At 70.8% G+C, this 113,973-nt stretch carries 99 protein-coding genes, 4 pseudogenes and 1 riboswitch (1 of these 104 only partly in view); of the genes and pseudogenes, 41 read left to right on the top strand and 62 right to left on the bottom strand.

Annotated features, from left to right (window positions below):
• A protein-coding gene (locus ADL29_RS11610) for a lysophospholipid acyltransferase family protein (RefSeq protein ID WP_046929144.1) crosses the window boundary here: on the top strand, nt 1-82 show its final stretch. Its footprint begins 629 nt before the window's first position; 82 of the gene's 711 nt are visible here — the last part of the coding sequence; its start codon lies off the left edge, out of view; it ends in the stop codon at nt 80-82.
• Between the two features lie 37 nt (nt 83-119).
• On the opposite strand, the gene ADL29_RS11605 is transcribed toward ADL29_RS11610, so the two are convergent.
• The 5 genes from ADL29_RS11605 to ADL29_RS11585 form a co-directional block, all read right to left on the bottom strand.
• Complete coding sequence (locus tag ADL29_RS11605) at nt 120-818, bottom strand: B3/B4 domain-containing protein (protein WP_053923581.1); 699 nt, start codon at nt 816-818, stop codon at nt 120-122.
• A 236-nt stretch (nt 819-1,054) separates the two neighbouring features.
• Complete coding sequence (locus tag ADL29_RS11600) at nt 1,055-2,161, bottom strand: threonine aldolase family protein (RefSeq protein WP_046931468.1); 1,107 nt, start codon at nt 2,159-2,161, stop codon at nt 1,055-1,057.
• 92 nt (nt 2,162-2,253) lie between these two features.
• Nucleotides 2,254-3,015, bottom strand: coding sequence for an SDR family NAD(P)-dependent oxidoreductase (locus tag ADL29_RS11595; RefSeq protein ID WP_211274296.1), 762 nt, complete (start codon nt 3,013-3,015; stop codon nt 2,254-2,256).
• A gap of 59 nt (nt 3,016-3,074) precedes the next feature.
• Nucleotides 3,075-4,472, bottom strand: coding sequence for a DUF6421 family protein (locus ADL29_RS11590; RefSeq protein ID WP_046929142.1), 1,398 nt, complete (start codon nt 4,470-4,472; stop codon nt 3,075-3,077).
• 268 nt (nt 4,473-4,740) lie between these two features.
• Nucleotides 4,741-5,871: an LLM class flavin-dependent oxidoreductase gene (locus ADL29_RS11585; protein WP_053923579.1), complete on the bottom strand. Its 1,131-nt coding sequence runs from the start codon at nt 5,869-5,871 to the stop codon at nt 4,741-4,743.
• A gap of 136 nt (nt 5,872-6,007) precedes the next feature.
• On the opposite strand from ADL29_RS11585, the gene ADL29_RS11580 reads away from it, so the two are divergent.
• Nucleotides 6,008-6,622, top strand: a complete 615-nt coding sequence (locus ADL29_RS11580) for a PadR family transcriptional regulator (protein WP_053923578.1) — start codon at nt 6,008-6,010, stop codon at nt 6,620-6,622.
• 31 nt (nt 6,623-6,653) lie between these two features.
• Here ADL29_RS11580 and ADL29_RS11575 read toward each other — a convergent pair whose 3' ends face one another.
• Both ADL29_RS11575 and ADL29_RS11570 read right to left on the bottom strand, forming a co-directional pair.
• Nucleotides 6,654-7,319 carry a hypothetical protein gene (locus ADL29_RS11575; RefSeq protein ID WP_157878459.1) on the bottom strand — a complete coding sequence of 222 codons (666 nt, stop codon included), beginning with the start codon at nt 7,317-7,319 and terminating at the stop codon, nt 6,654-6,656.
• Nucleotides 7,312-7,866: a SigE family RNA polymerase sigma factor gene (locus ADL29_RS11570; protein WP_063788446.1), complete on the bottom strand. Its 555-nt coding sequence runs from the start codon at nt 7,864-7,866 to the stop codon at nt 7,312-7,314. The genes ADL29_RS11575 and ADL29_RS11570 overlap by 8 nt, the downstream gene beginning before the upstream one ends.
• A gap of 368 nt (nt 7,867-8,234) precedes the next feature.
• Between ADL29_RS11570 and ADL29_RS11565 the strand changes: the two genes are divergently transcribed.
• The 4 genes from ADL29_RS11565 to ADL29_RS11550 all read left to right on the top strand — a co-directional run bounded on the left by ADL29_RS11565 (nt 8,235) and on the right by ADL29_RS11550 (nt 11,640).
• Nucleotides 8,235-8,918: a glycerophosphodiester phosphodiesterase gene (locus ADL29_RS11565; RefSeq protein WP_053923576.1), complete on the top strand. Its 684-nt coding sequence runs from the start codon at nt 8,235-8,237 to the stop codon at nt 8,916-8,918.
• A gap of 162 nt (nt 8,919-9,080) precedes the next feature.
• Entirely contained in the window at nt 9,081-9,959 is an 879-nt protein-coding gene (locus ADL29_RS11560) for an ABC transporter substrate-binding protein (protein WP_053923575.1), read from the top strand.
• Nucleotides 9,956-10,861 (top strand): amino acid ABC transporter permease, encoded by a 906-nt coding sequence (locus ADL29_RS11555; RefSeq protein ID WP_053923574.1) that lies wholly within the window; start codon nt 9,956-9,958, stop codon nt 10,859-10,861. Before ADL29_RS11560 ends, ADL29_RS11555 begins: the two co-directional genes overlap by 4 nt.
• Complete coding sequence (locus ADL29_RS11550; RefSeq protein WP_053923573.1) at nt 10,858-11,640, top strand: amino acid ABC transporter ATP-binding protein; 783 nt, start codon at nt 10,858-10,860, stop codon at nt 11,638-11,640. The genes ADL29_RS11555 and ADL29_RS11550 overlap by 4 nt, the downstream gene beginning before the upstream one ends.
• A gap of 23 nt (nt 11,641-11,663) precedes the next feature.
• Here the strand turns inward: ADL29_RS11550 and ADL29_RS11545 are convergent, their stop codons facing one another.
• Nucleotides 11,664-12,278, bottom strand: a complete 615-nt coding sequence (locus ADL29_RS11545; protein WP_245689335.1) for a GNAT family N-acetyltransferase — start codon at nt 12,276-12,278, stop codon at nt 11,664-11,666.
• A 76-nt stretch (nt 12,279-12,354) separates the two neighbouring features.
• On the opposite strand from ADL29_RS11545, the gene ADL29_RS11540 reads away from it, so the two are divergent.
• Nucleotides 12,355-12,741: a VOC family protein gene (locus tag ADL29_RS11540; RefSeq protein ID WP_053923572.1), complete on the top strand. Its 387-nt coding sequence runs from the start codon at nt 12,355-12,357 to the stop codon at nt 12,739-12,741.
• A gap of 140 nt (nt 12,742-12,881) precedes the next feature.
• Here the strand turns inward: ADL29_RS11540 and ADL29_RS11535 are convergent, their stop codons facing one another.
• Nucleotides 12,882-14,336: a serine hydrolase domain-containing protein gene (locus ADL29_RS11535; protein ID WP_053923571.1), complete on the bottom strand. Its 1,455-nt coding sequence runs from the start codon at nt 14,334-14,336 to the stop codon at nt 12,882-12,884.
• Between the two features lie 151 nt (nt 14,337-14,487).
• Here ADL29_RS11535 and ADL29_RS11530 point away from each other — a divergent pair, with 151 nt between their 5' ends.
• The 6 genes and pseudogenes from ADL29_RS11530 (at nt 14,488) to ADL29_RS11510 (ending at nt 18,969) form a co-directional block, all read left to right on the top strand.
• Nucleotides 14,488-15,213, top strand: a complete 726-nt coding sequence (locus ADL29_RS11530) for a TetR/AcrR family transcriptional regulator (protein ID WP_053923570.1) — start codon at nt 14,488-14,490, stop codon at nt 15,211-15,213.
• A gap of 268 nt (nt 15,214-15,481) precedes the next feature.
• Nucleotides 15,482-15,880 (top strand): DUF6234 family protein, encoded by a 399-nt coding sequence (locus tag ADL29_RS11525; RefSeq protein ID WP_245689334.1) that lies wholly within the window; start codon nt 15,482-15,484, stop codon nt 15,878-15,880.
• A gap of 91 nt (nt 15,881-15,971) precedes the next feature.
• A pseudogene (locus ADL29_RS45100) lies at nt 15,972-16,049 on the top strand (VOC family protein); the annotation flags it as partial.
• Nucleotides 16,050-16,174: 125 nt separating this feature from the next.
• The gene (locus tag ADL29_RS11520) at nt 16,175-16,768 is read left to right on the top strand and encodes a DUF5134 domain-containing protein (protein WP_053923568.1); all 594 of its coding nucleotides are present in this window, start codon (nt 16,175-16,177) and stop codon (nt 16,766-16,768) included.
• 187 nt (nt 16,769-16,955) lie between these two features.
• Nucleotides 16,956-17,891: a M56 family metallopeptidase gene (locus tag ADL29_RS11515; protein ID WP_053923567.1), complete on the top strand. Its 936-nt coding sequence runs from the start codon at nt 16,956-16,958 to the stop codon at nt 17,889-17,891.
• Between the two features lie 334 nt (nt 17,892-18,225).
• Nucleotides 18,226-18,969, top strand: coding sequence for an HAD family hydrolase (locus tag ADL29_RS11510; protein WP_053923566.1), 744 nt, complete (start codon nt 18,226-18,228; stop codon nt 18,967-18,969).
• On the opposite strand, the gene ADL29_RS11505 is transcribed toward ADL29_RS11510, so the two are convergent.
• A complete protein-coding gene (locus ADL29_RS11505) occupies nt 18,930-19,334 on the bottom strand; it encodes a VOC family protein (protein WP_053923565.1) in 405 nt (134 codons plus the stop codon). The genes ADL29_RS11510 and ADL29_RS11505 overlap by 40 nt on opposite strands.
• 323 nt (nt 19,335-19,657) lie before the next feature.
• Between ADL29_RS11505 and ADL29_RS11500 the strand changes: the two genes are divergently transcribed.
• Entirely contained in the window at nt 19,658-20,431 is a 774-nt protein-coding gene (locus tag ADL29_RS11500) for an SDR family NAD(P)-dependent oxidoreductase (protein WP_053923564.1), read from the top strand.
• Nucleotides 20,432-20,711: 280 nt separating this feature from the next.
• Nucleotides 20,712-21,098 carry a DUF7144 family membrane protein gene (locus ADL29_RS11495; protein WP_211274292.1) on the top strand — a complete coding sequence of 129 codons (387 nt, stop codon included), beginning with the start codon at nt 20,712-20,714 and terminating at the stop codon, nt 21,096-21,098.
• A gap of 188 nt (nt 21,099-21,286) precedes the next feature.
• Here the strand turns inward: ADL29_RS11495 and ADL29_RS11490 are convergent, their stop codons facing one another.
• The 6 genes and pseudogenes from ADL29_RS11490 to ADL29_RS45095 all read right to left on the bottom strand — a co-directional run bounded on the left by ADL29_RS11490 (nt 21,287) and on the right by ADL29_RS45095 (nt 27,830).
• Nucleotides 21,287-23,875 carry an MFS transporter gene (locus ADL29_RS11490; protein WP_053923562.1) on the bottom strand — a complete coding sequence of 863 codons (2,589 nt, stop codon included), beginning with the start codon at nt 23,873-23,875 and terminating at the stop codon, nt 21,287-21,289.
• Nucleotides 23,872-24,420, bottom strand: a complete 549-nt coding sequence (locus ADL29_RS11485) for a MarR family winged helix-turn-helix transcriptional regulator (RefSeq protein ID WP_053923561.1) — start codon at nt 24,418-24,420, stop codon at nt 23,872-23,874. The genes ADL29_RS11490 and ADL29_RS11485 overlap by 4 nt, the downstream gene beginning before the upstream one ends.
• A gap of 245 nt (nt 24,421-24,665) precedes the next feature.
• Nucleotides 24,666-26,162 carry an MFS transporter gene (locus tag ADL29_RS11480; RefSeq protein WP_211274291.1) on the bottom strand — a complete coding sequence of 499 codons (1,497 nt, stop codon included), beginning with the start codon at nt 26,160-26,162 and terminating at the stop codon, nt 24,666-24,668.
• 27 nt (nt 26,163-26,189) lie between these two features.
• Nucleotides 26,190-26,888, bottom strand: coding sequence for an HAD family hydrolase (locus ADL29_RS11475; RefSeq protein ID WP_063788445.1), 699 nt, complete (start codon nt 26,886-26,888; stop codon nt 26,190-26,192).
• 236 nt (nt 26,889-27,124) lie between these two features.
• Nucleotides 27,125-27,319: a hypothetical protein gene (locus ADL29_RS42505; RefSeq protein ID WP_211274290.1), complete on the bottom strand. Its 195-nt coding sequence runs from the start codon at nt 27,317-27,319 to the stop codon at nt 27,125-27,127.
• 116 nt (nt 27,320-27,435) lie between these two features.
• Nucleotides 27,436-27,830 (bottom strand): annotated as a pseudogene (locus ADL29_RS45095) (alpha/beta hydrolase fold domain-containing protein).
• Between ADL29_RS45095 and ADL29_RS45090 the strand changes: the two are divergent.
• The gene (locus ADL29_RS45090; RefSeq protein WP_245689332.1) at nt 27,765-27,956 is read left to right on the top strand and encodes a hypothetical protein; all 192 of its coding nucleotides are present in this window, start codon (nt 27,765-27,767) and stop codon (nt 27,954-27,956) included. The pseudogene ADL29_RS45095 and the gene ADL29_RS45090 overlap by 66 nt on opposite strands.
• A 72-nt stretch (nt 27,957-28,028) precedes the next feature.
• Here the strand turns inward: ADL29_RS45090 and ADL29_RS11460 are convergent, their stop codons facing one another.
• The 3 genes from ADL29_RS11460 to ADL29_RS11450 form a co-directional block, all read right to left on the bottom strand.
• Entirely contained in the window at nt 28,029-28,646 is a 618-nt protein-coding gene (locus tag ADL29_RS11460; protein WP_053923610.1) for a GPP34 family phosphoprotein, read from the bottom strand.
• Nucleotides 28,647-28,954: 308 nt separating this feature from the next.
• Nucleotides 28,955-29,590: a CAP domain-containing protein gene (locus ADL29_RS11455; protein WP_053923559.1), complete on the bottom strand. Its 636-nt coding sequence runs from the start codon at nt 29,588-29,590 to the stop codon at nt 28,955-28,957.
• 453 nt (nt 29,591-30,043) lie between these two features.
• A complete protein-coding gene (locus ADL29_RS11450; RefSeq protein WP_078970905.1) occupies nt 30,044-31,441 on the bottom strand; it encodes an MFS transporter in 1,398 nt (465 codons plus the stop codon).
• A gap of 241 nt (nt 31,442-31,682) precedes the next feature.
• Between ADL29_RS11450 and ADL29_RS11445 the strand changes: the two genes are divergently transcribed.
• The gene (locus ADL29_RS11445) at nt 31,683-32,555 is read left to right on the top strand and encodes a helix-turn-helix transcriptional regulator (protein WP_053923558.1); all 873 of its coding nucleotides are present in this window, start codon (nt 31,683-31,685) and stop codon (nt 32,553-32,555) included.
• A 639-nt stretch (nt 32,556-33,194) separates the two neighbouring features.
• Here ADL29_RS11445 and ADL29_RS11440 read toward each other — a convergent pair.
• A complete protein-coding gene (locus ADL29_RS11440) occupies nt 33,195-36,722 on the bottom strand; it encodes a hypothetical protein (protein ID WP_245689331.1) in 3,528 nt (1,175 codons plus the stop codon).
• Nucleotides 36,723-37,227: 505 nt separating this feature from the next.
• Between ADL29_RS11440 and ADL29_RS11435 the strand changes: the two genes are divergently transcribed.
• The 8 genes and pseudogenes from ADL29_RS11435 to ADL29_RS46815 form a co-directional block, all read left to right on the top strand.
• Nucleotides 37,228-37,740 (top strand): hypothetical protein, encoded by a 513-nt coding sequence (locus ADL29_RS11435; RefSeq protein ID WP_053923557.1) that lies wholly within the window; start codon nt 37,228-37,230, stop codon nt 37,738-37,740.
• Nucleotides 37,741-37,988: 248 nt separating this feature from the next.
• Nucleotides 37,989-39,578, top strand: coding sequence for a S1 family peptidase (locus ADL29_RS11430; protein WP_053923607.1), 1,590 nt, complete (start codon nt 37,989-37,991; stop codon nt 39,576-39,578).
• 170 nt (nt 39,579-39,748) lie between these two features.
• A complete protein-coding gene (locus tag ADL29_RS11425; protein WP_245689336.1) occupies nt 39,749-41,563 on the top strand; it encodes a lytic murein transglycosylase in 1,815 nt (604 codons plus the stop codon).
• Nucleotides 41,564-41,604: 41 nt separating this feature from the next.
• Nucleotides 41,605-43,452: a trypsin-like serine peptidase gene (locus ADL29_RS11420; protein WP_053923555.1), complete on the top strand. Its 1,848-nt coding sequence runs from the start codon at nt 41,605-41,607 to the stop codon at nt 43,450-43,452.
• A gap of 333 nt (nt 43,453-43,785) precedes the next feature.
• The gene (locus ADL29_RS11415) at nt 43,786-44,217 is read left to right on the top strand and encodes a hypothetical protein (protein ID WP_053923554.1); all 432 of its coding nucleotides are present in this window, start codon (nt 43,786-43,788) and stop codon (nt 44,215-44,217) included.
• Nucleotides 44,218-44,462: 245 nt separating this feature from the next.
• A complete protein-coding gene (locus ADL29_RS44495; RefSeq protein ID WP_053923553.1) occupies nt 44,463-44,933 on the top strand; it encodes a hypothetical protein in 471 nt (156 codons plus the stop codon).
• A gap of 99 nt (nt 44,934-45,032) precedes the next feature.
• Entirely contained in the window at nt 45,033-45,344 is a 312-nt protein-coding gene (locus ADL29_RS11405) for a hypothetical protein (RefSeq protein WP_245689329.1), read from the top strand.
• 284 nt (nt 45,345-45,628) lie between these two features.
• Nucleotides 45,629-46,012, top strand: a pseudogene (locus ADL29_RS46815) (WXG100-like domain-containing protein); the annotation flags it as partial.
• A 239-nt stretch (nt 46,013-46,251) separates the two neighbouring features.
• Here ADL29_RS46815 and ADL29_RS44045 read toward each other — a convergent pair.
• Both ADL29_RS44045 and ADL29_RS44040 read right to left on the bottom strand, forming a co-directional pair.
• The gene (locus tag ADL29_RS44045; RefSeq protein ID WP_053923551.1) at nt 46,252-46,968 is read right to left on the bottom strand and encodes a hypothetical protein; all 717 of its coding nucleotides are present in this window, start codon (nt 46,966-46,968) and stop codon (nt 46,252-46,254) included.
• Nucleotides 46,969-46,974: 6 nt separating this feature from the next.
• Nucleotides 46,975-47,181, bottom strand: coding sequence for a hypothetical protein (locus ADL29_RS44040; RefSeq protein WP_169795215.1), 207 nt, complete (start codon nt 47,179-47,181; stop codon nt 46,975-46,977).
• On the opposite strand from ADL29_RS44040, the gene ADL29_RS11385 reads away from it, so the two are divergent.
• The 3 genes from ADL29_RS11385 to ADL29_RS11375 are packed head-to-tail and all read left to right on the top strand — an operon-like array spanning nt 47,180 to nt 55,678.
• Nucleotides 47,180-53,158 (top strand): toxin glutamine deamidase domain-containing protein, encoded by a 5,979-nt coding sequence (locus ADL29_RS11385; protein ID WP_169795214.1) that lies wholly within the window; start codon nt 47,180-47,182, stop codon nt 53,156-53,158. The two genes, ADL29_RS44040 and ADL29_RS11385, sit on opposite strands and share 2 nt — an antisense overlap.
• Nucleotides 53,155-53,424, top strand: a complete 270-nt coding sequence (locus tag ADL29_RS11380; RefSeq protein WP_053923548.1) for a DUF6406 domain-containing protein — start codon at nt 53,155-53,157, stop codon at nt 53,422-53,424. Before ADL29_RS11385 ends, ADL29_RS11380 begins: the two co-directional genes overlap by 4 nt.
• A gap of 58 nt (nt 53,425-53,482) precedes the next feature.
• Nucleotides 53,483-55,678 carry an SUKH-4 family immunity protein gene (locus ADL29_RS11375; protein ID WP_053923547.1) on the top strand — a complete coding sequence of 732 codons (2,196 nt, stop codon included), beginning with the start codon at nt 53,483-53,485 and terminating at the stop codon, nt 55,676-55,678.
• A gap of 77 nt (nt 55,679-55,755) precedes the next feature.
• Here the strand turns inward: ADL29_RS11375 and ADL29_RS11370 are convergent, their stop codons facing one another.
• The 3 genes from ADL29_RS11370 to ADL29_RS11360 all read right to left on the bottom strand — a co-directional run bounded on the left by ADL29_RS11370 (nt 55,756) and on the right by ADL29_RS11360 (nt 59,630).
• Nucleotides 55,756-56,007, bottom strand: coding sequence for a hypothetical protein (locus tag ADL29_RS11370; protein WP_053923546.1), 252 nt, complete (start codon nt 56,005-56,007; stop codon nt 55,756-55,758).
• Between the two features lie 15 nt (nt 56,008-56,022).
• The gene (locus ADL29_RS11365) at nt 56,023-57,339 is read right to left on the bottom strand and encodes an SUKH-4 family immunity protein (protein WP_053923545.1); all 1,317 of its coding nucleotides are present in this window, start codon (nt 57,337-57,339) and stop codon (nt 56,023-56,025) included.
• A 173-nt stretch (nt 57,340-57,512) separates the two neighbouring features.
• Nucleotides 57,513-59,630 (bottom strand): ATP-binding protein, encoded by a 2,118-nt coding sequence (locus ADL29_RS11360; RefSeq protein ID WP_211274289.1) that lies wholly within the window; start codon nt 59,628-59,630, stop codon nt 57,513-57,515.
• Between the two features lie 1,244 nt (nt 59,631-60,874).
• Between ADL29_RS11360 and ADL29_RS11355 the strand changes: the two genes are divergently transcribed.
• The 3 genes from ADL29_RS11355 to ADL29_RS40765 all read left to right on the top strand — a co-directional run bounded on the left by ADL29_RS11355 (nt 60,875) and on the right by ADL29_RS40765 (nt 62,853).
• Nucleotides 60,875-61,567, top strand: coding sequence for a site-specific integrase (locus ADL29_RS11355; RefSeq protein WP_157878457.1), 693 nt, complete (start codon nt 60,875-60,877; stop codon nt 61,565-61,567).
• 185 nt (nt 61,568-61,752) lie between these two features.
• On the top strand, nt 61,753-62,337 hold the full coding sequence (locus ADL29_RS11350) for a DinB family protein (RefSeq protein ID WP_053923543.1): 585 nt from the start codon (nt 61,753-61,755) through the stop codon (nt 62,335-62,337).
• Nucleotides 62,338-62,373: 36 nt separating this feature from the next.
• Nucleotides 62,374-62,853, top strand: a complete 480-nt coding sequence (locus ADL29_RS40765; RefSeq protein ID WP_425424226.1) for a transposase — start codon at nt 62,374-62,376, stop codon at nt 62,851-62,853.
• Between the two features lie 255 nt (nt 62,854-63,108).
• On the opposite strand, the gene ADL29_RS11340 is transcribed toward ADL29_RS40765, so the two are convergent.
• Complete coding sequence (locus tag ADL29_RS11340) at nt 63,109-64,497, bottom strand: C39 family peptidase (RefSeq protein ID WP_053923541.1); 1,389 nt, start codon at nt 64,495-64,497, stop codon at nt 63,109-63,111.
• Nucleotides 64,498-64,683: 186 nt separating this feature from the next.
• Here ADL29_RS11340 and ADL29_RS11335 point away from each other — a divergent pair, with 186 nt between their 5' ends.
• Nucleotides 64,684-65,274: a uridine kinase family protein gene (locus tag ADL29_RS11335; protein ID WP_053923540.1), complete on the top strand. Its 591-nt coding sequence runs from the start codon at nt 64,684-64,686 to the stop codon at nt 65,272-65,274.
• 483 nt (nt 65,275-65,757) lie between these two features.
• Complete coding sequence (locus ADL29_RS11330) at nt 65,758-67,665, top strand: AAA family ATPase (protein WP_053923539.1); 1,908 nt, start codon at nt 65,758-65,760, stop codon at nt 67,663-67,665.
• A 158-nt stretch (nt 67,666-67,823) separates the two neighbouring features.
• On the opposite strand, the gene ADL29_RS11325 is transcribed toward ADL29_RS11330, so the two are convergent.
• The 10 genes from ADL29_RS11325 to ribD form a co-directional block, all read right to left on the bottom strand.
• Nucleotides 67,824-68,948, bottom strand: coding sequence for a hemolysin family protein (locus tag ADL29_RS11325; RefSeq protein WP_046929071.1), 1,125 nt, complete (start codon nt 68,946-68,948; stop codon nt 67,824-67,826).
• Nucleotides 68,945-70,309: a hemolysin family protein gene (locus ADL29_RS11320; RefSeq protein WP_053923538.1), complete on the bottom strand. Its 1,365-nt coding sequence runs from the start codon at nt 70,307-70,309 to the stop codon at nt 68,945-68,947. Before ADL29_RS11320 ends, ADL29_RS11325 begins: the two co-directional genes overlap by 4 nt.
• A 204-nt stretch (nt 70,310-70,513) precedes the next feature.
• Entirely contained in the window at nt 70,514-70,966 is a 453-nt protein-coding gene (locus ADL29_RS11315) for a PH domain-containing protein (RefSeq protein ID WP_053923537.1), read from the bottom strand.
• A gap of 42 nt (nt 70,967-71,008) precedes the next feature.
• Nucleotides 71,009-71,857, bottom strand: a complete 849-nt coding sequence (gene hisG, locus ADL29_RS11310) for an ATP phosphoribosyltransferase (RefSeq protein ID WP_046929068.1) — start codon at nt 71,855-71,857, stop codon at nt 71,009-71,011.
• 61 nt (nt 71,858-71,918) lie between these two features.
• The gene (locus ADL29_RS11305) at nt 71,919-72,191 is read right to left on the bottom strand and encodes a phosphoribosyl-ATP diphosphatase (RefSeq protein WP_046929067.1); all 273 of its coding nucleotides are present in this window, start codon (nt 72,189-72,191) and stop codon (nt 71,919-71,921) included.
• Nucleotides 72,192-72,226: 35 nt separating this feature from the next.
• Nucleotides 72,227-72,712, bottom strand: a complete 486-nt coding sequence (ribH, locus tag ADL29_RS11300; RefSeq protein ID WP_053923536.1) for a 6,7-dimethyl-8-ribityllumazine synthase — start codon at nt 72,710-72,712, stop codon at nt 72,227-72,229.
• Between the two features lie 65 nt (nt 72,713-72,777).
• Nucleotides 72,778-74,076 carry a bifunctional 3,4-dihydroxy-2-butanone-4-phosphate synthase/GTP cyclohydrolase II gene (locus tag ADL29_RS11295; protein ID WP_046929065.1) on the bottom strand — a complete coding sequence of 433 codons (1,299 nt, stop codon included), beginning with the start codon at nt 74,074-74,076 and terminating at the stop codon, nt 72,778-72,780.
• A complete protein-coding gene (locus ADL29_RS11290) occupies nt 74,073-74,726 on the bottom strand; it encodes a nicotinamide mononucleotide transporter family protein (RefSeq protein ID WP_046929064.1) in 654 nt (217 codons plus the stop codon). Before ADL29_RS11290 ends, ADL29_RS11295 begins: the two co-directional genes overlap by 4 nt.
• Nucleotides 74,723-75,367 carry a riboflavin synthase gene (locus ADL29_RS11285; RefSeq protein WP_053923535.1) on the bottom strand — a complete coding sequence of 215 codons (645 nt, stop codon included), beginning with the start codon at nt 75,365-75,367 and terminating at the stop codon, nt 74,723-74,725. Before ADL29_RS11285 ends, ADL29_RS11290 begins: the two co-directional genes overlap by 4 nt.
• 1 nt (nt 75,368) lies before the next feature.
• Complete coding sequence (ribD, locus tag ADL29_RS11280) at nt 75,369-76,544, bottom strand: bifunctional diaminohydroxyphosphoribosylaminopyrimidine deaminase/5-amino-6-(5-phosphoribosylamino)uracil reductase RibD (RefSeq protein WP_078970902.1); 1,176 nt, start codon at nt 76,542-76,544, stop codon at nt 75,369-75,371.
• Nucleotides 76,545-76,705: 161 nt separating this feature from the next.
• Nucleotides 76,706-76,836, bottom strand: a riboswitch (FMN riboswitch).
• A 184-nt stretch (nt 76,837-77,020) separates the two neighbouring features.
• Between ribD and ADL29_RS11275 the strand changes: the two genes are divergently transcribed.
• The 3 genes from ADL29_RS11275 (at nt 77,021) to ADL29_RS11265 (ending at nt 79,523) form a co-directional block, all read left to right on the top strand.
• Nucleotides 77,021-77,800 carry an SDR family oxidoreductase gene (locus tag ADL29_RS11275; RefSeq protein ID WP_053923534.1) on the top strand — a complete coding sequence of 260 codons (780 nt, stop codon included), beginning with the start codon at nt 77,021-77,023 and terminating at the stop codon, nt 77,798-77,800.
• A gap of 80 nt (nt 77,801-77,880) precedes the next feature.
• Nucleotides 77,881-79,110 carry an MFS transporter gene (locus ADL29_RS11270; RefSeq protein ID WP_053923533.1) on the top strand — a complete coding sequence of 410 codons (1,230 nt, stop codon included), beginning with the start codon at nt 77,881-77,883 and terminating at the stop codon, nt 79,108-79,110.
• 2 nt (nt 79,111-79,112) lie between these two features.
• On the top strand, nt 79,113-79,523 hold the full coding sequence (locus ADL29_RS11265) for a hypothetical protein (RefSeq protein WP_053923532.1): 411 nt from the start codon (nt 79,113-79,115) through the stop codon (nt 79,521-79,523).
• Between the two features lie 10 nt (nt 79,524-79,533).
• Here ADL29_RS11265 and ADL29_RS11260 read toward each other — a convergent pair whose 3' ends face one another.
• On the bottom strand, nt 79,534-80,016 hold the full coding sequence (locus ADL29_RS11260; protein ID WP_053923531.1) for an acyl-CoA thioesterase: 483 nt from the start codon (nt 80,014-80,016) through the stop codon (nt 79,534-79,536).
• 156 nt (nt 80,017-80,172) lie between these two features.
• Here ADL29_RS11260 and ADL29_RS11255 point away from each other — a divergent pair, with 156 nt between their 5' ends.
• Both ADL29_RS11255 and ADL29_RS11250 read left to right on the top strand, forming a co-directional pair.
• A complete protein-coding gene (locus ADL29_RS11255) occupies nt 80,173-81,576 on the top strand; it encodes a uracil-xanthine permease family protein (RefSeq protein ID WP_053923530.1) in 1,404 nt (467 codons plus the stop codon).
• 140 nt (nt 81,577-81,716) lie between these two features.
• A complete protein-coding gene (locus tag ADL29_RS11250) occupies nt 81,717-82,487 on the top strand; it encodes a DUF5995 family protein (protein WP_425424224.1) in 771 nt (256 codons plus the stop codon).
• 61 nt (nt 82,488-82,548) lie between these two features.
• On the opposite strand, the gene ADL29_RS11245 is transcribed toward ADL29_RS11250, so the two are convergent.
• The 3 genes from ADL29_RS11245 to ADL29_RS11235 form a co-directional block, all read right to left on the bottom strand.
• The gene (locus ADL29_RS11245; RefSeq protein WP_053923529.1) at nt 82,549-84,240 is read right to left on the bottom strand and encodes a flavin monoamine oxidase family protein; all 1,692 of its coding nucleotides are present in this window, start codon (nt 84,238-84,240) and stop codon (nt 82,549-82,551) included.
• Nucleotides 84,241-84,346: 106 nt separating this feature from the next.
• On the bottom strand, nt 84,347-85,147 hold the full coding sequence (locus ADL29_RS11240; RefSeq protein WP_053923528.1) for a carbon-nitrogen hydrolase family protein: 801 nt from the start codon (nt 85,145-85,147) through the stop codon (nt 84,347-84,349).
• Between the two features lie 190 nt (nt 85,148-85,337).
• Nucleotides 85,338-86,276: a LysR family transcriptional regulator gene (locus ADL29_RS11235; RefSeq protein ID WP_053923603.1), complete on the bottom strand. Its 939-nt coding sequence runs from the start codon at nt 86,274-86,276 to the stop codon at nt 85,338-85,340.
• Between the two features lie 54 nt (nt 86,277-86,330).
• Between ADL29_RS11235 and ADL29_RS11230 the strand changes: the two genes are divergently transcribed.
• Together ADL29_RS11230 and ADL29_RS11225 are read left to right on the top strand one after the other, a co-directional pair.
• Nucleotides 86,331-87,794, top strand: a complete 1,464-nt coding sequence (locus tag ADL29_RS11230) for an MFS transporter (protein WP_053923527.1) — start codon at nt 86,331-86,333, stop codon at nt 87,792-87,794.
• A 5-nt stretch (nt 87,795-87,799) separates the two neighbouring features.
• Nucleotides 87,800-88,813 (top strand): hypothetical protein, encoded by a 1,014-nt coding sequence (locus tag ADL29_RS11225; RefSeq protein ID WP_157878456.1) that lies wholly within the window; start codon nt 87,800-87,802, stop codon nt 88,811-88,813.
• 10 nt (nt 88,814-88,823) lie between these two features.
• Here ADL29_RS11225 and ADL29_RS11220 read toward each other — a convergent pair whose 3' ends face one another.
• The 13 genes from ADL29_RS11220 to fmt all read right to left on the bottom strand — a co-directional run bounded on the left by ADL29_RS11220 (nt 88,824) and on the right by fmt (nt 103,446).
• A complete protein-coding gene (locus tag ADL29_RS11220; protein WP_053923525.1) occupies nt 88,824-90,110 on the bottom strand; it encodes a sensor histidine kinase in 1,287 nt (428 codons plus the stop codon).
• Entirely contained in the window at nt 90,107-90,835 is a 729-nt protein-coding gene (locus ADL29_RS11215; protein ID WP_245689327.1) for a hypothetical protein, read from the bottom strand. Before ADL29_RS11215 ends, ADL29_RS11220 begins: the two co-directional genes overlap by 4 nt.
• A gap of 179 nt (nt 90,836-91,014) precedes the next feature.
• A complete protein-coding gene (locus tag ADL29_RS11210; protein WP_046929053.1) occupies nt 91,015-91,410 on the bottom strand; it encodes a hypothetical protein in 396 nt (131 codons plus the stop codon).
• 377 nt (nt 91,411-91,787) lie between these two features.
• Nucleotides 91,788-92,243: an Lrp/AsnC family transcriptional regulator gene (locus ADL29_RS11205; RefSeq protein WP_053923524.1), complete on the bottom strand. Its 456-nt coding sequence runs from the start codon at nt 92,241-92,243 to the stop codon at nt 91,788-91,790.
• A gap of 10 nt (nt 92,244-92,253) precedes the next feature.
• Complete coding sequence (locus ADL29_RS11200; RefSeq protein ID WP_053923523.1) at nt 92,254-93,726, bottom strand: amino acid permease; 1,473 nt, start codon at nt 93,724-93,726, stop codon at nt 92,254-92,256.
• A 480-nt stretch (nt 93,727-94,206) separates the two neighbouring features.
• Complete coding sequence (locus ADL29_RS11195; protein WP_053923522.1) at nt 94,207-95,646, bottom strand: GuaB1 family IMP dehydrogenase-related protein; 1,440 nt, start codon at nt 95,644-95,646, stop codon at nt 94,207-94,209.
• A 163-nt stretch (nt 95,647-95,809) separates the two neighbouring features.
• Entirely contained in the window at nt 95,810-96,280 is a 471-nt protein-coding gene (locus tag ADL29_RS11190) for a barstar family protein (protein ID WP_052687501.1), read from the bottom strand.
• 154 nt (nt 96,281-96,434) lie between these two features.
• On the bottom strand, nt 96,435-97,424 hold the full coding sequence (locus tag ADL29_RS11185; protein ID WP_053923521.1) for a sugar-binding transcriptional regulator: 990 nt from the start codon (nt 97,422-97,424) through the stop codon (nt 96,435-96,437).
• A 199-nt stretch (nt 97,425-97,623) separates the two neighbouring features.
• Nucleotides 97,624-98,304 carry a ribulose-phosphate 3-epimerase gene (gene rpe / locus ADL29_RS11180; protein WP_053923520.1) on the bottom strand — a complete coding sequence of 227 codons (681 nt, stop codon included), beginning with the start codon at nt 98,302-98,304 and terminating at the stop codon, nt 97,624-97,626.
• A gap of 77 nt (nt 98,305-98,381) precedes the next feature.
• On the bottom strand, nt 98,382-100,601 hold the full coding sequence (locus ADL29_RS11175; RefSeq protein ID WP_053923519.1) for an NADP-dependent isocitrate dehydrogenase: 2,220 nt from the start codon (nt 100,599-100,601) through the stop codon (nt 98,382-98,384).
• Between the two features lie 47 nt (nt 100,602-100,648).
• Nucleotides 100,649-100,951, bottom strand: a complete 303-nt coding sequence (locus tag ADL29_RS11170) for a hypothetical protein (protein ID WP_053923518.1) — start codon at nt 100,949-100,951, stop codon at nt 100,649-100,651.
• Between the two features lie 39 nt (nt 100,952-100,990).
• Nucleotides 100,991-102,430, bottom strand: a complete 1,440-nt coding sequence (locus ADL29_RS11165; RefSeq protein ID WP_053923517.1) for an RsmB/NOP family class I SAM-dependent RNA methyltransferase — start codon at nt 102,428-102,430, stop codon at nt 100,991-100,993.
• A 77-nt stretch (nt 102,431-102,507) separates the two neighbouring features.
• Nucleotides 102,508-103,446 carry a methionyl-tRNA formyltransferase gene (gene fmt / locus ADL29_RS11160; protein ID WP_053923516.1) on the bottom strand — a complete coding sequence of 313 codons (939 nt, stop codon included), beginning with the start codon at nt 103,444-103,446 and terminating at the stop codon, nt 102,508-102,510.
• 294 nt (nt 103,447-103,740) lie between these two features.
• Between fmt and ADL29_RS11155 the strand changes: the two genes are divergently transcribed.
• Nucleotides 103,741-104,274, top strand: coding sequence for a hypothetical protein (locus tag ADL29_RS11155; protein WP_053923515.1), 534 nt, complete (start codon nt 103,741-103,743; stop codon nt 104,272-104,274).
• A gap of 114 nt (nt 104,275-104,388) precedes the next feature.
• On the opposite strand, the gene ADL29_RS11150 is transcribed toward ADL29_RS11155, so the two are convergent.
• The 9 genes and pseudogenes from ADL29_RS11150 to carB form a co-directional block, all read right to left on the bottom strand.
• A complete protein-coding gene (locus ADL29_RS11150; RefSeq protein WP_053923514.1) occupies nt 104,389-106,527 on the bottom strand; it encodes a primosomal protein N' in 2,139 nt (712 codons plus the stop codon).
• A gap of 347 nt (nt 106,528-106,874) precedes the next feature.
• Nucleotides 106,875-108,083: a methionine adenosyltransferase gene (gene metK / locus ADL29_RS11145; protein ID WP_046929041.1), complete on the bottom strand. Its 1,209-nt coding sequence runs from the start codon at nt 108,081-108,083 to the stop codon at nt 106,875-106,877.
• A gap of 261 nt (nt 108,084-108,344) precedes the next feature.
• A complete protein-coding gene (gene coaBC / locus ADL29_RS11140) occupies nt 108,345-109,586 on the bottom strand; it encodes a bifunctional phosphopantothenoylcysteine decarboxylase/phosphopantothenate--cysteine ligase CoaBC (protein ID WP_053923513.1) in 1,242 nt (413 codons plus the stop codon).
• A 66-nt stretch (nt 109,587-109,652) separates the two neighbouring features.
• A complete protein-coding gene (gene rpoZ / locus ADL29_RS11135; protein ID WP_046929039.1) occupies nt 109,653-109,925 on the bottom strand; it encodes a DNA-directed RNA polymerase subunit omega in 273 nt (90 codons plus the stop codon).
• A 109-nt stretch (nt 109,926-110,034) separates the two neighbouring features.
• Nucleotides 110,035-110,640: a guanylate kinase gene (gene gmk / locus ADL29_RS11130; protein ID WP_046929038.1), complete on the bottom strand. Its 606-nt coding sequence runs from the start codon at nt 110,638-110,640 to the stop codon at nt 110,035-110,037.
• Nucleotides 110,641-110,687: 47 nt separating this feature from the next.
• Nucleotides 110,688-111,014, bottom strand: a complete 327-nt coding sequence (locus ADL29_RS11125; protein ID WP_046929037.1) for an integration host factor — start codon at nt 111,012-111,014, stop codon at nt 110,688-110,690.
• 226 nt (nt 111,015-111,240) lie between these two features.
• Complete coding sequence (gene pyrF / locus ADL29_RS11120) at nt 111,241-112,080, bottom strand: orotidine-5'-phosphate decarboxylase (protein ID WP_046929036.1); 840 nt, start codon at nt 112,078-112,080, stop codon at nt 111,241-111,243.
• Entirely contained in the window at nt 112,077-113,198 is a 1,122-nt protein-coding gene (locus tag ADL29_RS11115) for a quinone-dependent dihydroorotate dehydrogenase (RefSeq protein ID WP_053923512.1), read from the bottom strand. The genes pyrF and ADL29_RS11115 overlap by 4 nt, the downstream gene beginning before the upstream one ends.
• Before the next feature lie 57 nt (nt 113,199-113,255).
• Nucleotides 113,256-113,973 (bottom strand): annotated as a pseudogene (gene carB / locus ADL29_RS11110) (carbamoyl-phosphate synthase large subunit); the annotation flags it as partial.

Here is a 113,973-nt window from a genome sequence, read left to right as displayed (position 1 = left end):
CGTACGCCCCAAGGGCCCCGAGGACACCTGGTGGATCCCGGCCCACCTCGGCGGCACCGCTCCGGCGGCGCCCGGCGCATAGTGCCGGGCGGGGGCGGCTCCCCGCCCCCGCCGCCGCTTCACTGCGCCCAGACCTCACCGATCTCGATACGGGCGTCCGGGCAGGCCTTCTGCAGTCGCTCCGCCAGCTCGACGCCCGCCGCCCGCAGGTCGTCGAGCGTCATCGGGGCCATCCGCTCCAGCAGGAACAGCGCGCTGACCGAGTCCTCGGTGAGGCGGGTGCGGACACCCTGGCGCCAGTTCCAGCGGCGGCAGGTGACACCCTCGTCGTCGCACCAGACGACCTCGCCGGGCTCGGGGTGCTCGATGACCTCCGCGCCGCCCGCCGCCGTCACGAACGGCTCGTCGCCGGTGGCCCGTACGAGCCGCATGTCCCCCTGGATACGGTCCAGGTCCTCGCCGCCGACGGGGATGAGGTGGGCGACGCTGATGGCGTTGTAGAGGTCGACGAGGCGGTTGATGCGCGGCAGGCCGCCGTCGGCCAGGGCACGCTTGGCGAGCGCCTCGGCGGAGTTGCGGGTCCGCGAGGGCTTGCAGCCGAAGGCGGTGTACGCGGCGCGCCAGGCGGCGATATGCGGGTCGTCCTGCGGGGCGCTCCCGTCGAGGCGTTCGGCCAGGCGCCGGGCGGCCTCGTCCAGCAGCGCCGAACTCGTCTCGTCGCTGGGCCCGTTGGTCAGACCGTGCGCCTCGACGGCCAGGTGGCCGAAGCCGGGGGCGAGGGCTTGTACCTCGCCGGAAATGTGCAGGGGACGGGTCATGGGAGTGCCGCCTCAGAGTTCGGTGGGGACCGGCCGGTGGAGGCCGCCGGGAGGTCATTTGAGCACGGCCGACCATGGTTCAGCAAACGACACTGATCAGTCCACTTCATTGAACTCTCTGGCTGTCCGACGGGCCCGGCGCCTCCCCGTTGAGGGGGGAAGAGACCGGTGGGGGCGTACGCAAGGCATCACGCGCGCGCAGTGGACGGACCGCGCTCACCCCCACCGACCTCGGCTCAGCGGGCGATTTCCTCCCTGATCGCCTCAAGGAACCCGTCCACGTCCTCCTCCACCGTGTCGAACGCGCACATCCACCGCACGACACCGGCCGCCTCGTCCCAGAAGTAGAACCGGTACCGCTTCTGCAGCCGCTCGCTGACGTCGTGCGGCAGGCGGGCGAAGACCGCGTTGGACTGCACGGGGTAGAGGATCTCGACGCCGTCGATCTCCCGCACCCCGGCCGCCAGCCGCTGCGCCATGGTGTTGGCGTGCCGGGCGTTGCGCAGCCACAGGTCCTTGGCCAGCAGGGCCTCCAGCTGGACGGAGACGAAGCGCATCTTCGAGGCCAGCTGCATGGACATCTTGCGCAGATGCTTCATGTGCCGTACGGCGTCGGGGTTGAGGACGACCACGGCCTCACCGAAGACGGCACCGTTCTTGGTGCCGCCGTAGGAGAGGAGGTCGACACCCGCGGCGTTGGTGAACGCCCGCATCGGAACGTCCAGCGTCGCCGCGGCGTTGGCTATCCGGGAGCCGTCGAGGTGCACCAGCATGCCGCGCTCATGGGCGTGTTCGCAGATCGCCCGGACCTCGTCGGGGGTGTAGACCGTGCCGAGCTCGGTGCTCTGGGTGATCGAGACGACCTGCGGCATGGCGCGGTGCTCGTCGTCCCAGCCCCATGCCTGCCGGTCGATCAGCTCGGGCGTGAGCTTGCCGTCCTCGGTCGGTACGGTCAGCAGCTTGAGCCCGCCGACCCGCTCGGGCGCACCGCACTCGTCGACGTGGATGTGTGCGCTCTCGGCGCAGATCACGGCGCCCCAGCGGTCGGTGACCGCCTGGAGGGCGACGACATTGGCGCCCGTGCCGTTGAACACCGGGAACGCCTCGGCGCGCTGCCCGAAGTGGCTGCGGATGACGCGCTGGAGGTGTGCGGTGTAGTCGTCCTCGCCGTAGGCGACCTGGTGGCCGCCGTTGGCGAGGGCGATCGCGGCGAGGACCTCCGGGTGGGCGCCGGCGTAGTTGTCGCTGGCGAAACCGCGCAGCCCGCGGTCGTGGTGCTGCCGGGCATCGGTCGTGCCCGCGCCGGCGGCCGGGCCGGCCGCCCGGCCCTCCGTCGCGCTCACCGCTTCGCTCACGGCCCGCTGCACAGCCGACGGCACGGCCCGGCCCACCGCCTCGCTGACGGCTTCGGTCACGGCTCGGCTCACGGCCTGGGTCACGGCTTGGGGGTCAGCCACAGACGCTGTCCATTCACTTCCTGGGCGGGCCGGCTCCAGATCCCGGCGATGGCCTCGGCCAGCTCCGTGACGTCCGTGAAGCCCGCGAACTTGGCATTCGGTCGCTCGGCGCGCATCTGCTCGTTGACGAGCGCCTTGACGATCAGGATGGCAGCCGCGGCGCGCGGTCCCTGCTCACCCCCCGACTTGCGGAAGCCGTCGGCCATGGCGAGCGTCCAGGCCTCCGCGGCGGCCTTGGAGGCGGCGTAGGCGGCATTGCCCGCGGTGGGCTTGGAGGCGCCGGCCGCGCTGATGAGCACGAAACGGCCGTTGCCGCTGCGCTCGAGGGCGTCGTGGAAGGCGAGGGAGGTGTGCTGGACGGTGCGGATCAGCAGCTTGTGCAGCACATCCCAGTCCGTGAGGCTGGTCTCCGGGAAGGTCGACGAGCCGCGCCAGCCGCCCACGAGGTGGACCAGGCCGTCGATCCGGCCGAATTCCTTCTCCGTACGGTCCGCCCATTCGCGGGTCTGCTCCGGGTCGAGGAGATCGACGGTGTCCCCTATCACCGTGGCGCCGCCGTGTGCGTAGCGGGCCGCGTCGACGGCCTGCGCCAAGCGCTCGGGGTCCGCGTCGGAGCCGACCACCACCGCGCCCGCCTCGGCCAGCCGCAGCAGCGTGGCCCGGCCGGCCGGTCCGGCCGCTCCCGCCACCGCGATGACCGCGCCCTCCAGCGGCCCCTGGCCACCCGTCGAAGTACCCATCTTCGTCGCCTCCTCGTCCTGCCCCTGGACGGCCGTCTGCCGGTTGTCGCGGTCGGTCTTCACGCCGCCGCCAGTGCGTCGCTGTCGGCCGTGATGCCCTTGGTGGAGGCGATCACCGTACGCAGCTTCTTGCGGAGCGCCTCGTAGAACATGCTCAGGGGGAACTCGTCCGCCAGCACGTCGTCCACGAGTTTGCGCGGCGGCTGGTCGAGGTCGAGGGCGTCGGGTCCCTTGGCCCAGACCGAACCGGGGTGCGGTGCGAGGTAGGTCGAGACGAGGTCGTACGCGGCGAACCAGTGGACCAGCTTGGGCCGGTCGATGCCGTCGCGGTAGAGCTTTTCGATCTCGCCGCACAGCTCGTTGGTGACCTTGGGCGCCCGCTCCCAGTCGATGTGGAGTGTGTTGTCCGTCCAGCGTACGACGTCGTGCTGGTGCAGGTAGGCGAAGAGCAGCTGGCCGCCGAGGCCGTCATAATTGCGCACCCGGTCGCCGGTGACGGGGAACCGGAACATCCGGTCGAAGATCACCGCGAACTGCACATCACGCGCCTGGCGGTAGCCCTCGGACTCCAGCTTCACGGCCTCCTTGAAGGCGGTGAGGTCGCAGCGCAGCTCCTCGAGGCCGTACATCCAGAACGGCTGCCGCTGCTTGATCATGAAGGGGTCGAACGGCAGGTCACCGTGGCTGTGGGTGCGGTCGTGCACCATGTCCCACAGGACGAACGCCTCCTGGCAGCGCTGCTGGTCGGCGAGCATCTCGCGGATGTCCTCGGGCACTTCGAGGCCGAGGGTCTCGACGGCGGCGGCGGTGACCCGGCGGAAGCGGGCGGCCTCGCGGTCGCAGAAGATGCCGCCCCAGGTGAAGCGCTCGGGGGCCTCGCGGACCGCGATGGTCTCGGGGAAGAGGACGGCGGAGTTGGTGTCGTAACCGGCGGTGAAGTCCTCGAAGGTGATACCGCAGAAGAGGGCGTTGTCGTAACGGGTGCGCTCCAGCTCGGCGAGCCAGTCGGGCCAGACCATGCGCAGCACGACGGCCTCGAAGTTACGGTCCGGGTTGCCGTTCTGGGTGTACATCGGGAACAGGACGAGGTGCTGGAGGCCGTCGGCGCGCTGCCGGGCGGGCTGGAAGGCGAGCAGCGAGTCGAGGAAGTCGGGCACACCGAAGCCGTCGTCGGCCCAGCGGCGCAGATCGGCGGTGACCGCCTGGTGGTAGGCGGCGTCGTGCGGGAGCAGCGGGGCGAGCTCCGCGACGGCCGCTATCACGCGCTCGACCTCGGCGCGGACGGTGCCGGCGGACGGTGCGCCCTCGGCCTCCAGGTCGATCGAGCCGTCCTTGGACTGCCATGGACGGATGGTCTCGACGGCGTCCTTGAGGACGGGCCACGCCGGGTGCTCGACCACACGCTCTGCGGTCGCGGTGCCCTCCGGGACACCCACAGGCGAAAGAATTTCCGTCATGACTGCCCTCCGGCGGTAGATCGTCTTGTCAGCACACGGTAACCAGCGAAGGATCGTCGACTCAAGGGGAGGCGGTGAAAATTTTTCTGCGAAAACCCGCCCTGGACGCTCATTTTTCCTGTGAAGGGCGGGAGGAGTGAGACGTTCCGCCCGTCCTGGCAAGGGAATCCGCCATTCCTCCGGTGACGGAATCGGGTTCGGGCCGCGAAACATCGAGGGCGGCATGGCATATGCCACACCACCCTCCCAGGCCACCCGTTCCCTTCCCCTATACGCCAATAAAGCATGGAATAACCTTTTCACCCCACTGGCGGATGGTTTCCATGCAGACCTCCTGCGGCACGGTGCCCATCTGGATCAGACACATGACCTCGTCGGCGCCGGCCGCCCGCAGCCGCTCCACATAGGCGATCGCGTCCCCGGCGGTGCCGTAGGCGTGGTCGGCGTGGAAAGTGGCGGTGGAGGTGGGGCGGACGGGGATGCGCTGCTCGTCGAGGCGGGCGGCGACCTGCTCGCCGGCCCGCCGCAGCTCGGCCTCGGCCTCCGCGGCCGACACGCCCGCCACGACGGCCTCGTCCGGCAGTCCGGCGCCGCCGTACCAGTAGCCGATCGACTGGGCGAAGAACCGCTGGCCGCGCAGTCCCACGGCACGGGCGCGGTCACGGTCGTCGAGCACGATCGTCGGGCACAGCACGGCGAAGTGATCGTTGACCACCGTGGAGACCAGCCGGTCGCCGGTGCGGGCCGCGCGGGCCGTGTCGTACGCGCCGCGCATCGCGGCGATCGCGTCGGGCCCCGCGAAGCCCATCACCAGGGCGCCGAGGCCCATCTCGGCGGCCTGCCGCAGCGTGTCCGTACGGCTGCACGCGAGGAAGAGCGGCGGGTGCGGCCGCTGGTGCGGGCGGGGCAGGATCGGGTGCGGCGGGATGTCGATCAACTCGCCGTGGTACTCGAGCTCCTCGTCCTGCCAGGCCCTGCCGATGATGCGCAGCGCCTCCTGCACCTCCCGGGCCGTACGGTCCCGGTCGACGCCGCACAGCGAGGTCTCCTGCTCGGTGCCGCCGCGCCCGGCGCCGAGGTCGAGCCGGCCGCCGGAGAGCAGATCGAGGGTGGCGGCGCGCTCGGCGACCCGCGCGGGGTGATTGAAGGCGAACGGCATGCAGACGACGCCGTGGCCGATGCGGAGGGTGCTGGTCCGTGCCGCGACCCAGGTCAGGAAGATTTCGGGGGCGCTCATATGCGCGTACCACTTCAGGGAGTGGTGTTCGACGGCCCAGATCCGGTCGAATCCCATCCGCTCGGCCAGCACGGCCTGTTCCACGCTGTCGCGGAAGAGCTGGTGCTCGCGCTCGACGGTCGGATCGGCGAGCTGGGCCTCGAAGATGACCGAGAACTTCATGACGCCTCCCGGGTTGCGTTCCAGCGAACTCCTTATTTTAATCAGTCATATGACTAGCCGTCAGATTCACAACAAGCAAGAGGCAGGGCAGGGGCAAGAGATACGGCAGGGGCGAGAGACAGGGCAGGGGCGGGAGATGCCGCGGGGCGACGCCGCCGGGCTTCCGCCCACCGGGTGGGCGGTGCTCGGGCTGCTCTCCTTCCGCGGCGGGCGCACCGGCTACGAGCTGAAGAAGTGGGCGGACTCCTCGCTGCGGTTCTTCTACTGGTCGCCGGCCATCAGCCAGATCTACGCGGAGCTGCGGCGGCTGGAGTCGCTGGGGTTCGCCACCTCGCGGCGTTCGGGCCCGGAGGAGCCGCGGGCCACCCGCCGCTACACGATCACCGAGGCCGGGCGGGACGCGCTCGCCGCATGGGCCGACGGCGCCGGCGACCCCGGCACCCCTGTCCTCAAGCACCCCCTGGTGCTGCGGGTCTGGCTGGGCCATCTCGCCGCCCCCGGCACCCTGCGCACCCTGGTGGAGCAGCACATCGAGCGGACCCGCGGCGAACTCGAGGAGATCCGGGACGCCCGGCTGCGCGCCGAGCAGGCCGAGCGGGCCGAGGAGTGGGCGTTCCCGCGGGTCGCACTGAGCTGGAGCGAGCGCCGGCAGCTGGCCGAGCTGGAGCTGGCCGAGGCGATGCTGGAGGACCTGGACGGGCTCGGGGAGGCCGGACGTGGGACGTGTGACGTCCCGCCCCCGCAGGAGTGAGCAGGCTCCGGCGCGTCACGGCGCCGCACCGCTACGGGGTGGCGACGTCCGACCTCAACTGCCTTACCTCCACGGCTCGTTGGCCGTCCCGCCCGCAGTCCAGCCGCACCTTCCCGTCGCCGCCGATCGGGAGGACCTGGTCCGGTGTGAAGTCGTACAGCCGCTCGCCGGTCGTGCTGGGGCGGTCTCCCGGATTCAGCAGCAGGACGTATCTGCCGGGCGGGGGAAGCTGTGCCTCGGCCACCGGATACCAGACCGTGACCGGCCTCCGGGAGGAGACCGGCCCGCGCGCCAGCGTCCCGTCGACCTCGAAGCGGAAGCCGGAACCTTCCGTCATCCCGTCGCTCAGGTCGATCGCTCCGGGCCGCAGCGTCCCGCTCACCGGCTGGAACCCGCGCGCCCGCCATGCCGCGATCTCCCGCGCGGCGGACCGTACGCACTGTGCGGGGGCGGCCGCCACCACCCGGTCGCTGTGCTGTTCCTTACGGCCGACGGCGAACGGCACCGCGACCGCTCCCGCGGCGACGGCCGCCGCCACCCCCGCGGCCAGCGCCGCCCGCCGCCGTACCAGCCCCCGGCGGGCCTGCTCGGTGAACTCCGGCCCGGGACACCGGACCCGGACGTCCGGCTCGGCCGCCTCCGCGAGCAGCTGCCGCACCCGCTCGGCCACGAGCACGCGCTCTCCGTCGTCACTCATCGCCCGCGCCTTTCTCCCGATCCGTTACCGCTGTGAGGAAACCCGCGTCACGTAACGCGGACAGCGCACGGGCCGCCCGGCTCTTGACCGTGCCGACCGAGCAGCCCAGCGCCTCGGCGATCCCCCGTTCGGTCAGCTGGTGGTAGTAGCGCAGCACCAGTACGGCCCGCTGGGCGGGCGGGAGTTGGCGCAGCACGGCCCGTACGGACACGGCGGTCGCCACCCACTCGTCATGGCCGGGGCCCGGCACCTCCGGCAGCTGCTCCGCCGGGAGCTCCTGGCTCCAGCGCCGCCGCCGGTCCTTGGCCAGCAGCCGCGCCATCGTCGTCCGCGTATAGGCCTCGGCCGCCTCGATCCGGCCGATCCGCCGCCACGCCCGGTAGGTGCGCAGCAGCGCCTCCTGCGCCAGGTCCTCGGCCCCGGTGGCGGTGCCCGTCAGCAGCGTGGCCGTGCGCAGCAGGGAAGGGTAGCGAGACGCCATGAAGGCGCTGAACGCCTCGTCCCGGCCGGGGCCGTGGCCTTGGCCGTGGCTGTGGCCGTGGTGCATCGTGTGCCCTTCTGCTCATCGTGGTCTCCACGCCCGACGCGGTACGCCGCACGCCGTCCTGCGCCGTACTCCTTCAGAGGCCCTGGCCGGGCGGAAAGGTTCCCCGCGGTGCGTGGCGGCCGAGGGGGCGGGGCACTCGTACGGCCTAGGGAGCAGTTGTCCCTGCAGCGGTATGGGGCAGAACGGATTAGGCTGTGGGCCATTTCGGGCAGCAGTTTGTCGATGGTCGACACATTTCGGCCGATACCTTCAAACGGCACTTTCCAGCCAACACCTCAAAAGCCGCCAGATTCACGAGCCTAAAGATTCACGAGCCGACAGAGTCACGAGCCGACAGAAGCGAACAAGCCGACAGAAGCGAGGCAGCCTTGTCCTTTCTCACCATCGGACACCGCGGGGTCATGGGCGTGGAGCCGGAGAACACCCTGCGCTCCTTCGTGCGCGCCGAGCGCGAGGGCCTCGATGTGATCGAACTCGATCTGCATCTGAGCAAGGACGGCGCGCTCGTGGTGATGCACGACGCGGACGTGGACCGGACGACCGACGGCACCGGCCCGATCGCCGAGCGCACGCTGGCCGAACTGCGGGAGCTGGATGCCGGGCGGGGCGAGCGGATCCCGGTGTTCGAGGAGGTCGTGGAGGCGGTCAAGGCACCGCTGCAGGCCGAGATCAAGGATGTGGCGGCCGCGCAGGCGCTGGCGGAGGTGATGCGTGCGCGCGATCTGACCGGCCGGATCGATGTGATCTCCTTCCACGACGAGGCGCTGGCCGCGATCCGCACACTGCTGCCGGGCGTCCGGACCGCCCTGGTGGGCAGCCGCTACGGCACCGATGTCGTCGACCGCGCCCAGGTCGTCGGCGCGAGCATGCTCTCGCTGAACATCCGCCGGCTCACCCTAGAGCTGGTCGAGCGCGCGCACGCCGCGCATCTGAAGGTCCTGGGCTGGACGGTCAACACCCACGATCAGCTCCGGCTCGCACGCGGACTGGGTCTGGACGGGGTGGTGACCGACCGGCCCGAGATCCGGCGGGCGGTGCGCTTCACGGCGTGAGAGGCGGAGCGGAGGGCGGCCCGCCCGGCATCGGGACGTAGGGACGCAAGGGGGCGCGCCTGGAGAAATCCGCAGTTCACAGGCGCGCAACGTCCTTCCAGCATGCGGACTTTTCGCCGGGTGATCTCGACAGACGGCCCTGCGCACTGCCAGTCTCCCGCCATGCGCCTCGTCAACCGCCCTTTCCGCCGTACCGCGTGGGCCACCGTCGTACTGCTCGCCGCGGCCGTCGGCTGTGCCCCGCAGGATGCGTCCCCCGGTGGCTCCGCCTCCGGGCAGGGCAAGCAGAGCTGTGACCGCGGAAAGCTGGCCACGGTGGCCGCCGGCACGCTCACGGTGGGCACCGACAAGCCCGCGTACGCACCCTGGTTCGCCGACGACGACCCGGCCAACGGCAAGGGCTTCGAGTCGGCCGTCGCCTATGCCGTCGCCAAGCAGCTGGGCTACGGCAAGGACAAGGTGCGGTGGCAGACGGTGCCCTTCAACAACGCCTTCGCGCCTGGTGAGAAGAAGTTCGACTTCGACATCAACCAGATCTCCATCAGCGCCTCGCGCAAGCAGGCGGTGGCCTTCTCCTCCGGTTACTACGACGTGCGGCAGGCGGTCGTCGCGCTCAAGGGCTCCAAGGCGGCGAAGGCGAAGAGTGTCGCCGACCTCAAGGACGCCAAGCTCGGCGCGCAGGTCGGTACCACCAGCCTCGACGTCATCAACGACACCATCCATCCCAGCCAGTCCCCCGCCGTCTTCCAGAAGAACGACCTGGCCAAGTCCGCGCTGAAGAACGGGCAGGTCGACGCGGTCGTGGTGGATCTGCCGACCGCGTTCTACATCACCTCGGCCGAGGTCAAGGACGCCACGGTCGTCGGGCAGTTCCGGACCGGCGGCAGCGCGAAGGAGCAGTTCGGGCTGGTCCTGGACAAGGAGAGCCGGCTCACCGGATGTGTGACGGCCGCGGTGGACGCGCTGCGCAAGGACGGCACCCTGGCCGCGCTGGAGAAGAAGTGGCTGACCGATGCCGTCTCCGCGCCGGTGCTCAAGTGACGTACACCGACACCGCTGACACTGACGCCGCGGACACTGACCCCGCCGGCACCGACGCCTATGTGCCGTCGCAGCGGCGGATCGACCGGGAGCGGTTCAAGCGGACGCGGGCCCGGCGGGCGGCCTCCGTTGCCGCGCTGAGCACCCTCGTCACCGGCGTGGTCCTCTTCCTCGTCATCACCAACTCCCCCGGCTGGCCGCGCACCCGGGAGACCTTCTTCAGCGCCGAGTACGCACGCAAGGCGCTGCCGAAGGTGCTGGAGGGGCTGCTGCTGAATCTGCGGCTGCTGGTGGTGTGCGGGGCGGCGGTGCTGGTGATCGGGCTGTTGCTGGCGATCGCCCGGACACTGCGCGGTCCCGTGTTCTTCCCCTTGCGCGCCCTGGCCACGGCCTACACCGACTTCTTCCGCGGACTGCCGCTGATCATCTGCCTGCTGATGGTGGTCTTCGGGGTCCCGGCGCTGCGGCTCCAGGGCGTGACCACCGATCCGGTGGTCCTCGGCGGATCGGCGCTGGTGCTGACGTATTCGGCGTATGTGGCCGAGGTCTTCCGGGCCGGGATCGAGTCCGTCCACCCCTCGCAGCGGGCCGCGGCCCGGTCCCTGGGCCTCTCCAGCGGCCAGGCACTGCGCTACGTCGTGCTGCCGCAGGCCATCCGCCGCGTGGTGCCGCCGCTGCTCAACGACCTCGTATCGCTGCAGAAGGACACCGGTCTGGTCTCCATCGCGGGCGCGGTGGACGCGGTCTACGCGGCACAGATCATCGCGGGCAAGGACTTCAACTACACGCCGTATGTCGTCGCCGGGCTGGTGTTCGTCGCGCTGACCATCCCGATGACGCGCTTCACGGACTGGGTCACGGCCCGGATGGACCGCCGGCGCGCCCAGGGAGGAACGGTATGAGCACCACCGAGGAAGCGCAGCCGGGCAGCGAGGGGCCGGTGCTGCGGCTGGAGTCCGTACGCAAGACGTACGGCCGCGGCACGGTCGTCCTGCGGGACGTGGATCTCGAGGTCGCCCCGCACACCGTGACCGCGCTGATCGGCGCCTCGGGATCCGGTAAGTCCACCCTTCTGCGCTGTGCGAATCTGCTGGAGGAGATCGACGACGGCGCGATCTTCCTGGACGGCGAGGAGATCACCGATCCCCGGGTGGACGAGGATGCCGTACGCCGCCGGATCGGCGTGGTCTTCCAGGCGTACAACCTCTTCCCGCACATGACCGTGCTGGACAACATCACGCTGGCGCCGCGCCGGGTGCACGGCGTACCCCGCGCGGAAGCCGAGGCGCGCGCCCATGAGCTGCTGGAGCGCCTGGGGCTCGGCGGGCGGGCCGGAGAGTACCCGGACCGGCTCAGCGGCGGGCAGCAGCAGCGGGTGGCGATCGTCCGCGCGCTGGCGAGCCGGCCCCGGCTGCTCCTGCTGGACGAGATCACGGCGGCGCTCGACCCGGAGCTGGTCGGCGAGGTGCTCGGCGTCGTCCGCGATCTCAAGGAGGACGGGATGACGATGGTCATCGCCACCCACGAGATGGGCTTCGCCCGCGAGGTGGCCGACCAGGTGTGCTTCCTGGACGGCGGGGTGGTACTGGAGCGCGGCACCTCCGACCAGATCTTCGGCAGCCCTCAGCGGGAACGCACCCGCCGCTTCCTGGACCGGATCGTCGAGGCGGGGCGGCTGTAGTCCGTGCTGCCGCCCGGCCCGGCTCAGCCGAGCGCCTTGACCAGCAGCTCGAATTCCAGGTCGTCGCGCTGCGGGATGCCGAACCGCTCGTCGCCGTACGGGAACGGGGTCATCTCGCCGGTGCGCCGGTAGCCGCGGCGCTCGTACCAGGCGATCAGCTCCTCGCGCTGGCGGATCACCGTCATCCGCATCTCGCGGGCGCCCCAGGTGGCCTGGGCGGTGCGCTCCGCCTCGCTGATGATCACCTTGCCGAGACCGGCGCCCTGCAGTGCCGGGCGGACCGCGAACATACCGAAGTAGGCGTGGTCACCGCGGTGTTCGAGCTGGCAGCAGGCGACCAGCTCGCCGTCCTGCTCGGCTATCAGCAGCCGGCCGTCCTCATTGCGCACCACGGCCGCGACACCGTCGGGATCGGTGCGCTGGCCCTCCAGCAGATCCGCCTCGGTCGTCCAGCCGGCCCGGCTCGCGTCCCCGCGGTAGGCCGATTCGATCAGCCCGACGAGGCCGGGGATGTCGGCGTCGACGGCGGTACGGAAGAGGAGCCGGCCGCCTGGCGACTGCCCGGCGGACGGGTGACTGGCGGACGACTGGCCGGCGGACGACTGGCCCGTGGAGGGCATCTGGCTGGTGGACGGCATGGTGCGAGGCTAACAAGAGGCGCGGCCGCCGTGTCAGGGCCGTTCGTCCTTCGTCCTTCCCCTTAAGGTCCGTCCCATGGTGCAGGTACTGAGCAGCAGGGTGCTGGTGCGGCCGTCCGATCCCGCGCGGTCCAGGGCGTTCTACGGCGAGGCGCTGGGGCTGGAGATCTACCGGGAGTTCGGTACGGGGCCCGACCGCGGCACCGTGTACTTCCTCGGCGGCGGCTTCCTGGAGGTCTCCGGCCGCTCGGCGGAGCCGGCCACGGGCACGCTCCAGCTGTGGCTCCAGGTGGCGGACGCGGCGGCGGCGCACGAGGAGCTGGTGGCGCGCGGCGTGGAGGTGCTGCGGCCGCCGGTGCGGGAGCCGTGGGGCCTGATCGAGATGTGGCTGGCGGATCCGGACGGGCACAAGGTTGTCATCGTGGAAATCCCCGCGGACCATCCACTCCGATACCGGCCCTGACACCTAACGCAGCCCCACGGGGCCTCGGGGCCCAGGCCACTTGGGCATCTCTGACAAGCCCGCACCCGTGAAGGACGCATCGGATGCCGGTGGACCGGAGCCGAGGAGGCCACCCCCGCTCCGGCCGGCGCAGCCGGGCTCTACGCGGTCTTGGGGCCGCAGCGCATGCCGATGTAGACGCAGCCCGTGCCGTCGGGCAGCGTGGAGAAGACCACGGGCGTGTAGTCCTCGCTGAACGCCGCGCCCACTCCCGTACCGGCGAAGACCGTCTCCGTCACCGGCAGCAGATCGATCTGGAGGGGTTCGGAGAAGTCCTTCATACCGTCGACGAATTCGTACCGCGCGTGGCCCGCGCCGTCCCGCTCGGTCACGGTGATGACCACGCCCTCGCGCCGGTAGGTGCCGACCAGCGGTGCGAAGTCGACCGCGGGCGGCTGGGCGGGCGGGGCGAAGGGCTCCGGCATGGTCACCCCGGCGAGTTCGGCGAGGAGTTCGCGGTAGAGCGCCGCGTACACCTCCCGTGCGCCACCGCCGTTGGTGAGCAGCGCGACCGCGACGCCCGCCGACGGCACCACGCGCAGGTAGCCGTACTGCCCGATGGAGGCGCCGTCGTGGCCGTAGCCCGGGACGCCGTTCCAGTCGTAGAGGGTCCAGCCCAGGCCCCAGCCGTCCGAGCTGACCGTCCACTTGTCGGGACAGTCCACCACCCGGCGCTGCATCAGCGCGACCGTCTCCTTCGAGAGCACACGCGTGCCGTCCTCGGCCACGCCGCCGGCCAGGTGCATCCGTGCGAGCCGGGCGAGGTCTCCGGCGGTGGCGATGACCCTGCCGTAGGGGCCCGCCGAGCGCGGCATCATGTCCCATTGCGGTGCCGGGTCCGGCATCTGGCCCGGCTCGCCCAGGTGCCCCATCGCCGTGCGGAACCGCAGCGCCTCCTCGGGCAGCGTCATGGTGTGCGTAAGGCCGAGCGGGGTCAGGAGCAGGTCCTTCAGTGCCTGGTCCCAGACCTTGCCGGTCACCACCTCGATGATCCGGCCGAGCACGTTGTAGCCGACGCTGCTGTAGGAGATCACGGTGCCGGGCGGGCAGTCGAGCGCCACTCCCTTCGCGGCCTCGACGTACTTGGCGAGGCAGTCGTCGCCGCGTCCGCTGTCGTGGGTGAAGTCGCAGGTGAGACCGCCGGTGTGGCTGAGCAACCGGCGTGTGGTGATCGCCCTGGTCGCCTCGGGGTCGGCGACCGAGAACTCCGGCAGTACGTCCACGACCGGTGCGTCCAGGTCCAGTTCACCTGATTCGGCGAGCTGCATGATCAGGGTGGCGGTGTAGACCTTGGCTATCGAGCCCATCTGAAAGACCGAGTCGGTCGTCACCTCCACACCCGTTCCCCGGTGCAGCACGCCGCTGGCCAGTTCGTGGACGGTCCCGTCGACGAGGAGCGCGAGAGAGGCGCCCGGGACGTGGTGCTTGGCGCGCAGTGCGTCGAGGCGGGCCTGCCAGTAGGCCAGGTCCAGCTTCCGGCCCGCAGAATCCCGGGATCCCCACGCGCCCGTGGCATCCCAGTTGCCTCGCTCATCCCAGCTCACGTTCTTCGACATGCCTGCCCCCTCCGATGCGTACAGCGTTCTCTCGATGCGCACACTGTACGCAGAGAAGAACGCTGTACGCAAGATGCGTACAGCGTGCGCTACGATGGGGAAGCCCTGGGACGCACAGGGATGACGCACAGGGATGGGGATGAGGGCCCGTATGCCAGCCGACGAGAAGCCGACCGCATCGGTGTGGACCCGGCCGCGCCGCCCGCAGCGGGAGCAGCTGACCCGCGAGCAGATCGTGGCCGCGGCGATCGAACTGCTGGATCTGGAGGGCATCGAGGCGCTCAGCATGCGCAAGCTCGGCAGTCACCTGAACGCCGCGGCCACATCCCTCTACCGGCATGTGGCCAACAGGGATGAGCTGATCCAGCTGGTCGTGGACGACGTCTACGGCGAGCTCGAGCTGCCGGCCACCGCCGACCGGACCCAGTGGCGCGCGGCCGTCACCCGCATCGCCGCCGATCTGCGGGCGATGACCCTGCGCCACCCCTGGATCGCCCCCGAGCTCGGCCAGGTCGGCCTCGTCCACATCGGTCCGAACGCCCTGCGGATGTCATCGGGGATGCTCGCCCAGTTCGAGGCGGCCGGCTTCCCCGCGAACGAGAAGGACCAGGCCGTGGGGACGCTCACGGCATACGTCATCGGGATCGCGACCTCCGAGGCCGCGTACCTCTCGTTGATCGCCCGCAGCGGCAAGACCGAGCAGGAGTGGGTGGCGGGGCTGCGGCCGACCTTCGACGAGGCCTCGCAGCAACACCCGCGGCTGCGGGAGGGAGACTCCGCCCAGCGGGAAGTGCACCCGCAGCAGATCCGCGACGACCACTTCTCGTACGGGCTCGACCGGGTCCTCGACGGCCTGACGGCCCGGCTCGACGGCTGAACCGACGCGCCGGCGTGCGCGTTCGTTCACCACACCCGGGCGACGGGGGTCCGGACGACCCCTCACGGGACGGCTCGGCGATGACGCCGCCGAACTCACTGCGCTCGCCGGCCACCCCACTGCCCGCCTGATCATCCCCACCGGGGCCGTCACCCTGTGCCCGCGAGTGCCGGTTTCGCCTGATTTATTACTTCGTTTCGGCCGAAATGACCTCGCACTGAGTACGCGTACTCATGCGCACCGCTGCCAGGCTCGGCACTCTGCGGCCATGACGAACACCCCTCCGGCGCCGGATCGCTGGCGCCCCTGGTCGCACCGAACACGCTGGGGCGTGGACCTCGCCTTTGCGATCCCGCTGTTCCTGCTGGAGACCGCGTGGCTTGTGCTGGACTGGATGCTGGGTTTCGGCCTCGAGGTATGGGCAGCGCAGGGCGACCAAGACCAGATCGACGCGGCCGGTGTTGCCCACATCGGGCGGGTGTGGGTGGTGCTGATTGCCGTACTCATCATGGCGGTTCTCGCGGGAGTCTTCCGTGCCCGCTGGACGGTGATCACACATCTGCTGGTGGCCCTCCTGGCCGGCGGGGTGTTGGTGCTCGCGCAGCACCAGCAGGACAGCAGCCATGCTCCGCCGCCCGGGTGCATCCGCTACAGCGCGAACTGCTGAGGGAGCCGGGCGCGGCTGATGCGGAACTCCGCCGCGCAGTACGCCTCCCACGAGGTGACGCCCAAGGGGTGCCAGATGCGTCGCCGCGAGGTGGCTCCAGGATCCGGACGGCCATCGGATCGTGGTGACCGAGGTGCCCGCGGACCATCCGCTGCGCTATCGCCCCTGACCGCTCCCGTCGGCGGCGCACTGCGCCGCCGTTACCGCCGTCCGTGCTCCCCCGTTGCGCCGGTGCGCTCCCATGCGCCCTGCCGGATCTGGGCAGCCTGGCGTCGAGCGTGTGGGGGAGGTGCCGTGCACGGATCGCCGTTGGTCGGCTGGCTGCTGGTGCTGCTGTGCGGTGCGGCGGGTGTGTACTGCCTGTCGAGGGCGCGTACGGGCCCGGTCGCGCAGCGGGTGGAGGTGCGCGGCGAGGGGATGATGGCGTCGGGGATGGCGGTGATGGCGCTGCCCGCGTCGGCCGTGGCGCCGCCGTCGTGGTCGCCCTGGCTGTTCGTCGCCGCCTTCGGGGCGATGGGGCTGTGGGCGCTGGTGTGCCGTCATATCCATCATGCCGTCGGCGCGCTGGCCATGGTGTATATGGCGCTGGCGATGGTGCTGCCCCCGGTGGGCGGTGAACGGGCCGGCGGCGTGGTGCAGCCGCACCACCTGGGTCACACCGGTCCGATGAGCCATACGACGCCGGGCGGGGTGCCGTTGCTGACCGGCCTGTTGCTCGCGTATTACACCGTTTTCGTCCTCGCCGCCGGAGTACGTCTGGCGCCCCCGGCCGTGGTGGCCGACGGCTCGGCGGTCGATCGCCCGCGGGCCGATGGGCGGCCGGCGGTGGTGGCGGCCTGCCGGGTGGCGATGGGTATCGCCATGCTCGCCATGCTGCTGACCGTCTGACCGGCCGACCGCCTGACGCCGACGTGCCGTCCTGCCGACGTCCCGTCCTGCCGACCGTCTGACCTGCGAAGGACGTTCCGCGGCGGGTTTGCGGACGTACGCGTCCCACACCTCTCCCAGGGGTGTCGTACCTCACATACACCGCGCGACCGTACCCACTGGTAGCCGCCACTCATAGGCTGGCGCCATGATGGTCCCCCTCGCGCTGATGGTTCTCGGCGCGCTGGCCGCGGCGATGGCGCCGCGCCTGATGGCCCGTTCCGACTGGCCCGACCGCGAGCCGGTGCTCGCCCTGTGGGTGTGGCAGTGCGTGGTGGCCGGGGTACTGCTGTGCTGCGGGCTCGCGATGTCGCTGAGTGCGGCCGCCGCCTGGGAGAGCGTCCGCAGCCCGGTCTTCGGGCTCGCACCGCGGGTGGTCGTCGAGGCGTATGCCCTCAATGCGTACGGGCCGTGGGCCGGGGCACTGGCCGTCTCCCTGGCGGGCGGTGGCGCCTGGACGGCCGTGGCCCTGACCCGCGAGGTACGAGCCGCCCGCGCCCGCCGTCGGCGGCGCCGCGCCGATCTGCTGCGCCGCGCACCGCTGTTGCCCGGGGAAGAGCCGTCCGGACAGCGACTGGTGGTCCTGGAGGGCGACCGCCCGCAGGCCTGGCGGTTGCAGCAGTCCTCGCCCCAACTGGTCATCACCACCTCGGCGTTGCGCAGGCTGAAGGGCCGTCAGCTGGACGCGCTGATCGCCCATGAGCAGGGACACGCACGCGCCCGGCACGACCTCCTCCTGTACTGCGCGAGCGCACTGGCCGCCGGCTTCCCGCAGGTCCCGGTCTTCGCCGCCTTCCGCGACCAGGTGCACCGGCTGGTCGAGCTGGCCGCCGACGACTCGGCCTCGCGCCGTTTCGGCCGGCTGACGATCGCCCTCGCGCTGGTCGAACTCAACGAGGACCGCGGGGTGTTCGGCCCCTGCCCGCCGCAGCTCGCACAGGTCCCGCAGCGGGTGGACCGGCTGCTGACGCCCGCCCCCCGCTTCACCCCCGGACGCCGGCTGCGGATGACGGCGTTCGCCGCCCTGGTCCCCGCCGTACCGCTGCTGGTGACCTTCATTCCCGGACTGAGCGCGCTGACCTAGCGCCGTCACTCGGCACGTTGGGCGATTGGTGCATCAGGTGCATCGGCCGCCTCGCCCTCACTCCGCGCGTCGGCGAGGATCACCCCATGGCCCCCATCAACCGACTGCATCCGGGTGGCGGCCACCGCGCTCGCCGGTACGGCGCTGCAGCATGCGCTGACGGCGCTGATCGGCCGGGCGTGCACTGGCCGTCGGATGTCGTCGCGGGCCGGCTGCTGGGCGGGGCGCTGGTGGCCGGTGGGGCCGCGGTGTATCCGGGGCACGGGCACGGAGCGGGTACGCCGCCCGGCTCGCGGTGTTGGCCCGGTGCCGTACACCGGTCAGGATGGCAGTCATGACGACGATCAAGGGTGTGCTCTTCGACTTCTCCGGAACGCTGATGCGGATCGAGTCCGCCGAGTCCTGGCTGCGCGCCGCCCTGGACGCATCCGGCACCGACCTGGACGACGCCGAGATCCGCCGTCTCGCGGCCGCACTGGAGCGGGCGGGCGCGCTGCCCGGCGGCTCCTCCCCCGCCGAGCTCCCCGGCGAGCTGGCGGACATGTGGGAGATCCGCGACCGCGACGCCGCCCACCACCGCGCTCTCTACACCGGCCTGGCCCGCCAAGTACCGCTCCCCATCCCCGAGTTGTACGACGCGCTCTACGAACGCTCCATGGCGGCGGACGCCTGGACCCCCTACCCCGACGCCGCCGAGGTGCTGGCGCAGCTGCACGGGCGCGGGATCCGTATCGGTGTCCTGAGCAACATCGGCTGGGACCTGCGGCCGGTGCTGCGGGCCCACGGCCTCGACCGCCACATCGACCGCTTCGTCCTGTCCTACGAGCACGGCGTCCAGAAGCCGGACCCGAAGATCTTCGCGCTCGCCTGCGATGCACTGGGGCTGGCGCCGTCCGACGTCCTGATGGTGGGCGACGACCGCACCGCCGACGGTGCCGCAACGGCGCTGGGCTGCGCATATCTGCCGGTGGACCATCTGCCGGCCGAGCGGCGGCCGGACGGGTTGCGGCCGGTGCTGGGGCTGGTGGGGACGGCGGGTCAGTCCGCGGACGAGGAACGCAGGACCAGCCACTCCTGAAGCTCGAGGAGGTTGCCCTCGGGGTCCTTCAGGTGCGCGACCCTCATCCGGTCCGTCATCGGGCCCGGTCCGTGGACCAGGACGGCGCCGCGCCCGGTGATCTCGGCGCAGTACGCGTCGACGTCCTCGACCCGCAACACGACCAGCGACCGGTACCCGCCCGGCTCCGCCCCCAGCTCGCCGATCACCTCGGCCATATCGGCCCGCTCCTGCAGGGCGATGCCCGCCGATCCGCTGTCGCAGAGGAACTTGGCATACGGGCCGTCCTCGGCCTCGAACTGCGGCTTCAGGCCCAGGACATCGCGGTAGAAGCGGTACGAGGTGCGGAAGTCGGCTACGAGCAGGCGGACTTGGGCCAGTTCCATGGGTGTTTCCCGTTCCCTCTAGGTCTTGCGTGCGTTGCGTCTCGCATTCTTTGTCTCTCGCGTTCGTTGTCACACTAGCCCCGGGGGCGGGGGCGCCCGCGGCCGGTGGCACGCGAGGAGCTGGGAGCGTGCTCGGATTACCGTGGTGGACACCGCAGTTCGGGCATGCCCCAGGACCCACGTCCCATGTGGCCAACGTCCCATGTGGCCCACGCCCCACGCGCCGACGCGGAGACGCCCCGTACACCGGACGCGCGCCCTGCACCGGACCGCACCGTACACCGCCCGCGCCATACACCGCCCGCCAGGAGGACTCGCACACCATGACCGACTACCTCGACGCGCTCTTCTCTCTTTCCGGCCGCCGGGCCCTCGTCACCGGAGGCAGTTCCGGTATCGGCCGGGCCGTCGCCGAGGCGCTGGGGCGGGCCGGGGCCGACGTGATGCTGCTGGCCAGGCGGGCGGATGCGCTGCGCGTGGCGGCCGGGGAGTTGCGGGCGGCGGGGTGTTCGGCGGAGTGGGTGAGCGTCGACCTGGGGGATCGGGATGCGCTGCGCCGTGGGGCGGAGGAGGTGGTGCGGCGGCACGGGGAGCCGGACATTCTCGTCAACGCTGCGGGGGTCAATCCCCGTCCGCCGATGAATGAGCTGACGGTCCCCGACTGGGACCGCACCATGGCCGTCAATCTGGACGCACCGTTTCTGCTGGGGCAGCGGTTCGGGCCCGGGATGGCGGAGCGCGGATGGGGCCGGATCATCCATATCGCGTCGCAGCAGGCGATCCGGGCGTTCGGCAACAGCGGTGCGTACGGGGTGTCCAAGGCCGGGCTCGCCGCGCTGACCCGGTCACAGGCCGAGGCCTGGTCGCGGCACGGGGTGAGCGTGAACGCCATCGCCCCCGGGTTCGTCCGCACCCCGCTCAACGAAGCCGTGTTCGCCGACCCCGAGCGCACCGAGGCAATGGCCCGCCGGACGATGGCGGGGCGCAACGGCGAGCTGGACGACTTCGCAGGTGCGGCGGTTTTTCTGGCCGGGCCGGGGGCGGCGTATGTGACAGGGCAGACGGTGTTTGTGGACGGCGGATTCTCGGTGATGTGAAGGGCCGGTGGCCGGGCCGGGAGGCTGCTGCTCTCGTTGCGGGGTGCGCCGCTGCTGACCGGGGCGGGGCGCACCTCCGTGCTCCCGCATGAGATCGCCCCGCAGTCGGCGGAGATGCGGGCGCCCGGCCCCTGTGAAACCGTGGAAGAGCAGCGTGTCCGCCGACGGGCTCGGGTGTCGACGGCCGGGGTGTCCCTGTCAGGTGTCGGGCCTCCCCTGTCTGCGTCCCTACTTCCCTGCAGTTATGCCAGGCCCCAGTTTCTCCTGTGAGGAGCGCGCGATGGCCTCTCGGACACGCATCAGCGGTTGGACGGTACTGGCCGCGGTCCTGATGATCTTCGGCGGCATCATGACCATCCTCCAGGGCATTGCCGCCATCGCCCACAACCACGTCTTCGTCGCGACACGGGACTACTTCTTCGCGTTCAGTCTCACCGGCTGGGGATGGATCCATCTCATTCTGGGCATCGTCATCCTCCTCGCGGGCTGTGCGCTGTTCGGCGGTGCGACATGGGCGCGGGTGGTCGGCGTCATCCTGGCGGCCCTCGCCGCGCTCTCGAACTTCCTGTGGATCCCGCACGCGCCGTTCTGGGCCATCGTGTTGCTGGCCATCAACATCACCATCATCTGGGCGCTGTGCACGGGTGACCGGCGGCGGGTCAGGTAACGAGGGGCGGGTAGACCGCCGCTGACGAAGCGGCCGTACGCGCCGGACGGGGCCTGGCCGTCCACACAAGCGCCCGGTCGGGGAAGCCCCGACCGGGCGCTCGCACAACCCGCTCCCGTCCGCCGTCCGCCATCTGCCATCTGCCGTCAGCCATCAGCAGTCAGCAGTCAGCAGTCAGCAGTCAGCAGTCAGACCACCGGATCGTGGCCCAGCTCGATATCGAACTCGCTGCGTCCGGTGCCCTCCAGACGCAGCGGGCGGGCGGCCGGCGGGTAGCCGCTGGCGATGACGGTGAACTCGCCGCCGTCGAGGTCGGTGAAGACGTACGCGCCGTCGCTGCCGGTGGTGGCGGTGCCCACGACATTGCCGGCCGGGTCGAGCAGCGTCACCCGGGCGTCGTTCGCCGGGCTGCCGTCCGCCGTACGGATCACCCCGCGTACGCGCGCGCCGTGCGCCAGCCGGACCTCGTACCAGTTGCGGGTGCCGGAGACAACCTCGGCCTGGAGCGCGGACGGGCGGTGGCCGTCGGCGCTGACGGCCAGCGTGTAGCTGCCGGGGACCAGTTCGCCGAAGGCGAAGCCGCCGTCCTGGCCGGCCAGGCCCGAGGCCACGACCTCGCCCCGTACGTCGGTGGCCACGACCAGCGCACCGGGCACCGGCTCGTCGCCCTTTTCCGCACGGACCTCGCCGGACAGCCCGGCCGAACCGCTGAGCGTCAGATCGAACCGCACCGGCTCGCCCGCCACGACAACGGTCGCGGCCTGCGGCTGCCGGGATCCCGCGGCACCGATCAGCACATAGGTGCCGGGGCCGGGGACGGGCAGCTCGTAGCCGCCGTCCGCGGTGGTCGAGGCGCGGCCGAGCTGCTGCCCGCCGACGTCGATGAGGGTGATCACCGCCTGCGCCACCGGGCTGCCGTTGGCGTCCCGTACGGAACCCACGATGACGGGGCCGGCGGGCGTGCTTGCCGCAGGGACCGCGTCGGCGGGAGCTGCCCCGGCGGTGTCGGCACCCTGTGCAGCCGGTGCCTCCGCACCGCCGGCACCCGCCGCCCCGCGCACCTCACCGCTCGCCGCCGCATCCGCCTCCGCCTCCGCATCCGCCTGCGCTCGCGCCTGCAGTCCGGAGATCTGCCGCAGCGGCACCTCCTTGACGAACAGCACCAGCAGGAAGGCCAGCGCGACGACGATCGCGCCCATCAGGAAGACGGTGTGCATCGAGTCGGCGAAGCCGCGCTTGAACGGCTCGGCCAGCCGCGGGTCGAGGTGCTGGATGAACGACGAGTCGCTGAGCACCCCCGAGGAATCCCCGCCGCCGGAACCGCCCTTGACGATGTCCACGACCGGCTTGTTGGCCGGGTCGTGCAGCACCGACGGGTCGTGCAGGGCCGCCTGGAAGCGCTCGGACCTCATCGCGTCCCGGAACGCCGAGGAGATCTTGTCGCCGACCGTGCTGAACAGCACCGACAGGAAGATCGCGGTACCGGCGGTGGCGCCCATCTGCCGGAAGAAGGTGGAGGAGGCGGTCGCCACACCCATGTCCTTCGGCGGCACCGCGTTCTGCACCGCCAGCACCAGGGTCTGCATACAGCCGCCCAGGCCGAGCCCGAAGACGAGCATGTAGACCATGGTTTCCCACAGCGGCGTGTCCCACTGCACACGGAAGTGGAACAGCAGCATCGCCGCGATCATCAGCGCCGTACCGAGGATCGGGAAGATCTTGTAGCGGCCGGTCTTGGCGGTGATCTGGCCGGAGGCGATGGACGCGATCAGCATGCCCGCCATCAACGGCAGCATTTCCAGGCCCGACTTGGTGGGGCTGGCGCCCTTCACGATCTGGAGGTACTGCGGGATCATCAGCATCCCGCCGAACATGCCCATGCCGATCAGCACGGACAGCAGGCTGGTCATGCTGAAGGTGCCATTACGGAACAGCCGCATCGGGATCAGCGCGTCATCGCCGATCCGCCGCTCGGCGAAGATCCAGGCGATGATGCCGACGACGCCGACGGCGTAGCAGACGAGGGACTTGGTCGAGTCCCAGCCCCACTCGCGCCCCTGCTCCGCGACGAGCAGCAGCGGTACGACGCCGACGGCGATGGTGAGCGCACCCCACCAGTCGATGCGGTGGTCGCGCCGGGTGTGCGGGATGTTGAGGACCTTGGCGACGACGAACAGCGCGATGATGCCGACCGGTACGTTGACCAGGAAGACCCAGCGCCAGCCGGTGATGCCCAGCAGCTGGTCCTGTCCGGCCAGGGCGCCGCCGATCAGCGGCCCGGCCACGCTGGAGACGGCGAACGTACCGAGCATGTAGCCCTGGTAGCGGGCGCGTTCGCGCGGCGGGACGATGTCACCGATGATCGCCAGCGCCAGCGACATCAGACCGCCTGCGCCCAGGCCCTGCACCGCCCGGAACGCGGCCAGTCCGGACATCGAGGTGGAGAACGTGCACAGCACCGAGCCCACGACGAAGATGCTGATCGCGGCCAGGTAGTACGGCTTGCGGCCGTGCAGGTCGGACAGCTTGCCGTACAGCGGTGTGGCGATCGTCGAGGTGATCAGATAGGCCGTGGTGGCCCACGCCTGCTGGCTGAGGCCGTGCAGATCGTCGGCGATGGTACGGATCGACGTGCTGACGATGGTCTGGTCGAGCGCGGCGAGGAACATACCCAGCATCAGGCCGCTGAGGATGGTGAGGATCTGCCGGTGGCTCAGTCCCCCCGGGTCGGATATCGACGCGGGTTCCGCCACGGGTGGCGAAGTGGAGGTGCTCATACGTCTGTGACTCCTTGCTTCACGGCGGCGCCCTGGTCTCCGCCCGGGACCTGCCGTGCGTGTTGTTCTGCCAAGTCCTCGTTGAGCCGGCCCAGCAGCCGGATCAGATCGGCCCGGTCCTGCGGCGGCCACGGCTCGAGAAGCGCGGCCAGTTCGGCGTCGCGCTGCCGCCGGTACTGCTCGAAGGCGGCCCGCCCCGCGTCGGTGGCGGTCAGCAGCGTCCCGCGGCGGTCCTCCGGATCCGGGCGCCGGGCCACCAGGCCCCGTTCCACCAGCGAGCGCACCTGCCGGCTGACCGTCGAAAGGTCCAAGAAGGCATCCGCGGCCAGATCGGTCGCCCTGCGGTCCCCGCCGACCACCAGCCGGGCCAGCAGCACCCGGTCGGCCGCGCCGGTGTCGTGCTTGGCCCGCTGCTTCCACGCCGCGATCAGCCGCGAGAAGCGAACGATCTCCGTGCCCAGCCCGGCGGCCGCTTCGGTCAGCCCCGAAGCGGCCGTGACCTGCGACCCCGTCCGGTTGCTCGGGCAGTCCGTGCCCTTATCCATCGTTGTGATCCATCGCCGTGATCCCCCCGACAACTGCCGTAGCCCTGTCGGTCCGATAAACATATTGCTTGTACCTAGCAAGTCTAGCCTCGCGTTCGGGCCGGGGCGAGAACACCCCCTCCCAACACGGAGGCGGGGGTCGGGACTTGATCCGGGCCTCACGGACCGCTGAACCGCTGAACCGCTGAACCACCCGAACCGCTGGCCAGCCGAATGGATGGATGGCTCGCTGGTGGCCGGACGCTTCAGGGCGCCCCGGATGCGGCATCGGCTGCCCGGCGGCGGTTGGCCAGCTGGGCTGCCGCCGCGCTGAGCAGTGACAGCACGGCCGAGATGCCGAGCACGACCTCCAGGGCGTGGACCGAGAGAGACGCCGAACCACTCGCCGCCAGTGAGAGATAGATGCCGCCCAAGGTGGCGACCCCCAGCGCTGCGGCGAGCTGCCCATTGGTGCTGATCACGCCGGAGAGGTCGGCGGCATAGCGCTCCGGCAGGGCGAACGTCATCGCGCCGATGAGGGAGTTGGAGCTGATCCCCAGCCCCAGACCGCCCAGGCCCAGCAACCCGAACATCACCGGTCCGGAACGCTGCCCGGCCACCAGACAGGCGCATATGGCGACATACCCCGCGGCCAGGACCAGACAGCCCAGCGCCGGCATGACCGCCCTGCTGCGTTCCGGGGTCCGGGCCAGCAGCGGGCCGCCGAGCCCAAAGGCGGCCACCCAGGAGACCATGGCCAGGCCTGCGTAGGCCGGGCCCCGGCCCAGGCCGTCCTGGAGGTAGACCGCCAGGACGAACAGCAGGGCGAAGTACGTCATGGTGGTCATGGCGTGAGCACACAGCCACCAGCGGACGGCCGGCTGGCGGATCACCTCCTCGGCTATCAGTGGTCGCCCTCCTCGTGCGGACAGTGCCCGCTGGCTCAGCCGGAAGCCCACCAGCACCGGAAGGCTCAGCCCCAGGCACACCCATGTCCAGGCCGGCCACCCCTGATCCGTGCCGAGCAGTAACGGCACGATGAGCAGCAGGACCGCCGCCGACAGGAGCGCCATCCCCCGCAGGTCCAGTTCCTGTGTCTCACGGGCCTCTTCGTCCCTGGGCATCACGCGCAGCGCCGCCGCTATGAGCAGCAGCCCGACCGGGACATTGATCAGGAAGATCGGGCGCCAGCCGGTGCCGAAGAGGTCCGCGGCTATGAGCACTCCGCCCAGCGCCTGCCCTGCCACGGCGCCCCCGGACAGGGCGATGGCGTAGTAGCCCAGGGCCTTGATCCGCTGCTGACCGGTGAAGTGCAGCTGGATGCCGCTCAGCACTTGGGGCACCATCAGGGCCGCGCCGGCGCCCTGGACGACCCTGGCGACGATCAGCACCACGGAGCCCGGCGCCAGGGCGCAGGCGAGTGAGGCCGCCGTGAAGACGGTCATCCCGATGGTGAAGACCCGGCGGTGGCCGTGCAGGGAGCCCAGCCGGGCTCCGGTCACCAGGAGGACGGCGTACGCCATCACATAGCCGGAAATCACCAGGCCCGCCTCGCCGCCGGAGGCGCCGAGATCACTCTGGATCGACGGCGCGGCGATATTGACGATTGCGGTGTCCACATTGGCCATGAACTGCGCTGCCAGCAGCACCACGAGCAGCCGCCACCGCCGCCCCGGGACCCCACCCTGCCGGGCGCCGGGCCGCGGGGCGAGGGCATGCCGGGGCGCTTCCCTGCTTTTCGTACCAGGCTGCTGGTGCTGCATGGTGAGGCCAGTCCTTGTGAGAGTGCGTCAGGCGATGGCGTTGAGCGGAACCGGTGGCCAGCCGACCGTGGTGAGGTCGGGCACCACGAGATCCGCGGCCCGCAGGTCGGAGCGGGTGTGCGTCGTCGTCAGGCCCACACAGGCCATCCCGGCTGCCTGTGCGGCCGCCACGCCGGCGGGTGCGTCCTCGAACGCCACCGCACGTCCGGGCTCGACCCCCAGCGCCGCACACCCCGCCAGATAGCCTTCCGGGTCCGGCTTGCCCCGGCTCACGTCCTCGGCGGTGATCATCGCGGCGAAGAGCTGCGGGCCGCCCACCAGCTCGAGCAGTGCTTGCGCGTGCTCCCGCAGCCCTGAAGTGACCACCGCCATCGGTATCCCCTCGGTGTGCAGCCTCTTCAGCAGTGCCTCGGCTCCCTGCACGGCGTAAGGGGGTGGTATGCCAGGGCCGTTGAGATATCCGACGGCCTCGGCGAAGAGCTCCTCGACCGTGCTTCCGGGGAAGCGGTGGACATGATCGGCCAGGGCCTCCTGACCGCGCCGCCCGACGAAGGTGGCGAGCAGCGCATCGTCGACGACCAGGCCATGGGCCTCGAAGAGCCGGGTCCAGGCGGCACGGCTGCGGTGTTCGGTGGCGATGAGCGTCCCGTCGAGGTCGAAGAGTGCCGCTTGCAGCACCGCGGGCGAGGGCTGCGGCTGTGGTCCTTCGGGAGAGCCGTTGATCATGAGAGAACGTTCCTTACCCTTCCGTCGGCGAGACCTGCCTTTCGGCCCCGGAAGCCGCCCAGCTCTGCGGGCCCTCCGGGCTCTCCCGGCTCCTCTCGCACTCATCTCAAAGAACACCGGGCATCGATCACGGGTTGCATCAGACCGCCGCCAAGGCCGGAAACACGCCAGGCGGTCGGCCCCGACCTGGGCTTCGGTCCGCTTCTCCAGGCGGCTGCCACGCGGCAGGGTGACGTTCATCCCGGCCGCTCCGGGCGGAGGTAGAGGCGTATCCCGCCGGTGAGGCAGGAGACGAATTCGTCCGCGTCGGGGTGCACTTCCCCATGGTCGGCGTGGAGGTCGGCGTGGAGGACGGCGTCGGTCTCCACATGGAAAGCCATCAACTGCCAGCCGTCCCGCCCGGGGTCGAACACCGGCTGCTCAGCGCGCACCTGGCCATCTTGACGCAGGTGGACAAAGGACCCGAAGAGGAGCAGGAGCAGGAGCAGGAGGAATGGTCTTTCATCAGGGGGGCGTGGCAAGGAGGTGGTCGGCCTGGCCGACCACCTCACTCGGCCAGGGCGCGACGCAGGGCCGCGGCGAGTTCAGTGATCTGTCGCTGGGAGACGTCGGCGGACAGAATGGCGTGTGAGCCGTGGAAGGTGCCGGGCCATTGGTGCAGTTCGACGGAGACGCCGGCCCCGAGCAGGCGCTGTGCGTAGGTGAGGTCTTCGTCGCGATTGGGGCAGAGTTCTGCGGTGGCGATATAGGCGGGTGGCAGGCCGGTCAGGTCGGTGGCCCGTGCGGGGGCGGCGTATGGGGTGGCGGCTGGGAGCCGAGGTAGTGCCGCCACGACGCGGTGACCTTGTCGCGGTTGAACCAGGGGGTGTCGGTGAAGTGGCGTGCCGACCAGGTCTGTTGCCGGTCGTCGAGTTCGGGCTGGTGGAGGAGTTGGCAGCGGATCGCGGGTCCGTGCTGGTCGCGTGCCCGCAGGGCCGCTGCGACTGCGAGCCCGCCGAACTCACCCCACCCACCGGCCTGCTACGCGCCAGGCTCGCCCTCACCGCATGGCGGCTGCTCGACGGCTGAGGAGGACTCGCCTCGCCACCCCAGGCACCCGCACAGGCACCCGCACAGGCACCCGCACACGATGTGCGGCCGTCAATCGCTGTTGCCCCGCCAGATGTTGCTGAAGGCCTCCTCGTCGATGGCTCGCCGTTGCCGTTCGAACTCCAGGCGGCTCAACGCGTCATTGAGGGCGGCGAGCACGGTGACCACCGCATCGTCGGCCACGTCCGCCCCGTCCTCTCCGGTCTGCTCGTCGCGGATCCCGACGGCCACCGCAAGCGCGGCAAGGACGGGCTCATCCGACATCCAGCGGTTCGCCGCCTCGCGGCGGGCGGGAGTTTCGGCCAGCACCAGGTCACCGGCCCGGAAAGGCATCCAGCCGCGGCGGCTCTGCCGAGTGAGCTGTCCTTCCGCCTCGAGGGCGGCCACATAGGCCGTGGACAGGCCGCGGCCTCTGCGCCACAGCCAGTCGTCGACCGACTCGTACGGCACCTGGCGGACGAGCGACGACGCGGCCTCGTCCAAGAGGTGATCGGCTATTGCGGGCCGATAGCCCGGCACGATGCGGTCGCCGTCCAGACCGACGGCCTGCGCGTTCAGGAGATCGATCAGCTCGGCTCCGGCGAGCGCAAGCGCGAGGTCGCCCTGCCCAAGAGGGCGACTGGGTGCCATGTCCATGGCGGCGATCAGCAGGTCCCGCGGTGTGGTCATGAAGGACTCCACGTCAGGGGCATCAGGGACGATGCATCACTGAGCAGCTGGTGGGGACGTCACACATCGGCGCCTCAGGCTGCCCGTCGAGCGGGCACTCCCGTATACGAGCTTACGGAGTGACGCCGACCGCTGCATCCGGCAGAAGGCCCCACCATGCGGCGGTGGGGCCTTCCGTGATCTTGAGGTCACCGGTGCGCTCACCGGCGGCCGGCATCAGAACCGAAGCATCACAACCGAAGCGTCACAACCGAAGCATCGGAACCGGGACCGTGGCGAGGGACGCGGTGGCCGACGCCTCGTGCCCGCTATCGGGCTGCGCCGAAGTCCTGGGTCCAGTAATTGCCGGGCTGCGCCAGGCCGACGCCGATCTCCTTGAAGGAGCAGTCGAGGATGTTGCGCTTGTGCCCCGGGCTGGACATCCAGCCCTTCATCACGCTTTCGGGAGTGGCATAACCGTAGGCGACATTTTCGCCGTAGGAGCTCCAGTCATAGCCGGCGCGTGTGATCCGGTCGCCCGGCGACGACCCGTCGGAGCCCGTGTGGGACATGTTCCGGTGATCCGCCATGTCCTTGCTGTGGGCCTGAGCGGCCTTTGTCAGCTTCGCATTCACGACCAGCGGTGCGCATCCGGCCTTGCTGCGCTCGTTGTTGACGAGTTCCACCACGCGGGCCGAAGCGCCGGACGCCGGGGCGGCCGATTTCGAAGCGCTCGGGGATGCGGTGGGTGTCTGCGGCGCGTGGGTGGTCGACGCCGGGCCCCGGTGGTGGGCCCCCGTCCGCCAGTGATCGTAGGACGCACCCCCATGGCGGTGATGCCGGCCCCAGTACTCCTGCGAGCCGTCCATGCAGGCCATGGCGACGGAAGGCACACCCACGGCGCCGACGGCGACGGCAGCGATGATTATCTTCCGGTGGTGCGTCTTCCTGCGGTGCTTCGTCATTCGTGACCTCGCTCGGGTGGGCGCGGAGCGCCCCCGGTGCGGCAGGCTCTGCACAGACCCTGCGCCTGAGCTGCGAAGACGCCTTTCGGGCCGCCATTCTTAGGACCTCTGCGCATGCGGGGCAATGAGGTCACTCACTACCCCACTTAGTAGTTTCCGAGGCTCTTGAAATGGGCGTGCAGGCGTGCTGCGGCGACTCCGAAGATCCCGGGAATTCTGTTTTCCCGTCAGAAGTCCCTCTTCGCTTAAGAGGTGGGTGGGAGGACCGGACGGCCCGGGCATCCGCATTCCGGTGCGGGGTATATCCGTGTCAGTACGGACAAATCTCATATGCCGATGGCGCGCAATCTACTATGCGGCACCATTAATACCGGAGGCCGGGGTGACGGTTGTCACAGCCCCACCGGGTTTTGGCGTCCCGCCGGGCTCCTGCTGCGACCACCGCCGCGCCCCTCACCGCCGTGGCAGCAGTGCCGCCGCGCCCAGCGCCGTGGCCGCCAGCAGGCAGGCGGCGAGCAGCAGGCTCTCCTGCATCCCCGGTGCGAAGCCCCCCGCGAGGAGCGCACCGAAGACGGCGATGCTGAGCGCTCCGCCCGTCTGACGGCTGGTGTTGAGCAGCGCCGCTGCCGTGCCGGCGCGCTCGGCGGCGACGCTGTCGAGCATCAGGGAGGTCAGTGCCGGCATGGCCAGGGAGCCGCCGACGCCCAGCGGGATCATCAGCAGGGCGGTCGGCCACGCGGGCGTGCCCGTGTCGACGGTGAGCAGCCCGCCGCAGCCCAGCGCACCGGTCAGCAGTCCTACGACGACCACCGTCCGCGAGCCGTAGCGGGCGACCGCCCGGGGCGAGAGGTAATTGAAGACGGCGGTGATCGCCGCCATCGGCACGAACATCAGCCCTGCCGAGAGCGCCGACTGCCCCCGCTGCTCCTGGAAGAAGAGGCTCAGGACGAACACCCCGCCGTAGAAAGCAGCGTTGAGGGCGAAGCCCGCGATGACCGGCACGCTGACGCCACGCCTCCGGAACAGCTCCAGCGGCAGCATCGGCGTGCGCCGCCGTGCCTCGACGGCCACGAAACCGGCCCCGGAGAACACCGCGACCCCGGCCGCGGCCAGCACGGTGCCGGTGAGTCCGTCGTGCCCGCCCTCGATCACGGCGAAGGTCAGTGCGGCCAGCGCGAACACCGCCGTCAGCTGTCCCGGCAGATCGAACGCGGCAGGGTGGCGCGGGGAGCGCGCCGCCCGCAGCAGGGCCAGGAAACCGGCAAGCCCGGCAGGCGCGTTGAGGCAGAACACGGCGCGCCAGCTCCACTGCGTGGTGAGCAGCCCGCCCAGGACGGGCCCCGCGGCGATGGCCACCGCCCCGCCGACCGTCCACAGGGCGATGCCGCGCGCCCGCGCGGCCGGATCGGGAAACGCCTGGCGGATCAGCGCCAGCGAGGCGGGCACCATCGCTGCCGCCGCGCTCCCCTGCACCACGCGCGCCGCCATCAGCGTCCCGAGCGTCGGCGCCGCCCCGCAGGCCAGCGAGGCGAGGGTGAAGACGCCGAGCCCCCAGCCGTACGCGCGCCGCGCACCCACCGCGTCCGAGAGTGCACCGGCGGAGAGCATCAGCGCCGCGAACATCAGCGTGTAGCCGTCAGCGACCCACTGGATCCCGGACATTGAGCCGCCGAGTTCGTCCCGCACGGCAGGCAGCGCGATGTTGACGCCGGAGACGTCGAGTGTGATCACGAAGAAGCCGAGAACGGCGGCGGCCAGAGCCGCGGCGGCGGAGCCCGGCCGCCCCGGCTCACCCCGGGTACCTGACCTCGCCTCAACTCCCGCGCCTGCCGCGGATTGCGTCGCGCTCATGGTGCGCTGCTCCTCACTGTTCGCAACTGTTCGCACTGTGCCGTCCCTGCCGGATACGGGTCGGCCAGGGAAACGGAACCGGCGTCGGATCATCGGATGTGGCATGTCGAATTCGGCGTCGGATACGAAAACAGCGTGGTCGGCGCGGGCGGCTCCCGCCAGACCGAGCCGTACGGGGGAGCACGGTGCCTGGCCCTGTTACGGCCCCCCTGCGCGCATATCCCTTTGCGACAATGGCCGGATGAGCGAAGGTACGGAACTGGGCCGCTTCCTCCGCGCGCGCCGCGGCCGGATCCGCCCGCAGGACGTGGGTCTGCCCGCCGGCACAGGCATCCGCCGCACTCCGGGGCTGCGCCGCGAGGAGCTGGCGACGCTGGCCGGGGTCAGCGTCGACTACTACACACGGCTGGAGCGCGGCCGCGAGACCCGGCCCTCACCCGCCGTCGTCGCCGCGCTCGGCGAGGTGCTCCGGCTCTCCGCCGATGCGCTGCAACGGCTGCACGATCTGGTGGCGCTCGCCGCTGGCCAGGCGCCGGCGCCGTGCCCGGGCCCGGCGCGCGCGGTGCGGGAGTCGGTCCGCAGCCTGCTGGAGACGCTGCGCCCCGCACCGGCGTACATCGTCAGCCGCACCAACGACCTGCTGGCCGCCAACCGGCCCGGCCTGCGCCTCTTCCCCGGCATCACGGACTGGCCGCCGGAGCGCCGCAACGTCACCCGCTATATGTTCCTGCACCCCATGGGCCGCAGGCTGTTCCGCGACTGGGAGGAGATGGCGGCGCACAGCGCGGCCCATCTGCGGGCGATGGCGGGCGCCGACCCGGACATGCCGGAGCTGGCCCAGCTCGTCGGTGAACTCGTGGTGAAGAGCCCGGAGTTCGCCCGGCTGTGGGAGCGGTACGACGTACGGGCGCGCGGCGGCGGCCAGAAGCACTTCCAGCACCCGGAGGTCGGCTCGATGTGCCTCACCTACGAGGTGATGGCGATCTTCCGCACGGACGGCCAGCGCCTCGTCACGTACCAGGCGCCACCAGGCACCCCGGACCACGACGCGATGCTGCTGCTGGACATGGCCAGCCCCGAGGAGGCAACGCTGCCCGAGGGGGCCGAGCGGTAGCGGGCGGGCGCGCAGAAATCGGATGCGGCCCCTTGTTGTTCCGTTACGCGCCCGTGCAGGACCCCCGAACCCGCTTCTGCGCGACTTCGATCACCGAGGCTCCGATGGGGACGCATGGCCGACCGCCGGTAGTAGCCAAAGCGGCGCCGCACTGCCCGTTGGCGCGCTGCACCGCGACTCCTCTCTTCACTCTTGTTCGCCCATGCCGGAGATTCCTTCCAACCGATGGACAGAATGAAAAGTCCGTAATTGACGGCCCACCGGGCCCGTCGAGCCGTTCACCCAAGGATGCACAGCTCGGCGGGAGTCTCCGCGGTGTTACTCAACGCCATTCGGGTGGGATTTTAGCAACCTGTTCCAGCAGGTCCCAGTCCACCGGACGCTTACTGGGATAGGTCCACCCCGCTCCGCACCCAACCCAGTATCCTCGATATTCTCGGATCCCTCGCACGCTGTCATCCGAGACATCCGATTCGTTGCCGCAGCACGGACAGATAATCGCGGTAGGCCATCCACCTTCCCAAAAGAGATCTCCGTCGTCATATCCGCAAACGCGACATACGGATTCCTCCTCTGGCCCTGGTGGAGCTTCGGCGTGACCCAGTTCCATCCCACTTCTCCCGTCCGACTCCATATCTTCTAACGCTCCCGCTGCCCCTGTGCCTTGAGGTAATCCTCAAGGGTCGGAAATCTATGAGAGTCATATCCTCGCGGATTGCTATCACTCTTCGGTGCGGGCTTATTCATGGTCTTGGGTAGTCCATTCCCATCGTACGAAGCAAGCGTATTGGATTTCGTGTCGTACACGACATGCCCGTTCACGTTCCCGCTCTTGTCCAGCCGCTCCCATACCCGATAGCCCTTCGGTGGCTTTGGAGCATCAACGACCGAGCGAAGTTTATGTGCGCGTTCGACATATTCCCTTGCCGACTTGAGTTCCGGGAACTCTGACTTATGTCGACTCCAGTGCTGCGCTGCATTCCGAGCATGCCCGGCCCTCCTGCTGCTGGCCCAGATGTGCGGCGTCTTGCCGGCAGCCCTCTCTGCCTTGATGAACGCTTCCAGCGCGCTGCCTGCCTTGACACCCCATTTGGATCCGGTAGCTCCCCAGCCGAGGCCCGGAACGGCGGCGGCCAGGGAGAGAGAGGAGTTCAGGGTGTCGCCTTCAAGGCCGTACCAGCCTGCATTGGCCAGATCCGCGATCTCACCGGCTCCCGGTATCAGGCCGACGCCGTCGAGGACCAAGTGGCCGGCACCGGAGAGCATGTCCAGGAAACTGGTGTCATCATCGGCCGCAGCATCGGCCATGGCCTCTTCGAACTTCTGAAGTTCGGCCAGGTCCTTGCGCTCCTGCTCCTGCCGTGATGCCTCCTCTTCCTTGCGGACCTGGTCCACCCAGGCGGCGAATGCCCCCTTGGCTGCCTTGTCCGCCGCCTCGGCGTCCTTGCCTGCAGCGGTCGCGGATACGCGGGCCTCGTTCGCAGAGGCCCATGCCTGGTCGGCGGAGCCGCGTGCTGCCTTGGCGGAAGCGGCGGCGCGCGCGGCGGAGTGCTCGGCAGCGCGTGCGGCCCGCTTGGCGTCCGCTTCAGCGGCGCGGGCGGTCTTGGCTGATTCGGCGGCCTTGGCCGCGGAAGCCTCCGCCTCCTTGGCCGACTTGTCGGCGTCGGCGGCGTACTTCTGCGCCCGGTCGGCCTCTTCCTTCGCCTGCCGCGCGGCCTCCTGGGCCTCCTTGGATACCTTCTTGGCCTCCAAGGAGGCCTTCTTGGCCAGCTTGGCGTTCTTCTGGGCCGTGGCCGCGGCACTTTCCGCGCTGGAGATCAGCTGATTGATCTGCAGCTGATGGGACGTGTCGAGCAAGTCCTTGCGCTGTGCCTTGTACTGGCCAGACTTGATGAACTCGTGCAGGACCTGCGGCGGGCTCTCCAGCGCGATCCGCGCCGCGGCCTTGGCCTCGGGGCCTCCACTGGAAACAAGTTGAGCGGCGCGTACCCGCTCGTCGTCATGGCGAGCGATGTACTGCCCGGTGGTGAGGAACTGGCGGTACTTCTCGACTGAGTCAGACGTCAGGACGGCGTTGCCGGCCTTCTTGACGCCGGGGCCTCCGGAAGAGATGAGCCGGGCGATGGCGACGCGGAAGTCGTCCTCGGCCACCTCATACTGGCCTGTGCTCAGGAAAGACGAGATCCTTGCGGAGTCGCCCTTGAGCGCTTCTTCCGCCGCACTGCGGACCGTAGCCAGCTCGGAGTTCAGCGCGATGTTCTCTACACGAGCGCGCTCGTCCTGTTGGGCGGAGTCCTTCCAGCCTTTCACCACGTAGTCGCTGACCTGCTGGTCCGTGCCGGCCAGCGCTACCGCCGCGGCGGCCTGGCTCCAGGGGCCGCGGACCTTCATCGCCGCGAGTGCCACCTTGCGGGCCTTCTCGGCGACGGCCTTGCCACCGGCACCCGGCTTCGTGGCCTCGCCTGCCAGCTTCTGGGCCTCGGCATCAAGTTCCTTGGCCTTCTTGAGAGCCGCAGCCTGGGACGCCTTGTACTGATCGTCGCGGGCAGTGAGGTCCTTGGCCTTCTCGATCGCCTCGTTGGTGCGGGCGGCGAGTTCTTCGGCCTCAACCTGACGCGCCAGCTTGTACGTGGACTTGGCCTTCGCAACGGCAGCCGTGGCCACGTCAGCGGCATCCTGTGCTGCCTTGGCGTGCTTCTTGGACTCGTCCGCCGCTGTAGCAGCCTCTCCTGCATGTGCGGCGGCCTCATCCGCGGCCTTGGCGGCCCGGTTGGCGTGGGAGGCCGCGGACTTGGCGAAATCCCGGGATTCGCGCGCAGCAGCAGCGGCCTTTCGGGCCAGCGCGCTTGCCGCGTTGGCCGCCCGGGTGGCCTCCTTGGCGTGGCGGCGTGCGGAGGCAGCCGCAGCCCTCGCTTCGGCGGAGCTGACGCCGGCCTGGTCGGCGAGGCCTCCGGCCTCCTCAGCCGCGGCGGCGGCCGCATCGGCATTGGCACCCGCGCTCGTCGCGGCCGTCGCCGCGTCGGCGGCGCGGTCGGCTGCGATGGACGCCTGGTCGGAGGCAGCAGACGAGTCGTTCGCGGCCTTCGCCGCGACGCGGGCGCCCTCGGCGGCCTTGCGTGCGTCGGAGGCCTTACCCGCATCGGAGGACGCGGCTGCCGCGGCGTTGCTCGCGCGGGAGGCTGCCTGAGCGGCACCGGCCGCCGCGGCGGCGGCCTGGGCAGCCGCGTTGGAGGCGATGCGAGCCGAGTTGTTGGCCGCGCGGGCGGCGTCGATGGCCTGCTGGGCAGCGGCCGCCGCCTGTCCCGCCGCGGTCGCCGCGGTCTTGGCCGCTGCGGCGGCGTTCATGGCGTCGCCCTTGGCCTCGGCCGTCAGCTTCCTGGCTCGCCGAGCGGCTTCCTTGGCCAGCTTCGACGCGTTGACCGCACGAGTGGACGCCTCCTGCGCTGCAACCGTCTCCGCGGCTGCCTGGCGACCCGCTTCGGTGGCCTGCCGGGCGAGCTGGCTGACCGTGGCGGTCTCCTTGTCCCGGGCTCGCGCCACGTGCTGCCCGATGTTGAGGAACTCCCGGATGTCGTTCGCATCGCCATCCAGAGCGATACGCCCGGCGGCTCGGACCGCGGGACCTCCGACACCGATGAGTTGGACGACCTGTACGCGTTCATCCTCTTCGCGCGCGGTGTACTGGCCCGCATTGAGGAACTTGCTGACATCGTCGGCCGACCCGTTGAGCGCCTTGTTGCCCGCCTGACGCACGCCGGGGCCGCCGGCATCGATGACCTGAGCGACACGGACCCGCTGATCCTCCTGAAGCGGGAGCTTCCAGCCGTCCTTCAGGAAGGCCTGCAGATCCGCTGCACTGCCGTCCAGAGCCTTCCTGGCGGCTTTCTGCACGCCGCGGCCCCCGAGGCCCGCTATCTGGAGGGCAGACACCCTGTTGTCCTCGTGCGCCTGGAAGTCGGCGACCTTGGCCAGGAAGCGCTCAACCTCGGCATCACTACCCGTCAGAGCCCCCTCGGCCGCGGCCTTGAGCCCGGGCCCGCCGGATCTCCAAAGGTCCACCACCTTGCCCCGGGGAGTGGCTGGGACGGTCGGGCCAGTGACTCCCTCGCCGCCGTCGTCGTCCGCCATGGCTGGGGTTGCCCCCAGCAGGCCGGCGACGAGCGCCACCGGTAGCAGAGTCAAAAGCAGTGCTCGGAAGGCACGATACGCCTTCCGAGCACAGTGGTTCTGGCGCAATCTTCGCCTCAAGGTAACTCGTCTCATTGGTTGGCAATCTCGGTTGCCAAGAGCCAGCTGCCGCTACGGGAAGACCGGACGCGCTCTCTTTACCGTCCAGTTCACTATGCAAAGCGCAACGAACATCCCGTTCGCGAGCCACCGCCCCCCGGCATGAACGCAGCACCGGCCCACGGCAATGGGGGTGCCACGACGTCAGGCCATCCACTTAGGTACGATTTGGCCTGCACAAATCGCACATTACTCGATGCCACAAGGGACACCGAGGCCGGGGGGACCGTGACGCGCATCACCGCCTGACGGTTTGACATAGATCCACCGACAAACCAATCTTTGCGATTGCGCTTTACGACATATTTAACTCTGCTTTTCACGAGGCGAGTTGCACATAACTGTCAGCTCGGCTGAACGAGCATCACCCCGGAAGGACCAACCAGTGACCCCTCGCGCCCGCACACTGTTCGCCGGTGCCGGAATCCTCACCGCCATAGCCGGCATCAGCGCCCCTGCCATGGCCTCCACCGCCAAGGCCCCCGCTGCCACCGCGCCCGGCCCGCCCAGCGCGGTTGAGGACTTCGGCTACCCGGGCGCCGACAAGCTCCTCGCAGAAAAGAAAATCAAGCTCATCAGGGGCGACGGGCACATCATGCTCACCGAATGCACCGACCCCGCCGTCCAGATCAAGGTCAGCATCCGCCGCGAGGAGGGCGAGGAGGACCTGCCGAAGAAGTGGTGCTTCACGGCCACCGGCAAGTCCGGCTACCTCGCCCTTGAGATCCCCAAGGCCTTCTACCTTGAGACTGTCGACCACCCCATCCGCGCCCAACTCACCTCCGCCGGCAAGACCCAGACCGTCAACGTGTCCACGGAAGAGGGCTTCAAGCCCATCGGCGAGGGTGTCATCGGCGCGCCCCGAGCAACTCTGGTCGAACTGCGCATCACCGGCTGACACACCGGCAGGGCCCCGGGGGCACCGCTTCGGTAGCCGCTCACCTTCATCCTCATCGACGCATCGGCCCCCAACACCGCCTGGACGCTCCGCTGCTTCCCACGTCCTTCTTGACGCCCTGGTGATGAAGGCGACGAAGGCCGAGCGAGGCGACGGCGCACTCGGGCACCGGCGAGAGCCGGTAGCACCACGTGAGACAACCTCTAAGGAAAGACAACGTGCTCAGCAAACGTCCGCGCGCAGCGTGGATGACGGGACTCCTTACCACCGCCATAGCCGCCGGTGCACTGACAGCCACCCCGGCGAACGCCGTGATCGGCGACTCCGCCAAGGCAGATACGTACGGCTTCGCCGCGAAGCTCGACATCGGCAAGGGCACGCGCAGCTGCTCGGGCGCCCTGGTGGACAAGCAGTGGGTGCTCACCGCTGCCAGTTGCTTCGCGGAAGACCCCGGCAAGAGCTACAAGGTCTCCGAGGGCGCGCCGAAGTGGAAGACGACTGCCACTGTCGGCAGTTCCGACCTCACGAAGCCGGCCGGCAGCGTGACGGACGTCGTCGAGCTCGTCCCCTACCAGGGCCGTGACCTGGTGATGGCGAAGCTCGCCAAGCCGGTCACCGGCGTCACCCCCGTGGCCATCGGGACCGGCGCGCCCCAGCAGGGCGAGGAGCTGAAGGTCGCGGGCCTCGGGCGTACCAAGACCGAGTGGGTGCCCGACCGGCTGGGCAGCTCCTCGTTCACGGTGGACGCGGTGCAGGACGGATCGCTCTCCATCAGCCCCAAGGCTCCTGCTGACGGCGCTGTGTGCAAGGGCGACACCGGCGGCCCGGCGCTGCGGGAGACCGCCGGGCGGGTGGAGCTGGTCGGTGTCAACAGCACGTCCTGGCAGGGAGGCTGCTTGGGCACCGACCCGTCCGAGACGCGTAAGGTAGCGGTCGACAGCCGTGTGGACGGCCTCGGCACCTGGGTGCAGAAGGTCAGTTACCGTGCCGTCTTCCCCAAGGCACCCTGGAGCAAGGCGACCCATATCGCCTCGGGGTACTTCACCGGCGGCTCGGCCGGCGGCAAGCGGCACATGGACATGATCGTCCGCTGGACCGACTCCGAGGTCACGCTCTACCAGGGCGGGGACGACAAGGATCCGTCCCATCCGTTCGTCGCCGAGTACCAGCTGGGAAAGCCGCTGAAGCAGGCCCCGAAAACCAACTGGCAGTACGTCAAGGAGATGACGGGCGCCGGCTTCGGCGATGGTACGGACGGGCTGGTGGTGCGCTGGGTCGACAGTGAGATGACGCAGTACACCCACGTGGACGCCAAGGGCTTCCACCACGAGAAGAAGCTCGTTGCACCGGTCAAGAACGGCCCGTGGACGCACGCCAGACAGATGACCGCCGGCCGGTACACGGCCAATGCGCAGCGCGATGACCTCGTGGTCGTCTGGGACGACGGCCGGGTCACGCTGCACCCCGACCTGAACGCCAACGGCCTGGCGGACAAGGCGAAGAAGACGCTGGTCCGGAAGAACACGACCACCTGGCCCTACGCCACACAGATCGCCGCCGGCGAGTTCACCGGGAAGAAGACCGCGGATCTGCTGGTGCGCTGGGTCGATGGCGAGACCACCATCTACCCCGGTGTCGACGCCGCGGGACTCCACGGGGAGATCACTGTCCGGCCGCGAAAGTCGCCGTGGATCAACGCCACGGTGGTGACCGCCGGGGCGTTCGTCGCCAATGAGCGGCCCAACGACGTCCTGGTCCGGTGGAAGGACAGCTCGCTCGGTCTCTACCCGGGTGTGGATGCCGCCGGGACGCACGGGGAAGTCAAGCTGGCCGGCTGAACCGGCAGTTGTCAGGTCCGGCCGACCAGCGCGGACGGCCGGACCTTCCCTGGGACGGCGCCAACGACTCCGGCCTCCGTTGCGTCGGTCTGCCTCCCTCTCCGATCACCACGTGTCCCCTTGCCTTCTCCCGTATCTCCTTGCGCTCAAGGATCTGCTCACCCGTGAAGATGTCGCCTCCCCTCTCGTCCGCCCTCTCCCGGCTCGTCTCCCGCCGTGTACGTCAGGGCCTGTGCGTATGCGCGCTGGCCGTCGGCCTGACCGCCGGTTCCGCGATCAGCCCGCTGCGGGTTGTCGGACCGTGGACCGCCGATGCCACCGATACCAACCCCGACGCCAACGCGGCGCAGGCCCAGCCCCGCGGCATACCCGACCTCAGCCTGCCCGGCTCACCAGGACAGCATCAGGGCCAGGCCAAGCAGGAAACGGGAACGGAAACAGGGACGGGAACGGGAACGGAAGCAGGGACGGGAGCGAAGTCCGAGGGGACCATGGGCATACCCGCCACAGCCCTGGACGCCTACAAGACGGCGGAGCGGGCGCTGAGCACTGCCCGGCCGTCGTGTCATGTGCGCTGGCAGCTGGTGGCGGGCATCGGCCGTGTCGAGTCCGTGCACGCCTCCGGCTACGGCCTGCGTTCCGACGGGTCGGTCGCGAAGCCGATCCGCGGCCCGCGCCTGGACGGTGAGCGGTTCGCCCTGATCCGTGACACGGACGGGGGCCGGTGGGACGGGGACGCCGAGTTCGACCGGGCCATCGGCCCGATGCAGTTCCTCCCCTCCACCTGGGCCACCTGGGGAGCCGACGGCAATGGCGACGGCGTCAACGACCCCCACAACCTCTACGACGCCGCCCTCGCCACCGGCCACTACCTCTGCGCAGGCGGCCGCGACCTGAACCGTCCGGCCGACCTCGACAAGGCCATCCTCAACTACAACAACTCCCGTGAGTACGTGAATGCCGTGCGGGACTGGATGCGCACGTACCAAGGCGGCAAGGTCACCGCGACACCGGACGACGCACCCGCCACCCCGCACCGCCCCGACCCCGCAGACACCCCGTCACCGGCCATCACGTCGCCGCGCCGCATCGCCCCCGCTCAGCCCCGGCCCGAGCAGGACCGGCTATCCGGCACTTCGGCAACTTCGCGTCCCGCCACGCCTGTTCCCGACTGGCGGCCGACGACCCGTCCGGAGCACCAGCCCGCCGAGAAGCCCGATCCCGCGCTCAACCGCCACCCGGGCAGTGACCACTGCACGGTCACCCGCGTCGAACGCGTCGGAGCCGAAGGCCTGGGAGACCGGACGGCGGGCGAGGCGTTCGGACGGCGTCCGCAGGTGCGTGCCTTCGACGCCCACGGACACCCGGTGTCCGGCGCCAAGGTGACGTACCGCATCATCGGCACCGGCAGGGCGCACTTCGCCGGCCACGCCACGACCGCGACGGTCACCGCGGACGACCATGGCGTCGCCACCGCGCCCGCCCTCCGGGCCGGCAACCGGCCCGGACGTGTCACCGTCACCACCGCGCTCCCCGGAGAGCGGAAGCCGACCACCGCCTCCTTCACCGCGACCGTCAGGCAGGCACCCGCGGCCACCGCCGACCGTCTGGAACTCCTCGACCCCAAGCTGCCGCAGGCGGACATCAACAGCCGGTTCCCCGAACTTCCGCAGACCCGGGCGACGGCACGCGACAAGCCCGTCCCAGGCATCCGTCTCACCGCGACCCTGCTCGCCGGCGCCGACGACGAGGAGGGAGCGGCCGAAGAGAGCACGGTCGGCCCCTACTTCAAGGACAGGCACGGCGACCCCGTCCGCACCCTCGTCCTCCCCACCGCCGACGCCGACGGCCGGTTCGCCCTCCCCCAGCTCTTCACCGACGAGCACCCCGGGACCTACACCCTCCGCCTCACCACCCCCGAGGGGGCAACTCTGGACATCCCCCTCACCGTCGGTGAGCCGGCGCCCGACGGGCCCGGCTCCTGAGACCCCGGCACGCATGCCACCGACTGCTACGAACGAGAGACATGAGACGAATAGCTTGGGCGCGCGCCGCCACCCTGAGCCTGTGCGCCACACTCGCCTTCACCGCCCCCGCATCGGCCGCCCCTGCCCCCGGCAACCCACCGAACTCCTCGAAGACCGCCACACCGGAAGAGATCCGACAGGCCCGGGAGGCCGCGCGCTACTGGACCCCGGAGCGCATCCGCAGCGCAGTCCCCGTTGACGGCACGGACACCGTCCAGGGTGGCGTGAAGGAGGGCCGGCAGAGCGCCCCCAAGGCGCCCGGTGGTCGGCAGAAGCGTTCGCTCCAGGAACCCAGCCACGTCATCGACGAGGGCATGGCCACGGTCGGCGTCTTCCTGATCCGCAACGAAAAGGGCGAGGCGACCCCGAACCGGTTCTGCACCGCGGCCTCGGTGGCCTCACCGACCAAGAGCCTGGTCATCACGGCAGCGCACTGCCTCAAAGGGGCATCCCGCCGCAACATCGCGTTCGTTCCCGGCTACCGTGCCGGCCGCTCGGCGACCGGCCAGGTGGGCGAGACCCCGTACGGGATCTTCCCGGTCACACCAGGCAAGATCTGGATCGACGGCCGCTATCTGCGGGCGACGCCCGACGATGACGTCGACTTCGCGTTCCTGCGCGTCGGCCCCAACGCCCACGGACAGCTCCTGGAGGACGCCACCGGCCGCGGCAACAACCTCACCAAGGTGAACTCCGCCAGCCTCGCACGCCGGAGCGTCACGGTCGCCGGATACCCAGGCGGCCAGAAGACCCCGTTGCGGTGCACCAACAACACCACCGCCTTCCAGGGCCGGTTCATGGAAATCACCTGCGACGGCTTCCGGGCCGGCGTCAGCGGCGGACCGTTCCTGGAGAACTTCGACGGCACCCGCGGCAACCTGGTCGGCGTCATCGGCGGCTACAAGACCGGCGGTGCCTACGACCACACCTCCTACACCTCCCAGTTCGACGACGACGTCTTCCGCCTCTACCACCAGGCCGTAAGTGACGCGCCCGCGGACACCGGCTCCGGCACTTCCCTGGGCAGCTCCGGCACCTGGTCGCACGCCAGAGGCATGAGCACCGGCCGCTTCCACACCGCCTCCGTACGCAACAACACCAGCGACCTGATCGTGCGCTGGTCCGACGGCGAGGTCTCCCTCTACCCCGGCAACGGCACGTACGGCTTCGGCAAGGACATCCGGCTCGTCAAGGACAAGACCTGGAAGCAGGCAAAGCTGATCACCGCCGGCGACTTCACCGGCAACGGCAGCTACGACCTCCTCGTCTGCTGGGCCAACGGCCGAGTGACGCTCTACAAGAACGTCAACGAAACCCACAAGCTGAAGAGCGTGGTCGAGCTGCGGCGCCCCAACGGCACCTGGACCCATGCCGTCGCGATGACCGCCGGCCGTTTCGGCGGTGGCACCACACACAGCGATGATCTTGTCGTGGTCTGGTCCGACGGTGAGGTGACGCTCTACCCCAATGTCGACGCCAAGGGCATGCACGGCGAGCGACAGCTCATGCCACCGCCCCACCGCACCTGGCCCTACGCCCGGGACCTCGCCGCAGGGGACTTCAACTCCACGACGGGCGACCAAGATCTCTTCGTCCGCTGGATCGACGGCGAAGTCACCGCCTACGAAGACATTGCCCGCAACGGCATAGGCAAGCGGCGGAAGGAACACCGACTCCGGCCCCACGGCTCACCATGGCGCAATGCCACCCTGGCCACCGTCGGTGCCTTCGGCGGCCCCGACCGCCAAGACGACATCGTCACCCTGTGGAAGGGAGGCAAACTCACCCTGCGCCCCGACAGCACCGCAGAATCCATGGGCCCCGAACGCATCCTCGTCAGTCAATAGAACAGACCGCAACCGACCGCAACAGACCACCAGGCACGGGCGCGCAATCCGGTCTCACCACCGAAAGCCGCGGGCTCACAAGGTGACGAGGGCCCCGGCGCCCGGCCGGGGCCCTCGTCACATGCCCTCCATCGGGCAGGTATCGAGCACGGAGGGGGACAGGATCGGGACGGGAGAGGTGCGGGAGCGCGGCGAGCAGGGCGTGGATGCGCCCGGACTGACGGTCCAAACGGTCGGCTGGATAAACTCGTCAAAAGTTGTAGCAGGCTGTAGCGAGTGCGAAAGCCGCGTTCGGCGTGCGCGAAGGGCCCTCTGGGCTCGAAGGGGGTTCTCATGACCAACAGGCGGGGAAGCAGACCGGGGCCGGGCGAGCGGGAGATCGACGACTCCGAGCTGATGGACGTCGCGCAGGGCCCGGAGCAGGCTCACAGCCTCCACAAGGCGCTGCGCACTCTGGCCGACAACCCCAATGCGAGCGGACCGCTCCAGGAGATGGCCCAGGGCATCCTGTCGGGACGCATGGGAATGACCGACGCCATCAAGAGCGAGCGCTACATGGACGCGCTGGGCGACCGCATGACCGAGATCCGCCGCGCCGCCGAGTCGCAGACCATGGAGGACCGCGAGGCCGAGCGCGAGAAGCGCGAGCAGTGGGAGCGCAAACGGGACGAGGAAGAGCAGAAGGAGCGCGCCGAGCACGACGGTCCTTCGACCAACCTGGTCACGGGGCCGAAGAAGCGGGGGCGGGGTGGACACCGGGGTTGAGCCCGGGGCCGGATGCGGACCAAGGGCCCGTGCCCACGGAGGCTCGGGCCGTCTCGCCGGCGCACCGCCCACCGGCGAACGATGGGGAGGCCCTCGAAATGGCCCGCCCCTTCTTCGGTCCACCGGGCCTGACGGTGACACCCAGGGGTTGAGGGCTTGTCACTGCCTCTGGGTACGCTGGCACAGATATGAAACGGACGTGAACCGGCGCTCGATGACGCCGGTAGGGGAACGGGGGCGCAGTCATGGGTGACGGGTTCCAGAGCAATCCGGAGACGCTGAAGGCCGAGGGGAAGAACTTCTCCGAGATCGGCAGGGATTTCTACCAGGCCACCGCCAAGCTGAAGAACGGCCTGGCCGCGCAGGGTGACGGCGGAGGCGGTGGAGGCGGAGCACCGAAGGAGACGACGTTCTCGAGTGTCGCCCAGGACGCCTGGAAGGGCCTGACCACCTTCAGCGACAAGGAAGGCACCCCACCGTGGGGTGACGACGAGCTCGGCGAGAAGTTCGGCGTGGTCTACGAAGGCCTGCGCGACGGCATGACGGACTCGATGGACCACCTTGCCACCAAGCTCAACGAAATCGGCAAGGCGTTGGAGCGGATGGCGAAGAACCACGTGGAGAACGAGGACTTCAACGACGCTCTGGTCAAGGAGCAGAAGCCGGAGAACCAGTTCGGCGGCGAGGTGCGGATTCTGAAGTCCGTGAGCAAGTGACACGGCCCGCACCACGGGGACGTGCCCCGCGCCAAGTCTGAGTTCACCGCATGACCGTGCCTGCCCCGCAGTCGCCCCTTCACTGATAGGAGAGAGTCCGTGTCGCATCCCGCCGCGCCGGAACCGGTACAGCCCATCCCCGCCACTGCCGAAGAGGCATTGGCTGCCGCTCGCGCCCGATTCGAAGTACGGGATCCGGAAGGAAACCCGGCGCCGTTGTACGTGGTGGAGTTCGACATCGGCTTCCTCGTCCACGCCGTCATGCCCCCACCGCCGCCCGGCACTCAGGCGCCGTTGGGTGGCAGTCACATGGTGATCTCCAAAAGCGACGGAGCCGTCACCTATGTCCCCAACTTTCCGCCGGACTCCGCGATCGAGCTGTACCGCAGCCTGCGCCGGCCCCATGGCTAGGGCTTCCGCCTGAGGGCTGGACGGCTTGGGACCCGGTGTCTGCTACAGCACTGTGGCACAACAGAGCTGAGGGTTCGTAAGGGCTGTTAAGTAGGCTCTGGCATGGGCATGGGCATGGCTCTGCGCCGACGCAAGGCGGTTGAGCACTCACGAGGCTCCGAATGGCGCCTCCGGGCAGCAGCAGAGAAGCAGGGCGCTTCCGCCGGCGGTGAGGCGGATGGAGTGGGTCGGCCCACAGGGCCGGGACAACAAGAACTACATGGGCGACAACGGGGGTCTTCGTCATGGCTTTGATGCTGCCGAACGCACTTGAGTGGGTTCTCGAGATGTGTGGCTTCGAGTGGCCCACAGGCAACGAAGACAAGATGATGGAGTGCGCCAACACCTGGCGTCAGTTCGCCGCTGATGTGGAGGCCCTCCAAGCCCGTGGCATGAGCGCCGCCGGCAACGTCCTCGCCGAGAACGCCGGCGACTCCATCGAAGGCTTCAACAAGACCTGGGAGAAGTTCTCCGGCGGCTCGGGCTACTTCGACGACGCCCGGCAGGGCGCCGAGCTGATCGCCATATGCATGGACGCCGCGGCGATGCTCATCATCGGGCTAAAAGTGGCGGTGATCGCCCAGTTGGTCATCCTGGCGATCGAGATCGCCGCGGCCCAGGCCGCCGCTCCCTTTACTTTGGGTCTGTCCGAACTCGGCGCGATGGGCGCGGCCGCCGCCACGCGAATGATCCTGCGCAAACTCCTCAAGGAGATAGCCCAACAGATCTTGCAGGCGGTGTTGGAGACCGCCAAGGAACCCTTTGTCTCCGCTCTGGAAGCCATGGTCTCCGACCTGGTCGCCCAGACCGTCGAGCAGAACTTCGGCAAGCAGTCGGGCTACGACCTGGGCCGCACCGCCAAGAAGGGTTACGAAGAGGGCAAGGACGCCCTGAAGAATTCCGGTTCCACCTTCGGCGAGTCCCTGCGCGACGGCGCCGGCTCCCGCGCGGGGCACGGCGCCCGCCACGGACTGACCAACAGCGGAAACCACGGCGGCGACGGCTCGTCGGACTCCGGCAACGACAGCTCGTCGAACTCCAACGATTCGTCGTCGAACGACAGCAGTTCCCACGACTCTTCGTCCAACGATTCGCCGTCGAACGGTTCCTCGTCATCGAACAGTTCCTCGTCATCGAACGGTTCCTCGTCGTCGAACAGCACCTCGTCGTCCAACGACAGCAGTTCGTCCAACAACTCCCCCAGCACCTCGCATTCGTCGAGCTCGCCGAGCTCGTCCCACTCGTCATCGAACGACAGCAGTTCGTCGAGCCACTCCCCGAGTTCCAGTAATTCGCCGAGTTCGAGCAGCGGCGACTCCGGGCGCAGGGCACCGGATACCGGCGGTCCGTCGTCCTCGTCTCCGTCGAGCGCTTCGGACAGCTCTTCGTCGAACCCGTCATCGTCGTCGAGCCCGCCCTCATCGTCCGAGAGCCCGTCGGCTTCGAGTTCGCCCTCCTCTTCCTCGAGTACGCCGTCCAACAGCAGCACGGACAGCACCGGCAGCCCGGACTCGTCGAACCCCTCGTCGTCCTCGCCCTCACCAAGCCGTGGCTCCGACTCGCCCAGCCCTTTCGACGTGGGCACCCAGGCCTACAGGGACAGCATCGGTCGTCCTCTGGACGACGACTCGTCCACCCCCGACGCGTCTCCGGACTCGTCCACGCCGTCCACGCCGTCCACCACGACGAGGCCGGACGTGGAGGGCGGACCGGCCCCCGACACCACCCCCGACTCCGCCCGTCCGGACAGCACACCGGACGCCCCGCCGAGCACGGCACCGGGCAACGAGCCCTCCATGCCCTCCAACTCCTCGCCCATCGAGGGCCCGGGCACCACGCCGGATGCCGATGGCTCCCCGGCGCCGGACACCACTCCGGACAGCGCTCGCCCGAGCCGCCCGGAAGGCGTCGACGTCCACACCCCGGAGCAGGGCGCGTCGATCCCGGACCCGCGCAACGCCGAGCCCGCGCCCATGCCGTCGTCGCCGCCGGAGACAGACCGCCCCGAGGCCGCGCCGGCCCCGGCTCCCGACAACTCCCGCCCCGAACCAGGCATGCACCAGGTCGACCGCGACCCGGTCACCACCATGCCCGCACCGGCCCAGGGCCCCATGCCGGACGACTCCCACGACGGCAACAACCACGACAACCAGAACCAGGCCGGCGGCCGCGGCTCCATGCCGAGCGGCGCCATGCCCGGCAACACGCCCACCGCACACCCCAGCCCTGGTCAGGGCCACGCGCCGACACCGTCAACACGGACCCCGCAAGACTCGGACCACGAACACATGGGCCTCATGGGCGACGCCGCGATGGCGGCGCCCCCTGCCCCCGGTACGCAGCCCGGTGAGGCGGGCACCCCGCAGCAGGCGGCCCCGTCGTCCGCGACGCCCTCGATGCCGCCACCGGGTGCCATGCCACCACCGGCGGCCGGCCCCATCCCGACGCAGGCGCCGGCGGCAGGCAACCGCACGACGACACCGCGGGCCACCACGCCCAGCGCCCCGACGCGGCGTACGGACACGACGCGACGTACGGAACAGCCGAGCACCAGGCCCACGACGCCGCCGCGGGACACCCAGCAGAACCGTCCGGCATCACCCCCGCGCACCGAGACACCGCGCAGCGAGCCACCGAGCCGTCCGACCACGCAGCCGCGCGCTGACTCACCGCGTACCGAAACACCGAGTCGCCCCACCACACCACCACGCACTGACACGCCGCGTGCCGAGACTCCGCGCACCGAGACACCTGGGCGCCCGACCTCGCCGCCCCGCGGCGAGCAGCCGACGAACCGGCAGTCACCGGCCCAGTCCCCCACTTCCACGCCGAACGACCAGGGGATGCCGGCACCGAACAACCAACAGCCGGACCATCAGCAGCCGGACACCACCCACCAGACGCCCGATCACCACCAGGCCCCCGCTGTCGACAGCGCGCCCGAGCAGCCCACGGCGCCTCCGCCTCCGCCCCAGGCAGACAACCTTTCGGACATCCGTAACGACCTCAGCATCCCGCACGAAGGCCTGACCACACCCGACCCCGCTCATCAGCAGGACCTCGAGAACGCCCACCCGAGGAATCCCGACGGCACCCCGCAGGTGTACGCGGACCCGCGGCAAGGAAACTGGGCCGCTCTGCAGAACGACGGCGGCGTGGGGGTGCCCGGCCGGTCCAACAACTGCGCCGACTGCACCCGCTCGTTCCTCGAGACATGGTTCGGCCGCCCGACGGTGTCCGCCCCGCGCACCTTGGACCTCAATGCGGACGGCAGCCTGAACACCTTTTCCGCGGAGCGCGACTCGGTCGCCAACCAGGCGCGTTGGGCCGGCGCACCCAGCACGTATGCGGGCAAGGACCATCCCAACCCGTACGCGCGTATCGCCTACGAGCTGTCGCAGGCCGGGCATGGCTCGGCAGCCGTGATCGGCGTCAACTGGCCCGGCGGTGGCGGCCATGCCTTCGCCGCGGTCAACCACAACGGCCAGGTCCTGTTCGTCGACGCGCAAACAGGCGTCGTCAGCGAGAATCCGATTCACCTGGGCGCCCAAGAGGTCTTCTACACCCCGCTGGACGCCAATCGGAATCCGATCACTCCGTACTTCCTGACCCCGTCGACGCCTCAACCGTCCGCCCAGAACACTCCGGACACCAACAACAGTCCGGGCCCCGACTCGTCGACGGATCAGTCAACTCCCGAAACGGAGTCGGACGGACCTTCCCACACCTCGCCGTCCACTGAACCGTCCACTAATCCGTCCGCTGAGCCGTCCACTGACGAGTCGCCCTCCGACAACGACGACTCGACCGCCGAACAGAACGCGAACGACGGCAGCACCGACACGGCACCGCCGTCGACGACCCCGGAATCCTCCACAACGACGGAGACGACGCCGACCCCCGGAACGACGCCGACCCCGGAGACGACATCACCGCAGAACGGGGACATCTCTCCGGACGCGAACACCACCCAGGACTCCAACCCGGACCAGGTATCCGAGACCGCCCCGGACACGGAATCCACCACGGACCGGGACTCGGAAACGGCCCAGGACTCGGACGCGACGGACCAGGACAGCCCCCAGCCCGACAACGCGCAGGACACGCAGGACAGCCAGGAATCCCAGGCTCCTGAGGATTCCCAGGACACCGACGACACCCAGGACCCTCAAGACACCGACCAGCAACCGGAGTCGGGGGAACCGGTCTTCCCGTCCACCGCCACGCGCCCCTCCGGTCCGCCGGATGGCTACGACGACCCCACCGACGCCGACAACCGCGCGCAGCAGGAGAGATTCCCGCGCAACGAGGACGGCTCGTTCCAGCAGGCCCCTGACCCGCGCGAGGGCACCTGGGTCGACGATCTGCGCGGCCAGAATCCCGACGAGTCCGGGCGTAACGTCAACTGCCCCGACGGAGCACTGGCGTTCGTCGAGTCGTACGCGGGCAACCCCACGGTCGCCGCCCGCCGCAGCCCGAATGAGGACGGCACCCCCGCCGACACTCCCGAGCCCAACGGCCGCGACCGTATCGAGAACGCCCTGGGCGCCGAGTTCGACGACTTCGGCGACGGCCGCGACGCGTACAAGAACCTGGAGACCACTCTCCTCAACGAGGGCCACGGCTCACAGGCCGTGATCATCACCCAGAACGCCGACGGCCGTGCCCACGCCTGGAACGTGGTCAACCACAACGGTCAGATCGTCTACGCCGACCCGCAGACGGGCCAGAGCAGCACCACCCCGCTCCACAGCGGCAACAACGGGGTCTTCGCGATCCCGTTGGATGCCAGCCGTCGCCCCATCGAGACCACCAACCAGCCCACCAACCAGCCCACCACGCAGAACCAGAGCCAGACCACACCTGCCGGTACGGACCACACATCGCCCCAGCGCCCGGCCGGTGCGACCCCTGGGTCCAACGACCCCAGCGCGGAAGCCACTCGTGAGCGGCGCAACCAGAGCCTTCCCGACCCGGAAGGACGGACCGATTCGCATGCGAACCTTCCTCCGGACACGGCACAGGGCGACCTCCGAGACGCGCACGACGTCCATCGGATCGGTCTGGACCCGGTCCAGGCGCAGATGCGGCAGTGGGCCCAGCCGCAAGGCAACCCGCCCCGGGTGCCCTTGGCCGACGTACTGCGGGAATCCATCGATCGCCGTCGGGCGCACGCGGAGTCGGCGCAGCAGGTACGTGAAGCCAGGCAGGACTATGACAGGGCGCTGAAGGAAGTCGCCGACGCCAAGGCAGAGCGGACCAGGGCGGCGACCGCGGAGCGGAAAGCCAAGACCGAGGACGCGAAGCAGGCGGCTCAGGCCAAGCGGGCGGCGGCGGAGCAGCGGCTCGCCAATGCCCAGCAGGCTCTCCCCCAGGCTCATGCCGCCCACAAGGCCGCGATGACGGCGCACCGGAATGTTCCGATGCCGTCGACAAACTTCACCGACAGTGATCTCCGGCAGCATCTTGATCCCGCGTGGTCGGACATGAACGACGGCCAGCGGTACGCCGCGATCGCCACTCTGGCCCGCATCAGCCAGTCCTTCCATGCCAACAACGCCGTTGGCGTGAACCCCGACCCGGCAGCGAACAACGACGCGTACAACAACGGAAAGTTCCACGAATCAGCGGCTCCCTGGCGACGTGAACTCGCATCGCACCCGGACGGGACGAACCTTCGGGATGTGGAGGACCTCAAGCGGCTGCTCGAGGAGACGGATGGCAATTCGCCCGACTTCTCCGGCAAGAACTACGCGGTCGTGGAAGTCTTCGACCCGGACACCAAGGAAAGTCACTACATCGTCGATTCGTCGGTTCCCCCTGCCGTGGACGGCGCCGACCCGATGCACTCCGAGTCCCACATCCTCGATTGGATCGACCAGCTCAACGAGAATCGCGAAGCTCGGGGGCAGGCCAAAGTCGAGGTCAAGGGCCTCTACACCGAACGTGAGCCTTGTGGCCTGCCCAACACCAAATCCGGTCATCCCACCGGCCACGCCAACTGCTCCAAGACAATCAACGATTCCACGGCGATGGACGGTGTTCCCGTCTACTACAGCACGACCTATCGAGCGGACCCGGACCTCAAGAAGCTCAAGGCAGCCGAGAGGGACAGGCTGCGCGCGGAAGGCAGGCCCGAGTCTCAGATCAGGACTGCGCTCGGCAAGTACCGCACGCCGAGCCAGCAGATCCAGGACGCGGAGATTCGGCAACACCTGAACTTCGTCAACGAATTGGCGCAGACGCTGGCGAATCCGGGCCAGAACACACCGCCGGCCCCAACGCCCGACCACAACACACCGCCCACCCAGGCACCTCAGTCGGGCCCGTCCCATCCCACGGACCCCCACCGCACACCCCCATCGGACCCGGCGGGCACGGACCGCAGGCCCCCTGCCGACCCCGCAGGCACAGACCACCGCCCCCCCACCGACCCCACAGACACAGACCGCAGGCCCCCGACGGACCCGGCCGGCACGCCGACCACCAACCCGTCCGATAGCGAGCGCACACCTTCGGCAGACCTCGCAAGCATCAACTCCCCGGTGGACAACGGGACTGCGGGCAACAGAACTGCGGGCAACGGGACTGCGGGCAGCGGAATATCCACGCCGGCGGACTCGCAGCGCTCACACCGCGACGTTTCGCGGCAGGAGACCGAACTCGCGCGCGCGGCAGAGACCCCGCGCCCCACCACCGCCGCCACGGGGGCGGGCGAGCAGGCCGACGCCCCGAACCGATCCGCGGACGAGCCGCACGAGGGCTCCCCCGCCTCGGACAACCAGCCTGAAAAGCGAGGCCGGTTCAAGCGGGTCTGGCAGTCCTTTACCCAGTCAGGCCCGGCTGAGCCCACCGAGATCACCACTGAGGTGGACCAGCCGCGCTTCGGCAACCACAAGAAGCCGGCGGAGTTCCAGCCCGACCGTTACGGCACTCCGCTGGACCGTCCCGACGGGACGCGCGTGCCGCTGTTCGACGGGCCTCCGTCGCGCGAGCAGACGCAGCAGGGTGCCATCGGCGACTGCGGCATCATCGCCACCTTGGGCGCCATCGCAAGCAGGTACCCGGATCTCCTCCAGGACATGATCCGGGAGACGGAGGACGGCAATTACGAGGTCCGTTTCCACGAGGTGCGGCGCAACAACTACGGCAACCAGGCTCCGACCGGCCGCGTCCTGACCGTGCGCGTCACCCCGGACGTGCCCGTGTACAGCGAATTTCCCAACACCACCGCCTACGCCAACGCCAACGACACGGGCGTGGCCTGGCCGGCGATCATGGAAAAGGCCATCGCGGGCCTGGACCAGTTCTGGGACGACAAAAAGCGCGAGCACGAGTTGCAGTTCCCCGGCAACAAGGACTTCGACGGCAATCTGCTGACGGGCTACTCCCGTATCACCCAGGGCTCCACATCGGGGGACCGTGCCGAGCTGCTCGCCCAGCTCACGGGACGTACATCGGAGAACCACGAATTCCCGACGCAGTACGATATGCACGGCCGCAGTCCGGAAAAGCAAATCCTGGCCCACCTGCGAGAGCTCACGGAAAGCGGCAGACCGGTCGTTATCGGCACTCGCCCGAAGGGCACGGGCGTGGAGAACAAGATGGAGAAGGACCTCCTGAGTTCACATGCCTACGAGATCGTCTCGGTCGACGACAAGGGCCTGATTCAGTTGCGCAATCCGCACAACTCGAAGCATCCCCAGCCGCTGACCATCAAGGAATTCATGAAATACTGCAGCAACCAGTACGCGTCTTTGGAGGATGAGAAGTGAGCGTCGACACGATTCGTCTCTGGCACGGGATTCAGCGCAGTACCGAGAACGCTCGCTTCGCAGTGATGGACATCTACAGGGAGTCCGACGCCTCGGTCAGGGTTCGGCTCGGGATCGTCGCCACCGAGGAGCAGGATCACACCCTCCGCATTGGTGAGAACTTCCTCGTGGGCGATGAGACATGGCAGCTCGCCGACTTGACGGGTTGGCCGAGCGAGGACGACTGGGTCGTGGTGCTGCGCCGCGTCGTGGCTGCCCCGGCCTGATTCCGCCACCGCCCACCACGCGTAGAGTCGGGGAGTCATCGCGCAACTGAGGAGGACCATGCCCGAGCCAACCGCCGACACCCCCGGAATCCCCGAGGAAGAGGTCGCCGGTCGCGTCGGCGCATGGTGGCGTGAGGGTGGGAACGGCGGCCAAGTGGCCTTTCTTGTCCCTGCGGACGGCCATGACACCTCGGCCGTCATGCGGGACATCCACGAGCACGTGCCCGGCAGTGTCGTCGTCGACGCCACCGGTCTCACCGCCGAGCAGGTCATGCAGCAGGCCCTCACGGCGCTCGGAGTCGATCTGTCCGCGGACAAGCGGGACGACTGGCGTTTCGCGCTCGGCTCGTGGCCCGAGGAGCGGCTGCTGCTGGTCGTCAACGCGCACCGTGCCGGGCCGACACGGCGGTCGTACGAGCCCGAACGGTTGGTGACCCGGACCCTTCCGTGGCTGGCACGTGGCAAGTTGGCCGTGGTGGTCCAGGTCGTTCCCGAGTTGCTGCCGGCCCGCGTGGATCCCAGGGCGGTGTTTCGGCTGTCCGCGGCGGCCGTCGAGCCTCTGCCGGCGGTAACGGAGTCCGTTGCCGTGCGGGCGTTGGCACTGGCCGAGCCCCGCTTCGTACCCATCCCTGTCTGGGCCCAACTTGTCACCGCGCTGACCGGTGAAGCGGCATCCGAGGACGAACTCGCTGAATTCGCGAGGGAAGGGTCCGGAATTCTCCGGCTCGGACCTCTCGGGGTTTCCTTTGTCGACGAGGGCCTGGCCGAGACCTTGCGTCGGGAAATCGAATCTGCCGACCTCTCCCGTGTCAATGGGCAATTGGTTGCTTGGCTGATGCGCTCGGCTCCGGGTTTTCACCACCCCGAGGGGTGGGCCAAGCGCGGTGCCGTCGGCCTGTACGCGGCCACTGGGCTCGCCATGCACGCCGTACAGGCGGGAACGTACGACGAAGTTCTGCGGGACGGACGTGCCATCGCCAATCTGCCGCAAACGGCGCTCATGGACGCGGCACGAAGCATGACGTTCCTCATCCCCGGAAACACGGCCGCCGCCGACGCGATTCATCTGTGGGGCTGGGGAGTCACACCGCGGCACCAGACGGAGTGGGCCTCGTGGCTGCACTTGATGGCGCTTTCGCGCGACGATCTCGAGTTCGCGTCAGCGGTCGCCTCCTCTTGTGTGACACTGCCCTGGCAGGTCAAGTGGGCCCATTGGCGGCCGCCGGGTGGCTATCACGCGCACTATCTGCGGGCCGGGAGATTCGCCGCACTGGCGGAGGTGCGCTGGCAGGGGCGACCCGCCATTGCCGGTTTGCAGCAGCGGACGGTGGACGGCGCACAGCAGCCGTATGTCTCGATCTGGGACGCGGAGACGGGAAACCGTGTCGCAGGCCCCTGGGAGAACGACGAGATTCCGCAGGAGCATCGTGCGGATCTCACCTGGCCCGCGTCCCCCACGGACGGCTCCGCTTCGCCCGCTCTCGCCCGAGAACTGTTCGGTTCGTCGTCCCCCCGGCGAAGCAAGCAGGCTTTTGTACTGCCTTGCGCCCCATTGGCCGTGGGTGACGTCGTCGTTTTCGGGGGCGACCTGGGGCTGATCGCCATCCGACCTGCGGACGGTGTGGACGTCTCCGACTTCGGTGCCCGGCAGCAGCCCCTGAGCTGGGATTACACGGACGCGGGCGCGAGCAGTCCGAGCGACGTGCCGGACCCGAGTCCCGAGGACGTCATCACCCTGTTCGGCGAGGACGCGATCTATCCCATCGAGGTCGAGGATTTCCCGGATCGGCTCACCCACGCGGCGACCCGCGAACTTCTCCTGGAATTCGGGCTGCCACACATGAACGAAGGGGCCATGGGGCTGTTCCCGTACGGCAACTGGGAGATGGGAATTCTCGACGAACTGCCCTCCTGGCCCGAGGGAATCGAGCCTGTCCCCGAAACCGGGCCCTTCTTCCAGATCGGCACATGGATGGGCGGCAAGCTCGTCATCGACGGGCCCACCGGACACGTCCTGCGGGTTCCCACGAAGCCGGGCCAGGACCACCTCGCCGGCCTTCCCGCCGCGCACAGCCTCGAAGATTTCCTCACCATGGTCGCGCTGTGGGTCACCGGGCTGCGTACGCGCAGTATTCTGCCCCCGGCCCATTCCGAGCGAGGGCAGATCACCTCTTGGGTCCTGGGGGCGCTGGCCGAGGTCGACGAGACGGGCAGTGAGCAGCCCGCCTGGTCGTACGTACTCCACAACGAGTGACACCGATCAGCCGGAGGGGCGTGCGACAAGACGCCTGAGCCCCTCCTGGAAGTTGACCCCCGTCTGGAGCGCCTTTTTCAGGCCTGGGCGACCTGCAACTCGGACGGGTCGGGCAAGGTCTCGTCGATCCGTGTGCGCAAGCCCGGCGTGAGCCTGGTGCCGGTCAGGTCCTCGGGACGCAGCGTGGCCATCAGCCCTTCGATCGCTGGACGGTCGGCCTCGGTCGCTTTCGGCTTGGTGCGCGGCGTGGGCTGCCTCAAGCGCCCGTACAGAATTCGTACGTACGCGAAGAGACGCGGCGCGTTGTCGGCAACGCGCCGCGCCTCCAAGGCGATCGGGGTCGATCAGAACAACCCGTGCCACATCTGCTCGACGATCACCGACCACCAGTTCCTCGGGTCGTCCAGGGCCGATGCGTCGATGGCGACGAGCTCCTCCTGGAAGTCGGCGAGGGCGCTGCCCGCCATGATCGGGTCGAGCGCGGTCATCTTCTCGCGCGTGGTGTGCAGGAGCGCGAGGGAGCGGGCGAAGGCGGACACCGAGGCGTTGACGCGGCGGCCCGCGCCGCTTTCCGGTGTGACGGCCCAGAGCTGGCCGACCGGCTCACCCTCCAGTACGGACCCCGCGCACTGGACGGTGATCAGAGCGACCCCGTCGGTGCCGATCCTGACGTGGCCCTCCAGGAACGCGAGGGAGTCGGCGCTCGCCTGGGAGCCGACCTCGCGCAGATGCCCGGCGGCATTGCCGAACAGGCCCGCCGGAAGCTCCGCCTCCGGGTTGTCGGCCGTGAAGAAGAACGGGATGTCGGGAAGCCCGGCCCCTGTCAGCGTGGCCTTGGCGGCCTCGGGGAGCGGGGTGCCCGCCATGTCGTCGGCGTCGTAGCGACGTACGTCGTCGGCGTCGAAGGCCTCTGCCAGCTCGCGGCCCAGGGCAACGTCGCTGAGCGGCTCGGCCGGCTCGACGTCGGTCGGCACCGGCGCGCGGTGAGGCCGGGGCGGCGGCTGCTGTCCCGCGATCTGGTGCATCGTCTCGACGTGCTGGATCAGCCCGGCGATCGCCTCGGCGCGCTCCTCGCCCCGCAGGCCGTACTCATGCGTGCAGGAGAACCGGGCGTTGGGGTAGTGACGGCCGAGCAGCACGCCCGGGTACCCGCCGGGGAGCAGGCTGGAGCTGAGGTCGGTGTGGACCGCGACCACGTTCTCCGCGGGGACGCCGAGGCTGTCCAGCTCCACCACGGCCTGGTACTCGGAGTGCGGCTCACCGGGGGCGGAGTTCTTGGCGAGGCTCGTCTCCTCGCCGGTGCGCGGGTCGACGTAGGTGATGACCGTGGTGTTGCCGGGGCCCGTGACCGCCGGCTGCGCGGGCGGCGCGGCCTCCTGACCGCCGCCGTGCTTTTGCCGATACATCCCCACGACCTCCTCGACCGGCACGGACGGCCAGGTGCTGAGCTCGCCGGTGCGGCGGTCGACCACACCGCAGGAGTGGCCGATCGTGGCCGGCGGCCGGCGCTTGCCCGTGACCGGGTCACGCTCGATCGGCGGGGCCGCGGCCCACACCACCCAGCCCAGATCGAACTCCTGCATCCGCACCTCACGGTGCTCCTGTCCCTCGGGGTTGAGCCACCCCTCGGCGGTCGCGAGCGCCTGCTCCTGGCTGATCACGGGAACTCCCTTCGAGTCGTCGGGCGGACGGGGCCGGTGCGGCCGGGGTCGGTGCCGGGTGCGCTCCGCGGTCCTCGTCCGAGTGGGCCGGGTGCAGACACTCTGATGCGCGCGCCTTCGAGAGGCTTCGGGCCTGTGAGGCTTTGAGGCTAACGGTCTGCGGTGGGTGGGTGTCAGGCGGTCGGGTGGGCATCGGGCCCGGGGGCTTGTACGGGCTCGGGCTCGGGCTCGGCTGCCCGGGGGTCGGGGACGGAGCGCCGAGCGGTCGTGTCATAGGCCTGCGCCGGGCGGATCTGCAGCGCCTTCACACCGCTTTCCGTGGCAACAAGGAGGATCCCGTCGGGGGAGAGGTCGGTTCCCGTGAAGGGCGTGGCGGAGATCAGGGCCGTGACGATCTTCTCGTCGCCCTTCTGCTCGCCGCGCCGCCAGACGCGTACATAGTCGGCGCCGCGGCTGAACCCGAGCGGCCCCGTGGCGCGCTCGTCATCCGAGGGGCGCTGGATCCGGGGCGGGTCGGCATCGATGACGGAGCCGGTGGCGAGGTCCTGCACCAGCACGCCGGGGGCCTCGGGATCGTCGGCCTTCAACGGGCTTGAACCCGGGGTTCCTTGAGGCACCATGCTCACGGCGACCGCGAGCGGGGCCGGCTCCGGAGGCTCCTGCTTCGCAGGAGCCTCCGCGGCGCTGTCCGACGCGGCCACGGACGGGGACAGTGTGCCGACGGTCACGGCGTCGGCCCCGGCGACCGGTACGCTCCACAGGGTGTGCCAGGGAAGCTCGGGCACCAGGCGCCGCAACACCGCCGCGTACTCCGGCAGTCCGTCTTCGACGAACGCGGTCTCCAGGAGCGCCGCTCGAAGGATCGCGGGTGCCTGGGTGCGGGTGAGCAGCGGGGCCGTACGCAGATAGGTGCGCGCCGGTGCGTCCAGCTGCTCCGGAGGTACGGCCTCCACCGCGGCGCGCAACCGCACCGGGTCGGCGTGGGCGAACAGGCCGGGGTCGGTGAGGAGCCGGGGCAGCAAACCGGCCTCCAGGGTGTGTCCCGCGATGTGATCGCGAACGTACTCCCCTGCCTTCGCCCAGTCCTGATCGGGTACGGCCTCCAGCAGCTCCATGGCGATACGCGCCTGAGCGCCCGGAATATCCCGAATGCCTTCCCGAACGGCCTCGCCGATGCCCGGGTGCTGCAACCCGAGGAGTGTCCGCTCGTCCTCGGGGATGCCTTCGCCGTCCCTCTCGACGGGGCGGATGAAGGGGGCGACGAGCAGCATGCCCCGGGCCATGTCCTCGCTCATGTCCCGCTCGGCGACGGCGGAGGCGAGCGGGGTCAGCAGGTGCACGGGCAGGCCGTCGCCCTCCGCAAGGGCGAGGGGCGCGAGGATCTGCCGCAGGGTGCGGGGGTGGGTGTCAAGTCGCTGGGCGTGCAGATCGAGCACTTCGCCTACGCTGCCGGGCAGTTGGCTCGCATCCGCCGGGTCGAACCCCTCCGGGTGCATCAGGATCGACTGCACGGCGAGATGTACGGTCAGGCGGCTGCCCGCGCCGTCTCCCGCGTGCCGGGCGATCGCCTGGGCGAGCGCGCGTCGAGCGTCGGGCTCGGTCGTGAACGGCAGCTCCGGGGCGCCGAATTGGGGATCGAGCAGCGCCTCGGCCTGTAGCACAAGCCCTTCGGGGTCGGCCCACTCGGATGCGTCGAGGTCGATGATCTGGGCCACGCCGGGCGGCAGGCCCTCGGCGAGCTCGACGGCGAGCTCCCGGGGCACGTCGGCGAGAAGGCGTATGGACTCGACGGCGGCGAGGGGCTTCAGCACGTTCCGCACCACGTGCGCGGGCTCACCCGCCCCCCGCACCGGACCGGCTCGATCCACATCCGGCACCACGATCGTCACCGGCCGTCCGGACAACGGGAGTTGACCGAGTTCGGGGAAGATGTCGGCGGTGCGGGTCGCGGACAACTCGTAGTGATCGGCGAGCAGCCACAGGGTCTGCGCCGCCGTCAGCCCGGCGACGCTGGGCACCGCGGGTGCGGGCAAGTCCGGAGGCACGGTCGCCGGATCGAGCGCGTCCAGTTCGAGCCCCTTGCGATACTCCGGGTCGCAGAGCATCAGGAACCCCATGAGCAGCCGCGAACACCCGGTGCCCGGACTTCCGGTCAGGATGACGACCCGAGGCGCGCCCGGCCGCTCCCTCCGCCACGCGGTGAGCGCGCGCAGCGCAGCATTGCGCCCCCCGATGTAGGGGTGGGGCTCATGAGCCTTGGTCTGTTCTGGGGCCTGGGTCGGGCTGGTCATTGTCTCCCCGTTGTCCTGTCCGTCCGGCACCGTCAAGTCGTGTTGACCGTACGCCGTTCATCCTAGGGGCGTCGCACGGGGTGAATCGCACCCCGACCGCCGCTTGTCACCCAGGTGTGGCGTGCGCCTGCCACCCACGTGTGGCGCGGCGCCGGCGACGCGGCTCGGTGATCGATTCCGGCGGGGCGAACGCGTACACCGAAGCGGCGCCGACGTGCCGTTCACAGGCGTGGCTGGATTGTGCGCGGGCGACCTCACGGGGTGCCTGCGATCACCCCGTGAAACCTTCGTACCCGCATCATGCCGTACCCCACTGACAACGCCCCCGACCTGCCCTGATTCACCATTCACCCAAGGACCTTCATGGGCAGCCCCTTCACCACGCGCGAGCGCAGCAGCACGCCCTACTGACGACGCTCCGAGACTTCCGCCCACGCCGTCGTGGACCGTTTTGCCTTCGTCGCCCTTGGCGAAGGCAGTGATGATCTTGCTCATCGCATCTGCCTCTTCCTTGGTGTGGGGTGTGCCTTGTTCCAGGTCGGTACCGAACTCGTGGCCGGTGGCCGGTGGCTGCTGCCTCCAGCGCATGGCCAGTGGAAGCTCCGCTGTACCTGCCGACCTCGTCCCTCGGCAGGCGGTCCGCTCCGCTCTCGCGGCGAGATGTTCCTCAGCGGTCGAGCTCGCGGACCGATTCGTGCCGGTCGCTCCGCGCAGGCGGAGATCGCGCCGACAGACCTATCCACCCCGCGCCCAGGGCCGCCCCTCCTCTGGGACTTTTCAGGGACTTTCAGCTCTGCCAGAGGGACTTCCGAGGAATTTCGGCTGCCCAAAGCGGCAAGCGCGTGAAAGGTCGGAAGGGGACTCCGACGCAGGTCAGAGCCCTTCGCCAGGAACCCCAGCCACGCCGTCGTATGACCGGACCGGACACGGGAAGCGGAGCACCGCTCGCACCGACCGCGAGCTTCTCTCCGTACGTCTTCCTGTGACTCCTCCTGATCGTCACGCTCCTCTCCGGGAAATATTCGGCTGCCACACCACCACCGCCGACACCCTGCAGCCGCATGGACGCCGCAGAGCGCTTCGACGGCAAGATTCGGCGTCCCATCCCATGACGCAACCTCAAGGTCCTCGCTCGAGTTGCCACGTAGCGAATCCTCAACTCCAGCCCACATTTGGCGCGACCGGGAATTTCGAGCTACAACAACACACCCCCGAAGGGAAGACCCATCGGAACGCTCGGATCGATGGGTACGGATTTAGCGACGGTCCTGGAAAAGGGTGCAGGCATGCCCGGCAAGCGGTGGCTCGTGCGGTACCGGGAGCCCGGTGGGCGTAGTGCTCGGCAGCGCGAGAAGTCGTTCGACCGCAAGAAGGACGCGATGGATTTCGCGACCAAGATGGAGAACGACAAAAAGGAGAGCCTCTACGTCGATCCGGATGCAGGCAAGGTGTCGGTGCGGCGTTATGCGGCCGATTGGCTCGGCCTGAAGAGCATGGCGGCTGGCACGGAGGAGTCGTACGAGCGCATCATGCGCCTGCACGTACCCCCGCAGCTGGGCAAGAAGACGATCTCCCAGGTCACCGCGGCGCACGTGGAGGAGCTCATGCAAGTAGACGAGAGGGCGCTCCCCAGCTATGGAGAGATTTCAGCCGTGGCCAAGGAAATTGGACCTCGCTTGGAGCCGGCAGTATGGCTCATGGCCTGCTGCGGATTGCGCATCGGCGAGTCGCTGAGTGTCTTCCCGGAGGACATCCTCGACGGCACCTTGCGTTGCCGACGGCAAGGTGTGCACATCAAGAATTCGTCGGGTAAGTACGTCGCCCTCCCTGCACTCCTGAAGCATCGGAAAGAGGGCGAGTGGCGCGACATACCTGCACCCTCGCCCCTTGAACCGCTCGTTGAACCACTCGCTATACGGAATCAAGCCGGGGAATGATCCATCCCGACCTTTTTCGTAAGTCCTGGGACCGCGCGCTGAGAGGTTGTCTCACGTGGCAAGTTTCGCGAGCTTCTTGTAGCAAGTCAGGGCGGCGGCCACGGCCCGGCCTCGGCTCTGCCAGTCGATGCGGACCACGTACGGGATCTTGAGACCACGAGCAGCCGATGGCAGGCTCATGCCGCATGATCGATGAATTCGCGAAAGACAACCTGCACGGGAGACTGCGGCGGGACCGCAAGGCGCTGCTCTGGAAACTCGACGACTTGTCCGAATACGACGCCCGCCGACCTTTGACGGCGACCGGGACCAACCTCCTCGGCCTGCTCAAACACGTGGCCACCGTCGAGGCCAGGTACTTCGGCGAGGTCTTCGACCGCCCTTCCCCGGAACCGCTGCCCCGGTGGCAGGACTCCAACGGCAGCGATCTGTGGGCGACCGAGGACGAGACCCGCGATCAGATCATCGGGTTCTACCGGCGCACGTGGGAACACTCGGACGCGACGATCAACGAGCTTCCCCTCGACGCCCCCGGCCACGTGCCGTGGTGGCCGGAGCCTTATGCCGACACGAACCTGTTCGCCATCATGGTCCATGTCCTCGGCGAGTCCATCCGGCATGCCGGGCACGCCGATATCCTGCGCGAGGGCCTCGACGGCCGGACCGGGTTGCGCGCCGAACACGAAAAGCAGATCGACGAGCAAGCCCGTGCAGCCTACTGCGCGAAGATCGAGCAGGCCGCCAGGTCGGCCACACCAATCAAGGCTTAGAGGTTGTCTCACGTGCCTTGATGTTCGTGCGGCACGATGCCGGTCGTGGGCGCTGATCTATCGAAGCGTCTGGTTCCTGATGAACTATGGGAGCGGGCCGCCCCGTTGTTGCTGTCGTTCGCTGCTCGTCCGCAAGGTGGTGGGACCGCTCCGTGTGACGAGCGGACCGTGTTCACGGCAGTGGTGTACGCGCTGACCAGCGGCTGTGCCTGGCGGCATCTGCCGCCGACGTTCGGCACGTCGCCCGCACCGCGCATCGCAGCTTCACGGTATGGACCGAGGCAGGCCTGTGGCGTCGGATGCACCGGGCGGTGCTGGACGAACTCGGGGCCCGGGGCGAGGTGGACTGGACCTCGGCGATCGTCGACGCGGCCTCCGTTCGCGCCAAAAGGGGGGATCGCTGACCGGGCCGAACCCGGTCGATCGCTTGGCTCTTCGGCTGCCGTCGCCTCACTGTCCGATACGAACGAAAGGGCTCGCACTTCCTCGCCTTCCTCGGCCTGGCCACCGCCCTGATCTGCTACCAGAAGCTCGCGAAACTTGCCACGTGAGACACCCTCTTAAACACCTCGGGCTTCCGAACCACAACCCGCACGACCTGCGCACAAATGGCCACCGTGACCCTGAGCAACGGTGTGCCCATCCACGAGGTGTCACGGCGGATGGGCCACAGCTCGATCAAGATCACGGTGGACCGGTACGGCCACCTCCCCCTCGATGGCACCGAGCGCCGCCGTCACGTGAGCGAGGCGGCCTTCGGGGCGCCCATGCTCAGCGGATTCCCAGCTCCCGCAGCACACGGCGCTGGCGTGGCGTCGGCCTGGTCGGCCAGTAGAGGTAGCAGACGCCTCCGCTGCCGCTCTTGACCTTGCCCTTGTCGTCGTACCGCTTGGTGCGCAGCCAGATGTTCTCGAACTGCCGGCGCCGGTACACCCGGCGCACGGCCCGATCGTCCGGTGCCGCCGGGTCGTGGGCGATGACGTCGCCGTTCTCCGTGAAGCCGATGACGGTCATCAGATGTCCGGCGGTGCCGTAGCCCGCGCCGTCGAGTTCGGTCTTCAGGAAGGACTGGGACGTTATGACCGGGATGCCCGCGTGGATGAGGCGCTCGGCGTCCGTGAGGGAGGAGAGGCGGGTGACGACGGCCTCGAGGTCCTTGTATGTAGCGGCGTAGGCGGCGTTGAAGGGCCAGTTGCCGCAGCCGTCGTACTGGTAGTCGAAGGTGTGGCGGGCGGCGTGGCAGACCTGGGGGTCGGCGTAGTCGGGGTTGACCCAGGCGAGGTCCTCGGGAGTGGGCCTGCGGCCCCAGGACTCGATGATCATCTGGGAGGAGGTGGGGCTGCACCAGGCCTCTCCCCCGTTGTCGTACTGGGGGTACTGGCCCTTGTGGATCTCCTGCGAGTAGCGGGGCACGCGCAGCTCCCGGCCGACCAGGCCCGGGGCGGAGGCCGGGACCTCGAAGCGGTCGGGGAGGTCGGAGCCCATGGCGCCCAGCCGCCATACGGTCGGGGTGCGCCCGCTGCCGGGCGTGCGGTGGAGCGTCACGCGCAGGGCGTACGAGACCAGGCGGAGGCCGCTCGCCGGGTCGTCGATGGCGAAGGTGTCCGTGGAGATGCTGCTCCTGCCGTCCTTCTGGTCATCGACGGAGGTCCGGCGGATGCTGTCCTCGCCGTCGCCCGACGTCCAACGTCCCATGACGTACCAGGGGGTGCGGCCGCCGTCGCTGTAGGTGCCGCGGAGTTCGACGGTGATCCAGGTGCCGGCCGGGGTGTGAGCGTTCCAGGAGGCGACGACCTCGGTGGCGGGAGCGCCGAGGGTGTGCACGGGGGCCGTCCAGGTGGCGTATTCCCAGGCGGCGGTCTTCTGGGTGTGCGGGTCGGTGTACTCGACGGTGCCGAGGGGCCGTGTGATGCGGATGCCGGGGCGGGCGCCGTGCGTGGCGCCGGTGCCGCGGTGCTTGCCCGCGTGCCAGTCGGCGGCGGTGGTCCAGGCGTGATAGTCCACGAGGCTCTTCGATCTGCGGGGCGCGGAGCTCGGGGCAAGGGGGCGCGCGGCGGTCTCACGGGGCGCGTCGACGGCCTGCGCCTTGGGGGCGGCGGCGCCCGCCGCGGCGGCGAGCGCGGCGGCCAGGACGGTACGGCGGGGCGCGGAGCTGGTCATCTGGAGGTCCCCCAGTCGGATGCGGGCGAGCAGATACGAGGGGTCGGGCCGGGACGACGGACGAGTACGAGCGCGTGCATGTCAGCGATGGCTCCAACTATCTCCGTTCCCGGCGGCCTTCGGCCAGCGGTTCGGCGCGCGTCGCGCGACGAATATTGGTGTGGACCACTGGCGTACGCTGAGGTAATGGCGACGGAACACCAGCTGACCGCGCTCGCCGAACGGCTGCGGGCCCTGCCGCCCTCTTGCGGGCCGGTCCGGCTGATCGCGGTGGACGGACACGCGGGATCGGGCAAGAGCACCTTCGCCGCACGACTGGCGGAGGCGCTGGGGGGTGCGCCGGTGGTGCACACCGATGACCTGGCCACCCACGACGAGCTGTTCACCTGGGACGAGCGGTTCCGGGAGCAGGTGGTGGAGCCGCTGGCGCGGGGCGAGCTCGCGCGTTACGGGATCTATGACTGGGTGCGCCGGGAATTCGGCGAGTGGCGGGACCTGGCCCCCGCGCCCGTGGTGCTGATCGAGGGTGTCGGCACGGGCCGTCGCACGCTGCGCCCGTATCTGGCGTGTCTCTTGTGGATGGAACTGGCGCGCGAGCACTCATGGGAAAGGGGTCAACTCCGGGACGGGCCGGGCCTTTCGGTCTTCTGGGATGGCTGGATTCGTGCGGAGCGCCGGCACTTCACGGCGGACCCCTCGCGCCCTTACGCCGACTTCCTGGTGCATCAGAGGCCGGCGGGATACGAGGTACGCGTGGGACCGTCCGGGGCACCATGATCACCCTCGGAATTAACCCTCCGTAGCGGTACGCCGCCGGGAGCCGCGGCGGCGACGACAGGGTCCCGCCGAGTGCCCAACTCGGCTTGACCTAGGGGGCGTACAGGACTTACGTTCTCAATGTGCGGTTCAACGGACCGCCCGCAGATGCGAAGCCCCCGGTTGTTCCCCCGTGATCGGGGGCTTCGTTCTGCATGAAACTCCGTCTCCGGGCCGCCGTCGGCCGCCCGCCCCTCACCCTCGGTCACCGTAATCTTCACGCCGCCGACCCCTGCCGACCCCGGCCGCTCTCTCCCGTGCCGCCCTCTTCGGCCTGCACCGATCTCGCGGGTACGATGCGAGTCTGTGTCTCCGCAGGGCCCGGACCGCTGTGTGCGCGGCGATGGTGAACTCCCGCCCGCCGTACGCCGGTTGGGGCGGCCACGGGCCCGGCACACACCCGGTGGCGCACACCTCCGGGGGGACGTTTTGTGGGGGGACGGGATGGATTTCGGCACGCAGGGCTCGCCCGCCCCGGCCGAACTCGCCTGGCTGCGCGCGGTCGACGCCTACACCGTGGGCGCCTATCCGCAGGCCGAGGAGGAGTTCCGGACCGCCGTCGGGCTCGATCCCACCATGGCCGACGCCTGGCTCGGTCTGCACGCCCTGCGCGCCGACACCGCGACCGCACTGCTGCGCATGCACCAGCACCGCGACCGCTTCGGCGAACAGCGCTCCCGCCACGGACGCACCCTCAACTCCTGGTACTGGCTGGGCTGGTGGGTGCAGCCCGTACTGGAGACCGGCCGCGATCTGCTGCTCGCCCACGCGTCCCACTGGCTCGACGGCCGCCATGTCGCCGAGCTGGACCAGGCGCTGGCCGGCTGCCCACCGGTCGACACCGACCCCCAGGTCCGCTTTCTGCACGCCTGCCGTGCCTATCTCGTCAAGGACTGGGACCAGCTCGTACGACACGCCGAGCCGCTGCTCGGCGACCCCGTACTGGGCATCGAGGCCGGGCTGTTCGGCGGGATGGCGCGCGTCCGGCTGGAGATGTACGGGCAGGCCGAACCGCTGCTGGCCACCGCCCTGATGCGCTGTCGCAGCGAGCAGCCCCAGCGCAAGGAGCTGCGCTACTGGCTCGCCCGCGCCCATGAGGGCACCGGCCGCAGCGCCGCCGCCCTGCCCCTCTACCGTGCGGTGCACCGCGTCGACCCGGCGTTCATGGACACCGCGGCCCGGCTGGCCGCCATCACCGAGGCGGACGGCCTGGACGAGGGCAACGGCCTGGCGACGGTCTCCGCCTCGGGCGCCGGCCAGGAGGCGGCCGGTGATCTGGACCCCCTCGCGCCGCTCGATCCCGTGGACGGCCGCGAGCTGCTGGCGACCGGCGAGCCGGACGGGACCCAGGACCCCGATCCGGTCGGTCCGCCGCCCGGGAACGACACCACCGTCCGCATCAAGGCCGCGACGCCGGTCCCGCGCGGCGCCGAACGGCTGCCCGCCGCGCCCGCCGACCCCGTCCTGCTGGAGAAGGCACTGGCCGAGCTGGAGCGGATGGTCGGCATGGAGCCGGTCAAACGGCAGGTGCGGGCGCTGTCGGCGCAGCTGCGCATGGCACGGCTGCGCGCGAGCCAGGGCCTGCCCGTACAGCCGCCCAAGCGGCACTTCGTCTTCTCCGGCCCGTCCGGCACGGGCAAGACGACCGTGGCCCGGATACTGGGGCGGGTCTTCTACGCACTGGGCCTCCTCGGCGGCGATCACCTCGTAGAGGCTCAACGCGCGGACCTGGTCGGCGAGTTCCTGGGCCAGACCGCCGTCAAGGCGAATGAGCTGATCGATTCGGCGCTGGGCGGGGTGCTCTTCGTCGACGAGGCGTACAGCCTGTCCAACACCGGCTACAGCAAGGGCGATGCCTACGGGGACGAGGCCCTCCAGGTACTGCTCAAGCGCGCCGAGGACAACCGCGACCGGCTCGTCGTCATCCTGGCCGGCTACCCCGAGGGCATGGACCGCCTCCTGGCCGCCAACCCGGGCCTGTCCTCCCGCTTCACCAGCCGCGTCGACTTCCCCAGCTACCGGCCGCTGGAACTGACCGCCATCGGCGAGGTACTGGCCGCGGAGAACGGCGACCGCTGGGACGAGGAGGCCCGCGACGAACTGTGCAGCATCAGCGGCCATGTCGTCGATCAGGGCTGGATCGACGAACTGGGCAACGGCCGCTTTCTGCGCACCCTGTACGAGAAGAGCTGCGCCTACCGCGATCTGCGGCTGTCCACCTGGCGCGGCACCCCGACCCGCGACGACCTCGCCACCCTGCGGCTGCCCGATCTGATGCAGGCGTACGGGGAGGTACTGTCGGGGCGCGGGCCGGGTACACCGGGGCCGCCGCCCAAGGGGCTGGACTTCTAGCGGGCGCCTTGAGCCGGCGCCTTGACGTCCGGGCGGGCGGTGCTGTGCTGTGCGGGGCACCTGTACCCCTAGGGGACGTTCGAACAGATCCCCTAGGGGATGGGAGCGCCCCTTGCAGGCCACAACGCAGCGGGGGCGGGGCGGTATTCCCTCTTTCCTCACCCCGCCAGGGCCCGGTCCTCCTCCGGCAGGGACCGGTCCGTGTCCGGCAGGGCGCGTGGTTCGGCGACGCGCTGGGCGCGGGCCTCGGGGGCGCGGCGGTGGGAGGGGTCGCGGACCTCGCCGACCAGCATTTCCAGGACGTCCTCGAGGGCCACCAGGCCGAGTACCCGGCCGGTTCCGTCGGCGACCGCCGCCAGGTGGGAGGCGGCCCGGCGCATCGCCGTCAGGGCGTCGTCCAGGGGGAGTTCCGCGCGGAGGGTCGTCATCGGGTGCCAGATGCGCTGGGGGACCGCACGGTCGCGTTCCTCCAGGTCGAGGACGTCCTTGACATGGAGATAGCCCATGTACACGCCGCCGGGCGCACAGACCGGGAAGCGGGAGTAGCCGGTCTTGACGGTCAGCTCCTCCACCTGGCGCGGGGTCACGGTGGGGTCGACGGTGACCAGGCCCGCCCGGTCGAGGAGGACGTCGGTGACGGGGCGGCTGCCGAGCTCCAGGGCGTCGGAGAGGCGCTCCTGTTCGGCCGGCTCCAGCAGGCCCGCCTGGCCGGAGTCCTCGACCAGATGGGTCAGCTGCTCGCTGGTGAAGACCGCCTCGACCTCGTCCTTCGGCTCGACGCGGAAGAGCCGCAGGACACCGTGCGCCAGGGCGCCCAGCAGCGCCGTCACGGGGCGGCACAGCCGCGCGAAGGCGACCAGGGTGGGGCTGAACCACAGGGCGGTCTTCTCGGGCGCCGCCATCGCCATGTTCTTGGGGACCATCTCGCCGATGACGAGGTGGAGGAAGACCACCAGGGCGAGGGCTATGACGTAGCCGAGGGGGTGGATGAGGGCCTCGGGGAGGTGGATCGCCTCGAAGGCCGGTTCCAGGAGGGCGGCGACGGTCGGTTCGGCGACCGCGCCGAGCGTCAGGGAGCAGACGGTGATGCCGAACTGCGCGGCGGCCATCATCTGCGGGAGGTTCTCCAGGCCGTGCAGGACCTGCCGGGCCCGTTTGGAGCCTTCCGTCGCCAGCGGCTCGATCTGGCTGCGGCGTACGGAGACCAGGGCGAACTCGGCGCCGACGAAGAAGCCGTTGGCGAGCACGAGGAGTATCGCGAACAGAAGCTGGGCCAGGGTCATCGCGCCACCTCCGCGGCGAGCGGGGCGGCGGCCGCGGGGACGGCGGCCGTGGCGGCGGGGGCCGTCCGTACGATCCTTATCCGCTCGGCGCGATGGTGGGAGACCAGCCGGACCCGCAGCCGCCAGCCGTCGAGTTCGGCGGTGTCGCCGGGGGCCGGGATCCTGCCGAGTATGTGCGCCACCAGTCCGGCCACCGTCTCGTACGGGCCGTCGGGGGCTTCCAGGCCGATCCGCCGCAGGGTGTCCACGCGGCAGCCGCCGTCGGCGTCCCAGGACGGCCGGCCGTCCTCGGGCGGGGCCTGGCCCAGCTCGGGCAGGTCCACCCCGTCGTGCTCGTCGCGGACCTCGCCGACCAGCTCCTCGATGATGTCCTCCAGGGTGACCACGCCGGCCGTGCCGCCGTACTCGTCGACGACCACGGCTATGGGCTGTTCGCTGCGCAGGCGTTCGAGCAGCGGCTGGACCGGCAGTGTCTCGGGGACCAGGAGCGGCGGTACGGCGATCCGGCCGGCGGGCGTGCGCAGCCGTTCGTGCGCCGGGATGGCCAGCGCGTCCTTGAGGTGGACCATGCCCACGACCTCGTCGAGCCGGGTGCGGTAAACGGGGAAGCGGGACAGACCGGTGGCGCGGGTGAGGTTGACCACGTCCTCGGCGGTGGCGGTGGCCTGCAGGGCGCTGACGCGTACCCGCGGGGTCATGACGTTCTCCGCGGTCAGATCGCCGAGGGTGATGGTCCGTACGAAGAGGTCCGCGGTGTCCTGCTCGATCGCGCCGGCCTGCGCGGAGTGCCGGGCCAGCGAGACCAGCTCGCCGGGGGTACGGGCGGAGGCCAGCTCGTCGGTCGGCTCCACGCCCAGGGAGCGGACGAGGTGGTTGGCGACGGTGTTGAGGAGGGTGATCACCGGGCGGAAGAAGCGGGAGAACGCGTTCTGCGGGCCGGCGACGAAGCGGGCGACCTGCAGCGGCTTGGAGACCGCCCAGTTCTTGGGGACCAGCTCGCCGACGACCATCTGGAGGGCGGAGGCCAGCAGCATGCCGAGGACGACGGCGACGCCGGGTGCCGCGCCCCCGGGCAGGCCGACGGCGCGCAGCGGGCCGGCCAGCAGTTCGGCCAGCGCGGGCTCGGCGAGCATGCCGACCACCAGGGAGGTGATGGTGATGCCCAGTTGGGTGCCGGACAGCTGGAAGGAGAGCTCGCGCAGTGCCGAGACGACGGTGGCGGCGCGCCGGTCGCCGTCGGCGGCGGCGCGCTCGGCGTCCGCCTTCTCGACGGTGACCAGGCCGAATTCCGCGGCCACGAAGAAACCGTTGGCCAGGATCAGGACGAGTGCCGCCGCGAGCAGGAGCAGGGGGCCGGTCATGCCGCCGCCTCCGGGGTGGGTACCTCCGTGGTGTACGGAGGTCGGGGAGGGGCGGCGCAGGTACTACAGGGCAATCCGTCCATTGCCGGAGGGATTCACTCCTCGGTTTGCAGGTGGGCCACGCGCGCGGCCGCGCGCGGGCTCCGGGAGGCACGATGCGTCCCGGAGAACAGAGTAAACAGCAGGGCCCGGATTAGGGCAGGCTCACCCGGCCGTGGGGTTGCCGGTGCCGTGGTTCTCGGCGAGCTCACGCAGCGCGCGGGCGTCGCGGATGGCCTGGTCGCGGGCGATACCGGGCTGGATGCCCATCGCGGGCAGGCTGGTGCCGTCGGCGAGGTCGAGGTGGACCCAGGGGTCGCCCTGACGGAGGTTGACCCGCAGCACCTGGGCCCAGGCCAGCTCGCGCTTGGTGGTGAGGTTGACGACGGTGATGCCCTCCTGCCGCACGACCACCTTGGGGCGGGCGAGCAGCAGGAGGACGGCCAGGATCAGCAGGCTCGTACCGATGAAGCTGAGCCGCTCGCCGCCGGTCAGCTCCGGCAGCGCCAGTGCGATCGCCGTCAGGGCGGCGAGCTGGGCGGTGCCGGCGGCGTAGAGGACGGCCCGGGTACGGGCCGGCCGGAACGTCACCGGGAGGCTGGGCAGGGGCGCGGACACGTCGTCGGTCTTCCGTGGGGTGTGCGGGGCTGCGGCGGGCGGTCAGAGCCGGCAGGCGTGGATGCCGGTGGTCAGGATCGCGCGGGCGCCGAGCTCGTAGAGCTCGTCCATGATGCGCTGGGCTTCCTTCGAGGGGACCATCGAGCGGACCGCGACCCAGCCCTCGTGGTGCAGCGGGGAGACGGTGGGCGACTCCAGGCCGGGGGTGAGGGCGACGGCCTTCTCGACGTGCTCGACGCGGATGTCGTAATCCATCATCACGTAGCGGCGGGCCACCAGGACGCCCTGCATCCGGCGCAGGAACTGGCGGACCTTCGGGTCGTCCTCGGGCGCGCCGGTGCGGCGGATGACCACCGCTTCGGACTTGAGGATCGGCTCGCCGATGATCTCCAGGCCGGCGTTGCGCAGGGTGGTGCCGGTCTCCACCACGTCTGCGATGATCTCGGCGACGCCGAGCTGGATGGCGGTCTCGACGGCGCCGTCGAGGTGCACGACGGAGGCGTCCACGCCGTTGTCCGCGAGGTGCTGGGTGACCAGGCCGGCGAACGAGGTGGCGATCGTCATGCCGCCGAACTCGGTGACGTCCTTGGCGGTGCCCGGCCGGGTGGCGTAGCGGAAGGTCGAGCCGGCGAAGCCGAGCTGCATGATCTCCTCGGCCTGGGAGCCGGAGTCCAGCAGCAGGTCGCGGCCGGTGATGCCGATGTCGAGCTTGCCGGAGCCGACGTAGACCGCGATGTCGCGCGGCCGGAGGAAGAAGAACTCGACCTCGTTCTCGGCGTCGACCAGGACCAGTTCCCGGCGGTCCTTGCGCTGGCGGTAGCCGGCCTCATGCAGCATCGCCGACGCAGGCTCGGACAGTGAACCCTTGTTGGGGACAGCGATGCGCAGCATGAGAGCGACTTCCTTTGCAGGAGAGGGAGTTCGTACGGGTGTGGGCGGGGGTGTAACGGGGTTACAGGTGGGCGTAGACGTCGTCGAGGGAGATTCCCTTGGCGACCATCATCACCTGAAGGTGGTAGAGGAGCTGGGAGATCTCCTCGGCAGCGGCCTCGTCGGATTCGTACTCCGCGGCCATCCAGACCTCGGCGGCCTCCTCGACGACCTTCTTGCCGATGGTATGGACACCGGCCTGCACCAGCTCGGCGGTGCGGGAGGTGGCGGGGTCGCCGGTGGCGGCCTTCTGCTGGAGCTCGGCGAAGAGCTCCTCGAAAGTCTTCTTGGACATGGTGACGCCTACCCTACGCGGTCGCCCGGCTCCTCCTACCGCCAGGGTTCGGAGACGGTACGCAGCGTGGCAGCGGTGGCGACCGCGGCGGTGACCGCTTCGTGCCCCTTGTCCTCCGCCGATCCCTCGAGGCCGGCCCGGTCCAGGGCCTGCTGCTCGGTGTCGCAGGTCAGCACGCCGAACCCGACCGGGACACCGGTCTCCACGGCGACCTGGGTCAGGCCCTGGGTGACGCCCTGGCAGACGTAGTCGAAGTGCGGGGTGCCGCCGCGGATGACGACGCCGAGGGCGACCACCGCGTCATAGCCGCGGCCGGCCAGGACCTTGGCGACGACCGGCAGCTCGAAGGCGCCGGGCACCCGCAGCAGCGTCGGCTCGTCGATGCCCAGCTCGGCCAGGGCGCGCAGGGCGCCGTCCACCAGGCCGTCCATCACCTGCTGGTGCCACTGCGCGGCGATCACGGCCACCCGCAGGTCGCCACAGTTCTTCACGGTCAGTTCGGGTGCGCCCTTGCCGCTCACGGTTCTCCTCGTACGGGTGATGGTGGTGGTATGTGCTGACTTCTGGCTATGGCTACTGGCGACGGCTACTGGTTGCCGCAGGTGGTCGCGTGCTCGGCGTCCAGCCAGGGCAGGTCGTGGCCCATACGGTCCCGCTTGGTGCGCAGATACCGCAGATTGTGCTCGCCCGCCTGGACGGCCATCGGCTCGCGGCCGGTGATCCTCAGGCCGTGCTGCACCAGGGCGGCGGACTTCTCGGGGTTGTTGGTCATCAGCCGCAGCGAGCGCACGCCCAGGTCCTGGAGCATCTGCGCGCCCGCGCCGTAGTCGCGGGAGTCCGCGGGCAGCCCCAGTTCGAGGTTGGCGTCCAGGGTGTCGCGGCCGCGCTCCTGGAGTTCGTAGGCGCGCAGCTTGGACAGCAGTCCGATGCCGCGTCCCTCGTGGCCGCGGAGGTAGACGACCACACCGCGCCCGGCCTCGGTGATCCGCTGCAGCGAGGCCTCGAGCTGGGGGCCGCAGTCGCAGCGCAGCGAGTGGAAGATGTCGCCGGTCAGGCACTCGGAGTGCACCCTGACCAGGACATCCTCGCCGTCGCCGATCTCCCCGGCGACCAGCGCGATGTGCTCGACGCCGTCGACGGTGGAGCGGTAGCCGTACGCGGTGAACTCGCCGTGCGCGGTGGGCAGCCGGGTCTCGGCCTCGCGGCGGACGGTGGGGGCGGAGCTGCGGCGGTAGGCGATCAGGTCCTCGATGGAGATGATCGACAGGCCGTGCTTTCGGGCGAACGGGACCAGCTCGGGCAGCCGCAGCATGGTGCCGTCCTCGCCGGCGATCTCCACGATGGCGGCGGCGGGGCGGAGTCCGGCGAGCCGGGCGAGGTCCACGCCGGCCTCGGTGTGGCCGTTGCGGACCAGGACGCCGCCGGGCTTGGCGCGCAGCGGGAAGATGTGGCCGGGGCGTACGAAGTCACCGGGCGCCGAGTCGCCGGAGGCGAGCAGGCGCAGGGTGGTGGCGCGGTCGGCGGCGGAGATGCCGGTGGAGACGCCGTGCGCGGCGGTGGCGTCGACGGAGACGGTGAAGGCCGTCCGCATCGACTCGGTGTTGTGCTCGACCATCTGCGGGAGTTCCAGCCGGTCCAGTTCCGGGCCCTCCATGGGGGCGCAGATCAGTCCGCGGCATTCGCTCATCATGAAGGCGACGATCTCGGGGGTGGCCTTCTCGGCCGCGATGACGAGGTCGCCCTCGTTCTCGCGGTTCTCGTCGTCCACGACGACGACGGGGCGGCCCGCGGCGATGTCGGCGATGGCCCGCTCCACGGGGTCCAGCGCCAGCGCAGCTGCCTCGTCAACGTTCTCTGCGTCGTACCAGCTCTGCAGTGCGGTCATACCGCTGCTCCTTCCAGGACGGGGCGAGTGGCGGCCCGAGAGCGCACCCACCAGTCGCGCATGCCCCACACGACGAGGGCGAGATAGACGACGTAGACAAGGCCGGAGAAGGCGAGGCCGCTGCTGAAGGCGAGCGGGACGCCGACGACGTCGACCAGCAGCCAGGCGAACCAGAACTCGACCAGGCCGCGTGCCTGGGCGACCATCGCGGCGAGCGTGCCGATGAAGATGTAGGCGTCCGGCCAGGGGTTCCAGGACAGCTGCGGGAGCAGGGTGAACAGGGTGCCGACGGCGGCGGTGCCCAGGACCGTGCCGCCGATCAGCACACCGCGCTCGCGCCAGCTCGCGAACCGTACGGCTATCGAGCCGTCCTGCGCCTGCTGCCTGCCGCGCTGCCACTGCCGCCAGCCCCACAGCGCCACGCCGATGACCAGCAGCTGCTTGCCGACGCCGCCGCTGAGGTGGGCGGAGGCGTAGGCGGCGACGAGGATGACGCCGGAGAGGAACTGGGCGGGCCAGGTCCAGATGGACCGCCGCCAGCCGAGGGCGAGGGCCGCCAGGCCGACGGTGTTGCCGACCATGTCCGACCAGATGACGTGCTGTCCGAAGGCCGTGAAGGCCTCGCCGTTCAGCCAGCCGAGGGCGCTCAACGGTCCATCTCCTTGATTTCCGCGAGGTCTTCGAGGTCCTTGAGGTCGCCGGAGCCCCGGCCGAGCAGCCGCTCGACGTACTTGGCCAGGACATCGACCTCGAGGTTGACGGGGTCGCCGACCTGCTTGATGCCCAGGGTGGTCAGGTCGAGCGTGGTGGGGATGAGGCTGATGGTGAAGTAGTCGTCTCCGGCCTCGACGACGGTCAGGCTGACGCCGTCGACGGTGATGGAGCCCTTCTCGACCACGTAGCGGGCGAGCGCGCCGGGCAGCACGATCCTGACGAGCTCCCAGTGCTCGCCCGGGGTGCGCTCGGCGATGGTGCCGGTGCCGTCGACATGGCCCTGTACGAGGTGGCCGCCGAGCCGTCCGCCGAGGGCCATCGGGCGCTCCAGGTTGACCCGCGAGCCTGCGGTCAGCGCGCCCAGGCTGGAGCGGTCCAGGGTCTCGGCCATCACATCCGCGGTGAATTCCCCGTCCTGCGTCTCCACGACGGTCAGACAGACGCCGTTGACGGCGATGGAGTCGCCGTGCTTGGCGTCCGAGGTGACGAGCGGGCCGCGCAGACGGAAGCGGGAGCTGTCGCCGAGGTTCTCGACGGCGACGACCTCGCCCAGTTCTTCGACGATTCCGGTGAACACGTCAGTTCTCCTCAGGAAGGGATGCGGAGGCGGGCGCGGAGCGCCTCGTTGCCAGGGTGGTGGCGGGCGACGGGTGGGCGGGGGTGGCGGTGATGCGCAGATCGGGCCCGAGCCGTTCGGTGTCGGTCACATCGAGCCGCAACGCCTGGGCGATGGTGGTGATTCCGGCGTCGCCGACGGCGGCCGGTCCGGCGCCGAGCAGTACGGGCGCCAGATAGCCGACGACCTTGTCGACGGACCGGGCGGCGAGGAAGGCCCCGGCGAGCGTGGGGCCGCCTTCGAGGAGTACGGAGCGGACATCGCGCTCGTACAGGGCCTTGAGCAGGGCGGGGATGGACAGGCCGCGCCCGTCGGCGGCGCGCGGCAGTCGGACGATCGGGGCGAGGCCTTCGAGATGGGCGGCGTCGGCGTCGTCGGCGACCGCGATGAGGGTGGGCGCGGTGCCGTCCAGGACGCGGGCGCCGGCCTTGACGGCACGGGCGCCGGAGTCGACGACGACCCGGAGCGGCTGGCTGATCTCGTCGTCGGACAGTCCGGCGATCCGGACGCCGAGCTGCGGGTCGTCGGCGCGGGCGGTGCCGGAGCCGACGATCACGGCGTCGGCGGCGGCGCGCAGCCGGTGGACGTCGGCGCGGGACTGCGGCGAGGAGATCCAGCGGCTGGTGCCGTCGGCGGCGGCGATCCGGCCGTCGAGGGTGGCGGCGTATTTCCACAGCACGAAGGGGCGGTGGCGCAGCACGGAGGTCAGCCAGGCCTCGTTGCCCGCGGCGGCCTCGTCGGCGAGCAGTCCGCCCTCGACGTCGACCCCGGCCTCGCCCAGGGTGACGGCGCCGCCGGTGGCGGTCGGGGTGGGGTCGGGGACGGCGTAGACCACCCGGGTGATACCGGCGTCGATCAGCGCCTGGGCACAGGGGCCGGTGCGGCCGGTGTGGTTGCAGGGTTCGAGGGTGACCAGTGCGGTGCCGCCCCGGGCCCGCTCTCCCGCCGCGCGCAGCGCGTGGATCTCGGCGTGCGGCCCGCCGGCCCGCTGATGCCAGCCCTCACCAACCGTGTGACCTGCGGAATCCAGGACGACACAGCCGACGACCGGGTTCGGGCTGGTGTGCCCGAGGCCGCGCGCGGCGAGCTCAATGGCTCGGCGCATCGCCGCGGTCTCATCGGGGGCTGCGGTGGCCACCGGGTCCTCCTGCCTCTTCGGGCACGGACTCCGGGGCTGTCTGGACGACAGAAGCGGGAAACGGAGCAACGGGAACACCGGACCGGAAGGCGGAGCCCGCCCGGGAAGACGACTTCGGTCGTCCGGACGCGCCGCCGACGGCGGTGTACCGAGCTCGCCCGCCGCGCACTGCCTCCCATCCGGACTTTCACCGTCGGTGCAGGAATTTCACCTGCTCAACCGGCCGCTGGCTGCGGACGGGTCGCGGACTGTAACCGCCGGTTCGGAATTACACCGACCCCGGAGTGCGCTGCTGCTCTTATGTCAGTACAGCTTCAGTCTGCCACGGCTGATCGTCGGCCATGCGGGCGAGGGCCTGTGGGGTGGCTCACAGGGCGGTTCCCGGGATGCGGCGCGTCGGGTGTCACGGACGGTGCGCCCGTCTCGTCACAGTGGGGACACCACTGGCACCTCTTCACCCAAGGACGGATTCCCCGATGGCGACAATTCTGGTGACCGGCGGCACGGGCACGCTCGGACGGGTCCTGGTCGACCGGCTGCTCGGCGACGGCCACGACGTGCGGTCGCTCAGCCGGCGGCCGCACACCGGCCGGGAGCGGCGGCGGCTGCGGGTGTACGCGGTGGATCTGCGGGACGGCGTCGGGCTGGACGAGGCGGTCGCGGGGGCAGAGGTGATCGTGCACTGCGCCACGGCGCCGTCGGGCGGCGACACGGAGGCGGCGGGCCGGCTGATCGAGGCGGCGAAGGAGGCCGGCGTGCCCCACCTCGTCTACATCTCCATCGTCGGGGTGGACCGGGTGCCGCTCCCCTACTACCGCGCCAAGCTCGCGGTGGAGCGGCTGATCGAGGACTCCGGGCTCGGCTGGACCGTGCTGCGGACGACGCAGTTCCACGATCTGGTGCTGCAGCTGGTCAAGGCGGGCGCGCGGTCGCCGGTGCTGCCGGTGCCGGCGGGCGTACGGGTACAGCCGGTCGAGGTGCGGGAGGTGGCCGACCGGCTGGCCGAGCTGGCGGCCGGTGCACCGGCCGGACGGGTCACCGATCTGGGCGGGCCCCAGGTGCTGACGGCCCGGGACCTCGCACGGGCGACCCTGGAGGCGGGCGGGCGGCGCCGGCTGCTGATGCCGCTGTGGCTGCCGGGCCGGGCGCTCGCGGCGCTGCGGCGGGGCGGGAATCTCGTGCCGGAGCATGCGGACGGGGAGCGGACCTACGCCGAGTTCCTGGCGGAGCGGGCGGGCGGGGCGCCGGGCCGATGACGGCCGGACGGCGTGACCTGTGCGCAACAGGACGCCAACGCGCCCTGGAATCAGGCAACTTGGGAAGTTAGCGTGCCGTCATGTCCGGCCCTGGCGCCACCGGCGCCCGTCCCCCGCGCCCCGTGAACCAGCTGCGCCGCGCCCGTTGGGCCATCGCCGCCGTCTTCCTCGTCCACGGTTCGGTCACCGGCGCCTTCGCCACCCGCGTCCCCTGGATCCAGGACCACACCGGCATCGGCCCGGGCCGGCTCGGGCTGGCCCTGGCCTTCCCCGCCGTCGGCGCGTCCCTGGCGATGCCGCTGGCCGGACGGATCAGCCATCGCCTCGGCGCCCGTACCGCGCTGCGCGTCCTGCTCGCCCTGTGGACCCTCGCGCTGGTGCTGCCGGCCCTGGCCCCCAACCTGTACGCGCTGTGTGGGGCGCTGCTGGTCTACGGCGCGGCCTCCGGCATGGCGGACGTCGCGATGAACGCGCTGGGCGTGGAGACCGAGGACCGGCTCGGCCGGCCGATCATGTCGGGGCTGCACGGCATGTGGAGCGCGGGTGCCCTGCTGGGCTCGGCCGCGGGTACCGTCGCGGCGCACGCCGGGACCGACGCCCGGCTCCATCTGGGCGGCACCGCCCTGGTGCTGACGCTGCTCGGCGCCGCCGCCTGCCACGGCGTACTGGATCTGCGCAGCGCCCCCGAGGAACATCCGCCGCCCCGCTTCGCGCTGCCGCCCAGGTCGGCACTGGTCATCGGCGCCATAGGGTTCTGCGCGGTGTTCGCGGAGGGCGCGGGCCTGGACTGGTCGGCGGTCTACCTCCGGGACCGGCTGGGCACCGACGCGGGCCTGGCGGCCGCGTCGACCACCGCCTTCGCGTGCACCATGGCCGCCGCCCGGCTGGCCGGCGACACGGTGGTGGCCCGCCTCGGACCCGTGCGCACGGTGCGCGGCGGCGGGGTCCTGGCGACGGCCGGCGGTCTGCTGATCGTGACGGCCCGGCAGCCGGCCGCGGCGATGACCGGCTTCGCCCTGATGGGCCTGGGTATCGCCGTCGTGGTCCCGCTCGCCTTCGCGGCCGCCGCCCGCAGCGGCCCGGCCCCCAGCCAGGCCATCGCGGGCGTCGCCACCATCACCTACACCTCCGGCCTGATCGCCCCCTCCGCGATCGGCGGCATCGCCCAGGCCACCTCGCTGACGCTGTCGTTCGCACTGGTCACGACGTTGGCGCTGGGGCTGGTGGCGGGGGCACGGGTGCTGCGGGTGCCGGGGCGGGAGGCGCGTAAAGCGGTGGATGCGCCGGCGGGGGATCTGGAAGCCTCCTAGCCATGACCGCCGTAACCGCCCCGACCGCTGTGACCGGGCCCCGCCGATTCCCGCCCGAGGCGGTGCGGGACGTCCGCATCTTCCATGTGTGCCAGACCGGCTGCGGCGGTCCGTTCGCCATCGTCACTGTGGACTTCGAACCGCTCCCGGACGACGAGTTCGCGCCGGTCGTCTTCGACTGGCCGGTGCGCGAACGGCGGCGGAATCCGGAGGAGTGGCTGCCGGGCGAGTTCGTGCAGGCGCTGGAGCAGGGGGTGCGCAACGCCCTCGACGAGCTGCCGGACGACGTCCGGGCGGCGGCCTGGTGCACCGTCACCGACGCCCGATGGCACCTGGTCGACTCCCACGAGCGGGGCTTCACGCAGGCCGGCGCGATGGCCGTACGCGAGGCCCTGCGCCGCTCCGGTATGTGAGGCGCCCCGCTCAGGCCGCCCCCGCCTCCGGCCGCCGCAGCCCGTCGGCTATCGCGCGCGCCCGGTCCGACCACGGGGTCGGCCGCATCGTCGCGAAGTCCACGCGGACGAGCACCCGGTGCCCCTCGGCGTAGGTCTCGGTCCCGTCGGCCGAGCAGATCCGGAAGCCGTAGGTCAGGCCCGTGCGGCCGAGGCGTTCGACCCACAGGTGGGCGGCGTAGCGGCCGGCGCGGGTGATCGGGCGCTCGTAGGTCAGGCGCATTTCCTTGATGACGTTGCACATGTCGCCCGCGGTGGCCCAGTCGCCGTCGAAGGCGAAGCCCTGGGCGTGCCAGTACTCGCCCCACGCGCGCTCGGCCAGCAGCGGATAGCGGGCGTTGTGGAGCATGCCGAGCGCGTCGAGGTCGTCGAAGTAGACGGTGACGGGGACCAGTCGGCCGTACGGAACGGTGTACGGGCCGGGGCCGGCGGTCTGGAGGGGTTCGACGCTCACGGACGGCGCTCCTGCGTTTTCTCGGCGTGCTCACGACGGGTGCCGCGACCTTTCTCGCGGCGTCATCCGGGCCATCGTAAGCGGCCGCTTAGAATGCTTTGCCCGCCGGGGGTGCGAAACTGCTCTGTCCTCACCGTTGGAAGCAAGGGAGCAGTCATGGGTCTCGGCGTGCGCTGGACCGTCCATGGCGACGGGCGCAATCCGGCGCCGGGAGCCGTCGTCCGGCCGGATGAGCGGCTGTCGTGGCCGCGGACCGCGGGCCTGGGCGCGCAGCATGTGGTGGCGATGTTCGGTGCGAGTTTCGTCTCGCCGATCCTGATGGGCCTCGACCCCAACCTCGCGATCATGATGTCCGGTGTCGCGACGGTCATCTTCCTGCTGGCCACGCGTGGCCGGGTGCCCTCGTACCTGGGCTGTTCGCTGTCGTTCGTCGGGGTGGCCGCGGTCATCCGGGCGCAGGGCGGCACCAGCGCGACGGTCACCGGGGCGGTCCTGGTCGTCGGCGTCGTGCTCTTCCTGGTGGGTGTGGCGGTCCGGCGGTTCGGGGCGCGGATCATCCATGCCGCGATGCCGCCGGTGGTCACCGGTGCGGTGGTGATGCTGATCGGTTTCAACCTGGCGCCGGTGACAGCGAGTACGTACTGGCCGCAGGATCAGTGGGTGGCGCTGCTGACCATGCTGGTCACCGGGCTCGCCGTGGTCTGTCTGCGCGGCTTCTGGTCGCGGATCGCGATCTTCCTGGGCCTGGTCTTCGGCTATGCAGTCTCCTGGGCCTTCGACCGGATCTTCGGGCAGATCCACTCGGTGAACGGCGCGGGCAAGGTCACCGACCACTGGCGGCTCGACTTCTCCGGCGTCGGCAAGGCCGACTGGATCGGCCTGCCGTCCTTCCACGGGCCGACGTTCCAGTGGTCGGCGATCCTGGTGGCGCTGCCCGTCGTCATCGCCCTCGTCGCGGAGAACACCGGCCATGTGAAGGCGGTCGGCGAGATGACCGGTGACCCGCTGGACGACGAGATCGGCACCGCGATCTCCGCGGACGGCGCCGCCTCGGTGCTCTCCACCGCGGTCGGCGGCCCGCCCAACACCACCTACTCCGAGAACATCGGGGTGATGGCCGCGACCCGCGTCTACTCCACCGCGGCCTACTGGGCGGCGGCCGGCTTCGCCCTCCTCTTCGGCCTGTGCCCGAAGTTCGGCGCCGTCGTGGCCGCGATCCCGGGCGGGGTGCTCGGCGGCATCACCGTCATCCTCTACGGCATGATCGGCCTGCTCGGCGCCCAGATCTGGGTGCACAACAAGGTGGATCTGCGCAATCCGCTCCACCTCGTACCGGTCGCCGCGGGCATCATCATCGGCGTCGGCGGCGTCAGCCTGCACATCAGCGACAACTTCGAGCTGGGCGGTATCGCGCTCGGCACGATCGTGGTGCTCGCCGGCTATCACGTACTGCGCGCCCTGGCCCCCGCGCACCTCAAGGCGCAGCCGCCGCTGCTGGACGAGGGCACGTCGTCGTACGACGAGGGGACGGGCGAGGAGGCGGGGCCGGGGGCCCGCTGACGGCGCGGCCCCGGGCGTCGCTTTCCGGCCGGCCGGCACGACGCCGACACGGCCGGGAGGGCGCACCGGCCGTTACCCCGTTCAGGTCAACGGCTCCCGGCAAAGGCCGCAATTCGTGCGGCTGCTGCCACGCTGAGCGGATGACGACGACTCAGCGATGGGGAACTCCGGAACGGGAAGATCCGGAGCGGGAAACCCGGCTGCCGGGCGCCCGGCAGCCGGGATCCGGGCCGCCGGGATCCGGGCCGCCCGTGGGCGTGGACGAGGTGCTGGCGAGGATGCGGGCGCTGGAGGCGGCGCTGCCCGCCGAGGACGGGGTGGCCGTCTTCAACCGGGTCTATCTGACCGTCACCGAAGCGGTGGCGGGGCGTCTCGGGGACGGCGCCTTCGCGGACCCGGCGGCCGCGGGCGAGCTGGACGTCCGCTTCGCCCGGCGCTACTTCGCCGCGGTGGACGCCGCGGCCGCGGGCCGGCGCCCGCCCGCCTGCTGGCGCCCGCTCTTCCAGCTGCGCCGCCATCCCGGCGTGCACCCGCTGCAGTTCGCGCTCGCCGGGATCAATGCGCACATCGGCCACGACCTGGCGCTGGCGGTGCTGGACACCTGCCGGGCGCTGGACTGCGAACCCCCAGCGCTGGAGGGGGACTTCGACCGTATCGGCGCCGTCCTGACCGGCCTCGAGGAGCGGATCCGGGAGAGCCTGATGCCCGGCCCGGATCTGCTGGACATCGCCGATCCGCTGACCCATCTCGCCGGCTCCTGGAGCCTGGAGATGGCCCGGGACGCCGCCTGGGCCGCGGCCCGGATGCTGTGGGGCGCGCGCCGGCTGCCCGAGGTGGCCGAGGAGTTCACCGAGCGGCTGGACGCGAGCGTGGGGCTGGTGGGCCGGTGCCTGCTCACACCGCTGAACTAGGGCCTGTCGGGCGGTGTGCCGCTGCCACCGCGCGGCACACCGCCCCGACGCCGTTGCGCGGTCAGTCCTCCGGCAGCTCGACCGGCGCGATCTCGTCGTAGACATCGCCGGGGCCCGGGTTGGTGGTGTCGGTGGTGCCGCCGAAGTGGTGCATCACGCCCCACACCGCGTTGAGCGCGGTCTGTACGGCGCCCTCGGCCCAGCCCGCCGTCCAGGAGATGTCGTCGCCCGCCAGGAAGATGCCGCGCTTGTCCTCGGGGAGGCGGTCCTGCATGAAGTGGGTGAACAGGCGGCGCTGGTAGCGGTAGTGGCCGGGCAGGTTGGCCTTGAACGCGCCCATGAAGTAGGGCTCGTTCTCCCAGGAGACGGTGACCGGGTTGCCGATGATGTGCTTGCGGATGTCGACCTTCGGATAGATCTCCGACAGCGACTTCAGCATCACCTCCATCCGCTCGTTGGCGTCCAGCGGCAGCCACTTCAGGCTGTCGTCGCACCAGGTGTACGAGAGGCAGATGACGGCGGGCTTGTCCGGCCCGTCGTCCAGGAGGTACGTCCCGCGGGTCATCCGGTCCGTCAGCGTCATCGACATGACGTCCCGCCCCGTCTCCTCGTCCTTGTCCAGCCAGAACGGCCGGTCGACGGGGACGAAGAGCTTGGAGGACTCCATGTAGTGGGTGCGCTCCATCGCCGTCCAGTGGTCGATGGGGAACAGCGAGTCGTCGCAGGCGATCTTGCTCAGCAGCATCCAGGACTGCGCGGTGAAGACGGCGGCCTCGTACGTGCGGATGTCGCCGGAGGCGTCGGTCACCGTGACACGGTTGCCCGCCGTGCGGTTCAGCCGGGTCACGGCCGGGCGCGGCGCACCGTCGTGCAGCGTCGCGAGCGAGGTGCCGGGCGCCCAGTGCACGATCTTCTCGGGGGCGCGGTCCCACAGGCGCAGCGGCAGCTGCTGGCTGCCGCCGACGATGCCCCGGTGGTGGTCGTCGGCCTCGGTGTAGACGACCCGCAGGATCTCCAGGATGGAGTTGGGGAAGTCGGTGTCCCAGCCGCCGGTGCCGAAGCCGACCTGGCCGAAGATCTCGCGGTGGCGGAAGGAGCGGAAGGCCTGGGAGTCGCAGAGGAAGCCGTAGAAGGTCTGGTTGTCGAGCTTCTCGACCAGGCGGGACCAGATCTCGCGGATCTTCGGGACGTCCCGCTCGCGCAGCGCGCGGTTCATGCCGGAGAAGTCCGCGCCCTCCTCCAGGCAGGCGTTCCAGGCGTCGGCCACATCGCGGTACACCTGCGGCAGGTCGTCCAGGGTCTCCGCGTAGTGGGACTCGCCCTTGAGGTCGACGACCGTCGAAGGGGTGGATTCCGCAAGGGGGTTGGGGAACGGCCTGGTCTCCAGGCCCACCAGGTCGATGTAGTGCTGCAGCGCGGTCGAGGAGGGCGGGAAGCGCATCGCGCCCATCTCGGCGGTCAGGGACGGGTCGCAGCCCTCGAAGCCGACGGTGCGCAGCCGGCCGCCTATCTCGTCCGCCTCGTAGACGACGGGCTTGAGGCCCATCTTCATCAGCTCGTACGCGGTGATGATCCCGGAGAGGCCGCCGCCGATGACCGCGACCTCCTTGCCGTGCTCGGTGGCGGGGACCTGGCCGAGGCCCGCCGGGTGCGCGAGGAAGTCGTCGTAGGCGTACGGGAAGTCCGGGCCGAACATCGTGATCGGCGGCTGGGCATCCGCGTGGTGGGCGGCGGTGGGCACCGTGGACGTCATCGGGGGCGGACTCCTTGCAGGCAGGGCAGAGCGGGGCGGGGCGGGGCGGCGCGTGCCGGGGCGGGGCGGCCCGCGGTGCGTCGGGGATGTGGGGTGCGGGCGGGGCTCAGGTCAGCGGGCCGTAGAGCTCCGGCCGCCGGTCGTGCAGATAGGGGTTGTTCTCCCGTGATTCCTTCAGGAAGGCGAGGTCGGCATCGGCCTGCACCAGCTGCTCGGTGCGGCCGGCGCGGGTGCGGACGACTCCGTCCGGGCCGGCCAGACAGCTCAGGCCCACGAACTCGAACTCGCCCTCCTGGCCGACCCGGTTGACGTACGCGACATACATCTGGTTCTCGAAGGCGCGCACCGGGATGACGGATTCGGGGACGAACTGGAAGGGGTGCATCTGCGCGGTGGGCACCAGCAGCAGATCCGTACCGGCCAGCGCGTGCGCCCGGACGTTCTCCGGGAATTCGACGTCGTAGCAGATCATCACGCCGATCCGGGCGCCGTACAGCTCGGCCTGGACGACCGCCTGGTCGCCGGGGGTGAACCACTCGCGCTCGAAGCAGCCGAAGAGATGCGTCTTGCGGTAGTTCGCCAGCCGGCCGCCGTCGGGGCCGATCAGCTGGGCGGAGTTGTGGACCGTGTCGGCCCCGGCGCGCTCCGGGTAGCCGTAGAGGACGGCGATGCCGTGCTCGGCGGCGATCCGGCCGATGGCCCGGGCGCTGTCGCCGTCGGCGGGCTCGGCGAGGCGGTGGATGCCGTCGCCGATGGCGTAGCCGGTGAGGAACAGCTCGGGGCAGGCGAGCAGTGCGGCGCCGGTGGCGGCGGCCGCGCGGGCCGCGTCCTCCAGGACCGTCAGATTGTGGGCGACATCGCCGGGCCGGCCCGAACTCTGGAGCAGGGCGGTGTGCAGCGACGTCATGGGACCCCTCGGCGAGACGGTGCGGGCGGGACGCATTGACGGTACGGGGCGGCCCCGACCTGGGACAAGGCGCCACCGTTGCGTGCCGACGGAGGATTCATTGCGCGTTCAAGGGACTCTCCGTCGATTCGTTGCGCCCGGCCTTCCCGCAGGTCGGGCGGGGGGTGCCGGGCTCTGGGCGGCAGCGGTGTCAGGGCCGTTCCGGGGCGGGTGCGGCACCGATCACCTCCGCGACGGCCCGTCGTACGAGTCCGCGCAGCCAGATGTGCCCCGCGTCGGCCTCCTGCCGCGGATGCCAGGCCATCGCCATGTTCATCGTCGGCAGGTCGAGCGGGACCGGCAGCGTCCGCAGCCCCAGCGCGCGCACCGTCGAGGCCGCGGTCCGTTCGTTGGCCAGGCCGACCGCGTCGCTGTCGCGGATCATCATCAGCGAGGCGGCGAAGGTCGGGACGGTGGCGATCACCTTGCGGCGCAGTCCGCGGGCGGCGAGCGCCGCGTCGATGGGGCCGGTGAGCCGGCCGCGGCGGGTGAAGTTGATGTGCGGGGCGTCGGCGTAACGGCACACGGTGAGCTTCCCGGTGGTGAGCGGGTGGCCCTCCCGCACCACCGCGACGCCTTGTTCGGTGTACAGCTCCTCCGTGCGGATCTCCGGCTCGAGGCTGTCGATCACCCCGAGTTCCAGGTCCGCGACGCCGTCGCGCAGCACCGGCACGTCGATATGGCTCTCGCCGAGGAAGCGCAGCACGACCCCCGGCGCCTCCCTGGCGGCGCGGGCGACCAGGCGGGGGCCCACGGCGGTGACGCAGAGGTCGTTGGCGGTGATCGTGAACACCCGTGACAGGTCCGCCGGGTCGGCGGGGGCGGAAGGGGCGAGGACCCCGTGGGCGGCCTCGACCAGATGCCGTACCTGGGCCCGGATCTCCAGGGCGCGCGGGGTCGGCACCATATGGCGGCCGGCCCGGACCAGGACGGGGTCGCCGAGCGTCCGGCGGATCCGGCCGAGCGCGCGGCTCATGGCGGGCCCGGAGAGGCCGAGCCGGTCGGCGGCCGCGGTCACGCTCTCCTCTTCGAGCAGTGCGTCCAGTGCGGTCAGCAGGTTCAGGTCGATGTTTGCGTTTCGCGCAATCATGGAGTGCACACCTTGCATTTGAGATCAATTGACCAGGACTCTAGCGTCCCCGGCATGACCTCAACCGTCCCTCCTCCCACACCAGTTGGCGCCACCGACCGGCGGCGTCGCTCGGTGACCGCCGCGGTCTGCGCATGCGTGCTGGTCGCGCAGTCGCTGGTGGCCGCGATGAACCTCGCGATACCGAAGATCGCCGCGAGCGGTCTGCACCCCTCCCCCGCCCAGCTGCTGTGGATCGTGGACACGTATGTGCTGGTCTTCGCCGGGCTGCTGATCCCGGCCGGTGCGCTCGGCGACCGCTTCGGCCGCAAGGGCGTCCTGCTGACCGGTCTGGGCGTCTTCGCCCTGGGGGCGCTGCTGAGCGCACTCGCCCCCAGCCTCCCCGTGCTGCTGGCGGGCCGGGCGATCTCGGGTACGGGCGCAGCGCTGACCGTACCGGCCACGATGTCCGTACTGCTGCACGCCACCCCCGCCGACCGGAAGGCCGGGGCGGTCGCCGCCTGGAGCGCGGCCCTCGGCATCGGCGGCATGGCGGGCAACGCCGGCGGCGCGCTGATCCTGCAGTACCTGCCCTGGCAGGGCCTGTTCTGGGCGTACGTCCCCCTGGGGCTCGGCCTCCTGGGATGGGTGGCGAGGGTCGCGCCCCGGGTGCCGCGAGGAACCACGGCGCTGGATCCGACGGGTTCGGCGCTGCTGGTCCTCGGGGCGGGCGCGCTGCTCTTCGGCATCATCGAAGGGCCGGGGCTGGGCTGGTCCTCGGCCACGGTGATCGGCGCCTTTGTCCTGTCCGCGGCCGTGTTCACCCTCTTCGTACGGCACGGGCTGCGTGCCGCGCACCCGGTGCTGGACCCCCGCCTGTTCCGGCTGCCGCGGCTGCGCGCCGGTGCCGCGGGCCTGGCCGTCACCTTCTTCGGCATGTTCGCCCTCTTCTACGTCAACGCCCAGTTCCTGCAGTACGTCAAGGGCTACTCACCCCTCCAGACCGGCTGTGCGATCGTGCCGCTGGCCTTCGGGATGATGGCCGTGACCCGTCACGGCCTGCGCTGGGCCCACCGGATCGGCGAGGCCCGCACCTGCGGCGCCGGGCTGGCCCTGATGGCCGTCGGCCTGCTCCTGCTCTCCACCGCGACCGCCCGCACCCCGTACGTGCGGTACCTGCCCTGCCTGCTGCTGATGTCGGCCGGTGCGGGCCTGGCGATGCCCACGCTCTCGCATGCCGTCGTGACGTCCGTGCCGCCCCGCCAGGCGGGCATGGGCTCCGGACTCCAGGGCGCGGCACGCGAGCTGGGCGCGGCCCTCGGCATCGCCGTCGTCGGCACCGCCCTGTCCGTGCACGTCACCTCGGCCACCGGCCACGGCACCGCCATGGCCACCGCCTTCACCGACGCCACGGCGCTCGGCTACCGCATCGCGGCGGGGGTGGTGCTGGCCGTGGGGGCGGCGGTGGCGTACGGGCTGCGGACCAGGGAACGAACCGGGCCCGGGGCGGGAACGTCCCGGCCGCCGGCGGCGTCGTAGTGATCATGGATCACACCACGCGTGCACTGATCGACGAGGTCAGGAAGACTTGGCCCGGCTTCGCCTCGGACGCGGCGGGCGCCGAGGGCGACCTGGCCGTCCGCGACTGCGCCGCCCGGCTCGCCGCCGACCCGGGCGGGGAGCACGCCTACCTGTGGGTGTACGGGCTGGCGGAGCTGGCCGAGTACCTCACCGGCCCGGCGGGCGCCGGGCCCGAGGCCGAACGGTGCGCCGTCGACGCCCTGGTCGCGGCCCACCGCGTGCTGAGCGGCCGGGAGTGCGCGCACGGGAAGCACCCGTACGAACGGGACCTGGAGGAGATGTACGACGACGAGATCTGGTACGGGCTCCCCGATCCGGAACTCCTGGGCAACGGCCTGGCGGAGGACGAGGAGTGGACGAAGGAGGCCGCGAAGGAGCTCTACCTCTGCCCGGTCAACGTCGCCGGGTACGCGCGCATCACCGCGGACATCATCAGCCCGGGCAGCGTGCCGATCACGGACCCGGACGAGGGGACCGGCATCGCGGAAATACTGCGCAGCGGTCTGCAGGACAGCATCCGGTACCTGGACGCCACACTCAACGACTATCCGGTGGGCGACCCCGTCGGCGACCTCCTCGGGGCGGCGCTCGTCCCCGACCACCTCACCAAGGGTGTACGGGCCGGCTACCTCGTCACCCTCCACGCGTGCAGCTGGTACGCCGTCTCGGGACGCATCCAGGACCGGTCCGTGCTGGACGAGATGACCGCGGGGCTGGAGACCGTGCGGAAAACGGTGCCGGACGTGCCCTGTACCCACCGGGCAGAAGAGCACCCGCGGCTCGACGGCTCCGCCGACCAGATGGCCCGGGAGGGCATCTATCTGCGCAGCCCCGGCGGACGGGCCGCGCTCCAGGAAGAGCATGCCGACGGCTACGGCCCCTCGCTGGAGGCCTGGACCTGCCCGGCCTTCCTGCGGGGCCTGGCCGACGAGACGCTGGCCACCCTGGCGGAGGGGCCCGGAGAGCCGCCCGGCTGACCGCGCCGGCTCACCGCTGTTCGGCCGGGAGGCGGAGCGTGGCGACGGCTCCGCCGTCGGGGGAATTGGAGAAGTGCAGGGTGGCGCCGAGGACCTGCGCCTGGCCGACGGCGATCGTCAGGCCCAGGCCGTGTCCGGTCTTCTTGCCGCCGCTCGGCTCCGACTGGCTCCTGAACCGCTGGGGGCCCTGGTCCAGGAGGTATGCCGGGTACCCGTCGCCGTGGTCCCGCACGGTGATCACCGGACCGTCGAGGGAGACGACCACCGGCGGGGCGCCGTGCTTGTGGGCGTTGGCGATGAGGTTGCCGAGCACCCGCTCGAGCCGGCGCCGGTCCGTCTCCACGCGCGCGTCCCGTACGACGTTGACCTCGGTCGCCGTCCCTGTGGCACGCACCGCCCGCTCCGCCAGCGGCCCGAGCCGGTGGACGTCCAGGTCTGCCTGTTCGACCTGTGCGTCGAGCCGGGAGATCTCCAGCAGGTCCTCCGTCAGCCGGCGCATGGTCCGGATGCGCTCGCGCACCATCTCCGTCGGGCGGCCGGGCGGCAGCAGCTCCGCGGCGGCGTGGAGTCCGGCGAGCGGGGTGCGCAGCTCGTGGGAGACGTCGGCGGTGAAGCGCTGTTCGCTGTGGAGTTTGCCCTGCAGGGTGGCGGCCATCGCGTCGAGTGCGGCCGCCACGGCGGCGGCCTCGTCCTGGGCCTGGCCGGGGCGCTCGGCGCGGGGGTCGTGCACCCGGGCGTCGAGATCGCCGGCGCTGATGCGGCGGGCCACCTGGGCGGTGCGGTGCAGGCGGCGGGTGACGCGGGAGACCGCGATCAGCCCGATGACGAGGGTGACGCCGATCGCGGCGGCCGAGGAGCCGATGATGGCCTGGTCCAGGCCGCGCAGGGCGGCGGCGCGGGCGCTGTAGTCCCAGCGCACCGCCAGGACCTTGCCGCCGTCGGCGGGGGTGCCGGCCCACATCGTCGGACGTCCGTCGTGGTCGGCGAGTTCGGTGCCGCGCTCATGGTGTTGCACGGCCATCTCGCGGAGCGCAGCGGGGAGGTCCGGCGGGTTCACCTCGGCGTTGCGGCCGAGGGGTTCCCCGGCGACGTACGCGGTCACCACCCGGTTCAGTTCGTCCAGGGCCGCGCTGCGGGCCCGGTCCTCGGTCTGCCGGTCGACCAGCACATGCACGAGGATGCCGAGCAGCGCCGCGAGCAGGCAGCACATGACGGTGATGAAGACGGCGGACTTGGCGTAGAGGGTCGCGGCCCAGGCGCGCAGGAGCAACGGTGGCCGCGACCGCCGGGGGCTCACCGCGTCCGCTCCGGCCCCGGGGAGGCGGAGGAGCCGGAGGAGGGCGTCCGCCGGTCGTACTCCGTCTCCCGGATCACCATGATCTGGTTCTTCGCGTCCCAGGCGTGCACCGTGCGGGTCTCGTACCCGGGCTTGTCCGCGGGCTCCCGCATGATCAGGTCACCCTCCGCCACCTCCACCGCCGTCGCGGTCCCGGCGGTGTCCAGGATCCGGTTCACCACCCCGTTCTTGAGCATGTAGGCCCACACGGTGAGGATGTGATTCCCGCTCTCGATGCCGATGATCAGCTCGTCCTTCCCGTCGCCCGTCAGATCGTGGTACTCGGGGGCGCGTACGGGGCAGGACTTCGGCGCGTCGGTACACCGGGCGATCTTCTTCAGGGTGGCGTCCTCGAAGGCCGGCGCGGAGGCGCGGGCGTCCGCGGCGTCCTGGGCGTTGACGACGGAGAGCGCGGACACCTTGCGGATGTCCCCAGACGACACCTCGGGCAACCCCGGGACGGGCGTCGGCCCGGTGTAGCTCTCCGTGTCCGGTGTGGGCGGCGGTGCGGGCGGGCGCTTGGGCCACAGCTGCGCCGGAGCAGAGGCGACAGGGGTGTGACCGGCGCTCTTGGGGGCCCCGGTCCCCGTACAGCCGCCCAGGAGCGCCGCGGTGCTCACCGTCGCGACCGCCAGGGCCGTCGCCCGTGCGGGGCCGGGGACGGGCAGGGAACGGAGCAGCGGCACGGCGATTCCAGACGGCAGAGGCGGTGGGGGACGACGACGGGACACAGCAGGACCGATCATGTTCGCTGCCCCGCATTGCGGCAACCCGGCGTCCGCACACGCGGCGAGGCGGCCCCCGCCGCGGAGAGTGGGGCGGGGGCCGCCGTCGGCCGGGACGGTCAGCCGTCGGCCGTGAGCTGTCAGCCGGGGCCGTGCGGCAGGGCGAAGGTCTTCACGGTCTTGCCGTCGTGCTTGTAGACGACCGTGGGGGTGGCATCGGCCTGCGCCGCGGGCTTCGGGAGCTTCAGGGTGTAGGTCCCGTTCGGGTCCATCCGGCTCTGCACCGGACCGGTCTTGTTCACGTTCAGCTCACCCGTGACGCCGTGCTCGGGGTCCTTGACGGTGACGGTGTCGTTGTTGCCGTTCAGCTCGAGGGTGTCGCCGTTGTCGACCTTGACCTCCTTGACGTAGTCCGTGGGCATGGCGAACGCCGAGGTCGCCGGTACGGCGAGGGCCGCGCCGGCCACCGCGACGGTGAGGGCGGCGCGCACCCCGGTGCGCTTGCGGCGGGCGGGTGACATGGCGTGCTGGGACATGGCTGCTCCTTCATGGATGCGCGGTGCGTCCGAGCTCTTCGGACCTGGTACGGGCGCTGGGAAGCACCCGTGCCCGGCACGCTAGGCAGCGAATGTTGCGGCCGTCCCGACGCCGTGCATCGGCCGTATCGCGATCATTCATCGGAGGCGTCACACGCAACGGAGCCGGGCTCCGGTCGGCGCACCGGGCGACTCCGCGCGCACGAGAGTCAACTGCCCGATGGCGGGAGCCAGTTGGACGCCACAGGCCCGCACGGGCGCAGGCGGAAACGGTACGACCCCCGGGGCGTGCCCCGGGGGTCGTACCTTCCGCCGTTACCTTCCCGTCGTGTGCCCGCAGGGTGGGCACGCGGCGTCCGGTCCGGTGCGCCGCGGCCCTAGCCCGGCGCGCCCGACCCGAACCGCCGCAGCAGCGGAGAGAGCACCAGCACGGACTTCGTCCGTTCCACGAACGGTTCGCCCGCGATGCGTTCCAGGACCCGCTCGAAGTGCCGCATATCGGCGGCGAAGACCTGGACGATGGCGTCCGCCTCACCGGTGACGGTGGAGGCGGACGCCACTTCCGGATAGCGCGACAGGCCGCGGTGGATCGCCTCTGGCGAGGTGTTGCGGCTGCAGTAGAGCTCGATGAACCCCTCGGTCTCCCAGCCGAGCGCGGCGGGATCGACCCGTACGGTGAATCCCGTGATCGCGCCCTCGGCCCGCAGCCGGTCGACGCGGCGTTTGACGGCCGGGGCGGAGAGCCCGACCTCCTGGCCGATGTCGGCATAGCTGCGGCGGGCGTCCTCGGCGAGGGCGTGGACGATGCGTTCGTCGAGTTCGTTCAGTCGCACTGCGGGTGGATCATTTCTCTGCCGTGGCCAATCGGGAGCGGCGCATGCCGTATCCGAAGTAGACCACAAGGCCGACGGCCATCCAGACCCCGAAGACGATCCAGGTAATGGCGTCGAGGCTGCCCATCATGTAGATGCACAGCAGGAAGCCGATGACGGGGAAGAGCGGAGAGAACGGCGTACGGAAGGTGCGCGCCATGTTCGGGCGGGTGTAGCGCAGCACCACCACCGCCACGTTGACCAGCGCGAACGCGAAGAGCGTGCCGATGCTGGTGGCATCGGCCAGCTGGCCGAGCGGGATGGCCGCGGCGAGCACCCCGCAGAACAGCGAGACGATCACGGTGTTGGCCCGGGGCGCGCCGGTCTTGGCGTGCACCTTGGAGAACACCTTGGGCACCAGGCCGTCCCGGGACATCGCGAACAGGATGCGGGTCTGGCCGTAGAGGACGGTCAGCACGACGCTGGCGATGGCGATGACCGCGCCGAAGGCGAGCAGCACGGCCCAGAAGTCCTGTCCGGAGACGTCCTTCATGATCCCGGCCAGGGCGGCCTCCGAGCCCTCGAACTTCTTCCACGGCATCGCGCCGACCGCGATCGCGGCGACCAGGCAGTACAGCGCGGTGACGATGATCAGCGAGAGCATGATCGCGCGCGGCAGGTCGCGCTGCGGGTTCTTGGCCTCCTCACCGGCCGTGGAGGCGGCGTCGAAGCCGATGTAGGAGAAGAAGAGGGTGGCGCCGGCGGCGCTGACACCGGTCATGCCCAGCGGCATGAAGTCGGCGTAGTTGCCGGAGCGCACGCCCTGGATGGCGACGCCGCAGAACAGCAGCAGCGCGACGATCTTGACGGCCACCATGATGGTGTTGGCGCGGGCGCTCTCCTTGGCCCCGCCCAGCAGGAAGACCATGGCGAGCAGGACCACCACGAGCGCCGGCAGGTTGAAGTAGCCGCCGTCACCGGGCGGCTGGGAGAGCGCGTCGGGAAGGGTGAACCCGACGGTGCCCGCCAGCAGCTCGTTCAGGTACTGCCCCCAGCCCACGGCGACGGCCGCGACCGAGACCCCGTACTCCAGGATCAGGCACCAGCCGCAGACCCAGGCGACCAGTTCGCCGAGGGTGGCGTAGGCGTACGAGTACGACGACCCGGAGACGGGGATGCTGCCGGCCAGTTCCGCGTAGGAGAGCGCGGAGAAAAGGGCCGTGATGCCGGCGATGACGAACGAGATGATGACCGCGGGCCCGGCGTCCGGGACGGCCTCGCCGAGGACGACGAAGATTCCGGTGCCGAGGGTGGCACCGATGCTGATCATGGTCAGCTGCCACATACCCATCGAGCGGCGGAGCGAGCCGCCCTCGCCCTGGCCGCCCTCGGCGACCAGCCGTTCGACGGGCTTGCGCCGCATCAGGCGGGTACCGAGACCTCCGGGGGCGGGCGGTCGGGGTTCGGTGGCCCCTGCGGGCGGGGCGGCGCCGTGCTCCAACACTGGGGTGGCTCCTTCATCGCTGCCGGTCGGGTGGCGACGACCGGCAGCGCTCCGCATCAGGGCAGCACAAAGCAACCCGCAGCGGGAGACCGCCGAGCAAGCGGTCGCCGCCACTCCACGTACAGCGCAGACCTTACGGGGCGCTCCTGACCTGCCGTAATGCGGGTTCCTTGCGCAGTCGCGGCCGATCGTTGCGCACCGGAGCGGCGGGCGGTGGTTCGTTGCGCGCCACCGTTCGATCTTGCATGGTGGACGCGCCGCCGGGCCCGCCGCACAACGGGCCCTTCCCGCGGGGGACATGGCGCCGACACACCGGTGGACACTGTGGGGAACGTCATATGACGGGGTGTCGGCGCCCCGGTGCGACGCGGACGGACACCGGCGGAGACGCCCCGGCGCGATACAACACCGGCCCCGCACCGGATGATTCGGTGCGGGGCCGGTCAACAGCCGTTACGGGACCGCGGTCCCGTGGGCGGGTCAGCTCCAGCTGTCGTGCAGCGGCTTGCCCTCCGCGTAACCGGCGGCGCTCTGCACGCCGACCACGGCCTTCTCGGCGAACTCCTCCAGGGAGCCCGCGCCCGCGTAGGTGCAGGAGCTGCGGACGCCCGCGATGATCGAGTCGATCAGGTCCTCGACGCCGGGGCGGGCCGGGTCGATGAACATCCGCGAGGTGGAGATGCCCTCCTCGAACAGCCCCTTGCGGGCCCGGTCGTAGGACGACTCCTCGCTCGTACGGCGCTGGACCGCACGGGCCGAGGCCATGCCGAAGCTCTCCTTGTACGGCCGCCCCTCGGCGGTGTGCTGGAGGTCGCCCGGCGACTCGAGGGTGCCCGCGAACCAGGAGCCGATCATGACGTTGGACGCGCCCGCGGCCAGCGCCATCGCGACATCGCGCGGGTGACGGACGCCGCCGTCGGCCCAGACGTGCTTGCCGTACTTCTTGGCCTCGGCGGCGCACTCCAGCACCGCGGAGAACTGCGGCCGGCCCACGCCGGTCATCATCCGGGTGGTGCACATGGCGCCCGGTCCGACGCCGACCTTGATGATGTCCGCGCCGGCCTCGACCAGATCGCGGACGCCCTCGGCGGCGACGATGTTGCCCGCCACGATCGGGACCTGCGGGTCCAGCGCGCGGACGGCCTTGACGGCGCTGATCATGCCCTCCTGGTGACCGTGCGCGGTGTCCACCACGAGGGTGTCCACACCGGCGTCCAGCAGCGCCTTGGCCTTGCCCGCCACATCGCCGTTGATGCCGACGGCGGCGGCGATGCGCAGCTTGCCGTCGGCGTCGGTGGCGGGGGTGTAGAGGGTGGCGCGGAGCGCGCCCTTACGGGTCAGGATGCCGACCAGCATGCCGTCCGCGTCGACCGCGGGGGCGAGCTTGCGGTTGGCGGCGTCAAGGCGGTTGAAGGCCTCCCGGGGGTCGATGTCCGCGTCAAGGACCAGCAGGTCCTTGGACATCACCTCGGAGACCTGGGTGAAGCGGTCCACCCCGGCCAGGTCGTGCTCGGTGACGACGCCGACCGGACGGCCGCTCTCGACGACGATGCCCGCGCCGTGCGCCCGCTTGGGGAGCAGCGACAGGGCGTCCGCGACGGTGGAGACCGGGGACAGCACGATCGGGGTGTCCAGGACGAGGTGCCGGCGCTTGACCCAGGTCACGACCTCGGCGACGACATCGATCGGGATGTCCTGCGGAATGACCACGAGGCCACCGCGGCGGGCGACCGTCTCGGCCATCCGGCGGCCGGCGATGGCCGTCATGTTGGCGACGACCAGAGGAATGGTGGTGCCGGTCCCGTCGGGCGAGGACAGGTCCACACCCTGGCGGGAGCCCACCGCGGAACGGCTGGGCACCATGAACACATCGTCGTACGTCAGGTCGTACGGCGGCTTCGCATCGTTCAGGAAACGCATACTGGCTCTCTCACCTGCGATTTTACGTCTGGGCCGGTGGGGAGTCAGCGCCGAACCGTATCCCGGATCAGGCTGCGGCTCCTAGGACATCATCCCTCATCACCACGCGAACAAGCGAACCGGTGTTCCTTTCGTGCGATGCGACACCCGCCCCTGGAGGTAGCTACAAAGCCCCCTGCCGACCCCGTCGCGCCGGGCCGCGCGCCATGATCACGGTCAGCCCGGTGTCGGTTTCGCGCCAGTATCCGACCGCGTCGGCGAGCACCCCCTCGAAGACCCGCCACTCCTCCGGCACGGCCGCCGCGTACCCCTGCCAGCCGGTGAGGACCAGCAGCCGGCCGCCTTCGGCGGGGCACCAGGACAGATCGGTGAGGCAGTCGGCGAGCGCGTCCCAGTTGCGGCCGAACCAGTGCGGCAGCCGCAGCGCACGGGCGCACCGCTCCATGAACTCCGCCTTGTCCGCGGCCCCTTCCAGATCGAGGACCGCGCCGCTCCACCCGGAGTCCCGGGCCGCGGCCAGCGCATCGTCCACCGGCCGCTCCGCGGGCCAGGACAGCACCCCCGGCGGCGTACTGCCGTCGAGCACCGCCGCCAGCGGCCGGGGTACGGAACCGCCACCATCCGGGAGCCTCATCGCCACACCGCCCTGCTGCATCGTCCGGGAGCCGTCCCGGGCTCCCGGCCGCCTCCGGCCGCTTCCTGGCGCCGATGCTGTCACAGCCGCGGCCGCGCTGCCCGCCGGTGACCGCCGGGGCGGGCACGGCACCGGCGCCGTCAGGCCCCGTCCGTCAGGACCCGTCCGGGTCCGCCCGGTCGAGGGCGGGGCGCGGCCCCGGGCCGGTCTCCAGGAGCAGATGGTCGGCGGCAGCGGTGTCCGTCACCAGGCTGGTGACCAGGCCGGAGCGCAGTACCGCGCCGATCGCCGCGGCCTTGCGGCGGCCGCCCGCGATCGCGACGACCTCGGGGATCCGGCGCAGCCGGTCGGCCTCCACCGTGATGCAGCGTTCGCCGAGGTCCCGGCCGATCCGGCGGCCCTCCGCGTCGAAGAGGTGCGCGGACATTTCGGCGGCCGCGCCCAGCGAGGCGTAGTGCTCGCGCTCCTCCTCGCTCAGCATGTCGTAGACCGTCGAGACGCCCGGCTCCCAGGAGCCGATGGAGACACAGGCGACGGTGACCTTGTCGAAGTACTCGAAGGCCCGGGCGATGCCGGTCTGGCCGCGCAGCGCGGCGGCGGTCGCCGAGTCGGGCAGGAGCATCGGCGCATAGATCGGGTGCGCCTCGCCGCCGGAGACGTCGGCCGCGCGGCGGACCGCCTCGACCGAGCCGCGGTCGGCGGTGCCCGCGTCGTAGACGCCGGTCAGCTGGACGACGGTGCACGGCGGGAGGCGGTGCAGCGCGGCCGCCATGTGGATGGTCGAGCGGCCCCACGCCAGGCCCAGGACATCGCCCTCGGCGACCAGCTCGCCGAGCAGGTCGGCGGCCACCTCACCGAGGTTCTCGGGGTCCGCGGCGTCTTCGGAGGCGTCCGCGGGCGACTCGACGACGACGGCGTGCCGCAGGCCGTAGCGGGCCCGCAGCGCGTCGGAGCGTTCGGCGTCGAGTTCGGAGGGCACCCGGATCTCGATCCGTACGAGATCGCGCTCCAGTGCCGTCTCCAGCACACGGGCGACCTTGAACCGGCTGACGCCGAACTCGTCCGCGATCTGGATCTTGGACTTGCCCTCAAGATAGAAGCGGCGGGCCATCGCCGCCGCCTGCACCAGCTCGGCGGGGCCCATTCCGGACTGTGGGCGGCTGGCTACCACGAATTTCTCCCCTTTTGCGCATCTGATCGAGTCTTTGCTCATCCTTTCAGAAACATGAGGTGTACGGGGACCATGACCGCTCCGACGGCCGTGAACGCTCGGTTGCGACTCGGACAACCCGCGGCACGGTCCGCCTCACAGGAGGCGGTCCGCCCCATGCGCCCCCTGCGTCTCAGTGCGCGCAGCCCCAGCTCGCCGCCGTCGCCGCCGCGGCCTTCTCTCGAAGATCCCGCACCGCCTTGGCCGGGTCGTCCGCGCCGTAGACCGCGGAACCGGCCACGAACACATCGGCGCCCGCCTCCGCACACCGCTCGATGGTCGACTCGGAGACCCCGCCGTCCACCTGGAGCCACAGCTGCAGCCCGTGCTTCGAGATCAGCTCCCGGGTGCGGCGGATCTTGGGCAGCATGATGTCCAGGAACGCCTGGCCGCCGAAGCCCGGCTCCACGGTCATGATCAGCAGCATGTCGAGCTCGGGGAGCAGGTCCTCGTACGGCTCGATCGGGGTGGCGGGCTTGAGCGCCATCGACGCCCGCGCGCCCTTGGCCCGGATCTCCCGCGCCAGCCGTACGGGCGCCGCCGCGGCCTCCGCGTGGAAGGTGACGGACCCGGCCCCGGCCTCGACGTACTGCGGCGCCCAGCGGTCCGGGTCCTCGATCATCAGGTGCAGGTCGAGAGGGGTGTCCGTCGCCTTGCGCAGCGACTCGACGACCGGCACGCCGAGCGTGAGGTTCGGAACGAAGTGGTTGTCCATGACGTCGACGTGGAGCCAGTCGGCGCCCTCGACGGCCTTCGCCTCCTCGGCGAGGCGGGCGAAGTCGGCGGACAGGATGCTGGGGTTGATCAAGGCCATGCCACCAGTATGACCTGCACACGGAACCGCCCCGGCCGGGGGACCGGCCGGGGCGGGACGTGCTGCGGGCTGCTGCCTCAGGCGAGGGTCGCCAGCGCCTGGTTGAGGGTCGCCGACGGACGCATGACCGCCGAGGCCTTGGTGACGTCGGGCTGGTAGTAGCCGCCGATGTCGGCCGGCGAGCCCTGCACCGCGATCAGCTCGTCGACGATGGTCTGCTCCTGCTCGGTCAGCGTCTTGGCCAGCGGCCCGAACGCCTCCGCGAGCTGCGCGTCGTCGGTCTGCTTGGCCAGCTCCTGCGCCCAGTACAGCGCGAGGTAGAAGTGGCTGCCACGGTTGTCGATGCCACCGACGCGACGGCTGGGCGACTTGTCGTTCTCCAGGAACGTGGCCGTCGCGCGGTCGAGGGTGTCGGCGAGCACCTGGGCGCGCGCGTTGCCCGTGGTCTGCGCGAGGTGCTCGAAGCTGACGCCCAGCGCGAGGAACTCGCCCAGGCTGTCCCAGCGCAGGTAGTTCTCCTTGACCAGCTGCTGGACGTGCTTGGGGGCGGAGCCGCCGGCGCCGGTCTCGAACAGCCCGCCACCGTTCATCAGCGGCACGACGGACAGCATCTTGGCGCTGGTGCCCAGCTCCAGGATCGGGAACAGGTCCGTCAGGTAGTCACGCAGGACGTTGCCGGTGACCGAGATCGTGTTCTCGCCGCGGCGGATGCGCTCCAGCGAGAACTTGATCGCGTCGACGGGCGCCATGATCTCGATCTGCAGGCCCTCGGTGTCGTGCTCCGGCAGGTACTGCTTGACCTTGGCGATCAGGCTGGCGTCGTGCGCCCGGCCCTCGTCCAGCCAGAACACGGCCGGGTCGCCGGTCGCCCGGGCACGGGTGACGGCGAGCTTGACCCAGTCCTGGATCGGCAGGTCCTTGGTCTGGCACATCCGGAACACGTCGCCGGCGCTGACGACCTGCTCCAGCACGGCGTTGCCGGCCTCGTCGACGACCCGCACGGTGCCCGTGACGGGGATCTCGAAGGTCTTGTCGTGGCTGCCGTACTCCTCGGCCTTCTGCGCCATCAGACCGACGTTCGGGACCGAGCCCATGGTCGATGGGTCGTACGCGCCGTGCGCCCGGCAGTCGTCGATGACGACCTGGTAGATGCCGGCGTAGCTGCTGTCGGGGATGACCGCGAGGGTGTCGGCCTCCTCGCCGTCCGGGCCCCACATGTGGCCGGACGTACGGATCATGGCCGGCATCGACGCGTCGACGATGACATCGCTGGGCACGTGCAGGTTGGTGATGCCGCGGTCGGAGTCGACCATCGCCAGCGCCGGGCCCTTGGCCAGCTCGGCCTCGAAGGACGCCTTGATCGCCGCGCCCTCGGGCAGCGACTCCACGCCCTTGAGGATGCCGCCGAGCCCGTCGTTGGGGGTCAGACCGGCCTTGGCGAAGGTCTCACCGTACGTGGCGAAGGTGTCCGGGAAGAAGGCCCGTACGACGTGACCGAAGATGATCGGGTCGGAGACCTTCATCATCGTGGCCTTCAGGTGCACGGAGAACAGCACGCCGTCGGCCTTGGCGCGGGCGACCTGCGCCGTGAGGAACTCGCGCAGCGCCGCGACGCGCATGACGGACGCGTCCACGACCTCGCCCGCCAGCACCGGCACCGACTCGCGCAGCACGGTGGTGCTGCCGTCGTCCCCGTGCAGCTCGATACGGAGCGTGCCGGCCTCACCGATGACCGCGGACTTCTCGGTGGAGCGGAAGTCGTCGGCGCCCATGGTCGCCACGTTCGTCTTCGAGTCGGACGTCCAGGCACCCATGCGGTGCGGGTGCGCCTTGGCGTAGTTCTTCACCGCGGCCGCCGCCCGGCGGTCGGAGTTGCCCTCGCGCAGCACCGGGTTGACGGCGCTGCCCTTGACCTTGTCGTAGCGGGCGCGGACGTCCTTTTCCTCGTCGGTCTTCGGGTCGTCCGGGTAGTCCGGCAGCGCGTAGCCCTGCTGCTGCAGCTCGGCGATCGCGGCCTTCAGCTGCGGGATCGACGCCGAGATGTTCGGCAGCTTGATGATGTTCGCGCCGGGCGTCTTGGCCAGCTCACCGAGCTCGGCGAGCGCGTCGTCGATGCGCTGGCCCTCCTCGAGACGCTCGGGGAAGCTCGCGATGATCCGCCCCGCCAGGGAGATGTCGCGGGTCTCCACAGTGACGCCGGCGGTCGATGCGTACGCCTGGATCACAGGCAGGAACGAATGCGTCGCCAGGGCCGGAGCCTCGTCAGTGTGCGTATAGATGATGGTCGAGTCAGTCACCGGGTGCTCCGCTCCAGGTCTCTCCACGTCTCCAACATTGCTCGACATCAAGATATCTCGTGATCGGGGACGTCTCGACAGGGGCCCGCATCCAACGACGGGAGCAGGCCGAAGTCGCCCATGGACTCCCGGAGGCGCCGCCGCGCCGCGTCCAGGCGCTCGCCGTAGTCGGAGGCGAAGATTTCGGGCAGCGCCGTGTCCAGCGTCCCGGCGAGCCGGTGGATCGGGGCCCACACGGCCGGGTCGTCGACCACCCGGCCGAGATCGGTCATCTGGACCCGCTCGAGCCAGTCCGAGAAGACCAGCGCCTCATCCGCGGTGAGCCTGATCGTGATCTGTGCGTTCTCCACGAGCAGAACGTAGTCGGGTCGAGCGCCGGACCGCCCCGCTCAGCCCGTACGCCGCAACAGCGCCAGGTACATCGCGTCCGTGCCGTGCAGATGCGGCCACAGCTGCACATCCGGCCCGTCACCGAGCGCCGGGACCCCCGGCATCAGCGGCCGGGCGTCGATGAACTCCACGTCGACCGCTGGGCCGCCACGGCCCTTGATGACGTCGTCGACCACGGCGCGGGTCTCGGCGAGGTGCGGCGAGCAGGTCGCGTAGCCGGCGACGCCGCCGATGCGGACGGCCGCCAGGGCCTGGCGGAGCAGGTCGCGCTGGAGGGGGGCGAAGCCGTCCAGGTCCTCGGGGCGGCGGCGCCAGCGGGCCTCGGGGCGGCGGCGGAGGGCGCCCAGGCCCGTGCACGGGACGTCCACCAGGACGCGGTCGAAGGAGCCGGGGCGCCAAGCGGGGCGGGTGCCGTCGGCGGCGATGACCTGGTACGGGCCGGGGTTGCCGTCGAGGGCGCGGGCCACCAGGCGGGCGCGGTGCGGCTGCTTCTCGGAGGCCAGCAGGGCGGCTCCGCGCTGCGCGGCCAGCGCAGCCAGCAGCGCCGCCTTGCCGCCGGGGCCCGCGCAGCCGTCCAGCCAGGCCCGGTCGGGGCCGTCCAGCGGCGCATTGGCCAGCGCGAGCGCGACCAGCTGGCTGCCCTCGTCCTGCACACCGGCGCGGCCCTCGCGCACGGCGTCCAGCGCGCCCGGCTCACCGCCCTCCGCGAGCCGCACCGCGTACGGGGACCAGCGGCCCGGCAGCGCGCTGTCCTCGCCGACGGCGGCGACCAGCTCCTCGGCGGTGGACCGGCCCGGCCGGGCCACCAGTGTCACCTCGGGGCGTTCGTTGTCCGCCTCCAGGAGGTCCTCGATGCCCGCCCGGCCGCCGCCGAGCGCGTCCCACAGGGCGGAGACGATCCAGCGCGGATGGGCGTGCACCACACCGAGGTGGTCCTCGGGGTCCTCGTCGTAGTCGGGCGCGACCCGCTCCAGCCAGCCGTCCAGATCGTGGGCGGCGACCTTGCGCAGGACCGCGTTGACGAACTTCGCGCGCCCGTCGCCGAGCACCACCCGCGCCAGCTCGACGCTGGCGCTGACGGCGGCATGGGTGGGAATCCGGGTGCCGAGCAGCTGGTGCGCGCCGAGCGTCAGCACGTCCAGCACCGGCGGGTCGACCTCCCGCAGCGGCCGGTCCACGCACTGCGCGATGATCGCGTCGTAGGTGCCCTGCCGGCGCAGCGAGCCGTACACCAGCTCCGTCGCCAGCGCCGCGTCCCGGCTGTCGAAATCGCCGCCCTCGCGCGCCTTGCGCAGCAGCGGCGGCAGCACGAGGTTCGCGTAGGCGTCCCGCTCGTCGACGGCCCGCAGCGCCTCGAACGCAAGGATCCGGACCGGGTCCTTCTGCGGGCGGCGATAGGGCTTACGGGTGCCGTGACGGCGGGGCGGCTGCTGGCTCACAGAAAGGTGCTCCGGATACGAGGGGAGGGGATGGCCCGGGGAACGGCCCGAGGGGCTGATCCCAGCCTACGCCCGGCCTACGGAGCGTCCCCCAGCCGCTCCCCGGCCTCGATGCGCACGCCGCGGGCCCAGTCGGCGGCCTTCATCGGCTTCTTGCCCTGCGGCTGGACCCAGACCAGTTCGAGGGCGTGACTGCCGGTGCCGGCGTACACCGCCTTCTTGGTGACGGCGAGTTCGCCGGGGGCGAGGTCCGTGCGGTCCGCCACCAGGGCGGCGGACATCAGCTTGAGGCGCTCGCCGCGGAAGACCGTCCAGGCGCCGGGGGCGGGCGCGCAGGCCCGGATGAGCCGGTCGGCGCGCAGCGCCGGGGCCGTCCAATCCACCCTGGCGTCCTCAACTTCGATCTTCGGCGCGAGGGTGATTCCCTCGGCCGGCTGCCGGACGGGGTGCAGGGTGCCGTCCTCGATGCCGTCCATGGTCGCGGTGAGCAGCCCGGCGCCCGCGAACGCCAGCCGGGTGAGCAGATCGCCGCTGGTGTCGGTCGGCCGGACCTGCTCGGTCAGCACGCCGTAGACCGGGCCGGAGTCCAGTCCCTGCTCGATCTGGAAGGTCGAGGCGCCGGTCACCTCGTCCCCCGCGAGGACGGCGTGCTGGACGGGCGCCGCGCCACGCCACGCGGGCAGCAGCGAGAAGTGCAGATTGACCCACCCCCGGGCGGGGATGTCGAGGGCGACCTTCGGCAGCAGGGCGCCGTAGGCGACCACCGGGCAGCAGTCCGGTGCGATCTCGCGCAGCCGTGCCAGGAAGTCCTCGTCGCGTGGCTTGACGGGCTTGAGGAGCTCGATGCCCGCCTCCTCCGCGCGCTCCGCGACGGGGCTCGCGACCAGCCTGCGGCCACGGCCGGACGGCGCGTCGGGCCGGGTCACGACGGCGACGACCTCGTGCCGGTCCGAGGCGATCAGGGCGTCGAGGGCGGGCACGGCGACCTCGGGGGTGCCGGCGAAGACAAGCCTCATGGGTGGCGCACTACCTCTCACATGCATCACGTGCATCACACGCAGCGGAACGGCGCACCAGTCTACGGTTCCTGACCCTGCGTCGTCGGGGCGGACCGCGAGGCCCAGTTCCCGGCGACGGCACCAGGGCGCGCGCATCCGTCCGCGCCCCGCACGGAAGCTCGTACGCCCCCATACCGTGACCAGAGCCGCTCCTGTCGCGTTGGTCAAACAGCATTGACCGATAACGGACCGCATCGGCGGCCCGGTCGCTTGCACCCTTCCTCTTTACACGCCGGTTCGAGAGGCTCGCTCATGGCCGACCACGCAACCCACGACGCCCAGGCACGCGCCAGCCTGCATCTCCTGGTACGGGACATCGAGCGGGTCCGCCGACAGGTGGACGCGCTGCGCACCCTGACCGCCCAGCTCGGCAATGTCTACCGGCCGCGCCGTACGGGTCCCTCCGCGGGCTTCGTCGTCTACGGGCGCGCGCCCGCCCCGACGGTCCGCCTGGCCCAGGAGCTGCGGGACAGCGTCGAAACGCTTGTCACGGCGGCGGTCGACTTCGACCGTTCCCTCGGCTTCTCCTGGGACGCGGTGGGCTCGGCGCTCGGCGTCACCAAGCAGGCAGTGCACCGCCGTTACGGTGCCCGCCGGGCCGCCGCCCAGCCCCCGGCCGACGGGGGCGAGCGGTCCTCGGAGACCCCGTCGGCCCGGACGGTCGGCGTGGCCGCGGGAGTGCCCGGGACGCCGTCCGTCCCCGCCCGTGCCCTGCCCGCACAGCCGACCGCGGCGAGCCGGGACGAGGCCCGGCCGGGCGCCTTTCCCGGCCCCCGCAACGGCTGACGCCGCGTTCGCCGGTGTGCATGCCGCCGCCCGCCGGCGCCCCGGGACCGCCCGCCGGCCGGGGCCCCGGGGCGGCGTCCCGGCCGGGACACCCCAGGCCGAAGCCGGCTGCGCTCACCCCAGATCGAGCGGATCGATCCGCACCCGCACCGCCTCCCCCTCACGCTTGACCAGCCGCGCCGCCCGCGCCGCCTTCAGCGCCGCCGCGAGCGCCGCACCCTGCCCCGGCCGGACCCGTACCAGCGCCCGCTCCCATGTCTCCCCCGGCGGGGGATCGCCCGGCCTGCGGGGCCGCCCCGGATCCGTCACCGGCAGCGGCACGGGCCCCAGCACCTCTGCCCCGGAGGGGAGTCCGGCGGCACCGAGCAGCTCCGCCACATCCTCCGGCCGCCCGGCCACCGAGGCCATCCGCGACACCGGCGGAAACCCGAGCTCGGCCCGCTCGGACAGCTCCCGTACGGCATGCCCGACCGGATCCCAGCGCACCAGCGCCTGCACCGGCCGCAGCGTCGGCTCCGCGATCACCGCCACCGTGCCCCCGTCCGCCTGCCCCCGCACCAGCGCTGCGGCCCCCAGCCAGCGCCGTAGCGCCTCCTCCCCCGCCCGCAGATCCGGCCGCCCCAGCAATGCCCAGCCGTCCAGGAGCAGCGCGGCGGCATAGCCGCCCTCGGCGACGGGCTCCGCGCCCGGCGTGGACACCACGAGAGCGGGCCGGTCGGGCACCGTGTCGAGGATGTGGTCACGGCCGGAGGTGCGCACAGGAACCGTGGGGAAGGCCCGCCCGAGCTCCTCGGCCGTACGCCGCGCGCCCACGATCTGCGCCCGCAGCCGCGCATTCCCGCACGCCACGCAGTGCCAGTCCGGCGCCTCCCGGCCACACCAGCCGCACTCCATCGGCCGGTCGTCGCCGTGCGCCTCCAGCGGTCCGGCGCAGTGCCGGCACCGGGCGGGCTCCCGGCACCGCTCACAGGCCAGTCTCGGTACGTACCCCCGGCGCGGCACCTGCACCAGCACCGGGCCCCGGGCCAGCCCCGCGCGCGCCGTCTGCCAGGCGAGCGACGGCAGCCGCGCGGCACGCGCGGCCTCATCGCGGGCCGCCTCCAGGTCATCGACCGTACGGATCAACGGCGCGGCCGCGCGCACCTGTTCGCGGCCGGCCTCCAGCGCCCGCGCCCAGCCGTTCTCCACCAGCTGGGTGGCCTCCACCGTGCGCCCCAGATCGCCGATCAGGCAGGCCGCCTTCTCCTGGACGGCGCGGAGCAGCAGGACGTCCCGGGCGTGCGGATGGGGGGCATGGGTGTCGCTGTGACTGGAATTCCCGTCGTCCCAGATGGCGACGAGCCCCAGATCCGCCACCGGTGCGTACATGGCGGCGCGGGTGCCCACGACGGCGCGCACCGCACCCCGGCGTATCGCCAGCCAGCGGCGGTAGCGCTCCTCGGGGCCCGAATCCGCCACCAGCAGGGCATGCACCCCCGGCCCCACCAGCTCGGTCAGCGCCGCATCGACCCGGGCCGCCGACCGCCCGTCCGGCATCACGACCAGGGCACCGCGCCCGGACGCCAGGGTCGCCGCCACCGCCGCGGCCAGCTCCCACGGCCAGTGCGGCCCCGGCAGGGCGGTCCACACCGCGCGCGGCGCACCCCCGCCCCCCAGCGCCTCCAGGAACGCCGGGCCGTCCGGATAGCGCGCCCAGCTCGCCAGGGGAGGCACGGCCGGCGGTGGCGGCGGCGCGGGGAAGCGCTCCGCCTCGGCCTTGGCATTACGGGGCGGAACGGCCAGCTGCAGCACGTCGGCGAGCGAGCCGGCATACCGGTCGGCCACCGCCCGGCACAGCGCCAGCAGCGCAGGAGAGAGCACCGGCTCCGGCGAGACGACCTGGGTGAGGGCCGCCAGCGGCCCCCGGTAGTCCGACTCCGCGATGCGCTCGACGATGTACCCGTCGAGCAGTCCCCCGCCCTCGCGCCGCCCCTCCCGCACCTTCCCGGTCCCCGCCCCGAACCGCACCCGCACCCGCACCCCGGGCTGCGCCTCACGGTCCATCGCCGCGGGCACGGCGTAATCCCACAGCTTGTCGAGATGCACCGGCCCCTTGTCCACCAGCACCCGTGCCACCGGCAGCTCCCCCGCCAGCGCCGCCCCCCGCCACGTCCGCGGCTTGGCCCGTGGCGCCTTCGCCTTGCGCACGGTCTCCCGGATCAGCGCCAGCTGCTCGCCCCGCTCCCCCGGATCCCGCCCGTTCTCACTGCTCACAGCATCAGTCTTAGCAGACGGCACCGACAGCGGCCGATGCCTGTGGACGAGCCCGGAGAACGCCTGCGACCGGGCACGGGAGACCTCCCGTGAACGGGCCGTGGAGACCAGCCACGCACCCCTGCCCCGCCGCCCACCCGCCCCTTTTGTTTTTCCCCGCCGCCCACCCCCCTTCGGGGGGTGGGCGGGTGAGTGTGCGCGGGTGAGTGTGCGGAGGTGCGGGTGCGCGGGTTCGTGTGCGCAGGTGCGTGTGCGCAGATACATGCGCGTCGGCCCCGCCGAAAGACGGCTGTGGCCCCGGACCGTCGGACGGTCCGGGGCCACAGCCCTGGCAGGTGCGCGGTGTCTTACAGCCCCGCAGCCTTCTTCAGCGCGTCCACCCGGTCCGTGCGCTCCCAGGTGAAGTCCTCCAGCTCACGGCCGAAGTGGCCGTAGGCGGCGGTCTGGGAGTAGATCGGGCGGAGCAGGTCGAGGTCGCGGATGATCGCGGCCGGGCGGAGGTCGAAGACCTCGCCGATGGCCTGCTCGATCTTCTCGACGTCGACGGTGGCGGTGCCGAAGGTCTCGACGAAGAGGCCGACGGGCTCGGCCTTGCCGATGGCGTACGCGACCTGGACCTCGCAGCGCTGCGCGAGGCCGGCGGCGACGACGTTCTTGGCGACCCAGCGCATCGCGTAGGCGGCCGAGCGGTCGACCTTGGACGGGTCCTTGCCGGAGAAGGCACCGCCGCCGTGGCGGGCCATGCCGCCGTAGGTGTCGATGATGATCTTGCGGCCGGTCAGGCCGGCGTCGCCCATCGGGCCGCCGATCTCGAAGCGGCCGGTCGGGTTGACCAGCAGGCGGTAGCCGTCGGTGTCCAGCTTGATGCCGTCCTCGACGAGCTGGCCCAGGACGTGCTCGACCACGAACTCGCGGATGTCGGGCGCGAGGAGGGAGTCGAGGTCGATGTCCGAGGCGTGCTGCGAGGAGACGACGACGGTGTCGAGGCGGACGGCCTTGGGGCCGTCGTACTCGATGGTGACCTGGGTCTTGCCGTCGGGACGCAGGTAGGGGATGGTGCCGTTCTTGCGGACCTCGGACAGGCGGCGGGAGAGCCGGTGCGCGAGGTAGATCGGGAGCGGCATCAGCTCCGGGGTCTCGTCGCAGGCGTAGCCGAACATCAGGCCCTGGTCGCCGGCGCCCTGTCGGTCCAGCTCGTCGTCGTCGCCCTCGACGCGGTACTCGTGCGCGGTGTCGACGCCCTGGGCGATGTCCGGGGACTGCGCACCGATGGACACCGAGACGCCACAGGAAGCGCCGTCGAAGCCCTTCTTGGACGAGTCGTAGCCGATGTCCAGGATCTTGTTGCGGACGAGGTTGGGGATGTCGGCGTACGCCTTGGTCGTCACCTCGCCGGCCACATGGACCAGGCCGGTGGTGATCAGCGTCTCGACGGCGACCCGGGAGGTCGGGTCCTCCTTGAGGAGCGCGTCGAGAATCGTGTCGCTGATCTGGTCAGCGATCTTGTCGGGGTGGCCCTCGGTGACGGACTCCGAGGTGAACAGGCGGCGGGACACATCGCTCCCTGGGGTTGCAGCGGCTGCTGGCTGATCATTGGCGGAAGGGCCGAGAGCTGCGCTCGGCCCGATCCACGGTCAGTTTATCGGTCGTATGTGACGTTCGGGCACGCAGTCTCGATTTATGGACCCCCCGTGACCTGGGACACCACGACCCACCGTAGGACGATCACCCCAGGCAGGGGCCGAGTCAAGGGGACACGCCGAGGTGGATTCCGGCGGGTTCGGGGCCATTGGGCCGTTCGGGTCTGCAGGGCAGGTTCAGCCGCGGGGACCCGCGAGACGGGGGACGACGAGGTCCCACACGGTTTCGGCCAGGGCCTCCTTGGGGCCGTACGGCACCGGGGTCTCGGTCCCGTCCGCGGCGAGGACCACCGCTTCGTTCTCGGCCGAGCCGAAGGCCTTGTCCTCGCCGACCTCATTGACGACCAGCAGGTCACACCCCTTGCGGGCGAGCTTGGCGCGACCGTTGGCGAGGACGTCGTCGGTCTCGGCGGCGAAACCCACGACCACCTGGCCGGGGCGGAGCCGGTCCGCGGAGAGTTCGGCGAGGATGTCCGGATTGCGGACGAGGGTGATGGGTTCGGGCTCCACACCGTCGATCTTCTTGATCTTGCCGGTGGTGTAGACGGCCGGCCGGAAATCGGCCACCGCGGCCGCCATGACGACCGCGTCGGCGTCCGCGGCAACCTTGAGGACGGCCTCGCGGAGCTGCCGGGCCGTCCCGACAGGAAGCACGTCCACACCGGCCGGGTCGGGCAGCTCGGTGTTGCCCGCCACCAGGGTGACCCGCGCGCCGCGCGCGGCCGCGGCACGGGCGAGGGCGTAGCCCTGCCTGCCGGACGAGCGGTTGCCCAGGTAGCGGACGGGGTCCAGGGGCTCGCGGGTGCCGCCCGCGGTCACGACGACGTGGCGGCCCGCGAGGTCCTGGGTGACGGCCCGGTCGCCGCGGGCGAGCACGCGCCGGCAGAGGTCGAAGATCTCCACGGGGTCCGGGAAGCGGCCCTTGCCGGTGTCGGCGCCGGTCAGCCGGCCGACCGCGGGCTCGATGACGATCGCGCCGCGGCGGCGCAGGGTGGCGACGTTCTCCTGGGTGGCGGCGTGCTCCCACATCTCGGTGTGCATCGCGGGGGCGAAGATCACCGGACAGCGGGCGGTGAGCAGCGTGTTCGTCAGGAGGTCGTCGGCCAGGCCATGGGCGGCCTTGGCCAGCAGGTCCGCGGTGGCAGGGGCGACCACGACGAGGTCGGCGGTCTGGCCGATGCGCACATGCGGAACCTCGTGGACGGATTCCCAGACCTCGGTGCCGGCCGGGTTGCCGGACAGCGCCGCCCAGGTGGCCTCGCCGATGAAGTGCAGCGATGCGGCGGTCGGCACCACGCGTACGTCGTGCCCGGACTCGGTGAGCCGCCGCAGCAGCTCGCACGCCTTGTACGCGGCGATCCCGCCACTGACACCCAGGACGACCCTGGGCCGGTCCTGCCCCTGCTGCTGCTTGTTCATGCCCCTATGACACACCACGGGCCCGGCGGTCGTCCCGCCGGGCCCGTGGTGAGGATGCTGTTCCGCTTACTGAGCCGGGGTCTCGATGGCCTCGGAGGTCAGCAGGCCCGCGTTGATCTCGCGGAGCGAGATCGACAGGGGCTTCTCGTGGACGTGCGTGTCGACGAGCGGACCGACGTACTCGAGCAGGCCCTCGCCGAGCTGCGAGTAGTACGCGTTGATCTGGCGCGCGCGCTTCGCGGCGTAGATGACAAGGCTGTACTTCGAGTCGGTGGCCTCGAGAAGCTCATCAATTGGCGGATTGATGATGCCCTCGGGTGCGGTGATGGAAGAGGACACTCTCTGCCTTCCGAAGGGGATGGAGCCGACGTAAAGCCGGGTGAAGCATAGAACGCAAAAATGTGACGGTCCGGGGAGCCGCTCGCCGCCGCGGGTCGGCGGCCGGCGTTCAGTCCCTGGATCGATGCAGCATCAAGGCTAGCAGCTCACGGCTGACGGCCTCGACGGAGGTGTTGACGAGGGTCACATCGAATTCCGTCTCCGCGGCCAGTTCCACCCTGGCGGCCGCCAGCCGGCGCTCGATGACCTCGGGTGCCTCGGTGCCCCGGCCGGTGAGCCGGCGGACCAGCTCGTCCCAGCTCGGCGGGGCCAGGAAGACGAGGTGGGCTTCCTTCATGGACTCGCGGACCTGGCGGGCGCCCTGCAGATCGATCTCCAGCAGGACCGGCTCCCCGGCCTCCAGACGGTCCAGGACCGCCTTGCGCGGCGTGCCGTAGCGGTTGCCCGCGAATTCGGCCCATTCCAGCAGCTCGCCATTGGCGATGAGCTTGTCGAATTCCTCGTCCTCGACGAAGAAGTACTGGACGCCGTGCTGCTCCCCGGGGCGCGGCTTGCGGGTGGTGGCCGAAACGGAGAGCCAGACCTCGGGATGCACTTTGCGCAGATGCGCGACGACCGTGCTCTTACCGACCCCCGAGGGGCCGGAGAGCACGGTCAGTCGCGGTTGTCTGACCGGGGGTACGGGGGTCGCCCCCCGGGAGACTGCAGAACTCATGCAGCGATTATTCCAGCTTCCCGGCAGTGCCGGGAAACCCGGGATTCTCAGCCGGCAGCGCTGCTGCCGAACTCGCGCTCGAGCGACGCGATCTGGTTGGAGCCAAGACCCCGTACGCGGCGGCTCTCGGAGATCCCGAGCCGCTCCATGATCTGCTTGGCGCGGACCTTGCCCACGCCGGGCAGCGACTCGAGGAGGGCGGAGACCTTCATCTTGCCGATGACATCGTTCTCCTGGCCCTGCTTGATCACCTCATGGAGGGATGCACCGGAGTGCTTGAGCCGATTCTTGACCTCGGCGCGCTCCCGGCGAGCCGCGGCGGCCTTCTCGAGCGCGGCTGCGCGCTGTTCAGGGGTAAGGGGCGGAAGAGCCACGCCTACGTCACCTCGGATGTAGAACTGTCGGATATCGGACCGGTGTGGAACCTAGTCGCCCCGCACCTGCGGAGCAACGAACAACGCGCTTACGTGCGGTGCTCTCGTCGGAGACTAGCGGGCAAGGGCGCCAGAGTCAGCGAGAACAGACGAAAAGTCCTGGTCAGACTCTGCTGACCAGGACAATTCGGGACCAAAACACCTGCCGGAGAGCGCTTCGGAGCGCTCAGGCGACCGCGGTCCGCACCTCTTCGGCGAACCGGACCGCCGCGGCGCGCAGAGCCGAGGCGTCCGGACCGTGCCGGAGCACGCCGCGGCTGACGCTCGGGACGACATTGCGTACGGCGTCCCCGAAGACGGTCGGCAGGTCGGCGGGGGTGGCGCCCTGGGCGCCGATGCCGGGGGCGAGCAGCGGGCCGTTGACCGCCAGATCGAACGAGGAGAGATCGCCGAGCGTGGCGCCGACGACCGCGCCGAAGGAGCCCAGCGGCTCGGCGCCGGCGTTCTCGTCGGCGAGGTGGCCGAGCATGGTCGCGGCCAGGGTGCGGCCGTCCTCCCGTACCGCGCGCTGGACCTCGGCGCCCTCCGGGTTGGAGGTGAGGGCGAGGACGAAGACGCCGCAGCCGTTCAGCACGGCGGCGTCCAGTGCCGGGCGCAGCGAGCCGAAGCCCAGGTACGGGCTGACGGTGACGGCGTCGGAGAACAGCGGGCTGCGCGGGTCGAGGTAGGTGTCGGCGTAGGCGCCCATCGTCGAGCCGATGTCGCCGCGCTTGGCGTCCATCAGGACCAGGGCGCCGCGCTCGCGGGCCTCGGTGACGGCGGTCTCCAGGACGGCGATCCCGCGCGAGCCGAAGCGCTCGAAGAACGCGGACTGCGGCTTGAAGACGGCGACCTGCTCGCCGAGCGCCTCCACGACGGTGCGGGTGAAGCGGGCCAGGCCCGCGACATCGTCGTTCAGGCCCCAGTCGGCCAGCAGCGAGGCGTGCGGGTCGATGCCGACGCAGAGCGGGCCGCGCTCGTCCATGGCGCGGCGCAGGCGTGCACCGAAGGGCTCCGGAACCTTCATGCGGTCACCTCTTTGTTCTCCGTCTTGTGCTCGGCGCCGACCGCGTCGGCGAGGGTGGCGTAGGGGCTGTTGCGCAGACGGGCGGCCAGGCCCTTGTGGATCGCGCGGCACCAGAAGGGGCCCTCGTAGATGAAGGCGCTGTAGCCCTGGACGAGGGTGGCGCCGGCGAGAATGCGCTGCCAGGCGTCCTCGGCGGTGGTGATGCCGCCGACGCCGATGAGGGTGAGGCGGTCGCCGACGCGGGCGTAGAGGCGGCGCAGGACCTCCAGGGAGCGCTCCTTGACGGGCGCACCGGAGAGGCCGCCGGTCTCGGCGGTCAGCTTCGGGTCGGAGGTCAGGCCCAGGCTCTCGCGGGCGATGGTGGTGTTGGTGGCGATGATGCCGTCCAGGCCCAGCTCGACGGCGAGGTCGGCGACCGCGTCGATGTCCGCGTCGGCCAGGTCCGGGGCGATCTTGACCAGCAGCGGGACGCGGCGGTCGGTGACCGTGCGGTCGGCTGCCTCGCGTACGGCGGTCAGGAGCGGGCGGAGGTGGTCGACGGCCTGGAGGTTGCGCAGGCCCGGGGTGTTCGGCGAGGAGACGTTGACGACCAGGTAGTCGGCGTGCCGCGCCAGCCGCTCCGTGGAGGTGACGTAATCGCCGACCGCCTCCTCCTCCGGGACGACCTTGGTCTTGCCGATGTTGACGCCGACGGTGGTGCGGAAGACCGGGTTGCGGGCCGCCAGGCGCGCCGCCACGGAGGCGGAGCCGTCGTTGTTGAAGCCCATGCGGTTGATCAGCGCACGGTCCGGGACGAGCCGGAAGAGGCGCTTCTTGGGGTTGCCGGGCTGGGCCTGGGCGGTGACGGTGCCGATCTCGACGTGGTCGAAGCCGAGCATGGTCATCCCGTCGATCGCGACGGCGTTCTTGTCGAAGCCGGCGGCCAGCCCGAAGGGACCGTGCATCCGGCGGCCGAGCGCCTCGGTGCGCAGCTCCTTGTAGCGGGGCGCGAGCACGGCGGCGATGAAGGTGCGCAGCACGGGGACGCGCACGGCGCGCTGGATCCAGCGGAAGGCCAGGTGGTGGGCCTGCTCCGGGTCCATGCGCCGGAAGACGAGGCGGAAGAAGAGTGTGTACATGAAGGTTGTCCTCACCAGAAGGGGGACACCGTGTCGTCGGTGTCCCCCTCTGGGCTGCTAGTCGCGGGCCGCGGTCAGGTGCTCGGCGTGTTCCTGGAGCGAACGCACGCCCACGTCACCGTGGTTGAGCGCGTCGATGCCCTGGACGGCGGCGGCGAGTGCCTGGACGGTGGTCAGGCACGGCACGGAGCGGGCCACCGCCGCCGTACGGATGTCGTAGCCGTCGAGGCGGCCGCCGGTTCCGTAGGGCGTGTTGACGATGAGGTCAACCTCGCCCTCGTGGATGAGCTGGACGATGGTCTTCTCGCCGTTGGGGCCCTCGCCCTCGGACTGCTTGCGCACGACGGTGGCGTGGATGCCGTTGCGCTTGAGGACCTCGGCCGTGCCGGAGGTGGCGAGCAGCTCGAAGCCGTGCGCGACCAGCTCACGAGCCGGGAAGATCATCGAGCGCTTGTCGCGGTTGGCGACGGAGATGAAGGCCCGGCCCTTGGTCGGCAGCGGCCCGTACGCGCCGGCCTGCGACTTGGCATAGGCCGTGCCGAAGACCGAGTCGATGCCCATGACCTCGCCGGTGGAGCGCATCTCCGGGCCCAGGACCGTGTCGACGCCCCGTCCGTGGATGTCGCGGAAACGGGACCACGGCATGACGGCCTCCTTGACGGAGATCGGCGCGTCCAGCGGCAGGGTGCCGCCGTCGCCCTGCTTGGGCAGCAGGCCCTCGGCGCGCAGCTCGGCGATGGTGGCGCCCAGGGAGATGCGGGCGGCGGCCTTGGCG

It is taken from the genome of Streptomyces chattanoogensis (assembly GCF_001294335.1).
Lineage (GTDB): Bacteria > Actinomycetota > Actinomycetes > Streptomycetales > Streptomycetaceae > Streptomyces > Streptomyces chattanoogensis.
This window is presented reverse-complemented; position numbering and strand designations above follow the sequence as displayed.

What these genes read in the sequence shown, in the direction of transcription:
- ADL29_RS11605 (WP_053923581.1), bottom strand. Translation starts at nt 818, where the DNA reads ATGACCCGTCCCCTGCACATTTCCGGCGAGGTACAAGCCCTCGCCCCC.
- ADL29_RS11595 (WP_211274296.1), bottom strand. Translation starts at nt 3,015, where the DNA reads ATGGGTACTTCGACGGGTGGCCAGGGGCCGCTGGAGGGCGCGGTCATC.
- ADL29_RS11590 (WP_046929142.1), bottom strand. Translation starts at nt 4,472, where the DNA reads ATGACGGAAATTCTTTCGCCTGTGGGTGTCCCGGAGGGCACCGCGACC.
- ADL29_RS11585 (WP_053923579.1), bottom strand. Translation starts at nt 5,871, where the DNA reads ATGAAGTTCTCGGTCATCTTCGAGGCCCAGCTCGCCGATCCGACCGTC.
- ADL29_RS11580 (WP_053923578.1), top strand. Translation starts at nt 6,008, where the DNA reads ATGCCGCGGGGCGACGCCGCCGGGCTTCCGCCCACCGGGTGGGCGGTG.
- ADL29_RS11575 (WP_157878459.1), bottom strand. Translation starts at nt 7,319, where the DNA reads ATGAGTGACGACGGAGAGCGCGTGCTCGTGGCCGAGCGGGTGCGGCAG.
- ADL29_RS11570 (WP_063788446.1), bottom strand. Translation starts at nt 7,866, where the DNA reads ATGCACCACGGCCACAGCCACGGCCAAGGCCACGGCCCCGGCCGGGAC.
- ADL29_RS11560 (WP_053923575.1), top strand. Translation starts at nt 9,081, where the DNA reads ATGCGCCTCGTCAACCGCCCTTTCCGCCGTACCGCGTGGGCCACCGTC.
- ADL29_RS11550 (WP_053923573.1), top strand. Translation starts at nt 10,858, where the DNA reads ATGAGCACCACCGAGGAAGCGCAGCCGGGCAGCGAGGGGCCGGTGCTG.
- ADL29_RS11545 (WP_245689335.1), bottom strand. Translation starts at nt 12,278, where the DNA reads ATGCCGTCCACCAGCCAGATGCCCTCCACGGGCCAGTCGTCCGCCGGC.
- ADL29_RS11540 (WP_053923572.1), top strand. Translation starts at nt 12,355, where the DNA reads ATGGTGCAGGTACTGAGCAGCAGGGTGCTGGTGCGGCCGTCCGATCCC.
- ADL29_RS11535 (WP_053923571.1), bottom strand. Translation starts at nt 14,336, where the DNA reads ATGTCGAAGAACGTGAGCTGGGATGAGCGAGGCAACTGGGATGCCACG.
- ADL29_RS11530 (WP_053923570.1), top strand. Translation starts at nt 14,488, where the DNA reads ATGCCAGCCGACGAGAAGCCGACCGCATCGGTGTGGACCCGGCCGCGC.
- ADL29_RS11525 (WP_245689334.1), top strand. Translation starts at nt 15,482, where the DNA reads ATGACGAACACCCCTCCGGCGCCGGATCGCTGGCGCCCCTGGTCGCAC.
- ADL29_RS11515 (WP_053923567.1), top strand. Translation starts at nt 16,956, where the DNA reads ATGATGGTCCCCCTCGCGCTGATGGTTCTCGGCGCGCTGGCCGCGGCG.
- ADL29_RS11510 (WP_053923566.1), top strand. Translation starts at nt 18,226, where the DNA reads ATGACGACGATCAAGGGTGTGCTCTTCGACTTCTCCGGAACGCTGATG.
- ADL29_RS11505 (WP_053923565.1), bottom strand. Translation starts at nt 19,334, where the DNA reads ATGGAACTGGCCCAAGTCCGCCTGCTCGTAGCCGACTTCCGCACCTCG.
- ADL29_RS11500 (WP_053923564.1), top strand. Translation starts at nt 19,658, where the DNA reads ATGACCGACTACCTCGACGCGCTCTTCTCTCTTTCCGGCCGCCGGGCC.
- ADL29_RS11495 (WP_211274292.1), top strand. Translation starts at nt 20,712, where the DNA reads ATGGCCTCTCGGACACGCATCAGCGGTTGGACGGTACTGGCCGCGGTC.
- ADL29_RS11490 (WP_053923562.1), bottom strand. Translation starts at nt 23,875, where the DNA reads ATGAGCACCTCCACTTCGCCACCCGTGGCGGAACCCGCGTCGATATCC.
- ADL29_RS11485 (WP_053923561.1), bottom strand. Translation starts at nt 24,420, where the DNA reads ATGGATAAGGGCACGGACTGCCCGAGCAACCGGACGGGGTCGCAGGTC.
- ADL29_RS11480 (WP_211274291.1), bottom strand. Translation starts at nt 26,162, where the DNA reads ATGCAGCACCAGCAGCCTGGTACGAAAAGCAGGGAAGCGCCCCGGCAT.
- ADL29_RS11475 (WP_063788445.1), bottom strand. Translation starts at nt 26,888, where the DNA reads ATGATCAACGGCTCTCCCGAAGGACCACAGCCGCAGCCCTCGCCCGCG.
- ADL29_RS11460 (WP_053923610.1), bottom strand. Translation starts at nt 28,646, where the DNA reads ATGACCACACCGCGGGACCTGCTGATCGCCGCCATGGACATGGCACCC.
- ADL29_RS11455 (WP_053923559.1), bottom strand. Translation starts at nt 29,590, where the DNA reads ATGACGAAGCACCGCAGGAAGACGCACCACCGGAAGATAATCATCGCT.
- ADL29_RS11450 (WP_078970905.1), bottom strand. Translation starts at nt 31,441, where the DNA reads ATGAGCGCGACGCAATCCGCGGCAGGCGCGGGAGTTGAGGCGAGGTCA.
- ADL29_RS11445 (WP_053923558.1), top strand. Translation starts at nt 31,683, where the DNA reads ATGAGCGAAGGTACGGAACTGGGCCGCTTCCTCCGCGCGCGCCGCGGC.
- ADL29_RS11430 (WP_053923607.1), top strand. Translation starts at nt 37,989, where the DNA reads ATGACGGGACTCCTTACCACCGCCATAGCCGCCGGTGCACTGACAGCC.
- ADL29_RS11425 (WP_245689336.1), top strand. Translation starts at nt 39,749, where the DNA reads ATGTCGCCTCCCCTCTCGTCCGCCCTCTCCCGGCTCGTCTCCCGCCGT.
- ADL29_RS11420 (WP_053923555.1), top strand. Translation starts at nt 41,605, where the DNA reads ATGAGACGAATAGCTTGGGCGCGCGCCGCCACCCTGAGCCTGTGCGCC.
- ADL29_RS11415 (WP_053923554.1), top strand. Translation starts at nt 43,786, where the DNA reads ATGACCAACAGGCGGGGAAGCAGACCGGGGCCGGGCGAGCGGGAGATC.
- ADL29_RS44495 (WP_053923553.1), top strand. Translation starts at nt 44,463, where the DNA reads ATGGGTGACGGGTTCCAGAGCAATCCGGAGACGCTGAAGGCCGAGGGG.
- ADL29_RS11385 (WP_169795214.1), top strand. Translation starts at nt 47,180, where the DNA reads ATGCCCTCCAACTCCTCGCCCATCGAGGGCCCGGGCACCACGCCGGAT.
- ADL29_RS44040 (WP_169795215.1), bottom strand. Translation starts at nt 47,181, where the DNA reads ATGGAGGGCTCGTTGCCCGGTGCCGTGCTCGGCGGGGCGTCCGGTGTG.
- ADL29_RS11375 (WP_053923547.1), top strand. Translation starts at nt 53,483, where the DNA reads ATGCCCGAGCCAACCGCCGACACCCCCGGAATCCCCGAGGAAGAGGTC.
- ADL29_RS11360 (WP_211274289.1), bottom strand. Translation starts at nt 59,630, where the DNA reads ATGACCAGCCCGACCCAGGCCCCAGAACAGACCAAGGCTCATGAGCCC.
- ADL29_RS11355 (WP_157878457.1), top strand. Translation starts at nt 60,875, where the DNA reads ATGGGTACGGATTTAGCGACGGTCCTGGAAAAGGGTGCAGGCATGCCC.
- ADL29_RS11350 (WP_053923543.1), top strand. Translation starts at nt 61,753, where the DNA reads ATGATCGATGAATTCGCGAAAGACAACCTGCACGGGAGACTGCGGCGG.
- ADL29_RS40765 (WP_425424226.1), top strand. Translation starts at nt 62,374, where the DNA reads ATGCCGGTCGTGGGCGCTGATCTATCGAAGCGTCTGGTTCCTGATGAA.
- ADL29_RS11340 (WP_053923541.1), bottom strand. Translation starts at nt 64,497, where the DNA reads ATGACCAGCTCCGCGCCCCGCCGTACCGTCCTGGCCGCCGCGCTCGCC.
- ADL29_RS11335 (WP_053923540.1), top strand. Translation starts at nt 64,684, where the DNA reads ATGGCGACGGAACACCAGCTGACCGCGCTCGCCGAACGGCTGCGGGCC.
- ADL29_RS11330 (WP_053923539.1), top strand. Translation starts at nt 65,758, where the DNA reads ATGGATTTCGGCACGCAGGGCTCGCCCGCCCCGGCCGAACTCGCCTGG.
- ADL29_RS11325 (WP_046929071.1), bottom strand. Translation starts at nt 68,948, where the DNA reads ATGACCCTGGCCCAGCTTCTGTTCGCGATACTCCTCGTGCTCGCCAAC.
- ADL29_RS11320 (WP_053923538.1), bottom strand. Translation starts at nt 70,309, where the DNA reads ATGACCGGCCCCCTGCTCCTGCTCGCGGCGGCACTCGTCCTGATCCTG.
- hisG (WP_046929068.1), bottom strand. Translation starts at nt 71,857, where the DNA reads ATGCTGCGCATCGCTGTCCCCAACAAGGGTTCACTGTCCGAGCCTGCG.
- ADL29_RS11305 (WP_046929067.1), bottom strand. Translation starts at nt 72,191, where the DNA reads ATGTCCAAGAAGACTTTCGAGGAGCTCTTCGCCGAGCTCCAGCAGAAG.
- ADL29_RS11295 (WP_046929065.1), bottom strand. Translation starts at nt 74,076, where the DNA reads ATGACCGCACTGCAGAGCTGGTACGACGCAGAGAACGTTGACGAGGCA.
- ADL29_RS11275 (WP_053923534.1), top strand. Translation starts at nt 77,021, where the DNA reads ATGGCGACAATTCTGGTGACCGGCGGCACGGGCACGCTCGGACGGGTC.
- ADL29_RS11270 (WP_053923533.1), top strand. Translation starts at nt 77,881, where the DNA reads ATGTCCGGCCCTGGCGCCACCGGCGCCCGTCCCCCGCGCCCCGTGAAC.
- ADL29_RS11265 (WP_053923532.1), top strand. Translation starts at nt 79,113, where the DNA reads ATGACCGCCGTAACCGCCCCGACCGCTGTGACCGGGCCCCGCCGATTC.
- ADL29_RS11255 (WP_053923530.1), top strand. Translation starts at nt 80,173, where the DNA reads ATGGGTCTCGGCGTGCGCTGGACCGTCCATGGCGACGGGCGCAATCCG.
- ADL29_RS11250 (WP_425424224.1), top strand. Translation starts at nt 81,717, where the DNA reads ATGACGACGACTCAGCGATGGGGAACTCCGGAACGGGAAGATCCGGAG.
- ADL29_RS11245 (WP_053923529.1), bottom strand. Translation starts at nt 84,240, where the DNA reads ATGACGTCCACGGTGCCCACCGCCGCCCACCACGCGGATGCCCAGCCG.
- ADL29_RS11240 (WP_053923528.1), bottom strand. Translation starts at nt 85,147, where the DNA reads ATGACGTCGCTGCACACCGCCCTGCTCCAGAGTTCGGGCCGGCCCGGC.
- ADL29_RS11235 (WP_053923603.1), bottom strand. Translation starts at nt 86,276, where the DNA reads ATGATTGCGCGAAACGCAAACATCGACCTGAACCTGCTGACCGCACTG.
- ADL29_RS11230 (WP_053923527.1), top strand. Translation starts at nt 86,331, where the DNA reads ATGACCTCAACCGTCCCTCCTCCCACACCAGTTGGCGCCACCGACCGG.
- ADL29_RS11225 (WP_157878456.1), top strand. Translation starts at nt 87,800, where the DNA reads ATGGATCACACCACGCGTGCACTGATCGACGAGGTCAGGAAGACTTGG.
- ADL29_RS11210 (WP_046929053.1), bottom strand. Translation starts at nt 91,410, where the DNA reads ATGTCCCAGCACGCCATGTCACCCGCCCGCCGCAAGCGCACCGGGGTG.
- ADL29_RS11195 (WP_053923522.1), bottom strand. Translation starts at nt 95,646, where the DNA reads ATGCGTTTCCTGAACGATGCGAAGCCGCCGTACGACCTGACGTACGAC.
- ADL29_RS11190 (WP_052687501.1), bottom strand. Translation starts at nt 96,280, where the DNA reads ATGAGGCTCCCGGATGGTGGCGGTTCCGTACCCCGGCCGCTGGCGGCG.
- ADL29_RS11185 (WP_053923521.1), bottom strand. Translation starts at nt 97,424, where the DNA reads ATGGGCCCCGCCGAGCTGGTGCAGGCGGCGGCGATGGCCCGCCGCTTC.
- rpe (WP_053923520.1), bottom strand. Translation starts at nt 98,304, where the DNA reads ATGGCCTTGATCAACCCCAGCATCCTGTCCGCCGACTTCGCCCGCCTC.
- fmt (WP_053923516.1), bottom strand. Translation starts at nt 103,446, where the DNA reads ATGAGGCTTGTCTTCGCCGGCACCCCCGAGGTCGCCGTGCCCGCCCTC.
- ADL29_RS11155 (WP_053923515.1), top strand. Translation starts at nt 103,741, where the DNA reads ATGGCCGACCACGCAACCCACGACGCCCAGGCACGCGCCAGCCTGCAT.
- coaBC (WP_053923513.1), bottom strand. Translation starts at nt 109,586, where the DNA reads ATGAACAAGCAGCAGCAGGGGCAGGACCGGCCCAGGGTCGTCCTGGGT.
- gmk (WP_046929038.1), bottom strand. Translation starts at nt 110,640, where the DNA reads ATGAGTTCTGCAGTCTCCCGGGGGGCGACCCCCGTACCCCCGGTCAGA.
- pyrF (WP_046929036.1), bottom strand. Translation starts at nt 112,080, where the DNA reads ATGAAGGTTCCGGAGCCCTTCGGTGCACGCCTGCGCCGCGCCATGGAC.
- ADL29_RS11115 (WP_053923512.1), bottom strand. Translation starts at nt 113,198, where the DNA reads ATGTACACACTCTTCTTCCGCCTCGTCTTCCGGCGCATGGACCCGGAG.